At 61.4% G+C, this 113,478-nt stretch carries 103 protein-coding genes, 1 other RNA gene and 11 pseudogenes (2 of these 115 running past the window's edge); 49 read left to right on the top strand and 66 right to left on the bottom strand.

Annotated elements, in window-relative coordinates; all coding sequences use genetic code 11:
• The 6 genes from MF410_RS04710 to MF410_RS04685 form a co-directional block, all read right to left on the bottom strand.
• Positions 1-392, bottom strand: the 5' portion of a protein-coding gene (locus MF410_RS04710; protein ID WP_097629387.1) for an FGGY-family carbohydrate kinase. The gene continues 1,240 nt to the left of window position 1, outside the view; only the first 392 of its 1,632 coding nucleotides appear in the window; the start codon lies at positions 390-392; the stop codon falls past the left edge of the window.
• Between the two features lie 150 nt (positions 393-542).
• Complete coding sequence (locus MF410_RS04705; protein ID WP_097629347.1) at positions 543-1,259, bottom strand: HAD-IA family hydrolase; 717 nt, start codon at positions 1,257-1,259, stop codon at positions 543-545.
• Complete coding sequence (locus MF410_RS04700; RefSeq protein WP_239620213.1) at positions 1,196-1,990, bottom strand: glycerophosphodiester phosphodiesterase family protein; 795 nt, start codon at positions 1,988-1,990, stop codon at positions 1,196-1,198. Before MF410_RS04700 ends, MF410_RS04705 begins: the two co-directional genes overlap by 64 nt.
• A 28-nt stretch (positions 1,991-2,018) precedes the next feature.
• Positions 2,019-2,939 (bottom strand): ABC transporter permease subunit, encoded by a 921-nt coding sequence (locus tag MF410_RS04695; protein ID WP_097629345.1) that lies wholly within the window; start codon positions 2,937-2,939, stop codon positions 2,019-2,021.
• 2 nt (positions 2,940-2,941) lie between these two features.
• The gene (locus MF410_RS04690) at positions 2,942-3,907 is read right to left on the bottom strand and encodes an ABC transporter permease subunit (RefSeq protein WP_179867184.1); all 966 of its coding nucleotides are present in this window, start codon (positions 3,905-3,907) and stop codon (positions 2,942-2,944) included.
• Positions 3,908-3,920: 13 nt separating this feature from the next.
• Entirely contained in the window at positions 3,921-5,279 is a 1,359-nt protein-coding gene (locus MF410_RS04685; RefSeq protein ID WP_097629344.1) for an extracellular solute-binding protein, read from the bottom strand.
• Positions 5,280-5,429: 150 nt separating this feature from the next.
• Here MF410_RS04685 and MF410_RS04680 point away from each other — a divergent pair, with 150 nt between their 5' ends.
• Complete coding sequence (locus tag MF410_RS04680; RefSeq protein ID WP_097629343.1) at positions 5,430-6,464, top strand: sn-glycerol-3-phosphate import ATP-binding protein UgpC; 1,035 nt, start codon at positions 5,430-5,432, stop codon at positions 6,462-6,464.
• A gap of 93 nt (positions 6,465-6,557) precedes the next feature.
• Positions 6,558-7,562: a sugar-binding transcriptional regulator gene (locus MF410_RS04675; RefSeq protein ID WP_097629342.1), complete on the top strand. Its 1,005-nt coding sequence runs from the start codon at positions 6,558-6,560 to the stop codon at positions 7,560-7,562.
• Here the strand turns inward: MF410_RS04675 and MF410_RS04670 are convergent.
• The 3 genes from MF410_RS04670 to MF410_RS04660 all read right to left on the bottom strand — a co-directional run bounded on the left by MF410_RS04670 (position 7,557) and on the right by MF410_RS04660 (position 11,302).
• Positions 7,557-9,239: a hypothetical protein gene (locus MF410_RS04670; protein WP_097629341.1), complete on the bottom strand. Its 1,683-nt coding sequence runs from the start codon at positions 9,237-9,239 to the stop codon at positions 7,557-7,559. The two genes, MF410_RS04675 and MF410_RS04670, sit on opposite strands and share 6 nt — an antisense overlap.
• Positions 9,239-10,294, bottom strand: a complete 1,056-nt coding sequence (locus tag MF410_RS04665; protein ID WP_097629340.1) for a glycosyltransferase family 2 protein — start codon at positions 10,292-10,294, stop codon at positions 9,239-9,241. The genes MF410_RS04670 and MF410_RS04665 overlap by 1 nt, the downstream gene beginning before the upstream one ends.
• 99 nt (positions 10,295-10,393) lie before the next feature.
• Positions 10,394-11,302 (bottom strand): AraC family transcriptional regulator, encoded by a 909-nt coding sequence (locus tag MF410_RS04660; RefSeq protein ID WP_097629339.1) that lies wholly within the window; start codon positions 11,300-11,302, stop codon positions 10,394-10,396.
• A 218-nt stretch (positions 11,303-11,520) separates the two neighbouring features.
• Between MF410_RS04660 and MF410_RS04655 the strand changes: the two genes are divergently transcribed.
• Positions 11,521-12,567, top strand: a complete 1,047-nt coding sequence (locus tag MF410_RS04655; RefSeq protein ID WP_097629338.1) for an NAD(P)-dependent alcohol dehydrogenase — start codon at positions 11,521-11,523, stop codon at positions 12,565-12,567.
• Between the two features lie 118 nt (positions 12,568-12,685).
• Here the strand turns inward: MF410_RS04655 and MF410_RS04650 are convergent.
• The 5 genes and pseudogenes from MF410_RS04650 to MF410_RS04630 form a co-directional block, all read right to left on the bottom strand.
• Positions 12,686-14,639, bottom strand: a pseudogene (locus tag MF410_RS04650) (translation factor GTPase family protein).
• 308 nt (positions 14,640-14,947) lie between these two features.
• On the bottom strand, positions 14,948-16,213 hold the full coding sequence (locus tag MF410_RS04645; protein ID WP_097629385.1) for an NAD(P)/FAD-dependent oxidoreductase: 1,266 nt from the start codon (positions 16,211-16,213) through the stop codon (positions 14,948-14,950).
• Positions 16,214-16,495: 282 nt separating this feature from the next.
• Positions 16,496-17,011, bottom strand: coding sequence for a BA14K family protein (locus MF410_RS04640; protein WP_097629336.1), 516 nt, complete (start codon positions 17,009-17,011; stop codon positions 16,496-16,498).
• A gap of 126 nt (positions 17,012-17,137) precedes the next feature.
• Positions 17,138-17,536: a PH domain-containing protein gene (locus MF410_RS04635; RefSeq protein WP_239620210.1), complete on the bottom strand. Its 399-nt coding sequence runs from the start codon at positions 17,534-17,536 to the stop codon at positions 17,138-17,140.
• 185 nt (positions 17,537-17,721) lie between these two features.
• On the bottom strand, positions 17,722-18,186 hold the full coding sequence (locus MF410_RS04630) for an Lrp/AsnC family transcriptional regulator (RefSeq protein ID WP_097629334.1): 465 nt from the start codon (positions 18,184-18,186) through the stop codon (positions 17,722-17,724).
• 155 nt (positions 18,187-18,341) lie between these two features.
• On the opposite strand from MF410_RS04630, the gene MF410_RS04625 reads away from it, so the two are divergent.
• From MF410_RS04625 to MF410_RS04605, 5 genes and pseudogenes are all read left to right on the top strand, one after another.
• A complete protein-coding gene (locus MF410_RS04625) occupies positions 18,342-19,061 on the top strand; it encodes an aspartate/glutamate racemase family protein (RefSeq protein ID WP_097629333.1) in 720 nt (239 codons plus the stop codon).
• Positions 19,062-19,295: 234 nt separating this feature from the next.
• Positions 19,296-20,212, top strand: a pseudogene (locus tag MF410_RS04620) (helix-turn-helix domain-containing GNAT family N-acetyltransferase).
• 59 nt (positions 20,213-20,271) lie between these two features.
• On the top strand, positions 20,272-20,889 hold the full coding sequence (locus MF410_RS04615) for a TetR/AcrR family transcriptional regulator (protein ID WP_097629331.1): 618 nt from the start codon (positions 20,272-20,274) through the stop codon (positions 20,887-20,889).
• A 103-nt stretch (positions 20,890-20,992) separates the two neighbouring features.
• A pseudogene (locus tag MF410_RS04610) lies at positions 20,993-22,201 on the top strand (MFS transporter).
• Positions 22,202-22,308: 107 nt separating this feature from the next.
• Positions 22,309-22,539, top strand: coding sequence for a DUF6429 family protein (locus MF410_RS04605; RefSeq protein WP_097629329.1), 231 nt, complete (start codon positions 22,309-22,311; stop codon positions 22,537-22,539).
• A gap of 15 nt (positions 22,540-22,554) precedes the next feature.
• On the opposite strand, the gene MF410_RS04600 is transcribed toward MF410_RS04605, so the two are convergent.
• Complete coding sequence (locus tag MF410_RS04600) at positions 22,555-22,971, bottom strand: helix-turn-helix domain-containing protein (RefSeq protein ID WP_097629328.1); 417 nt, start codon at positions 22,969-22,971, stop codon at positions 22,555-22,557.
• 122 nt (positions 22,972-23,093) lie between these two features.
• On the opposite strand from MF410_RS04600, the gene MF410_RS04595 reads away from it, so the two are divergent.
• A complete protein-coding gene (locus tag MF410_RS04595) occupies positions 23,094-23,981 on the top strand; it encodes an SDR family oxidoreductase (protein ID WP_097629327.1) in 888 nt (295 codons plus the stop codon).
• A 211-nt stretch (positions 23,982-24,192) separates the two neighbouring features.
• Here the strand turns inward: MF410_RS04595 and MF410_RS04590 are convergent, their stop codons facing one another.
• Entirely contained in the window at positions 24,193-24,945 is a 753-nt protein-coding gene (locus MF410_RS04590; protein WP_097629326.1) for a pyridoxine 5'-phosphate synthase, read from the bottom strand.
• Between the two features lie 78 nt (positions 24,946-25,023).
• Between MF410_RS04590 and MF410_RS04585 the strand changes: the two genes are divergently transcribed.
• The gene (locus MF410_RS04585) at positions 25,024-25,227 is read left to right on the top strand and encodes a hypothetical protein (RefSeq protein ID WP_131711353.1); all 204 of its coding nucleotides are present in this window, start codon (positions 25,024-25,026) and stop codon (positions 25,225-25,227) included.
• Between the two features lie 173 nt (positions 25,228-25,400).
• On the top strand, positions 25,401-26,093 hold the full coding sequence (locus MF410_RS04580; RefSeq protein WP_097629325.1) for a MerR family transcriptional regulator: 693 nt from the start codon (positions 25,401-25,403) through the stop codon (positions 26,091-26,093).
• Between the two features lie 79 nt (positions 26,094-26,172).
• Here the strand turns inward: MF410_RS04580 and MF410_RS04575 are convergent, their stop codons facing one another.
• On the bottom strand, positions 26,173-27,300 hold the full coding sequence (locus MF410_RS04575) for an ATP-dependent RecD-like DNA helicase (RefSeq protein WP_003593484.1): 1,128 nt from the start codon (positions 27,298-27,300) through the stop codon (positions 26,173-26,175).
• A 70-nt stretch (positions 27,301-27,370) separates the two neighbouring features.
• Positions 27,371-28,297 carry a LysR family transcriptional regulator gene (locus tag MF410_RS04570; RefSeq protein WP_097629324.1) on the bottom strand — a complete coding sequence of 309 codons (927 nt, stop codon included), beginning with the start codon at positions 28,295-28,297 and terminating at the stop codon, positions 27,371-27,373.
• Positions 28,298-28,429: 132 nt separating this feature from the next.
• Between MF410_RS04570 and MF410_RS04565 the strand changes: the two genes are divergently transcribed.
• From MF410_RS04565 to MF410_RS04550, 4 genes and pseudogenes are all read left to right on the top strand, one after another.
• Positions 28,430-28,909 carry a carboxymuconolactone decarboxylase family protein gene (locus MF410_RS04565; RefSeq protein WP_003593481.1) on the top strand — a complete coding sequence of 160 codons (480 nt, stop codon included), beginning with the start codon at positions 28,430-28,432 and terminating at the stop codon, positions 28,907-28,909.
• Between the two features lie 69 nt (positions 28,910-28,978).
• The gene (locus tag MF410_RS04560; RefSeq protein WP_097629323.1) at positions 28,979-29,734 is read left to right on the top strand and encodes an SDR family oxidoreductase; all 756 of its coding nucleotides are present in this window, start codon (positions 28,979-28,981) and stop codon (positions 29,732-29,734) included.
• 62 nt (positions 29,735-29,796) lie between these two features.
• On the top strand, positions 29,797-30,213 hold the full coding sequence (locus tag MF410_RS04555; protein ID WP_097629322.1) for a cupin domain-containing protein: 417 nt from the start codon (positions 29,797-29,799) through the stop codon (positions 30,211-30,213).
• A 95-nt stretch (positions 30,214-30,308) separates the two neighbouring features.
• A pseudogene (locus MF410_RS04550) lies at positions 30,309-31,785 on the top strand (mechanosensitive ion channel family protein).
• A gap of 28 nt (positions 31,786-31,813) precedes the next feature.
• Here the strand turns inward: MF410_RS04550 and MF410_RS04545 are convergent.
• Entirely contained in the window at positions 31,814-32,302 is a 489-nt protein-coding gene (locus tag MF410_RS04545; protein ID WP_097629320.1) for an Rrf2 family transcriptional regulator, read from the bottom strand.
• Between the two features lie 264 nt (positions 32,303-32,566).
• Between MF410_RS04545 and MF410_RS04540 the strand changes: the two genes are divergently transcribed.
• Genes MF410_RS04540 through MF410_RS04530 form a run of 3 tightly spaced genes read left to right on the top strand, consistent with a single transcriptional unit; the run spans position 32,567 to position 34,270 of the window.
• Entirely contained in the window at positions 32,567-32,947 is a 381-nt protein-coding gene (locus MF410_RS04540; protein ID WP_097629319.1) for a hypothetical protein, read from the top strand.
• 28 nt (positions 32,948-32,975) lie between these two features.
• Positions 32,976-33,491 carry an RNA polymerase sigma factor gene (locus tag MF410_RS04535; RefSeq protein WP_097629384.1) on the top strand — a complete coding sequence of 172 codons (516 nt, stop codon included), beginning with the start codon at positions 32,976-32,978 and terminating at the stop codon, positions 33,489-33,491.
• Positions 33,488-34,270 (top strand): anti-sigma factor, encoded by a 783-nt coding sequence (locus MF410_RS04530; protein ID WP_097629318.1) that lies wholly within the window; start codon positions 33,488-33,490, stop codon positions 34,268-34,270. Before MF410_RS04535 ends, MF410_RS04530 begins: the two co-directional genes overlap by 4 nt.
• 97 nt (positions 34,271-34,367) lie before the next feature.
• Here MF410_RS04530 and MF410_RS04525 read toward each other — a convergent pair whose 3' ends face one another.
• The 3 genes from MF410_RS04525 to nthA are packed head-to-tail and all read right to left on the bottom strand — an operon-like array spanning position 34,368 to position 35,981.
• Complete coding sequence (locus tag MF410_RS04525; protein WP_097629317.1) at positions 34,368-34,739, bottom strand: nitrile hydratase accessory protein; 372 nt, start codon at positions 34,737-34,739, stop codon at positions 34,368-34,370.
• Positions 34,726-35,385 carry a nitrile hydratase subunit beta gene (gene nthB, locus MF410_RS04520; RefSeq protein ID WP_097629316.1) on the bottom strand — a complete coding sequence of 220 codons (660 nt, stop codon included), beginning with the start codon at positions 35,383-35,385 and terminating at the stop codon, positions 34,726-34,728. The genes MF410_RS04525 and nthB overlap by 14 nt, the downstream gene beginning before the upstream one ends.
• On the bottom strand, positions 35,382-35,981 hold the full coding sequence (nthA, locus tag MF410_RS04515) for a nitrile hydratase subunit alpha (protein ID WP_097629383.1): 600 nt from the start codon (positions 35,979-35,981) through the stop codon (positions 35,382-35,384). The genes nthB and nthA overlap by 4 nt, the downstream gene beginning before the upstream one ends.
• 395 nt (positions 35,982-36,376) lie before the next feature.
• On the opposite strand from nthA, the gene MF410_RS04510 reads away from it, so the two are divergent.
• Together MF410_RS04510 and MF410_RS04505 are read left to right on the top strand one after the other, a co-directional pair.
• Positions 36,377-37,651, top strand: coding sequence for an SDR family oxidoreductase (locus MF410_RS04510; protein ID WP_239620207.1), 1,275 nt, complete (start codon positions 36,377-36,379; stop codon positions 37,649-37,651).
• A complete protein-coding gene (locus MF410_RS04505; RefSeq protein WP_097629314.1) occupies positions 37,651-38,127 on the top strand; it encodes a DUF2269 domain-containing protein in 477 nt (158 codons plus the stop codon). Before MF410_RS04510 ends, MF410_RS04505 begins: the two co-directional genes overlap by 1 nt.
• Here MF410_RS04505 and MF410_RS04500 read toward each other — a convergent pair.
• The gene (locus tag MF410_RS04500) at positions 38,119-38,712 is read right to left on the bottom strand and encodes a LysE family translocator (protein ID WP_097629313.1); all 594 of its coding nucleotides are present in this window, start codon (positions 38,710-38,712) and stop codon (positions 38,119-38,121) included. The two genes, MF410_RS04505 and MF410_RS04500, sit on opposite strands and share 9 nt — an antisense overlap.
• Positions 38,713-38,861: 149 nt before the next feature.
• Here MF410_RS04500 and MF410_RS04495 point away from each other — a divergent pair, with 149 nt between their 5' ends.
• Positions 38,862-39,710, top strand: a complete 849-nt coding sequence (locus MF410_RS04495) for an aldo/keto reductase (protein WP_097629312.1) — start codon at positions 38,862-38,864, stop codon at positions 39,708-39,710.
• A 40-nt stretch (positions 39,711-39,750) separates the two neighbouring features.
• On the opposite strand, the gene ilvN is transcribed toward MF410_RS04495, so the two are convergent.
• Positions 39,751-40,323 (bottom strand): acetolactate synthase small subunit, encoded by a 573-nt coding sequence (gene ilvN, locus MF410_RS04490; protein WP_097629311.1) that lies wholly within the window; start codon positions 40,321-40,323, stop codon positions 39,751-39,753.
• 68 nt (positions 40,324-40,391) lie between these two features.
• Positions 40,392-42,182: an acetolactate synthase 3 large subunit gene (locus tag MF410_RS04485; protein WP_239620205.1), complete on the bottom strand. Its 1,791-nt coding sequence runs from the start codon at positions 42,180-42,182 to the stop codon at positions 40,392-40,394.
• A gap of 324 nt (positions 42,183-42,506) precedes the next feature.
• Between MF410_RS04485 and MF410_RS04480 the strand changes: the two genes are divergently transcribed.
• Positions 42,507-44,531 carry an ATP-binding protein gene (locus tag MF410_RS04480; protein WP_097629309.1) on the top strand — a complete coding sequence of 675 codons (2,025 nt, stop codon included), beginning with the start codon at positions 42,507-42,509 and terminating at the stop codon, positions 44,529-44,531.
• Here MF410_RS04480 and MF410_RS04475 read toward each other — a convergent pair.
• A pseudogene (locus MF410_RS04475) lies at positions 44,516-45,429 on the bottom strand (dihydrodipicolinate synthase family protein). The gene MF410_RS04480 and the pseudogene MF410_RS04475 overlap by 16 nt on opposite strands.
• Before the next feature lie 20 nt (positions 45,430-45,449).
• On the bottom strand, positions 45,450-46,064 hold the full coding sequence (locus MF410_RS04470; protein ID WP_097629307.1) for a LysE family translocator: 615 nt from the start codon (positions 46,062-46,064) through the stop codon (positions 45,450-45,452).
• Between the two features lie 96 nt (positions 46,065-46,160).
• Between MF410_RS04470 and MF410_RS04465 the strand changes: the two genes are divergently transcribed.
• On the top strand, positions 46,161-47,657 hold the full coding sequence (locus tag MF410_RS04465; protein WP_239620202.1) for a PLP-dependent aminotransferase family protein: 1,497 nt from the start codon (positions 46,161-46,163) through the stop codon (positions 47,655-47,657).
• Between the two features lie 2 nt (positions 47,658-47,659).
• Here MF410_RS04465 and miaA read toward each other — a convergent pair whose 3' ends face one another.
• Positions 47,660-48,556, bottom strand: a complete 897-nt coding sequence (gene miaA, locus MF410_RS04460; RefSeq protein WP_179867183.1) for a tRNA (adenosine(37)-N6)-dimethylallyltransferase MiaA — start codon at positions 48,554-48,556, stop codon at positions 47,660-47,662.
• On the opposite strand from miaA, the gene serB reads away from it, so the two are divergent.
• The gene (gene serB, locus MF410_RS04455; RefSeq protein WP_097629304.1) at positions 48,555-49,445 is read left to right on the top strand and encodes a phosphoserine phosphatase SerB; all 891 of its coding nucleotides are present in this window, start codon (positions 48,555-48,557) and stop codon (positions 49,443-49,445) included. The genes miaA and serB overlap by 2 nt on opposite strands.
• A 281-nt stretch (positions 49,446-49,726) precedes the next feature.
• Here serB and MF410_RS04450 read toward each other — a convergent pair whose 3' ends face one another.
• The 5 genes from MF410_RS04450 to MF410_RS04430 form a co-directional block, all read right to left on the bottom strand.
• Positions 49,727-51,463 (bottom strand): Do family serine endopeptidase, encoded by a 1,737-nt coding sequence (locus MF410_RS04450; RefSeq protein ID WP_097629302.1) that lies wholly within the window; start codon positions 51,461-51,463, stop codon positions 49,727-49,729.
• A 207-nt stretch (positions 51,464-51,670) separates the two neighbouring features.
• Complete coding sequence (locus MF410_RS04445) at positions 51,671-52,630, bottom strand: protease modulator HflC (RefSeq protein WP_097629301.1); 960 nt, start codon at positions 52,628-52,630, stop codon at positions 51,671-51,673.
• 3 nt (positions 52,631-52,633) lie between these two features.
• Positions 52,634-53,719: an FtsH protease activity modulator HflK gene (gene hflK / locus MF410_RS04440; RefSeq protein WP_097629300.1), complete on the bottom strand. Its 1,086-nt coding sequence runs from the start codon at positions 53,717-53,719 to the stop codon at positions 52,634-52,636.
• Positions 53,720-53,867: 148 nt separating this feature from the next.
• Positions 53,868-54,386 carry a dihydrofolate reductase gene (locus MF410_RS04435; RefSeq protein ID WP_097629299.1) on the bottom strand — a complete coding sequence of 173 codons (519 nt, stop codon included), beginning with the start codon at positions 54,384-54,386 and terminating at the stop codon, positions 53,868-53,870.
• A gap of 13 nt (positions 54,387-54,399) precedes the next feature.
• Positions 54,400-55,194 (bottom strand): thymidylate synthase, encoded by a 795-nt coding sequence (locus MF410_RS04430; protein ID WP_097629298.1) that lies wholly within the window; start codon positions 55,192-55,194, stop codon positions 54,400-54,402.
• 882 nt (positions 55,195-56,076) lie between these two features.
• On the opposite strand from MF410_RS04430, the gene MF410_RS04425 reads away from it, so the two are divergent.
• Complete coding sequence (locus MF410_RS04425; RefSeq protein WP_239620199.1) at positions 56,077-56,898, top strand: universal stress protein; 822 nt, start codon at positions 56,077-56,079, stop codon at positions 56,896-56,898.
• Positions 56,899-57,441: 543 nt separating this feature from the next.
• On the opposite strand, the gene hemA is transcribed toward MF410_RS04425, so the two are convergent.
• Positions 57,442-58,656 carry a 5-aminolevulinate synthase gene (gene hemA / locus MF410_RS04420; RefSeq protein WP_239620405.1) on the bottom strand — a complete coding sequence of 405 codons (1,215 nt, stop codon included), beginning with the start codon at positions 58,654-58,656 and terminating at the stop codon, positions 57,442-57,444.
• Between the two features lie 199 nt (positions 58,657-58,855).
• On the opposite strand from hemA, the gene MF410_RS04415 reads away from it, so the two are divergent.
• From MF410_RS04415 to MF410_RS04405, 3 genes are read left to right on the top strand one after another with little or no spacing between them, the layout of a single operon-like run.
• Positions 58,856-59,632 carry a heme ABC transporter permease gene (locus MF410_RS04415; RefSeq protein WP_097630108.1) on the top strand — a complete coding sequence of 259 codons (777 nt, stop codon included), beginning with the start codon at positions 58,856-58,858 and terminating at the stop codon, positions 59,630-59,632.
• Complete coding sequence (locus tag MF410_RS04410) at positions 59,622-59,777, top strand: heme exporter protein CcmD (protein WP_097630109.1); 156 nt, start codon at positions 59,622-59,624, stop codon at positions 59,775-59,777. The genes MF410_RS04415 and MF410_RS04410 overlap by 11 nt, the downstream gene beginning before the upstream one ends.
• A gap of 1 nt (position 59,778) precedes the next feature.
• The gene (locus MF410_RS04405) at positions 59,779-60,339 is read left to right on the top strand and encodes a DsbE family thiol:disulfide interchange protein (RefSeq protein ID WP_097630110.1); all 561 of its coding nucleotides are present in this window, start codon (positions 59,779-59,781) and stop codon (positions 60,337-60,339) included.
• 547 nt (positions 60,340-60,886) lie between these two features.
• On the opposite strand, the gene MF410_RS04400 is transcribed toward MF410_RS04405, so the two are convergent.
• From MF410_RS04400 to ccoN, 16 genes and pseudogenes are all read right to left on the bottom strand, one after another.
• Positions 60,887-61,567: a CBS domain-containing protein gene (locus MF410_RS04400; RefSeq protein ID WP_097630111.1), complete on the bottom strand. Its 681-nt coding sequence runs from the start codon at positions 61,565-61,567 to the stop codon at positions 60,887-60,889.
• 85 nt (positions 61,568-61,652) lie between these two features.
• Positions 61,653-62,105: a cytochrome c-type biogenesis protein gene (locus tag MF410_RS04395; RefSeq protein ID WP_222148936.1), complete on the bottom strand. Its 453-nt coding sequence runs from the start codon at positions 62,103-62,105 to the stop codon at positions 61,653-61,655.
• Positions 62,102-64,099: a heme lyase CcmF/NrfE family subunit gene (locus MF410_RS04390; protein WP_097630106.1), complete on the bottom strand. Its 1,998-nt coding sequence runs from the start codon at positions 64,097-64,099 to the stop codon at positions 62,102-62,104. Before MF410_RS04390 ends, MF410_RS04395 begins: the two co-directional genes overlap by 4 nt.
• Complete coding sequence (gene ccmE / locus MF410_RS04385; protein WP_097630107.1) at positions 64,096-64,563, bottom strand: cytochrome c maturation protein CcmE; 468 nt, start codon at positions 64,561-64,563, stop codon at positions 64,096-64,098. The genes MF410_RS04390 and ccmE overlap by 4 nt, the downstream gene beginning before the upstream one ends.
• Entirely contained in the window at positions 64,560-65,744 is a 1,185-nt protein-coding gene (ccmI, locus tag MF410_RS04380; protein ID WP_239620197.1) for a c-type cytochrome biogenesis protein CcmI, read from the bottom strand. Before ccmI ends, ccmE begins: the two co-directional genes overlap by 4 nt.
• A gap of 13 nt (positions 65,745-65,757) precedes the next feature.
• A complete protein-coding gene (locus MF410_RS04375; protein ID WP_097628307.1) occupies positions 65,758-66,495 on the bottom strand; it encodes a response regulator in 738 nt (245 codons plus the stop codon).
• A 183-nt stretch (positions 66,496-66,678) separates the two neighbouring features.
• Positions 66,679-67,344, bottom strand: a complete 666-nt coding sequence (locus MF410_RS04370) for a Crp/Fnr family transcriptional regulator (protein ID WP_239620195.1) — start codon at positions 67,342-67,344, stop codon at positions 66,679-66,681.
• A gap of 22 nt (positions 67,345-67,366) precedes the next feature.
• Positions 67,367-67,525 (bottom strand): cbb3-type cytochrome oxidase assembly protein CcoS, encoded by a 159-nt coding sequence (ccoS, locus tag MF410_RS04365; RefSeq protein WP_003592781.1) that lies wholly within the window; start codon positions 67,523-67,525, stop codon positions 67,367-67,369.
• A complete protein-coding gene (locus tag MF410_RS04360) occupies positions 67,522-69,810 on the bottom strand; it encodes a cation-translocating P-type ATPase (RefSeq protein ID WP_097628305.1) in 2,289 nt (762 codons plus the stop codon). Before MF410_RS04360 ends, ccoS begins: the two co-directional genes overlap by 4 nt.
• On the bottom strand, positions 69,807-70,292 hold the full coding sequence (locus MF410_RS04355) for a FixH family protein (RefSeq protein WP_003592778.1): 486 nt from the start codon (positions 70,290-70,292) through the stop codon (positions 69,807-69,809). Before MF410_RS04355 ends, MF410_RS04360 begins: the two co-directional genes overlap by 4 nt.
• A pseudogene (gene ccoG, locus MF410_RS04350) lies at positions 70,289-71,859 on the bottom strand (cytochrome c oxidase accessory protein CcoG). The gene MF410_RS04355 and the pseudogene ccoG overlap by 4 nt, the downstream one beginning before the upstream one ends.
• A gap of 249 nt (positions 71,860-72,108) precedes the next feature.
• Complete coding sequence (locus tag MF410_RS04345; RefSeq protein ID WP_097628303.1) at positions 72,109-72,294, bottom strand: hypothetical protein; 186 nt, start codon at positions 72,292-72,294, stop codon at positions 72,109-72,111.
• 11 nt (positions 72,295-72,305) lie between these two features.
• Positions 72,306-73,169, bottom strand: coding sequence for a cytochrome-c oxidase, cbb3-type subunit III (ccoP, locus tag MF410_RS04340; protein WP_097628302.1), 864 nt, complete (start codon positions 73,167-73,169; stop codon positions 72,306-72,308).
• 1 nt (position 73,170) lies between these two features.
• On the bottom strand, positions 73,171-73,323 hold the full coding sequence (locus MF410_RS04335) for a CcoQ/FixQ family Cbb3-type cytochrome c oxidase assembly chaperone (RefSeq protein ID WP_003592769.1): 153 nt from the start codon (positions 73,321-73,323) through the stop codon (positions 73,171-73,173).
• An 8-nt stretch (positions 73,324-73,331) separates the two neighbouring features.
• Complete coding sequence (ccoO, locus tag MF410_RS04330; RefSeq protein ID WP_097628301.1) at positions 73,332-74,066, bottom strand: cytochrome-c oxidase, cbb3-type subunit II; 735 nt, start codon at positions 74,064-74,066, stop codon at positions 73,332-73,334.
• 8 nt (positions 74,067-74,074) lie between these two features.
• Entirely contained in the window at positions 74,075-75,697 is a 1,623-nt protein-coding gene (gene ccoN, locus MF410_RS04325; protein ID WP_097628300.1) for a cytochrome-c oxidase, cbb3-type subunit I, read from the bottom strand.
• A gap of 237 nt (positions 75,698-75,934) precedes the next feature.
• Between ccoN and MF410_RS04320 the strand changes: the two genes are divergently transcribed.
• The 7 genes and pseudogenes from MF410_RS04320 to MF410_RS04295 all read left to right on the top strand — a co-directional run bounded on the left by MF410_RS04320 (position 75,935) and on the right by MF410_RS04295 (position 80,911).
• Positions 75,935-76,666: a helix-turn-helix domain-containing protein gene (locus MF410_RS04320; protein WP_097628299.1), complete on the top strand. Its 732-nt coding sequence runs from the start codon at positions 75,935-75,937 to the stop codon at positions 76,664-76,666.
• 18 nt (positions 76,667-76,684) lie between these two features.
• A complete protein-coding gene (locus MF410_RS04315; RefSeq protein ID WP_345774729.1) occupies positions 76,685-78,133 on the top strand; it encodes a PAS domain S-box protein in 1,449 nt (482 codons plus the stop codon).
• A 129-nt stretch (positions 78,134-78,262) separates the two neighbouring features.
• Entirely contained in the window at positions 78,263-78,610 is a 348-nt protein-coding gene (locus tag MF410_RS36750; protein ID WP_345774728.1) for a response regulator, read from the top strand.
• 497 nt (positions 78,611-79,107) lie between these two features.
• Entirely contained in the window at positions 79,108-79,551 is a 444-nt protein-coding gene (locus MF410_RS04310; protein ID WP_097628297.1) for a pseudoazurin, read from the top strand.
• Positions 79,552-79,679: 128 nt separating this feature from the next.
• A pseudogene (locus MF410_RS04305) lies at positions 79,680-80,129 on the top strand (DUF1775 domain-containing protein).
• Positions 80,023-80,466: pseudogene (locus MF410_RS04300) on the top strand (hypothetical protein); the annotation flags it as partial. The pseudogenes MF410_RS04305 and MF410_RS04300, both read left to right, overlap by 107 nt.
• Before the next feature lie 88 nt (positions 80,467-80,554).
• On the top strand, positions 80,555-80,911 hold the full coding sequence (locus tag MF410_RS04295; RefSeq protein ID WP_239620452.1) for a hypothetical protein: 357 nt from the start codon (positions 80,555-80,557) through the stop codon (positions 80,909-80,911).
• 33 nt (positions 80,912-80,944) lie between these two features.
• Here the strand turns inward: MF410_RS04295 and MF410_RS04290 are convergent, their stop codons facing one another.
• The 3 genes from MF410_RS04290 to MF410_RS04280 all read right to left on the bottom strand — a co-directional run bounded on the left by MF410_RS04290 (position 80,945) and on the right by MF410_RS04280 (position 82,480).
• Complete coding sequence (locus tag MF410_RS04290) at positions 80,945-81,316, bottom strand: hypothetical protein (protein ID WP_097628295.1); 372 nt, start codon at positions 81,314-81,316, stop codon at positions 80,945-80,947.
• Positions 81,317-81,360: 44 nt separating this feature from the next.
• Positions 81,361-81,816: a pyridoxamine 5'-phosphate oxidase family protein gene (locus MF410_RS04285; protein WP_097628294.1), complete on the bottom strand. Its 456-nt coding sequence runs from the start codon at positions 81,814-81,816 to the stop codon at positions 81,361-81,363.
• A 175-nt stretch (positions 81,817-81,991) separates the two neighbouring features.
• Positions 81,992-82,480, bottom strand: a complete 489-nt coding sequence (locus MF410_RS04280; protein WP_097628293.1) for a hypothetical protein — start codon at positions 82,478-82,480, stop codon at positions 81,992-81,994.
• 476 nt (positions 82,481-82,956) lie between these two features.
• On the opposite strand from MF410_RS04280, the gene MF410_RS04275 reads away from it, so the two are divergent.
• The 3 genes and pseudogenes from MF410_RS04275 to MF410_RS04265 form a co-directional block, all read left to right on the top strand.
• Positions 82,957-83,508, top strand: coding sequence for a NorE accessory protein for nitric oxide reductase (locus MF410_RS04275; RefSeq protein ID WP_097628319.1), 552 nt, complete (start codon positions 82,957-82,959; stop codon positions 83,506-83,508).
• 94 nt (positions 83,509-83,602) lie between these two features.
• Complete coding sequence (locus tag MF410_RS04270) at positions 83,603-83,776, top strand: hypothetical protein (protein ID WP_179867158.1); 174 nt, start codon at positions 83,603-83,605, stop codon at positions 83,774-83,776.
• A 54-nt stretch (positions 83,777-83,830) separates the two neighbouring features.
• Positions 83,831-84,935: pseudogene (locus tag MF410_RS04265) on the top strand (VWA domain-containing protein); the annotation flags it as partial.
• 193 nt (positions 84,936-85,128) lie between these two features.
• Here MF410_RS04265 and hemN read toward each other — a convergent pair.
• Positions 85,129-86,481: an oxygen-independent coproporphyrinogen III oxidase gene (hemN, locus tag MF410_RS04260; protein ID WP_097628291.1), complete on the bottom strand. Its 1,353-nt coding sequence runs from the start codon at positions 86,479-86,481 to the stop codon at positions 85,129-85,131.
• Between the two features lie 330 nt (positions 86,482-86,811).
• Between hemN and MF410_RS04255 the strand changes: the two genes are divergently transcribed.
• A complete protein-coding gene (locus tag MF410_RS04255; RefSeq protein ID WP_131711344.1) occupies positions 86,812-87,147 on the top strand; it encodes a metal-sulfur cluster assembly factor in 336 nt (111 codons plus the stop codon).
• Complete coding sequence (locus MF410_RS04250; protein ID WP_097628289.1) at positions 87,144-87,431, top strand: DUF6522 family protein; 288 nt, start codon at positions 87,144-87,146, stop codon at positions 87,429-87,431. Before MF410_RS04255 ends, MF410_RS04250 begins: the two co-directional genes overlap by 4 nt.
• A 171-nt stretch (positions 87,432-87,602) precedes the next feature.
• Here MF410_RS04250 and MF410_RS04245 read toward each other — a convergent pair whose 3' ends face one another.
• Together MF410_RS04245 and MF410_RS04240 are read right to left on the bottom strand one after the other, a co-directional pair.
• The gene (locus MF410_RS04245; protein ID WP_239620192.1) at positions 87,603-87,821 is read right to left on the bottom strand and encodes a hypothetical protein; all 219 of its coding nucleotides are present in this window, start codon (positions 87,819-87,821) and stop codon (positions 87,603-87,605) included.
• 82 nt (positions 87,822-87,903) lie between these two features.
• Positions 87,904-88,334, bottom strand: a pseudogene (locus MF410_RS04240) (two-component sensor histidine kinase); the annotation flags it as partial.
• Positions 88,335-88,402: 68 nt separating this feature from the next.
• On the opposite strand from MF410_RS04240, the gene ssrA reads away from it, so the two are divergent.
• The 4 genes from ssrA (at position 88,403) to MF410_RS04220 (ending at position 90,329) form a co-directional block, all read left to right on the top strand.
• Positions 88,403-88,755: a transfer-messenger RNA gene (gene ssrA, locus MF410_RS04235) on the top strand.
• Positions 88,756-89,180: 425 nt separating this feature from the next.
• The gene (locus tag MF410_RS04230; protein ID WP_239620190.1) at positions 89,181-89,696 is read left to right on the top strand and encodes an SspB family protein; all 516 of its coding nucleotides are present in this window, start codon (positions 89,181-89,183) and stop codon (positions 89,694-89,696) included.
• 49 nt (positions 89,697-89,745) lie between these two features.
• Positions 89,746-89,940, top strand: a complete 195-nt coding sequence (locus tag MF410_RS04225) for a DUF4169 family protein (protein ID WP_097628286.1) — start codon at positions 89,746-89,748, stop codon at positions 89,938-89,940.
• A 164-nt stretch (positions 89,941-90,104) separates the two neighbouring features.
• Entirely contained in the window at positions 90,105-90,329 is a 225-nt protein-coding gene (locus MF410_RS04220; RefSeq protein ID WP_097628285.1) for a ribbon-helix-helix domain-containing protein, read from the top strand.
• A 17-nt stretch (positions 90,330-90,346) separates the two neighbouring features.
• Here the strand turns inward: MF410_RS04220 and MF410_RS04215 are convergent, their stop codons facing one another.
• The 3 genes from MF410_RS04215 to MF410_RS04205 all read right to left on the bottom strand — a co-directional run bounded on the left by MF410_RS04215 (position 90,347) and on the right by MF410_RS04205 (position 96,825).
• On the bottom strand, positions 90,347-94,048 hold the full coding sequence (locus MF410_RS04215; RefSeq protein ID WP_097628284.1) for an AsmA-like C-terminal region-containing protein: 3,702 nt from the start codon (positions 94,046-94,048) through the stop codon (positions 90,347-90,349).
• 89 nt (positions 94,049-94,137) lie between these two features.
• The gene (locus MF410_RS04210) at positions 94,138-95,550 is read right to left on the bottom strand and encodes an FAD-linked oxidase C-terminal domain-containing protein (RefSeq protein WP_097628283.1); all 1,413 of its coding nucleotides are present in this window, start codon (positions 95,548-95,550) and stop codon (positions 94,138-94,140) included.
• Positions 95,551-95,790: 240 nt separating this feature from the next.
• Complete coding sequence (locus MF410_RS04205) at positions 95,791-96,825, bottom strand: aldo/keto reductase (protein WP_097628282.1); 1,035 nt, start codon at positions 96,823-96,825, stop codon at positions 95,791-95,793.
• 92 nt (positions 96,826-96,917) lie between these two features.
• Here MF410_RS04205 and MF410_RS04200 point away from each other — a divergent pair.
• The 4 genes and pseudogenes from MF410_RS04200 to MF410_RS04185 all read left to right on the top strand — a co-directional run bounded on the left by MF410_RS04200 (position 96,918) and on the right by MF410_RS04185 (position 103,391).
• A pseudogene (locus MF410_RS04200) lies at positions 96,918-97,821 on the top strand (LysR family transcriptional regulator).
• A gap of 253 nt (positions 97,822-98,074) precedes the next feature.
• A complete protein-coding gene (locus tag MF410_RS04195) occupies positions 98,075-99,169 on the top strand; it encodes an AbrB family transcriptional regulator (RefSeq protein WP_097628318.1) in 1,095 nt (364 codons plus the stop codon).
• Positions 99,170-101,099: 1,930 nt separating this feature from the next.
• Positions 101,100-102,101, top strand: a complete 1,002-nt coding sequence (locus tag MF410_RS04190) for a glycine betaine ABC transporter substrate-binding protein (RefSeq protein WP_239620188.1) — start codon at positions 101,100-101,102, stop codon at positions 102,099-102,101.
• Positions 102,102-102,425: 324 nt separating this feature from the next.
• Positions 102,426-103,391 carry a nucleoside hydrolase gene (locus MF410_RS04185; protein ID WP_183777642.1) on the top strand — a complete coding sequence of 322 codons (966 nt, stop codon included), beginning with the start codon at positions 102,426-102,428 and terminating at the stop codon, positions 103,389-103,391.
• 267 nt (positions 103,392-103,658) lie between these two features.
• Here MF410_RS04185 and MF410_RS04180 read toward each other — a convergent pair whose 3' ends face one another.
• Positions 103,659-104,546, bottom strand: coding sequence for an AraC family transcriptional regulator (locus MF410_RS04180; protein ID WP_097628277.1), 888 nt, complete (start codon positions 104,544-104,546; stop codon positions 103,659-103,661).
• A gap of 40 nt (positions 104,547-104,586) precedes the next feature.
• Between MF410_RS04180 and MF410_RS04175 the strand changes: the two genes are divergently transcribed.
• The gene (locus tag MF410_RS04175; RefSeq protein ID WP_097628276.1) at positions 104,587-104,994 is read left to right on the top strand and encodes a DUF2000 family protein; all 408 of its coding nucleotides are present in this window, start codon (positions 104,587-104,589) and stop codon (positions 104,992-104,994) included.
• A 50-nt stretch (positions 104,995-105,044) separates the two neighbouring features.
• Here the strand turns inward: MF410_RS04175 and MF410_RS04170 are convergent, their stop codons facing one another.
• The 6 genes from MF410_RS04170 to MF410_RS04145 all read right to left on the bottom strand — a co-directional run.
• Positions 105,045-105,710, bottom strand: a complete 666-nt coding sequence (locus MF410_RS04170) for an OmpA family protein (RefSeq protein WP_003593423.1) — start codon at positions 105,708-105,710, stop codon at positions 105,045-105,047.
• Between the two features lie 247 nt (positions 105,711-105,957).
• Complete coding sequence (locus MF410_RS04165; protein WP_097628275.1) at positions 105,958-106,956, bottom strand: flagellin; 999 nt, start codon at positions 106,954-106,956, stop codon at positions 105,958-105,960.
• Between the two features lie 275 nt (positions 106,957-107,231).
• Positions 107,232-110,387: an efflux RND transporter permease subunit gene (locus MF410_RS04160; RefSeq protein WP_097628274.1), complete on the bottom strand. Its 3,156-nt coding sequence runs from the start codon at positions 110,385-110,387 to the stop codon at positions 107,232-107,234.
• Positions 110,384-111,616, bottom strand: a complete 1,233-nt coding sequence (locus tag MF410_RS04155) for an efflux RND transporter periplasmic adaptor subunit (protein ID WP_097628273.1) — start codon at positions 111,614-111,616, stop codon at positions 110,384-110,386. Before MF410_RS04155 ends, MF410_RS04160 begins: the two co-directional genes overlap by 4 nt.
• A 266-nt stretch (positions 111,617-111,882) precedes the next feature.
• Positions 111,883-112,791, bottom strand: a complete 909-nt coding sequence (locus tag MF410_RS04150; protein WP_239620185.1) for an adenylate/guanylate cyclase domain-containing protein — start codon at positions 112,789-112,791, stop codon at positions 111,883-111,885.
• A 169-nt stretch (positions 112,792-112,960) separates the two neighbouring features.
• Positions 112,961-113,478: the end of a SpoVR family protein gene (locus MF410_RS04145; protein WP_097628271.1), read on the bottom strand. The gene runs 1,033 nt beyond the window's last position; only the last 518 of its 1,551 coding nucleotides appear in the window; its start codon lies beyond the right edge, outside the window; it ends in the stop codon at positions 112,961-112,963.

The following is a 113,478-nucleotide window of genomic DNA, read 5'->3' as shown; positions in this document are numbered from 1 at the left end:
ATGCGCTCCGCCTGCGGGACGGCGCGGTGGTCCATCCACACGATGATATCCCGGTCCGGATCTTCTGAGGGTCCGACGGCGAGCGGCTTGCCGCCTTCGCCGAGGACGACGAGCGAGCAGGTTGCGTCGAATCCCAGACCGACCACGGAAGCCGGATCGACGCCGGCGGTGGAAACCGCCTCTCGCACGGCCGCGCACACGGCGCGCCAGATTTCGCTGCTCGATTGCTCGACGATGGAACCGGCTTCATGAAACAGGCTGATATTCCGCTTGGCGGAGGCAAGCATGGTGCCGGCCATATCGAACAGGCCGGCCCGGGCGCTGCCGGTGCCGACATCGACGCCGATGACATATTTGGCGCCGGCTTCCGGGGTATGAGATGTGTCGCTCATGGTCTCTCGTTTCAGATCGCCAGGGATCGGGTTGATGGGCAGTTTCAGCCGGATTTCAAACTCTGTGCCTGGAAAGATCGCCTCCAGAGAGGCTGACATTACCCGGTCGCGACGCCATGACAAGGATGCCAACACGCTGGGCAGATGCAGTCACAGCCTTCCTCCGACATTTTCCAGAATGGCAGTGAGCTCCCCTGCCCCTGTCGCGACGGCGGCCGCTCCGGCGGCGTCGAGCACCGCGCGGCGGCCGGGCCTCGGATCGGCCGGATCGACAAATCCGATGGCCGTCATGCCTGCGGCTACGGCTGCCGCCACGCCATGGGCGCTGTCGTCGATCATGACGCATTTGGTCGGACGGGCCCGGAAACGCTCGGCGCAGTGCAGCAGAAGATCCGGCGCCGGCTTCGGCCGGGGGACCAGTTCGGCGCTGAAGACGTCCTCACCGAAGGCGCTCCACAGATCGAGTTTGCCCAGGCTGTTGCGCAGCCGCTGCATCGTGCTGTTCGATGCGACGCATTTCGGCCGGTTGAGGCTGTTGACAACCTCGGCAATGCCGGCAATCGGCGTCAGCGAACGGGCAAATTCGTCGAACAGATGACGATGCCACCTCTCGAACAGCCCGGTGACATCGCTGATCCCGTATTCGCGCCGGCACATCTCGGCAATGATGCTTTCCGAATTGCCGGTGAATTTGACATGAGCCTCCGCCGCGCTGATCGCTATGCCGGCGCCCTGCAGCGTTTCCGCCAAAGTGCGGCTGGCAATCGGCTCGCTGTCGATCAGCACCCCGTCGCAATCGAAGATCACGAGGTCGACGTTATCCATGCGCCCCGGCATACCGGGATAATCGATGCGGCTATCGAGCATGCCTCACCCCGCGTCTGCAAGGCGAGATCCGGCCGGTCGGTAGTGATCTGCCGGATCGGTTTGGCAAGCCAGTATTCGAGATCGCTCGTTTCGTTCGGAACCCAGACCCCGAGTTGGTCGAGCGGCACAAGTTGGGTAATCTCGTCCCACTTTGCCCGCAGGAGCGATTTCTCGACGGCAATGACATCCGAGTATTGCCTCATCAGGCTGAGGCCGCTTGTCAGACCGAGACGCTCCGCCGATTTGGCGTCGAAGGACGACAGGGTGCGAATCCCGGGAGCGGCCTTGCGAATATCGGCAAGCACATCGGGTTGAAAGCTCGTCAGGATCGAGCGCTCCGCAAGACCAAGCCGCTCGACGGCGGAAAATGCCTTGGCCGCCAGATCCTCGTAAGGCGTCCCATCGGCATGGTTCTTCAGTTCGATATGAAGCTCGAGCGGCGTGTCCTTGAAGACCGCAAGGACCTCTTCCAGCGTCGGGATCGTCTCCCCGTCGCTGTCCTTGAGGCAGATTTCACGATGTTTTCCGGGGCCGAGGTCGGCAACCGGCCCGCGCCCATCCGTGGTGCGCTCCAGCGTCGGGTCATGAATGACGAGCATTTCGCCAGACTGCGTCAGGTGGATGTCGAACTCCACGCCATCGACCGCCATTTGCGCAAGTTTTCGGAAGCCCGAAAGACTGTTTTCAGGCCAGAGATTGCGGCCACCGCGGTGGCCGATGATATGCACCATCGTCTGAATATCCTTGAGATTCGGCGTGTTACTTTCCAGAGTCCACCAGCCCCTTGGTGAACCAGCGTTGCATGAAGAGAATGACGGCGGCAGGCGGAAGCATGACGAGCAGCGCAGCGCTCATCGCGATGTTCCAGGCAGGTGCCGAGTCCGAGACCGGAACGAGTTGCTTCAGCCCGAGGACCGCCGTTCCCATCTCCTTGTCGGTGGTGAACAGCAGCGGCCACAAATACTGGTTCCAGCCATAGAGAAACAGGATGATCGATAACGCCGCTATATTGGCGCTCGACAGCGGCAGCAGGATATCCTTGAAGAATTTCAGCGGACCGGCGCCATCGAGCTTGGCCGCCTCGCAAAGCTCGTCGGGAACGGAGAGGAAGAACTGCCGGAACAGGAAGGTTGCCGAGGCCGAGGCGATCAGCGGCAGGATCAGGCCGCTATAGCTGTTGACCATGTTCCACTTCAGCGACGCTTCGATGCTGTATCCCGTCAGCCGCTCGACGATACCGGAAAGGCCGATCGTCCCGGCCAGCCAGCGAAGCGGCCCGGCGGCATCGGCGACCGCTTCGTAGGTCGGGATGATGCGGACCTCGACAGGAAGCATCAGCGACACGAAGATCAGCCAGAACGCCGTCATGCGAAATGGGAAGCGGAAATAGGTGACGCCGAATGCGGCGATTAGCGAGATCGCCAGCTTGCCGACGACGATGCCGGCGGTGACGATGATCGAATTCAGGAATAGTCGGGAGAACTCGCCCTGCTGCCAGGCGGCGGCGAGGTTTTCGAGAAATTGCGAGCCCGGCAAGACCGGGAATGGCGCCTGCTGTACCTCCTGCAAGGTGAGCGAGCCGGCGACGAAGGCGAAGTAGAGCGGCAGGCAGACGAAAATCGCGCCGATGAGCAGCACCGCGTGGCAGAAGATCGATAGACCGAGATGGCGTTCGGGCATGGCTACACCTGGTAATTGACCTTGCGCTCGAGGGCGCGGAATTGAACGATGGTGAACAGGATGGCGATCAGCATCAAAAGCACCGACTGGGCGGCCGACGAGCCGAGATCGAGCTGCACGAAACCATCTTGATAGACCTTGTAAACCAGGCTGTTCGTCGCCCCCGCCGGACCGCCGCGGGTGACCGCGTCGATGATGCCGAAGGTTTCAAACAGTCCGTAGACGAAATTCATCACCACGAGGAAGAAGATCGTCGGTGAGATTAGGGGAAGCGAAATGGTGAAGAAGCGCCGCACGGGTCTTGCGCCGTCGAGCTTTGCCGCCTCCAGAAGCGAGACGGGCACAGCCAGCAATGCGGCGACGAGGAAGATGTAGTCGTAGCAGACATTCTTCCAGACCGAGGCGATGGTGACCAGCAACTGCGCATCGAACGGACGCCGGTTCGGATCCCATTCGAGACCGAGCCCATGCAGGAATTGCGCAATAGGCCCAACCGCAGGATTGAACAGGAAGGCCCAGATCACCCCTGAGATCACGGGGGCGATCGCATAAGGCAGCAGGATGATGCTTTTATAGATCCCCCTTCCCTTGATCACGAAATCGGTCGCGAAGGCAAACAGGCCGGCAAGCAGAAGCGTTGCGGCATTCTGCGCGACGGTGAACCACAGCGTGAACAGCGCGCTTCCGCGATATTCCGGACTGGCGAACAGATTGTAGAAATTCTCCAACCCGACGAAAATCTGCGTGCCGCCGAAGGGATCGACCTGAACGAAGGCCAGCGACAGCGCCTTGTAGGATGGGATGAAAAAGAAGAACAGGAGGATCAGCAGTTGCGGCGCGACCAAGCCGAAGGCGAGCCAGGGCTTGTTGAAATGAGCCGACTTCAACCCGGGCTCCGAGGGCTGCGCGCTCCTCCGGCCTGTCGACAGAATATCCGGGATGCGAAGGCGCCCGGCGGCGCCCCCCATCTTTCCGAAGGTTCTACTTTGCTGCATGAAGCTGCTCATACTGGCGAAGGATCAGGTTTCCGCGGGCCGCCGCTGCATCCAGCGCCTGCTGCGGTGTCTTCTGGCCGGTCCACACACCCTGGATCTCTTCCACCAGAAGCGCCATCGACTGGTTATGATTGCCGAAGCGGAAGCCGCGCGAATTGTCGGTCGGCGTGCCCCGGGTGAGCTGGAGAATGGCGATTTCGCGAGTCGGGTGATCCTTGAAATAGCCTTCGGACTTGGCCTGCTCATAGGCGGCGTTGGTGACCGGCACATAGCCGGTCTGCTTGCTCCACCAGACCTGCGTCTTCGGCGAAGCGAGGAAGTTCAAGAAGGCGGCAGCACCCGCATATTCTTCCTCGGACTTGCCTTTCAGGACCCAGAGCGCGCCGCCGCCGATGGTGCTGTTCTTCGGCTCGATGCCTTCTTCATGTGGCAGGAACGTTGCGCTCCAATTGAATTTTGCACCGCTCTCGACGGCGGCATGCGCCGCTGTGGAGGCCACATAGGTCGAGCAGGTTCCAGACGTGAACAACTGGTCGGGCGAGAGGCCCTGGCCGGCGATCTGCAGGATGCCGGCGTCGAGCCACGTCTTCAGGCGCGTCACCTGACCGACGACCAGCGGGCTCTTGTTGAAGATGAACTCGGTATCGAGACCGCCGAAACCATTCGCCTTGGTGCCGTAAGGCTGGTCCTGGATCGCCGCGTAGTTTTCGATCAGGCTCCAGTAGAAATCGTTTGCGAGCGCCATCTGGCATTTTGAGACGCCCTTCTCCTTGATGGCGCCAAGCTGCTTGTCGAGTTCCTGCCAGGTCTCGCCCGGCTTGTCGAAGCCGGCCGCCTTGAAGTGATCGGCATTGTACCAGAAAATCGGCGTCGAGCTGTTGAAGGGCATCGCCGCCGGTTTGCCGTCGACGAGATAGAAGCCGGCCACGGGAGCGAGGAAGTCGTTCCAGTCGATCTTGTAACCTTCCTTCTCCATGAGTTCCGGCACCGGAATGACGGCGCCGGAATTGTACATGGTGAGGAAACCTCGCTCGGCAGCCTGGATCAGAACCGGCTGCTGGTGGACGCGGTAGGCGGCCACCATCGCCGCCATGGTCTCCTCGTAATTGCCTTTGCCGATGCCGACGACCTCGTATTTGTCCTGCGAGGCGTTGAAGTCGGCAATCAGCTTGTTGGTGATCTCGGCGAGCCGACCGCCGGCCGCATTCCACCATTCGATCTTGATGCGATCGGCCGCGCCGGCGTCGCCAGCATTGGCCAATCCGAGCGTCACCAGTGCAGCACCCGCCGCGAACGACCGGATCGTCCGCCCCATGCGGGCGCCTATCGAAGACTTTGCCGTCATTTCGTTTTCCTCTCCATTGCCGTTATTCGCCGACCGGCGCGCTCAGCGCCGATCAACCCCTCCCAGAGTGGCGATAAACAAGGTTGGGGTTACTTGTTACAAATGTCAATAGCGTGTTACAAATGTATGACGACACCTGAGGAGGATGCCATGGCAGCTATCGAACTGATCGATTTGAAGAAGAATTACGGCGCGGTTCCCGCGGTAAAAGGGATCAATCTCAGCGTCGCCGACGGCGAAATGATCGTGCTGGTCGGGCCTTCGGGATGCGGGAAATCGACCCTGCTGCGGATGATTGCCGGCCTTGAGGCCATCAGCTCCGGCCATCTCAGGATCGCAGGCAGCGATGTCGGCCATGTCGATCCGGCCGACCGCAACATCGCCATGGTATTCCAGAACTACGCGCTCTATCCGCACATGACTGTCCGTCAGAATCTCGAATACGGGCTCAAGAACCGCCGCGTGCCGCGTGACGAGATCGACCGGCGGATCGCCAGCGCCGCCGGCATCCTGGAAATCGGCGACTTCCTCGAGCGGCGCCCCCGCCAGCTGTCGGGCGGGCAGCGCCAGCGCGTTGCCATGGGCCGCGCCATCGTCCGCGATCCCGCCGCCTTTCTGTTCGACGAACCTTTGTCCAATCTCGATGCGAAGCTGCGCGTACAAATGCGCGTCGAAATCCGCAGGCTGCAGCGGCAGCTCAAGACCACGAGCCTCTATGTGACGCACGACCAGCTCGAGGCCATGACGCTCGCCGACAGGCTGGTCGTCATGAATGGCGGCCGGATCGAGCAGATCGGGACACCGATCGAGGTCTATCGCCGTCCCGAGACCGTCTTCGTTGCCGGCTTCATCGGTTCTCCGCCGATGAACCTTGTCGATCTCGACGAGCTGGGACCCTGTAACCTGGCACTTCCCAGAGACACGGATCTTTTAGGTATCAGGCCGAGTGCGATCAACCTCGGTGATGGGGCAGCACATGACCTCCGGTTCGACGCCAATGTCGAATTGATCGAAACCGTCGGTGACGAGAACAATGTCCACCTGCGCATCGATGGCAGCGACAAGCGCATCGTGGCGAGCGTTTCCACCGATCGACGCCTGCAGGAAGGCGATCGTACTTCGTGCCATGTAAGAAGGGACGGTTTGCATCCGTTCAACAGGACGACTGGGCGGCGAACCGATTGAGGGGAGTGAAGCAGATGACGATTGCCCCTTGCGATTGACAAGCGTCAGGGATTTGAGATCCATGGCCATCGAATTGGAGGCGCAGATTATTGCATGTCACAGAACAGAGGTGCTTCTTTCCAACCGATGGCGCTCCCCGACGAGCAGATGCAGGTGCGCGTGGTCTGGCTCTATTACATGGAGGGACGCACCCAGGGTGAGATTGCAGAAGCGCTTTCGACCAACCGGCTTCGCGTCAACAAGATCATCGCCGAGGCGCGCCGGTCGGGCCTGGTGACGATCACCCTCAATTCCCGGCTGACCTCCTGTGTCGCCCTGGAACAGCAGCTGGCCATGGAATTCTCTCTCAATCGCGCGATCATTGTACCGACACCTGAAGATGCGGATCTTATCCCTGTTCTGCTCGGCCAGGCGGCAGCCGATTATCTCGTGCAATTGCTGAACGGCGGCAACATCCGCGGCGTCGGCGTCGGTTGGGGAGCGACGCTCCGCGAAATGGTGCGTCATATGCCATCGCTGAGACGCCCTGATATTTGTGTCAATTCGGTCATGGGCGGGCTGACCCACGGCATCGAAATCAATACTTTCGACATTGCGAGCGATCTTGCTCGGCAGCTTAACGCGGAATGTTCCTATCTTGCTGCGCCGATCTATGCCGGCACGCCGGAGTCGCGCACGGCGATTATCAGGCAGGATGTCTTCGAGACGGCCTTTCGGCAGATCGAGGCCAATGACGTCATCGTGCTCAGCATCGGCGACATGACCGAACGCTCGCTGCTAATGCGCTACGGCCTGCCGAGCAGCATCAATATCGAGGAGCTCGTCGCAGCCGGCGCCTGTGGAGATGTGCTCGGCCAGTTCGTCGACAAAACCGGGCGCCCGATCGAACATGCGATAAACAGATGCGCGATCGCTCCCGAGCTCGAAGCCCTGCGCGCCATTCCGAACGTCATCTTCGCGTCTGGCGGCCTGAACAAGGCGCAGGCTATTGCTGCTGTGCTGCTGTCGGGTCTGGGCAACGTGCTGATCTGCGATGAAGAGACGGCCCGGCAAGCACGACAGCTTGCGCTCGATCTCCGGGCGCGCAGCGGTTCATAGAGCCGTGGGGCAACCGGCGGGAACAGAGAGAGGCTCTGCCGGTGCCGCCTTGTCGATTGCGTAGAGCTTGGCGAAGCCGGCATCCTCGATCAGCGTCAGGCCGGCCGGCATCGCGGTGCCGACATACCGGTCGGGCATATCCGCATTGGCGACGAGGATGAAATCGAAACGCCTGCGCCAGTCCGAGAGATAAGGCGCATAGTCTCTATATTCCTGCATCATGTCAGGGCATGAAAGCACGCCGATCGACACGAGATCGCCCTCGGGAACCGCGATCTCCGACCAAGGCGGCAGAACAGTGAGCGGCTGCTTGCCTTTGGCGGTGAACAACGTCGGCACGAAGGCATGCGAGAAGGGTACGGCAAGCGTCGGCAAATGCCGGAAGGTGTCCAGTCCCCAGGCAAAATGCCGGTTGGAATGGGCGATGTCGCCGACCATCTCGGGTTCGTGCCCTAGAGGCAGAACAGCCGCGCCGGCCGGCACCTTTTTCAACACGGTCTCGACGGCATTGACGTCCCTCTGCGCCAGCCACCAGTTCCAACCGATCCAGCCGGTCCGGCCGAAAACCGCGAGATTGACGACAAGCGCCAGCAACAGCGCCTGCCGGCGCGTGAGATTGGCGAAGGGGCACACCATCGCCATGGCGACAAGCGCCGTCATGATCGGAAAGCGCCAGCTGATCCATCCGGTGTTGAGCATGTGGAGCGGTGCGACACAGGAAAGAAGCAGCAACCCGCAGGCCGCGACGGCAAGGCCCGCATGCATACGGATGTCGCCTGCGCGAACGGCGCGCGTGCAGATGAGGATCAGCGGCAGAATCAGCAGGACATCCACCGCCGGGACATAGGTGGTGATGGCGGAAAACAGGTTCATGACGATCAGGATGACGCCATCGTTCCAGACAAGGCCAAGGCCATCGCCGCCGGCGTTCGGCAAAGCGGTCGTGCGAAGATAGAGCGCGAGCGGCGGGAGGACGCAGGCGCCGATCGCCAGCGCCAAACGGCCGGCGAGCCTCATCAGCCCCGCCTTCGATCGCACGATGTCGAAACGCCAGGAAAATTCGAGACCGCAGACGATCGCCATATAGAAGCCGAGTGAGAAGATGTGCATCACAGTCAGCAGCAGCGCGGCGGCAAGTCGCCAGGCAAAAAGCAGAACCGGATTTCGGCGCTGCAGCCGCAGGTCGGCGCAGGCGAAGAACAAGGCCATGCCGAGGCCGATCTGGAAGTTGATGAAGCCGCCGATCATCGTGGCGCACCAGCCAAGCGACAGCATGGCGATCTGCCAGTAGTGCCGGCCGCCGAAAAGCGCCCGGTGCAGGCTGATCGCGCCAAGCGGCGGCAGCACGATCGCCAGGAAAAGCAAAGTCCGCGCCAACCTATCGGCGCCGACCAGCGGTCCTACCGAGATCGCCAGAAGATCGATCCCGACATTGGTGAAGGTGCGGTTCCAATCGATCGCATAGATCTCAGGAAACGGCCGTTCGCCGATCCCACCCGAAAGAAGCCAGATACGGGCGTAGTGATTTGCGTAGTCGAGAACCGGCGGAAAGCGGAACAGTGTCACCAGGACCGCGGTGAGGACCACGAAAGCAATGATCGCGACCGTGGAATCCTGCCGGGCGGTCAAATCCTCAGGCCCGGCAGCCGCATGAACAGGTGCAGCAATCCGGTCCATCATCCGGTCCGGCTGTTCTTTTTCGAGCGCGCTTCGCCTGGTGCAAAGGCCGCATCCAATGCTGCGCGTTTGTCGCCGGCGCCCATCTCGGAAAAAGCGGTCGGCAGCTCGGCATGTTCGTTGCCGCGAAGGATCGTCTCGATCATGAACATCGGCCGCCGCTTGCTCTCCTGCACGAGACGGCCGAGATATTCACCGATGATGCCGATGCAGATCAGCTGGATGGCGCTGAAGGCGCTGACGGCGGCCATGATGGACGACCAGCCGGTGACCGTCTCGCCCTGCAGCCAGCGAATAAAGGTATAGACGAGCAGCGCCATCGCGACGCTGGCGCTGATCATGCCGAGCCATGTGGCGATGCGCAGCGGCGTCGTCGAAAAGCTGGTGATCGCATCGAGCGCGAAATTGATCATCTTGCGCAGCGGATACTTCGTCGTGCCGGCAAAACGGGCGTCGCGCTCATAGGGCAGCGCCACCTGCCTGCCGCCGATCCAGCTGACCATGCCGCGGATGAAACGGTCGCGCTCCGGCATCGCCAGCAGTATATCGACGACGCGCCGGCGCATCAGCCGGAAATCTCCGGTATCGCGCGGGATGGTCACGGAAGCGAGCCTGGAGAGCGTGCGATAGAACAGCGAAGCGGTGGCGAGTTTGAACCAGCTTTCGCCCTCGCGGCGCGTGCGCTGGCCGTAAACGACATCGGCGCCGCGCTCCATGATCGGCATCATCATCAAAAGCAGCTCGGGCGGGTCCTGCAGGTCGGCGTCGATCAAAAGTACGCGCTCGCCCCGCGACGCGGAAAGGCCGGCCGTCGAGGCCAGTTGGTGGCCGTGATTGCGCAGGAGACGAACGCCGAGCACCTGCGGCAGCTTCGCCGCCAGATCCGAGATGATCTCCCAGGTGCCGTCGGACGAGCCGTCATCGACGAGGATGAGCTCAAAGCTGTCGCCGGCAACGCTCTGCGCCGCGGCGGCAGCGCGGCGGCAGAACTCGCGCAGCCCCTCCTCCTCGTTGTGACAAGGCGCGACGATGGAAAGAGACGGTGCTTGCGTCATGCGGACGGCGGTGCCTGCTTGATTGATCGCGCCAGCCTAGCCCGGAAACGTCAAACATCCTTTAATGACCGGATGGCGGCCGCCGAAGGTCCTTGAATACTATTCCGCCGCCATGATCTCGCGCCCGCCATCGACATCGCGGGCGGGCGAGGCTCCATAAAGGCGGCTGTATTCGCGGCTGAACTGCGACGGGCTCTGATAGCCGACGCGGTGGCCGGCGGTGCCGGCGTCGAGCCGCTCGACGAACATCAGCCGGCGTGCTTCATGCAGGCGAAGCTGCTTTTGATACTGCACCGGCGTCATCGCCGTGACCGATTTGAAGTGATGATGGAAGGACGAGACGCTCATGTTGACGCGGTCGGCAAGGTCTTCGATGCGCAGCGGCCGCGCGAAATTCTCCTTCAGCCAGGCGACGGCGCGCGCGATCCTGTTGCTGTGGCTGTCTGACGTGGCGATGTTGATCAGCCGGGCGCCATGCGGCCCGGTCAGCACCCGGTAGAGGATTTCCTGCTCGATCAGTGGCGCCATGGCGGGAATGTCGCCTGGACGATCGAGCAAGCGCAGCAGGCGGACGGCGGCATCCATCAGTTCCGGCGGCGCCACGTTCACCACCATGCCGCGCTGCCCGTCGGTATGGGCGGCCGGACGCGGAATATCGATGCGGCTGAGCAGCTCCAAAAGCTTTTCGGAATCGATTGCCAGCCCCAGGCAGAGATGCGGAACCTCGGGGCTTGCCTCCGTGACCCGCCAGGCGACGGGCAGGTCGAGCGAGGTCAGCAGATAATCCCCCGTCCCGTAGCTGATCTGTTCCGTGCCGAGCTGAAGGCTCTTGGCTCCCTGTAGCACGAAGGCAAAACAGGGCCGGTAGCTGCTGTGCAAGGGATCGCTGGGCTTGGACCGGCGGCTGACATGAAGATTGCCGATTGAAGTGGAGAACTCACCGTCGTGAGGCGCAAAGCGCATCGCGATATCGACGATCTCCTGATAGGGGCTGAAGGGCAAAGTCATGCTGCAACTCTCTCTGTCAGCTGTCTGACTGTCAGCTGTCTGGCGCGGGCGATACCGCCCTTATCTAGAGTGTCTTTGCCATTTCGCAAACAGGCGGGTGCCCGACTTTTGCAGGATCGTGCAAGAAGCTGAGAGGATCGCTCTAACGCCCTCGCTAACATCCGGGCAATAGTCTGCCATCCCGCTCAACCCCTCCCAACCCCAAAAGGAAGCTTCAGATGGCTATCGCAAAAGGCTATGCCGCAACCGACGCGTCGCAACCGCTGACCCCCTTCACCTTCGAGCGCCGCGAACCCAATGATGGCGACGTCGTTATCGCAGTTCAATATTGCGGCGTCTGCCACTCCGACATTCACCAGGCCCGCAACGAGTGGGGCAATTCCATCTTCCCGATGGTACCGGGCCACGAGGTCGCCGGCGTCGTTTCCGCCGTCGGCTCCAAGGTCACGAAATTCAAGGTCGGCGACCGCGTCGGCGTCGGCTGCTTCGTCGATTCCTGCGTGGGCTGCGCCACGCGTGACCTGGATTACGAGCACTACATGCCGGGCCTCGTCCCGACCTATAACGGCTATGAAGCCGACGGCGCGACCCCGACCTTCGGCGGCTACTCCGACACGATCGTCGTCAAGGAAGGTTATGTGCTGCGCTTCCCCGACAATATTCCGCTCGATACCGGCGCCCCGCTGCTTTGCGCCGGTATCACGCTTTATTCGCCGCTCGCGCATTGGAAAGCCGGTCCCGGCAAGAAGATCGCGATCGTCGGCATGGGCGGTCTCGGCCATATGGGTGTGAAGATCGGTGCTGCCATGGGCGCCGACATCACCGTGCTCTCCCAATCTCTGTCGAAGAAGGAAGACGGCCTCAAGCTCGGCGCCAAGGACTATTATGCAACGAGCGACGCAGAGACTTTCACCAAGCTCGCCGGCACCTTCGACCTGATCATCAACACGGTCGGCACCACAATCGACTGGAACGCCTATCTCAACCTGCTGAAGTCTGACGGCACGATGGTTCTGGTCGGCGTTCCCGAACACCCGGTACCGGTGCACGCCTTCTCGGTCATCGGCGGGCGCAAGAGCCTGGCGGGCTCGATGATCGGCTCGATCAAAGAAACCCAGGAAATGCTCGACTTCTGCGGCAAGCACAACATCGTCTCCGAGATCGAGAAGATCGACATCCAGAATATCAACGAAGCCTATGAGCGGGTCGTCAAGAGCGACGTCCGCTACCGCTTCGTCATCGATATTGCCTCGCTGTCGGCTTGAGGAATGAAAGGCGGCTCCTTCGGGGGCCGCCTTTTTATTGATGGGCCGGCATCCTCCTAGCCGCCATATCGGAGTGACCGCCCCGTGCTTCCAGGCTCCGGCCTTCGGCCTGCGCATCTCAGCAGGAGGCTCTCGCGGACTGCAGCTGCAGCAGATATTCGACCGGGTTGAACGGATCGGGCCCCGAACGCCGGCGCAGGCGCGGTGGCCCGGCCATCGGGGCGTAGTGATCGAAAGCGGTTTCCATCGTCCCTGCCCCGCTCGTCAGGCCCGGCAATTGCTGCTGGACGCTTTGAACCATCTGAGACGCGAGAATGCCTTCGAGCCGCGCCACGCCATCGGCGATCACGGAATGCGACGTCGCCGCAGCGGACTTCGCCAGCAGAGTCAGCACGCTGCTCAAGCTCTCGACAGGCGCTTCCAGGTGAAAGCGGTCGAAAGGCTCGCAGACGGCCGTTTGCGCAGCCGAGAGCGCCGTTGCCAGCACCCAGGGCGTCAATTGCCGGAAATCGGCGGCAGTGCTTGCGGGCGAACTGTGCCGGGCCGCCGTCATCGCCACATGGCAATCGATGACCTGCCAGCCGAAAATGCCCTGCTTCAGCGTCTCGAACACGGTTTCCTCGACCGCCCGGTAAAAGGCGACGGGCATCTGGCCGACCTCCACCTCGAGCGCGAAGCTGTTGCCTGCGCCGGCAGGACGCGGCTCGACGCGCAGGCCGATGGTGGCGAGAAACGGATTTGGCTCCTTGAAGAGTATCTGCAGGCCGGCCCCGCTGCCGACGGGTCTTTCGACCAGGATGACCGTGCTTTCCTCGAAACCCGCCTCGAGGCCGAAATCCGTCAGCAGCGTCGATTGGATCACTTCCTTCTGCACCTCGCCATAAAGCGACACGAAGACTTCATTCGTCTCCTCGGCCCTGCGCAAATTGATCAGCGGATCCTGCTCGGCCATCTGGTTCAGCGCCAGCCAAATCGCCGCGCTGTCCGAGGGCCGCCGGGCAAGCACGCGCGTTTCGAGCGTCGGCGGGGCAAAGTAAGCCCGCCCGCCCGAGGCCGGATTGCGGCCCACCGCATCACCGATCTGGGCACCGGCAAGGCCGCTGACGCGGGCGATCTGGCCGGCGCAGAAGCTCGCGGCGCCATGGCTGCGGCCGGCCTCGAACACATGGATTGCAGTCACCCGTTCCTCTCCCCCGGCAGATCCAGATATTGCCGCAGCCGCAGGGTCCCCGAAGTCAGGTAGAGATAGGCGAGCTTTTCGCCGCCCCAGCCGCGCTCGATCTTGAAGATCTTGCCAGCGACCGGCCCGTCCGGATCAAGCCGCCGCTCGGGCAACAGCGTCGCGATGGCCGAGCTTAGCGCCGGCACGCCGGCGCCGGTCATGGCCGCTCCTGCGAAAACGGGATGCACCAAGCCCATTGCCACCTGATCGGCCAGACTGCGCCCGAGCCTTTCCGTGGTCAGTCGTTCTGGGACGAGCACATAGTCGTCGAGCAGCGCCTGGTCGTTCTCACCGAGCGCCTCGCAGAGCGCTGAAAAAGCGGCTCGTCTCCCGGCGCCAGAGCCTCCACCCGGGCAAGCTTGCTGCCGGCATCGATGACGGAGGACATGGCGATGGGACGCACCGCCAGTTGCGCGGCAAGGGCCTCCGTCACATCCCCGTACCGCGCGCCGAGACGATCGACCTTGTTGATGAAGAAGACGAAGGGAACGCCGAGCCGCCGCAGCGCCCGCACCAGCACACGCGTCTGCGCCTGTACGCCTTCGACCGCCGAAACGACGACGACCGCCGCATCCAGCAATCCAAGCACCCGCTCGACCTCGGCGATGAAATCGGGGTGGCCGGGCGTGTCGATCAGATTGACGACCCTGTCGCCGATCGCAAACGACACCACCGCGGCCCTGATCGTGATGCCGCGCTGTCGCTCGAGTTCGAGGGTATCAGTCTGTGTATTACCGGTATCGACGCTGCCAAGCTTGTCGATGACGCCGGCGTCAAAAAGCAGTCTTTCGGTAAGACTAGTCTTGCCTGCATCCACATGGGCGAGGATGCCCAGATTCAAAGTGCGCATGAACCACCAACTTCTCAGAAATTCGGACGTGATTTTCGTGAGAAGTGACTCGGCGCATTGGAACCTCTATCCGTTGATACGGCTGGATGCGACACCCCAGGTGGTGGTTGGGGGACGCGGGCGGGATGCTAAGGCGGTGTGGGGAGATGAGTCAAGCGTGGGAGTATTGCCTCAGCCACCGTTCGGTAGAAATCCGGTGCGGGCCTTCGCCACCCACCCTTTCCTGTGACGAGCACAGGAATGACGGAGGAGAGGGTTTACCGTGTGGCACCCCCTTGCTGTCCACCGGCTCGACTCGAAGCTAGAGGCTACCCCTCCTCCCGCATCGTCTCCCGCTGGGTGATCAGCCGGGCGCTGTGCTGGCCGCTGAGATAGATCCACAGCCAACTCCAGGCGACGGAGAAGCGCGAGCGGGTGCCGATCAGGAAGTAGATGTGGGCAAGGCCCCAGATCCACCAGGCGATCCATCCCTTCAGCTTGATACGGCCGAAATCGATAATCGCCGCACTCTGGCCGATCGTCGCAAGGCTGCCCTGATGCCGGTAGCGAAAAGGCGCTGGCGCCGATTTTCCCGACAGGCGGGCGCGGATGACCTTGGCGACATAGCCGCCCTGCTGCTTGGCCGCCGGCGCGATGCCCGGCACCGGTTTGCCGTCCCCGCGCATGACGGAAGCGGTGTCGCCGATGACGAAGACATCGGGCAGGCCAGGCGCGCTCAGATCCTTCTCGACGACGACGCGCCCCGCCCGGTCGGCCGGCACACCGAGCCAGCGGGCCGCCGGCGAGGCGGTGACGCCAGCCGCCCAGACGATCGTCCGGCTGGCGACGAAGGTCTCGCCGATCTTCACGCCGTCGGCGTTGCAGTCGGTCACCGGCCTACCGAGATGAATCTCGACGCCGAGTTTTTCCAGCGCCGTCTGAGCATAAGCCGAAAGCTCCTCGGCGAAGGTCGGCAGCACCCGCGGGCCCGCCTCGACCAGCACGACGCGGGTCTTGCGCGTATCGATGTTGCGGAATTCCTTCGGCAGCGTGAAATGCGCGAGCTCGGCGATAATGCCGGCAAGCTCGACGCCGGTCGGCCCGGCACCGACGATGGTGAAGGTAAGAAGCGCGTCGCGCGCGGCGGGATCGCGCTCCATCTCCGCCTTCTCAAAGGCAAGCAGCACGCGCCGGCGGATCGTCGTCGCATCCTCCAGCGTCTTCAGGCCGGGCGCCACCGGTTCCCATTCGTCACGACCGAAATAGGCATGCGTCGCCCCGGTCGCCAGCACCAGCGTATCGTAACCCAGAGTTATGCCGTTGCGCAGCGACACCGTCCTGGCGCCGCTGTCGACGCCGGTGACCTCGCCGAGGAGCACAGTCACATCGGGCCGGTCGGCATAGAGGCGGCGGATCGGCCAGGCGATCTCCGAGGTGGAAAGGATGGTGGTCGCCACCTGATAGAGCAGCGGCTGGAAAAGATGATGATTGCGCCGGTCAACGAGCGTGACCTTCACACCCGCCCCCTTCAACCCGTTGACGAGTTGCAGCCCGCCGAAACCGCCGCCGACAACGACGACATGATGATCGCTCATGACCTGCCCCTTTTGCGCCATTTCGCTCGAAACCAATGTGGCTTTTGCCGCGAATGTTGCAACTGCCGTTTCGGCATGCCTGCCCTGCGCCGCCGGCAGTGGAGAGGGTTCGATGATTATCGGCTTTTCCTGTGGGAAAGCTCATGGGAGCCGAACTCGGGCCGAGTCGTAACCACCCAGCCCGAGCGTCAGCCGCGGTTCAACACAGGCATGCCGTGTCGCCGGGTCGCAATACGGGGGTCGCCTCGAAGCAGTTCACGGCGCAGATGCGTAACGCGCCGATCAATAGGGACCGACGCACTGGCGACGGGGTCCGTGATAGGGCTGGAACGTATTGTCGAACGCCCTGTACGAACGATAGCGCGAATAGCACCAAGCCTCGTGGCTTCCGCCTCCTCCATAATAGGCAGAAGATGCATAGGCGCGGTACGGCCGGCCATAATAGCGGTAAGGCGAGCCATAGTAGCGATAGGGCGAACCATAATAGCGGTAAGGCGGACCGTAATAGCCGCCGTAGGGTGAGCCATAATACGAGCCGTAATAGGGCTGGGACAATGCGCCGCCTATGATCGTACCGACGGCCAGACCGCCCAAGGCCCAGCCCCAACCCGATCCATGACTGTGATGGTAACCACCGTGATGGCCGCCACCCCCGTGGCCATGGCCGCCATGCCATTGCACATACTCTGTCGGCTGCTGAGGTTCGATCCTGGGTGCGGTGATAGCCGGAAACGCCTGCGCCGGTACGCCGGGCATACCTATGATCAAGCATAACGCTGAAATGGTTAGCTTTCTCATGACTGTTCTCCTCTACTCCTCCAAGAGGAGGCATAGCTTCCCCTCCTCCTGAACCAAAGGTGAACGCAATATGTCGAAAAACGTTCCGTATCGAGGCAGATTAATCGCCATCGATGGCGCGGAGAACTATCGGCTTTTCATGCAATCGAGCCGTGCTTTTTCCAGAAGATTAAAAACTTGCCGCACGCTGTCGATTCCCAGAAGCTGAGGGTCTCTTGACAGGCTGGGCGTCCAGACGCCTGCCGTTTTGTATCGCTGAAAAGAAGACGTGCCGAATGTGATCGTCCCCCTACCGAAACTGCCCTCTTCGAGATTGATCGACGGCAGCAGGTCGAGTTGGGTGGCAGAGAAATTCGGAAGGAGACCGCTTCTGCGAATGATGACGCGCCGGTCGGTCAGGGCGTATTCGGTACGCGCCCGCACGGCCGCATCGACGACAAAGCGTGCCGCGATCAGGTAAAGGCCTATCAGAACGAACGGGATACCCCATAGGCGCATGAAAACCGGCGTTCCCGGCGTGGTCAATACGCTGGTCTCCCAAAAGAGAGCGAAGCCGCCCCAAAAAGAGAGAAGGGAACGAGGGCGAAATCCCACATTGTCAGACGAAATCCCTGTGCTGGACGCCCCGACCAAAGAAGTTTTTCGCCTGGCAGAAAATAGCTATGAATATCGCTGTTGCTCATATTATCGCAGCCTCTCAAAATGCCGTTTTATCGGGCATAGCCCACGGGTATCGCCATTCCCTGTTTCAACTCCTCCATCGAGATCGACGCCGAGACGTCGAAGAGTTCCAGCTTGCGCACGATCTGCTTATAAATGACATCGTAATGCTCGACGCGCGGCAGCACGATCTTCAGGATGTAATCGTGGTTGCCGGTCAGCCGGTGCGCTTCGACGATCTCGGGGATGTCGCTGATGATCCTGCGGAAGGTTTCCGTCCATTCGTCGGAATGGTGTGCCGTCTTGACGAGCGCGAAGACCGTCGTCGGCACGCCCATCCTTTCCCGGTCGAGCACGATGATGCGCCGAAGGATATGGCCGCTTTCCTCCAGCCGCTGAATGCGGCGCGAGCAGGCCGAGACCGATAGCGCCACGTATTCGGCCAGATCGGTCACGGATATGCCTGCATCTTTCTGCAGCGTGTCGAGAATGCGTCTGTCACGATCATCAAGCATGTGCCTTAAGGAAATCCTCCGCCCGATTTTTGCACGGTTTTTAAAAACTGCGCAAAACCATAGCAGATATTTGATATGGAAGACAAACAACGCAAACACACCGCGCGAGCATTGCGGCATCATTTTCAAAACTCGCAGCATGGGAGCATGAAGAGATGAAAACGATCGGCCTGATCGGCGGCATGAGTTTCGAAAGTTCGGCGGTCTATTATCGGCTCGTCAACGAGATGGTGCGCGCCCGCAAAGGCGGCCTTGCCTCGGCCGAGCTCATTCTGCATTCGGTCAATTTCGAGGAGATCGTCGCACTCCAGAAGGCAGGCGACTGGGCTGGCGCAGCTCGCCGCCTCGGCGAGGTGGCAGCGCGTCTTGAGGCCGCGGGCGCCGGCTGTATCCTCATCTGCACCAACACCATGCACCTGATTGCCGATGAGGTCGCCGGCAAGATCTCCGCGCCGCTGATCCACATCATCGACGAGACGGCGAAATCGCTGCATGCGGCCGGCCGTAAGCGTCCGCTGCTGCTTGCCACCCGCTACACGATGGAGCACGGATTCTATACCGACCGGATGAAGAGCCTCGGTCTCGATATCATGGTGCCCGACGCCGCCGACCGCACCACTGTGCACGACATCATTTTCAACGAGCTTTGCGCCGGCAGGGTGCACGACAGTTCGCGCGAAAAACTGATCGATATCATCGACCGCGCCGCAGAGCACGGCGCCGACAGCATCATCCTCGGCTGCACCGAGATCTGCCTGATCCTTGATCCCACCCGCCTGCCGCTCCCGGGCTTCGACACCACGTCGATCCATGCCCATGCGGCGGTGGATTTCGCTCTCGGCGACGACGAAGCGGAAACGGAAGAAGCTGCGTGAGTACGCTACAGTTTAGTTGACTCAGTCCACTAAATATATAACGAATGTCTTCGTTTGAAGGCCTCGGTCTCATCGACGAGCCTAGCTTACTTACGCGCCGTCATCCTCGACCTTGTGCAGAGGATCTGCTACCCATCGACCGGAAGCAGATGCTTGGAACAAGCCCGAGCATGACGAATGGTGAGTGGCCGGCCTTGTCGGCAAGTCCGAGGTCTCCATTGGGAGGCCTTTGCCATGTCCGATACCGCTCTCATCGAAACCGCCCGCGATTTCAACCGCTTCTACACGAACTTCCTCGGCCTCTTGAACAAGGCCTATCTCGACTCCCCCTTCACGCTGACGGATGCCCGCATTCTCTTCGAGATCGGATCGCATGACGGCATCAGCGCCGCAGCCCTTGTCCGCGACCTGCATCTCGACCCTGCCTATCTCAGCCGCATTCTCAAGCGCTTTCGCGCCGAAGGGCTAATCGAGACCAGTCCAGATCCGGCCGACCTGCGCAGCCAGATCATCGATGTCACCGATCGGGGACGCGCGCAGTTCGAGGAACTCGGCCGGCGCGCCAATGCCCAGATCGCCGCCCGATTCGACAATCTGGCGATCGGCGAACCGCAAGCCATCGTCTCGGCCATGGACACGATCCGCGCCCTGCTCGACCCGGCAGCCAAGCCCGCCCCCGCTGTCATCCGCGCCCACCGCGCCGGCGATATCGGTTGGATCGTTCAGAGCCAGAGCCGCTTCTACGCCGAGGAATATGGCTGGGACCTACGCTTCGAGGCGCTGGTCGCCGAGGTCGCCGGCAAATTCCTCGCCAATTTCGATCCCGCCAACGAATATTGCTGGATTGCCGAACGCGGCGGCGTCAATGTCGGCTCGGTCCTCGTCACCAATGGCGGCGATGGCATCGCCAAGCTGCGGCTGCTCTATGTCGACAAGTCGGCCCGCGGCCTCGGGCTCGGCAAGCTGCTGGTCGACGAATGCATCCGCTTTTGCAGGCAGAAAGGCTACCGCGAACTTCAGCTCTGGACCAATGACATGCTGGAGACCGCCCGCGCCATCTACGTCAAATCAGGCTTCCGCCTTGTCTCCGAAGAAGACATCGCATGTTCGGCCCCGAAGCGAATGGCCAAAACTGGGTTCTCACCCTCTGAATCACTGCGTCGCAAAATTTCGCTTGATTTGGAAACGTTCATTTCCTAATTAGGCGTACATGAATGCAACGACACTCCAACTGAAAACCCGCAGTCGCGGCCGTCCGCGGGAATTCGACGCCGAGGCGGCACTCGACGCGGCGCTGCGTGTCTTTTCCGAGCGCGGCTACCATGCCGCCTCGATCAGCGAACTGACCGAAGCCATGGGGCTTGCCGCCGGCAGTGTCTACAAGGCCTTCGGCGATAAGCGCGGCATCTTCCTCGCCGCCTTCGACCGCTACCGTGCCGTGCGTCGCGGCCTGCTCGATGCCAAGCTGGCACGTGCAGAGACCGGCCGCGACAAGCTCCATGCGCTCATCACCTTCTTTGCCGGCTCTTCCCACGGTGAAATCGGCAGGCAGGGCTGCCTCGTCGTCGGCAGCGCCGGCGATCTCGCCCTCTTCGACGAAGAGGCGGCTGAGCGCGTCGCCACCGCCTTCATCACCGACGAAACGCTTCTCGCCGACCTCATTCGCCTCGGCCAGTCCGACGGCTCGATTTCGGCGGATATCGATGTATCGGCTGTGGCACTTGCGCTTCTCTGCCTCACCAAGGGCATGCGCGTCATCGGCAAGACGGAACGCAGTGGCGAAGAAATGGCCGCGGCTGCCGAAGCCGCGATGAAGCTGGTGACCTGACTTCCGCCCAGGGGAATGCCTGCATTCCCCTGCGCGCCCGGAAACGGGTGGCCGCCGGCAGACCGATTTGCGATTAATCCATTCAATCATACCGGAGTTTCTGATGAGCATTTCAGCCACCGCGCCGGATAAGGCCATTCCACGGGCGCTATCCCCTGGCTCACCTTTCTTTTTGCCGCCGCCTGCGGTCTGGTGGCCGCCAATCTCTACTACGGCCAGCCGCTTGCCGGTCCGATCAGCGCCGAGTCTCGGTTTCACGCCTGCCGCAACCGGCCTGATCGTCACGCTGACGCAGATCGGCTACGGCCTCGGCCTGCTGCTGATCGTGCCACTCGGTGACCTCACGGAGAACCGCCGGCTTGTGCTGCTGCTGGTTGCCGTCTCCGCTGTTGCGCTGATCGGTGCGGCCCTGGCTTCGACACCCACAGCCTTCCTCGTCGCCTCGCTCTGCATCGGCCTTTCATCGGTCGCCGTTCAGGTCCTGGTTCCCTTTGCCGCCAACATGGCGCCCGACGCGACACGCGGACAGGTCGTCGGCAACGTCATGAGTGGCCTGCTCTGCGGCATCATGCTGGCCCGCCCCTTCGCAAGCTTCGTCGCCGAGGCCTCGTCCTGGCATGTGGTCTATTATGTCACCGCAGCGCTGATGATCGTGCTCGCAGTCATCCTGCGCGCCAACCTGCCGGTGCGCGTGCCGAAGACGAAGCTGCGCTACGGCGAGTTGCTGGCTTCCATGGGCCACTTGGCGCTGACCTCACGCGTGCTGCAGCGCCGGGCGCTTTATCAGGCCGGCATGTTCGGCGCCTTCAGCCTGTTCTGGACGACGACACCGCTGCTGCTCGCAAGCCCGGCCTTCGGCCTGACGCAAAACGGCATCGCCCTCTTTGCGCTTGCCGGCGCTGCCGGCGCCGTTGCCTCGCCGATTGCCGGCCGGCTTGCCGATCGCGGCATGACGAAAATTGCCTCGACGCTTGCCATGCTGCTCGGCATGGCTTCCTTCCTGATCAGCCATTTCGCCGCGGACGGCTCGCTGACCGCCCTGATCCTACTGACTGTGGCGGCGATCATGCTCGATTTCGGGGTGACGACCAATCTCGTCTGCGGCCAGCGTGCCATCTATGGCTTGAACCCGGAACATCGCAGCCGGCTGAACGGCCTGTTCATGGCCACCTTCTTCGCCGGCGGCGCGCTCGGCTCGGCGCTCGGCGGCTGGGCCTATGCGACCGGCGGCTGGACGATGACCGCCTGGATCGGCTTCGCCTTCCCGGCGCTTGCTTTCCTGCTGTTCCTCACGGAACGGCGCGACAGGTAAGCTGACCTGACGCATAATCCCGAAAATCGGAGTCGATCTCAGGATGATACGTGAGTTAAAGTACGAGGACGACAGGGTTTTCTCGTTCTTACAGGGATGCTTCCGGCATGCAAATGGATGAAGAAAAGATCGACGATGCCGTTCTCGCTTTGCTCTGGCTGACGCTGCATGACGGCGATCGGGCCTGGAAAGGGTTCGACTGGGACGCGATGGATCGTTTGTACAAGAAGGGTCTGATTGCCAATCCCGCGGGCAAGGCCAAATCAGTTGTTCTGAGCGACGAAGGGTTGCAGCGGTCGGAGGAATTGTTCCGCGCTCTGTTTACGCGATCGACGTAAAAGAGGCCCTCACCCTTAACCATCGGCGGAATCGAAATGTGAGCGGGCGGCTCGCACCGCATCATGGTTGGCTTCCGCCCAGTTCAACAGCTGCGACAGCGGCTGGTAGAGCGAGCGGCCCAGTTCGGTCATCGAATATTCGACGCTCGGCGGTTTGGTCGGGAAGACCTCACGAGCGATATAACCGTCCCTTTGCAGATCACGCAGCGTCTGTGTCAGCATGCGCTGCGAAATATCGGGCAGCATCCGCCGCAACTCACCGAACCGACGGGGCTCCGCCGCCAGCACTTCGAGCAGCAGCGTCGACCATTTTCCGCCGATCTGCTGCATCATGTCCCTGACCGGGCAGTTGGAAAAATCAAGGCTGGCAAGATCGATCTTGCGCCGCGCCCCCGGCATCCTGTTTTTCAGACTGACGACCGCGCCGCTCATGAGCTGGTTCCCTTTTGGTAACGTAGAGCCGAAAAACTGCCTCCTTTACACCGCCAGTCAATTCCTATTCTAGTGCTGCTCTCTTTTTGAGACTACCTATCGAGCATAGAAGGAACCGACTTATGAGCGAAACCATCCTGGTCACCGGCGCCGCCGGACAGCTCGGCCAGCGCATCATCCATCACCTCATCGAGACCTATAAGGTCGCCCCCGGCCAGATCATCGCGGCGACGCGCAACCCGGAAAAGCTCGCCGAACTCGCAAACAGGGGCGTTATCACCCGCAAGGCCGATTTCGATGACGCGGCAGGCCTCGAGAAGGCGTTCGCCGGCGTCGACCGCCTGCTGATCATCAGCACCGATGCGCTGGATACCCCCGGCAAACGCCTCGCCCAGCACAAGGCGGCCGTTGCCGCTGCCGCCAAGGCTGGCGTCAAGCACATCGCCTATACCTCGATGCCGGCGCCGGACGATTCGCTCGTCACCTTCGCGCCTGATCATCTCGGCAGCGAAAACGCCATCAAGGCGAGCGGCCTCGCCTACACGATCATCCGCGACGCCTGGTATCACGACAATTACCTGCACAGCATGCCGCACAACCTGCAGGGCGGCAAATGGTACAGCGCCACGGGCGACGGCAAGGTCTCGACGATCTCGCGTGACGACTGCGCCCTGGCGATCGCCGCCGTCCTTGCCTCCGGCACATCGGACAGCGCCACCTACACGCTGACCGGTGCGGTGTCTCTCGACAACCGCCAGATCGCCGGCATCGCCGCCGAAGCCGCCGGCAAGCCACTCGAAGTGGTCGACGTCAATGACGAACAGCTCGGTCAGGGCATGCGCGGTGCCGGCCTCCCCGGCTTCGTCGCCGACATGCTGGTGTCGGCCGACGCCAACATCCGCGCCGGTAAGTTCGACATCGTCACCGAGGATTTCACCAAGCTGACGGGCAAACGGCCGCAATCGCTGAAGGATTTCTTCGTGGCGCATAAGGCTGCTTTGACGGCTTGAGACCGAGGCTTGCCCCCTTCCTCGGATTTCACCTGAGGACGGGGGCACGGCATGCTTGATCCTTGAGTGGAAGAAGCTCCTCATTGCAGAGGAGTCATTCACGGCGGGACGTGCCGTGGCTGGATTCCTGTGACAAGCACAGGAATCCAGCGCGCCCAAGTCCTTGGGCGCAGGGCACTCTTCCCTCGCGGCAAATTGAGTGAGTTCGCGATCAAACCTTCTGCCCACACGCCCTGCAGAACCGCCTGACCGTCTCGGCCATGCCATATTCCAGCGCATCGGCGGTCAGCCCATGGCCGATCGACACCTCGGCAAGCGCCGGAATGCGCTTCACCAGATCGGGCAGGTTTGCGACCGTCAGGTCGTGGCCGGCATTAACGGCAAGGCCGATCGCCAGCGCCGCATCCGCCGTCCGTCCGAGCGCTTCGAGAATCGGGGCCGCCCGTTCCGGCGCATCGTAACAGCCGCCATAGGGACCGGTATAAAGTTCGATCCGGTCGGCGGCGACGGCCTTGGCGATCTCGACGGCTTCAGCATCCCCGTCTCCGTCGGCAAACAGCGACACCCGGCATCCCATCGTCTTCAGCCGTGCGACGGCATCGGTCAGAAATGCCCGGTGCTTGCGGAAATCCCAGCCGTGATCCGAGGTCGCCTGCGCGGGATCGTCAGGCACCAGCGTCACCTGCTCGGGCGCGGCTCCGGCGCAGAGGTCAAAAAATTCCTCCGTGGGATAACCTTCGATGTTGAACTCGGCGTTCGGGAATTCGTCATCGATCAGATTGCGGATCACGGGCAGGTCGGAAAAGCGAATGTGGCGCTGGTCGGGGCGCGGATGCACCGTCAGGCCGCTCGCTCCTGACGCAAGGGCGATTCGCCCCAGCGCTTCGACGCTCGGCCAGGGCAGGTCGCGCCGGTTGCGCAGCATGGCGACGGCGTTGAGGTTCACGGAGAGCTTGGCGGGCATGGCTGGCATCCATCGGTCACGGAAACGGGATGCCCTGCTTTAAGCCAAGTGCTCTGCAATGGCCAACGAGATTCGCAGATGGATGCGATGCCGGACGTTGATGAAACCCAAGCATTTCAATCGAACATCGACGGCAAGCGTAGCGCAAACAGTAATTCCCGCTACCTTCCGAAGATGGCCGGATCATGCGGCAGCGCAGCACATGTTTTGCTGCAGCACAGAAGGCGTGCCGGCAAAATATGCCCTTACGTTGCTATCCCATTTAAAAGAGATTATTTTTAGCACTTATAAAAGAGATCGTTCACGCATAACGTGGACATTGTATCGCGTAAACGTAGGCCGCGTACTGCTTCTTTCCCAATGACAAGAACGCCCAGAGGAAAACCCCACTCGCCGCGCCTGGGAAGCAACTGGCAAATCCGCATGAGGTGCAACACGATGCCCTAGGAGGGTTCATGCCAGACGGTTCCAAACGCCTGTTTGCTGCCGCCGGTATCGCTTCGGAGGTCCGGTCGAAATACCGGTTTCTGCCTTCGGCCGCGCTGCCGCCGGATCTACCGGACGGTCCGGTGCCAATCGCCGATATGGCCAACGCATTCGGCGTTACGCACAGGACACTGCATTTCTACGAAGAAAAGGGGTTGATTTCTGCCAATCGAATCGGGCTGATGCGGGTCTACGGCCAGGACGACGTGATGCGCATGGCTGTGATCACCGTCTGCCGCGAGACCGGCATGCCGATCGCCGTCATCCAGGAATTGATGGACGAGCTTCGCAAGGCCGATTCGCAGGAAAGGGCCGAAGCGATGTTCCGCGAGGCGCTGCAGGTGCGCAAGCGCGAGCTGACTGCAGAGATGTCGACGCTGCACCGCCAGCTCCAGCAGGTGGGCGACCTTCTGGATTACGACAACAGTGTCGAAGAGCCGCCGCTCAACGACAACCAGGACAGCGCAAGCCTGACCCCGCAGGAGCGGCGTTGCCTGGAACTGATGGCGGAGGGCTATTCCACCCAGCGAATCGCCCGGGCGCTCGATCTGAAGCATGATGAGACGAGGGATCTCGAAGCCGCAATCATCCTGAAATTCCGCGCCAACAACCGCTTCCAGGCGATCGCCAAGGCCGTTCTGCTCGGCATCGTGCAGGCATAACCTTGAACGCCTGACTGCACCGCGGGCAAGCCTGGCCCACGCTCTCGACGGCCGCCACCGTCGCCTCCCGCCAATCCTATCAGCGCACGATCGTCAGCGTCTCCGCCGCGCGTGTGATGGCCGTATAAAGCCAGCGTTCCCGCGTATCGCGAAACGCCCAGCTCTCGTCGAAGAGCACGACGTCGTTCCATTGCGAACCCTGCGCCTTGTGAACGGTCAGTGCATAGCCGTAGTCGAACTCGTCGTAGCGCTTGCGGGTGTTCCAGGGGATTTCGCCTTCGACATCCTCGAAGGCCTGTTTCAGGAGCTTGATCTTGGCGGCGCCCCGATCCATGTCGTCGTCTTCGGGCCGGACCAGCAGATTGATGCCGGGCTTCGTCGTTTCCTTGGACGAGGTCATCACCTGCCAGAGCGAGCCGTTGAGCAGGCCTTTGGCCGGATCGTTGCGGAGGCAGACGAGTTTGTCGCCGGTCTGCGGATACTCGGCATTAAAGCCTTTCAACTCGCGCAGGCGCTGATTATAGCGCCGCCGCGTCCTGTTGGTGCCGACGAGCACCTGGTCGGCTTTCATCACGAGATCCTGCGTAACCTCGTTCTTCGAGATCACCTTGGCCGTGCCGTAATCGCCATACATCACCTCATTGCCCTCACGCACCTGCATGGCGAGCTTGATGATCGGATTGTCGCGCGCCTGCCGGTGGATATCGGTCAGCAGGTAATCCGGATCTTGATTGGTGAAGTATCCGCCGCCGCTGACCGGCGGCAACTGGCCGGGATCGCCGAGCACCAGGATCGGCGTGCCGAAGCTCATCAGATCCTTGCCGAGCGCCTCGTCCACCATCGAGCATTCGTCGACGATGATCAGCGCCGCCTTGGCGACCGGGCTTTGCCGGTTGATCGAAAACATCGGCGCGATCGAGGTCTTGCCGGTCTCTTCGTCCTCCACTGCCTCCTCGCCGCGTGGCCGGTAGATCAGCGAATGGATCGTCTTGGCGTTGGAGGCGCCGCGCGAGCGCAGCACTTGTGCCGCCTTGCCGGTGAAGGCGGCAAACAGCACGTCGCCGTCGACATTCTCGGCGAAATGCTTGGCAAGCGTCGTCTTTCCCGTCCCGGCATAGCCGAACAGGCGGAAGAGTGGCGAGCGCCCTTCATTCAGCCATTTCGAAACAGCCTTGAGGGCTTCATCTTGTTGCGGCGCAAATTGCATGATCGGAGGACTTGGCAGGATTCGCGGACGTTAGGCAAGGCGGAAAACCGCAAATCGCCCAGCGGGATGATCATCCCTCCCAGCGCCGGTCCATGCCGCTCGCGCACATCGACGGGTCCCGCCCGATGGCATCGGTCAGAAAATCCAGAACCGTCTTGACGCGCAGCGGCATGTTCCGTCTCGAGGGATAGACGACGGTGATCGGCAGCCGGCTTGGCTGAAAATCCTCCATCACGGGGATCAGCCGGCCGGCGGCGATATCGGGCCCGGCGATGATATGGGAGAGCACCGCCAGTCCCGCACCGGCAAGGGCTGCTCTGTGAATGGCGACGGCACTGCAGGCGGTCAGCCGCGGCGAGATCCGAATCGAAAGGTCTTCGGAGCCGTTGGAGAACGACCATGTCGCGGCATCGCCCGCCCTGTTGTAGCACAGGCATTCATGGTCCTTGATGTCCTTCGGCGTCCGCGGCGGCGCCTTGCGCGCGAGATAGGCGGGCGAGGCGACGAGGAAGGCCGTCGTCCAGCCGATCCGGCGGCAGACGAGGCTGCTGTCGGCGACCGAACCGAGGCGCACTTCGAGGTCGAGGCGCTCCTCGATCATATCGGAGCTCTGCTCCCTGAAGAGCAGTTCGACTGAAAGTTTCGGATGGGCGGCGAGAAGATAGCCCAGCCGCTCGCTCAGATAGAGGCCGAGCGGTGCCGGAACACTGAGCCTGACCTTCCCGGAAGCCATGACGCCGTCCGATCCGGTGGCATCGCCGAGTTCCTCCACCGCTTCGAGAATTCTGAGCGCCATCGGCAGCATCCGCTCCCCCTCCGCCGTCAGCGACAGGCCGCTCGTCGTGCGGTGCAGGAGGCGCGTGTTGAAATGCCCCTCAAGGGCCGCGACCTGCCGCGAGACCGCCGGCTGAGTCACGTCGAGATCGTGTGCCGCCGCCGAAAACGAGCCCGTCTCCACGACGCGCTGGAAGGTCCGCAATGCCGAAACGATATCCATCTCTGCCCCCTCATACTTTTGTGCATAGGCTTTATGCAGACAGACTAGGCTGGAATGGCTTTACAGTCCAGCAATTAAGGATATCCTTCATCCATAAGGATATCAGATATCCTTAATTAACGGAGAGACGACATGACCCAGCGATTGAACTACGCCCAGCAGTCCCCCGAGCTTTTCAAGAAGTTCATGGAATTCAGCATGGCATTGCGCAGCAGCGTGATCGACGAGAAGCTTCAGGCCCTCATCGAGATCCGCGCTTCCCAGATCAATGGATGCGGCTTTTGCCTCGACATGCATGTGAAGCAGGCAAAGATCCACGGCGAGACGGAACTGCGGCTCCATCACGTCGCCATCTGGCGGGAATCGAACCTCTTCGTCCCGCGCGAGCGGGCAGCCCTTGCCTGGACCGAAGCGCTGACGAAACTTCCAGAAGGCGGCATTCCCGACGAGATTTACGAACGGGTTCGCGGCCAGCTTTCCGAAAAGGAAATCTCCGATCTGACCTTCGTCGTCATGGCGATCAATGCCTGGAACCGCGTCAATGTCGGCTTCAAGACCGTCCCCGGTTCCGCCGACAAGGCGTACGGCCTCGACAAGGCCGGCTTGAACTAACCCTCACAATTCATTGAGAAGATTCACCTTTGACGCTGCCGCACCTCCGGCAGCGAACGGAGATCTGTTATGAAAATCGTCGTCATCGGCGGAACCGGCCTCATCGGTTCGAAGACTGTCGAACGCCTGCGCCTAAAGGGGCATGAGGTGATTGCCGCCTCGCCGAATTCCGGCGTCAATACGATCACGGGAGAAGGATTGGCAGCGGCGCTTGAGGGCGCGGAAGTCGTCCTCGATCTTGCCAATTCGCCGTCCTTCGAAGACAAAGCCGTCCTCGAATTCTTCGAGACCTCGGGGCGCAATCTTCTCGCCGCCGAGAAGACTGCCGGCGTGAAGCACCATATCGCGCTCTCCGTCGTCGGCACCGAGCGGCTACAGGACAGCGGCTATTTCCGCGGCAAGCTCGCCCAGGAAAAGCTGATCAAGGCGTCGGGCATTCCCTATACCATCGTGCATTCGACGCAGTTCATGGAATTCCTGGGCGGCATCGCCCAGTCGGGCACGGTCGGCCAGACGGTTCGCCTGTCGCAGGCCTATGTGCAGCCGATCGCCTCCGACGATGTCGCCGATGCCATGGCTGACGTGGCGCTGTCGGCCCCCGCCAACGCCACGATCGAAATATCAGGTCCGGAACGGGCCCGCTTGAGCGAACTCGTCGCCCGATATCTGAAGGCGATGAAAGACCCGCGCACCGTCGAGGCCGATCCGGAAGCAAAATATTTCGGCGTCCGGCTCAACGACCAGTCGCTTGTTTCCGACAACAACCCGCGGCTCGGTTCGATCAGCTTCGAAGAATGGTTCGCAAAATCCGCCCAGTCGAAGTGATCTTGCCCCGGGGCGCGACCACTGGGGCGCGTCCTCCCACACCAGCAAAGATGGAGATTCCAATGATCAGAGCATCGATCCTTGCCGCCGCCCTCACCTGCCTGGCGGCCACCGGCGCCGGCGCTAACGACAACAGCAAATCTGCCAAGGTCACCCTCGTCTACGAGCACGAACTTCCGAACGTGCCGGGCAAGAGCATCAAGGGCGTGCTGGTCGAATACGGCCCGGGCGGCTTCTCCGACGGCCATACTCATCCGGACTCCGCCTTCATCTACGCCACCGTGCTCGAAGGCGCGATCCGCAGCCAGGTCAATGACGGCCCGGTCAAGGTCTATCATGCCGGCGAGAGTTTCTCCGAAATGCCGGGCGACCGCCACGGCGTCAGCGCCAACGGCAGCGAGACGAAGCCCGCCCGCCTGCTCGCCGTCTTCGTCGTCGACACCGACCAGAAAGAGCTGACTTATCCCCTCAAGAAGTAAGGGCCGCCAAACCCGTCCGCGCGGGGCCGATGCTTGCGCGGACGGCCGACATGCTCGATCATGGGCCGCCCGCTCACCCCGGAGAACCGAGACAGATGATCTATGACGCGCTCTTCGGCAAGCCTCTGATATCACTGATAACAGTCGGCTTCGCCGGAATCGTCGTCTGGCACCTGCTGTCCCGCCAGCGGCCGACGACGCGTCTGGTGGTGCAGATCGTCTTTTTTGGCGTGATGACGCTGATCCTCGTCGGCAGCGGCATCGAACCCCACCGGTTTCAAGGTTATGGGTCCGAGGATCCGCAGGCTTTGCTCGTCATTGTCGCGAAGACGCTCTGGTGGATTCACCTGGCATGGGCTTTCATCGGTTTCATCAGGCTGTATCTGGTGCTGGAAGGCAGCCCCCGAGAGGCTCGCCTGCTGCAGGATCTCGTCATCGGCGTCGTCTATATCGGCATGGCCCTGTCGGTTCTGGCCTTCGTCTTCGGCGTGCCATCGGGACCCTCGTTGCGACCTCGGGCGTAGTCGCTATCATTCTTGGCCTTGCTCTCCAGAACACGCTCGCCGACGTTTTCTCCGGCATCGCGCTGACACTCGGCCGGCCTTATGTCATCGGCGACTGGATTCTTTTGAGCGATGGCACGGAAGGGCGCGTCGTCGAGAGCAACTGGCGCGCGACGCATATCCTAACCAGCGCCAACAATATCGTCGTTCTGCCGAACAGTTTTCTCGCCAAGCTCGGCCTGACGAATGTCAGCCGGCCGGACGAGAGCCATCTCCTTGTCCTCACCATCCGCATCGCCCCGACACGGATGCCGGCATCGGTCCGCCAAGTCATGTTATCGGCGCTGACGAGCTGCAATTCGATCGTGCGCGACCCGCCGCCGGTCGTCGCACTAAAGGGGCTGGACGCCACCGCGCTCGAAGTCGAGCTGCAGTTCCGGGTGACGAGCCCGAGCCGGCGTGTCCAGGCGCGAAACGAGGTGCTCGATCTCGTCTATCGCCACTGCAAATCGGCCGGCCTGCTTCTCGCCGTTCCGGCGGCGGCCTCGGTGCTGACGGGCGATCTGCCGACCGAAGAGAGCGCTCGACCGCCGCGGGTGACGCCGCTCGAACTCATCGAGGCCATTCCGATCTTTGCGACGCTGACGGCAGATGAAAAGCAGAAGCTTGCCGAGACCACTGCCGTGCGTGAATTCCGCAAGGGCGACGTGATTGTGCGGGAGGGGGAAATGCTGCCGTCGCTGATGATGGTGCGGGCCGGCATTATTGCAGCGCGGCACGGCGATGGGGAACGCGGGCGGCTCGCACCAGGTGATTTTTTCGGTGAGACCGGGCTGCTCGCGGGCATGCAGGAAGTCTGCACGCTCGAGGCTCTGACCCCGGTGACGGTCTATGAAATCGATCAACAGGCATTCGCTCCGTTGCTGAACCAGCGTCCGGCGCTGGCGGAAGAAATCGCCGAAGAGCTCGCCAGCCGCGCGGAGCGCTTTCGCGACGCAGCACTCCCCCGGAACCCGCCCACAGCGCGCACGCCATTCTGAAAACCATCAGGACAATCTTCAGGGGCTAGCACGATAATAAGACGCGCGGCCCTGTAATCAGCCGGCGCGCTTGAGCACCCATTCGAAGGTACTCTGCCAAAGCTCGGCCGGCACTTCCTCGGACAAGGTGCCGACCAGATCGGAAAGCCGGACGCGCCGCAGCGTATTGCGCCATGCCTCGTCGGCTTCCCACATGACGCGGGCGACTGCGCAGGGCTTGCTGTCGCAATAGCCTGCCGGACGGCAAGGATTGTTGTCGCGGATGTTCGTGCAGGTGAAGCTGCGCGCCTTGCCCTCGACCGCTTCGACGATGTCGAGAAAATTGATCTCGGAGGACGGTTTGGCAAGCCGGTAACCGCCGCTCGGGCCGAGCGTGGTATCGACCAGCGATGCCTGCGAAAGGCTCTGCAGCGCCTTGGAGAGATATTCCTTCGGCAGGCCATGAAGCTCGGCGAGCGCCTTGGTGGAGAGATACCTGCCCTCGGGCAGGCCCGCGAGAATGGCGCAACAGTGGAGCGCCCACTCGACCTGGCTTTTCAGGATCATTCAGCAACTCGCGTGATGGCTGATTCTGCGAATAGGAATTAAGGATACATCATATCCGCAAATTGAAATGATGTAAACGACCCGTAAAAGCAGCGTGTTGCGTGAGTTGAAATTTCTTTACATTCGTGCCGGCGGCACAATCCCTCACAGCGAATGATCACCCGCCCAAGATAAAACTTTGCCTGCATGCGGAATAATACCGCCTCGTCTCGTGTCTCATGTCAGGTACCGCAAAATTGCGTGCCCAACCTGAGGAGAGACATCATGAAATCCGTGAAATTCCTGTCCGTCGTGGCCGCAGCAGCCCTCGCAGCGACCGCTGCTTTCGCAGCCGCTCCCGTCAAGGAAGTCGAATCCGCCAAGGGCAAGGTTCTTGCCGGCGACAACGGCATGACCCTCTACACCTTCAAGAAGGACGCCAAGGGCGTTTCCAACTGCAATGACGATTGCGCCAAAAACTGGCCGCCGCTGATGGCCGCTTCCGATGCCAAGGCCGATGGTGCATATTCGATCATCGACCGCAAGGATGGCAAGAAGCAATGGGCCAAGGACGGCATGCCGCTGTATTACTGGGTCAAGGACAAGAAGGCGGGCGACATTACTGGCGATGGAGTCGGCGGCAACTGGGAGCTTGCCAAGCCTTGATCGCCTTGCTCATCAGAAAGCGGCTGGCGTGAAAACACCCGCACCTGAAAGTTTCGAGGGCCAGATCCTGGCCCTCCTTCCCTCGCTCAGGCGCTATTCGCGCAGCCTGACGCGCTCGGATGCCGATGGCGAGGATCTGCTCCAGGACTGTGTCGAAAAGGTGCTGGCGCGCCGTGGCCAATGGCGCGGCCTCAACCTGCGCGGCTGGGTCCTGACCATTATGACCAATCTCTACCGCAACGGCCGGCGCGGCAAGGCGCGCGACGGCCTGGTCGAGCTTGACGCCGCCGGGGACATGGCCGCTCCCGAACCGCCGGCCGATCCGCTGGAGCGTGCGCGGCTCGATAACGCGCTGAACAGCCTTTCGGAGGAGCACCGAGCCGTGCTGATGCTCGTCGTCATCGAAGGATACACGTACAGCGAGGTCGCCGCTTCCCTCGACATTCCCATCGGCACCGTCATGTCCCGGCTGTCGCGCGCCCGCCTGCGCGTCGCCGAGAGGCTGAAGGCCGATAACGTCATTACGCTTCGGAGACCGAAATGAACGAAACCAATCCGATCGTCACCGAAGCCGATCTCCACGCCTTTGCCGACGGTCAGCTGCCCGAAATGGCACGCGCTCGCATCGAGGCTTATCTTGCCGACAATCCCGACGAAGCGGCGCTGGTGGCCGAATGGCAGGCGCAGAACACGGGCATCCGATCGCTGTTTGCCGGTTACGAGAAGGCAAAGGACACCGACCCACTGCTCGTCGCCCCCACACGTGCCGTCTCCTCTACGCCGAAACGCTGGGCGATTGCCGCCGCGGCCCTCGTCGTCTTTGCGCTCGGCACCGTCAGTGGCCATTATGGCCCGGCACTGCTGGAAAGGCCGGCGTTGCAGCTTACCGGTTCAGAAACCTTGCCGAAACAGGCCGAGACCGCATTCATGGTCTACGCCGCCGAGGTTCGCCACCCGGTCGAGGTCTTCGCCGACGAGGAGGCCCATCTCGCCACCTGGCTCGGCAAGCGCCTCGCCATCCAGAACCTGAAGATCCCGAACCTGCAATCGCTCGGCTTTAAGCTGGTTGGCGGCCGCCTGCTGCCGGTCGATGACAGGCCGGGCGCCATGTTCATGTATGAGAACCAGGCGGGCGAACGCCTGACCGTCATTGTCGGCCGCAACACGGAAAACCGCACGACGAGCTTTCGCTTCGCCTCCTCGGGCAATCTCGAAACCTTCTACTGGATCGACGGCGAACTCGGCTATGCCGTCACCGGCGAAATCTCGCGTGAAACCCTGCGGGGTGTGGCCGAGGAATGCTACAGACAGTTTCCGTCCTAGAGCAACGCCAGGAAAAGTGCGAAGCGGTTTTCCGTCCGGAATTGCGTAAAACAAAAGACTAGAGCGGTTCTGCGCTTCCGTTGAACCGCTCCACAGATCAGCGCAGCGGATCGTTGGCAAGTTCGATCGGCTGCCCGTGTGGCGTGGCTTCGGCGGCCCGCTGCCAGCTCTGCTGCAGGTCGAGGATGACGGATGCATCCGCTACGCCGCGGCTGACAAGCAGTTCGGAAAGAGCCGCCACCCAGCAGTCGAAATAATCGCTGCCATCCCTAGCGCGGCCGGGCTTATGCAACTCCTTGGACAGGGCCTCGGCCCATTCGCTCCACGCGAACAGCCCCTTCTCATGCAGATGCACCGTCATGGCGAACGCGTCCGCCGTCCAAGGCTCGGGAAAAACCGGATCACCTTCGGGCGACTTCGGCAACCCAAGCGATTGCGCCAGCTGAGACGGCGTCTCACAAACGCTCAAGATAGCTCTCCCACGCATCGATGGAGACCGTTAGCGACGGATCCGCTCCCTCGCCCCAGATCTCACCGCCGCCGAAGACGACGGTATAGAGCCATTGCGGATTTTCGCCTCGGCCATGCGCATTGTCGTCGGGAAAGACGAAAGCCCCTTGCACCGCCTCGACGACACCCGTCTTGGCGCGCGCATATCGCGGCAGCCGCGTATGGGTGGCCAGATTGAAATTCTTCGTCCTCACCGCCTCGCCCACAGCAAAGAGCGGTGCGGTTTCGACAGGACGATCGCAAGGCCCGCCTTTCGCCAGCGCGCCCGGCACCATCTCCGCCTTCAGCACCCGTTTCGGCGCGGCGCCCTCCTGCAGCTTGCGGCCGGACAACAGCTCCTCGCGCGTCGCAAAACCGTGCCGCGCGAGCAACGTCTCGACGCCGCGGATCCAGATCTCGTAATAGCTGGCGGCGAGATAATCGGCCGGCGGAATGTTTTCGCGTGCATGCCGGCTTTCATCGATCGTCCATGCGCCGAAAGCGCCGCAGGAAAGCGTGATGCCGAGTGCCCGCTTTTCCCATTCGGCATGGAAATAAGGTTCGTTTTTCTCAGGCGCGACAGGCCCGAAGCCCATCTGCCCGCCGAGATCGTGCGGTCCGTTCATGGAAGAGCCTCCGGGCTGCCGGCAGCTGAAATCTTCGCGCTGCCTGCGATTGCCGTGCCGATCATCGCATCGCGGCTGACGAGGCCGGCAAGTGCTGCCTCGTTCATTCCGTCCGTGCCGTCCGGCCGCTCGGGAATAACGAGATAACGCAGTTCCGCCGTCGAATCCCAGACGCGGATCTTCTTTTCCTCGGGCAGCGTCAGCCCAAATTCGGCAAGCACGCCGCGCGGATCGATGACGGCGCGCGAGCGATAGGCCGGCGCCTTGTACCACACCGGCGGCAGCCCGAGCACCGACCAGGGATAACAGGAGCAGAGCGTGCAGACGATGAGATTATGGGTCTCTGCCGTGTTGAAGACGGCGCGCATGTGCTCGCCCTGCCGGCCGGTGTAACCGAGGCTCACAATCGCCGCCGTCGCATCGCGCTTCAGCCACTCGGCGAAATCGGCATCGCTCCAGGCCTTGGCGACGACATGCGCCCCATTCCTCGGCCCCACCTTCGTCTCATAAGTTTCGACGATCGCATCGATCGCCGCCGGATCGATCAGCCCCTTCTCCGTCAGCAGCGTTTCCAGGGCTTTGACGCGGGCCTGCATGTCGGAGTAGTGGTTGTCGTGGGCATGATCGTGGTGGTCGTGGTCGTGATCGTCGTTCAAGGCAATGTCCTCCAAACGGCAATCGGCCGTCCTGTTTCCTCAATGCGCGCGGACTCGCTCCTCCTCTTCTCCCCAGCGGGGAGAAGGTGTCCCGAAGGGTCGGATGGGGGCCGCACGGCATGCCCGTCATTGTTGCCCTTTGCTTGCGCTCCGTGCATTCGCGGCAGTGCCGCTCACCCCCTCATCTGCCTGCCGGCATCTTCTCCCCGCTGGGGAGAAGGGGAATCGTGGGCAACGTCTCGCCATCCAGTATCCTCCGCTTCCTCCTTCTACCACACACCACAAGCCCGCCAAGCCCTCCTATCCCACTCAAACTTTTCCGCTAATCTCCCGCCATGAACATTCTGATTCTCGGTGCAACCGGCTTCATAGGCTCCGTCGTCGCGGCCCGGCTCGTCGCTGATGGGCATGCCGTGACCGGGCTCGGCCGCAACCCCATGCGTGCCCGCCCAAAGCAGCCGGCGATCGACTGGCGCCGGGCCGATCTCTCACATATGACGAAAGCGGACGACTGGGACGAGATCCTCAACGGCCAGCATGCCGTCGTCAATTGCGCCGGCGCCCTGCAGGACGGCCTCTCGGACAATCTGGCGGCCACGCAAGCCGAAGCTGTGCTGGCGCTCTATGCCGCAGCCAAACGCGGGTCGCAGCCGCTAATCGTGCAGATATCGGCGAGGACGGCCGGCGCGGCGGGCGACCTGCCCTTCCTCGCCACCAAGCGCCGGGCCGACGAGGCGCTGGCGGCAAGCGGCCTGCCTTGCCTCATCCTGCGCCCTGCCCTCGTTCTCGGCCGCAATGCCCATGGCGGTTCGTCGCTGCTCAGGGCGCTTGCCGCCCTCCCCCTGGCGCTGCCGCTCGTCCATGCCGAAAGCCCGGTCGAAACGTTGTCGGTGGACGATGTGGCGGAAGCCGTGTCGCGGGCGGTTGCAGTCGGCCTCTGCGGTGATATCAATCTCGCAGCCGACGAGATCCTTACGCTTGCCGATCTCGTCAGCCTTCACCGGCAATGGCTGGGCCTCCCGCCCGCCCGCGTCTTTTCCCTTGCGCCGTGGCTTGCAAAGCCCGTCATGTGGCTTGCCGATGTCGCAGGGCTGCTCGGCTGGCGCTCGCCGCTGCGCTCGACGGCGATGACAGTCATGTCGGAGGGCATACGAAGCGTAAAGGGAGAAAGCGGCCTCGTCGCGACATCCGCTGCGGCAACCCTATCAGCCAATCCATCCGGCGTGCAGGATCTCTGGTTTGCCCGGCTCTACCTGCTGAAACCACTCGTCATATCGGGGCTCTCCGCCTTCTGGCTGCTCTCCGGCCTGATCCCGCTGCTGGCGTTGCAGAAGACATCCGCCCATTTCCTGCCGTTCATGCCGGAGTCCACGGCCACGGCGCTGACGCTTGCGACCTGCCTCATCGACGTGGCGCTGGGCGCTGCCGTGCTTGTCCGTCCGCTCGCCAAACGCGCTCTTCTCGGCATGCTCGCCGTCTCTTTCGCCTATCTCGCCGGCGCCAGCCTGCTCGAACCGACGCTCTGGCTCGACCCGCTCGGTCCCCTCGTAAAGGTGCTGCCGTCGATCTTACTGACGCTGACGGCCCTTGCCACCCTGGATGAACGCTGATGCTCGAGGAGTGGCTGCTGCTTGCCCACGTCATCGGCGCGACCGTGCTCTTCGGCACCGGCGCCGGCATCGCCTTCTTCATGGTGATGGCGCATCGCACGCGTAATCCCGTCCTAGTCGCCCATGTCGCCGGAACCGTCGTCATTGCCGATACGATTTTCACCGCAACTGCCGCCATTTTCCAGCCCGTAACCGGATATCTGCTGGCGCGGGCAATCGGCTGGGAGTTGTCGGAAGGCTGGATCGCGCTGTCGCTGCTGCTTTATATCGTCACCGGCCTGTTCTGGCTGCCGGTCGTCTGGATCCAGATCCGGCTGCGCGATCTCGCCCGTGTCGCAGCAAAGTCCGGAAGCGCATTGCCGCCGGCCTATTTCAGCCTCTACCGCATCTGGTTCGCCTGCGGCTTTCCGGCCTTCTTTGCCGTCATCGGCATTTTGTGGCTGATGCTGACGAAACCGTCGATCACCCTATTTTAACATCGGCCAGAGGCTCGCCACCAGAAGTACAGCCATGCTGATATTGAACCATTTCAGCCGCACCGGATCGGAAAGCCATTCCCTGAGCGCCGAGCCGAAGCCTGCCCAGGTCGAAACGCTCGGCACATTGACCGCCGCAAAGGCGAGGCCGACGAGAAGCACGCTGCCGAGATAGAGCTCGGGATTGGTATAGGTCGCCATCGCGGTGACCGCCATCACCCAGGCTTTCGGATTGACCCACTGAAAGGCCGCCGCCGAAAAGAAAGACATCGGCCTGACAGCGCTCTTGCCTTCACTGATCGATCGCGATGAGGCGATCTTCCAGGCGATCCAGACGAGATAGGCGCCGCCGGCAAATTTCAACGCCGAATAGACGACAGGAACGGTATGCAGCAAGGCGCCGAGCCCGAGGCCGACGCCGATCAGCAGCGAGAAGAAGCCGACACCGATGCCGAACATATGCGGTATCGTTCTGCGGAAGCCGAAATTCACGCCCGATGCGAAGAGCATCATATTGTTCGGCCCCGGCGTGATCGACGTCGTGAAGGCAAAGAGTACAAGGGCGAGAAACGTATCCAGCGGCATGCGACCTCCCGGGGCCGGCTTTCCCGCAGGCCGTTTATTTAGGTCAGCATAACTGCCCTAAATCGGCGATGCCATTACATCATTGTCATGGTGACAGGATTACTTGAAAGATGGCGGCGCGGCCCAATCTCTTTCCCAGGAAAAGACCCATGCAGGACGACCCAATTCCCTTCGTCAGATTTCCGAACGGCGCGGAAGTGCCGGCGCTCGGCCAGGGAACCTGGGCGATGGGCGAGGATGCCGGCCATGCCAGGGCCGAGATCGAAAGCCTCAAGGCCGGCATCGATCTGGGGATGACACTGATCGACACCGCCGAAATGTATGGCGACGGCGGCGCCGAGGAGATCGTCGCTCAGGCGATCAAGGGACGGCGCGACGAGGTTTTCATCGTCAGCAAGGTCTATCCCTGGAATGCCAGCCTGAAAGGCACAATCGAAGCCTGCGAGCACAGCCTGGAGCGGCTCGGCACCGACCGCATCGATCTTTATCTCCTGCACTGGCGCGGGAGCCATCCGCTGGCCGAGACCGTCGCGGCCTTCGAAATGCTGAAGGCCGCCGGAAAGATCGGCGCCTGGGGCGTCTCCAACTTCGACACCGGCGACATGGAGGAACTGCTAGCCGTGCCCGACGGTGCCAATGTCGCCGCCAATCAGGTGCTCTACAACCTCTCCCGCCGCGGCATCGAATTCGACCTCCTGCCCTGGTGCCAGAACCGCGGCATTCCGGTCATGGCCTATTCGCCGATCGAGCAGGGGCACATCCTGCATCATCCCGAGCTGATCCGCATCGCCAAGGCCTATCAGGCAACACCCGCCCAGTTGGCGCTCGCCTTCCTGCTGGAACGCGACGGCGTCATCGTCATCCCGAAAACGTCGAATGCCGCCCGCGCGGCTGAGAATCGCGACTGCGTCTCGCTTGAGATCACCGACGTGGATTGGCAGGCGCTCGACGCCGCCTTCCCGCCGCCGGCAAAGAAAAAGCCGCTGGAGATGCTCTGACCTCCAGCGGCTTTCAGCACTGTTGTGGTGCGTGCCCGGCTCACATGCCCTGCGCGCCGCGGTTCATCGCGGCGATGCCGGTGCGGCAGACCTCGATCAGGCCGAGCGGCTTCATGATCGCCACGAACTGGTCGATCTTGGACGACTTGCCGGTGATCTCAAGGATGAAGTGACCGACGGTCGCATCCACGACCTTGGCGTGGAAGGCATCGGCAAGGCGCAGCGTCTCGGCGCGCATCTCGCCCTCGCCGATCACTTTGACCAGCGCCACCTCGCGCTCGATCGGCCGGTCCTGGCCGAGTTCGCGGGCGCGCACCGTCAGATCGACGACGCGGTGCACCGGTACGATACGCTCGAGTTGCGCCTTGATCTGTTCCAGCACGTGCGGTGTGCCGCGTGTGACGATGGTGATGCGGGAAAGATGCGCCTGATGCTCGGTCTCGGAGACCGTCAGGCTCTCGATATTGTAGCCGCGACCGGAAAACAGGCCGATGACCCGGGCAAGAACGCCCGGTTCGTTGTCGACGAGAATGGAAAGCGTATGGCTTTCGATCGCCGCCGTTTCCGGCGAGATGAAGTAAGCGGAGCCCGTGGGCTGTAGGTGTGCGTTCATGGTCTTGAGTTTCCTCTTCCCTGCCGCATAACCCCGAAATCGGAAAGGATTATGCGCAATTAAAAATGTCAGACGAGCGCGCGGCCCTTGGCGTCGATCGCATTGGCGACCGCTTCGTCGGTGGCTTCATCAGGCAGCAGCATTTCATTATGCGCCTTGCCCGAGGGGATCATCGGGAAGCAGTTGGCGAGATTGGCAACTCGGCAATCGAAGATGACCGGTTTCCTGACCTCGATCATCTCGACAATGGCGTCGTCCAGCTCATCCGGCTTTTCGCAGCGCAGGCCGACGGCGCCGTAGGCTTCCGCCAGCTTGACGAAATCGGGCATCGCCTCCGTATAGGAGTTCGACAGCCGGTTGCCGTGCAACAACTGCTGCCACTGGCGCACCATGCCCATATACTGGTTGTTCATGATGAAGATCTTGATCGGCGCATCGTGCTGGATCGCCGCCGACATTTCCTGGATGCACATCTGGATCGAGGCATCGCCGGCAATGTCGATGACGAGGCTGTCGGGATGGGCGATCTGCACGCCGAGCGCGGCCGGCAGGCCGTAGCCCATCGTACCGAGGCCGCCCGAAGTCATCCAGCGGTTAGGCTGCTCGAAGCCGAAGAACTGCGCCGCCCACATCTGATGCTGACCGACTTCCGTGGTGATGTAGGTATCGCGGTCCTTGGTATGCGCATAGAGCCGCTCCAGCGCATATTGCGGCATGATGACATCGTTGCTCCTTGTGTAGGCGAAGGAGTTGCGCGCCCGCCAGCGGGCGATATCGGTCCACCAGTCTTCGAGACGGTTCTTCTCCGGCTTCTTCGGCAGCGCCCGCCACAAGCGGACCATATCTTCGAGGACATGACCGACATCACCGCGGATGCCGATATCGACCCGGACATTCTTGTTGATCGAAGAGGGATCGACATCGATATGGATCTTCTTCGAGTTCGGCGAAAAGGCGTTGAGGCGGCCAGTGATGCGGTCGTCGAAGCGAGCGCCGATGCAGACCATGACGTCGCAGTCGTGCATCGCCATGTTGGCCTCGTAGGAGCCGTGCATGCCGAGCATCTTCAGCCAGTTTTTGCCCGAAGCCGGATAGGCGCCGAGGCCCATCAGCGTCGAGGTGATCGGGAAATCGGTGAGCTCGACCAGTTCGCGCAGCAGCTTGGAAGCCTCGGGGCCGGAATTGATGACGCCGCCGCCGGAATAGATGATCGGACGACGCGCTGTCGCCATCAGCTCGATCGCCGCATGGATCTGGTTGAGGTCGCCCTGGATCTTCGGCTGATAGCTCTTCTGGATCGCGTAATCGGCGGGCGGCGTGTAGGTGCCGGTGGCAAACTGCACGTCTTTCGGAATATCGACGACGACCGGACCCGGACGGCCGGACTGGGCGATGCGGAAGGCCTCGTGAATAACAGCAGCGAGCTGGTCGACGTCCTTGACCAGCCAGTTGTGCTTGGTGCAGGGCCTGGTGATGCCGACCGTGTCGCATTCTTGGAAGGCGTCGGAGCCGATCAGCGGCGTCGGAACCTGACCGGTCAGGCAGACGAGCGGGATCGAATCCATCAGCGCGTCCTGCAGCGGCGTGACTGCATTGGTGGCGCCTGGACCCGAGGTGACCAGCATGACGCCGACCTTGCCGGTGGAGCGGGCATAACCCTCGGCCGCATGACCTGCCCCCTGCTCGTGGCGGACGAGGATGTGCTTGACCTCTTCCTGCTGGAAGATCTCGTCATAGATCGGCAGGACCGCGCCGCCGGGATAGCCGAAGATATGTTCGACGCCGTTGTCCTTCAGCGCCTTGAGAACGATCTCCGCTCCCGTCATCCGATTGCCTGCCGCCTGATTGTCCGTGCTCATCTGTCTGTTCCGTTTATGCTGGGATTTGCGTTTGTGGCCGGAAGCCCGAATTTCGGGCATAAAAAAAGGCCCCGGAGGAGCCTGTCATCTAGCGCATGGGTGGCTACCGCCGGATGGTTACACCATCCTGCCCATGCGCTTTCCCACCACGATAAGAGCCGTTGCGATTTTCATGGTCGGAAGTGATAGACAGAAAATTTCGCAGCGTCAACGCATGCCGCAATAAAAATCCATGCGCGCTCCTTTACCCTCTAAAAACCATGGTTTGAAGGATTTGTTAAAGGATGGACTTTATTATCAAGCCCCATTGCAGGGAGTAGCCCTTTGCTCAACAACGACTTGCGCGTGTCTGGCAAGGCAGGCGAGCACGATCGACGCGACGGCCATGCGCCGGGAAATCGCTTTCTCGGCCGCGTCGTTGCCTGCAGCGGCTCGCGGGCGACGATTGCCGCCGTCGCCGAAGAAGGCGGCACCGATCTGACCGAACTCTGGTCCGTCGGGCGGCTGATTTCGATCAGCGTCGGCCGCAACCGCGTCGTTGCCCTCGTCTATCAGATGAACACCGGCAGCCATGCCTGGGGCGAAGGCGAGGACAACAATTTCAAGATCGAAACCGAACTGCTCGGCGAAGTCCGTGTCGATGAGGACGGCCGCGAGGAATTCTCGACCGGCATTTCGCGTTATCCCTATCTCGGCGCTATCGCCCACCGCATCCGCGCCGCCGATTTGATGCGCATCTATGATGCCGGAGAAGGCACGACCGCCGTCATCGGCAAGCTGACCCAGGACGAAAGCATTGATGCGGCGATCCACATCCCATCGATGCTCTCCAAGCATTTCGCCGTTGTCGGCTCCACCGGCGTCGGCAAGTCGACCGCCGTGTCGCTGCTGCTGCATAAGGCGATCGCGGCGGATCCGAAACTGCGTGTTCTGATCCTCGATCCGCATAACGAATTCGCCGCCGCCTTTCCCAAGCACGCCGTCACAATCGATACCGATACGCTCGACCTGCCCTTCTGGCTGATGCGGCTGGAAGAATTTGCCGAAGTCGTCTTTCGCGGCCGCCCGCCGGTGCCGGAAGAGCTCGACATGCTGCGCGATATCCTGCCCGAGGCCAAGCGCGCCTTCCGCGGCAGCGACAACTCGTTGGTACGCCGCACGACGGAAAAGAGCTCGATCACCGCCGATACGCCGGTTCCCTACCGCATGGCCGACCTGCTGGCGCTGATCGACGAGCGCATCGGCCGCCTGGAAGGTCGCACCGAAAAGCCCTCCCTGCGTTCGCTGAAGATGCGCCTGATCGCTGCGATCAACGATCCGCGTTATCACTTCATGTTCTCCAACAACACGATCAGCGACACGATCACCGAGACCATTGCGCAGATCTTCCGCATTCCTGGCGAAAACCGGCCGATCTGTACCTTCCAGCTGGCCGGCATTCCCTCCGAGGTGGTCAATTCCGTCGCCTCAGTGCTCTGCCGCATGGCCTTCGAGGTGGCGCTCTGGAGCGACGGCGCCATCCACATGCTCGTCGTCTGCGAGGAAGCCCACCGTTACATCCCTTCCGATCCGACGCTCGGCTTCGTGCCAACGCGCCAGGCGATCGCCCGCATCGCCAAGGAAGGCCGCAAATATGGCGTCTCGCTGGGGATCATCACGCAGCGGCCGGGCGAACTCGATCAGACGATCCTGTCGCAGTGCTCGACGCTCTTTGCCATGCGCCTCGCCAACGACCGCGACCAGGAAATCATCCGCTCGGCGATCCCGAATTCGTCGATCTCGACGACGAGCTTCATCTCTTCGATCGGCAACGGCGAGGCGATTGCTTTCGGCGAGGCGATCAGCGTGCCGATGCGCATGCGCTTTTCCCGCGTCGACGAAAAACTGTTACCGAAGGCTGCCAGCGCCAACAGCAAGCACAGCGAGGAAGATCCGGATACGGTCGATCTGCGCAAGATCGTCACCCGCATGCGCGCAGTCACCGTTGGACCCGACATTTCGAATTTCCAACAGAGCTATGCGGCCTCAGCGGCAGCCCTCGACGAGGTTGATGCGGCCGACGAGGAAATCGACGCAAAGCCGAATACTCCGCCTGCCCCCTCGTCCGCGCCGCTCGAATCCTACCGGCGCGAACTGCTGCCGCAGACCCCACGGCTCGACCCCGCCGCGCCGCCGGCGACCGATCCCCGGCTGGACGCGCTCCGCCGCGAGATGCGCCGCGAGGAACCGGTCTTTCCGCGGCCGGCGCCTCCGGCCGATCAGCCCGCGGTCACCCGCCGGGAGCCTGGCCCGTCGCTGCGCGAAAGCATTCTGAAAAAGCCGCTGAGCAGCCTTTACAACAAGGATTGATGCTCCAAAGCCGTGAGCGGCTCGGTAACGTCGAGCACACGCTGCCGCTCCGTCGGAGCGAGCGGCAAGAGCGGCCGCGGCAGCTCTGATTGGGCCGACAAAACATGCTCGACCAGCGTATAGACCACACGGATGCTTCCGAATTCCTTGAACATCTTCCAAAGCGGCTCAAGCAGCCCATCGAGCCTGCGCGCCTCATTGCGGTCGCCTGCCATCGCAGCCTTGGTCAGGGCAAGGGCCGTGCGAGGCAGCAAGCCGCCGACGACGCTGTACCAGGCATCGGCGCCTGAGAGCAGCGCTTCGGCCCCGCCCCAATCGCCGCTATAGCCGATCGCAAGATCGGTCTTCCCGCGCAATGCCGCAAGTTCCCCCGCACATCGCCGTCGGCCGGCAGAGGCATCTTCACCGCCCGGATCGCCTCGATGTCGGAAAGGCGCTGCAGAAGCTCACGGCTGAAGGTGAAGTGGGTGGTGCCAGGATTATTGTAGATGCAGAGCGGCAGCGGCGCCGCTTTGGTGACCGCGAGGAAGTGCTGGTAGGCTTCTTCCTGGGTCAGCGGCGTATAGGATACGGGCGCCAGCAGAAGCGCATCCGCGCCGGCCGCCTCGGCATTCCTGGCCAGATCCTGGGCGTGGTCCGTCCGGAGAGCCCCGACCCCGACGACGATGGGAACACGTCCTTTAACGCATTCGACCGCCGCCTTGACGGCACGCAGCCGCTCCTCGCGCGTGAGGTAGGCATAGATGCCGGTGCTGCCGAGAAGGCCGATGGAGGTGACGCCGGCGTCACACAGAGGCTCGAGAAGGCGGCAGAGGGCTTCCGTGACCACCCGGCCATTGATGTCGGCGGGCGTTAGCGGAAAGGCCGAAAGGCCATGAAACGGAGACACTGAAGACATGATACGATCCTGAAAAGCGGTCAGTGGGAGAACAGCAGGCGCGATCCGGCACCCGCAAAGAACACGGCGAGGCTTCCCTCGATCCAGCGGCGCGCCCGCGCATAGCCGCGCACCATCGGCGCCGTCGAGAACAGCAGCGCATAACCGGAAAATATCGCGATCCCGAGAAGCACGCAGCCGCCGAACGCGGTGACGGCCATCTCGGGCGAAGCGCCAGGCTTGAGGCCGAGCGACATGATCGCCACCCAGGCCAGAACCGCCTTCGGGTTTCCGAGATGCATCAGAATACCGCGGCGATACAGTGCTCCGAGTTGCGCGGCGGGCCGGACGACCACGCTTGCCGATCTATCCGGGGCAGCCGCCGAGCGAGCCGCCCTCCAGGCGAGCCAAAGGAGGTAAAGCCCACCTATGACCTTGAGGATGAGCAGAGCATGAGCATAGCGGACAAGGAGCGTCGAAATGCCCGTGACCGCGATCAGTCCCCAGCACGTGGACATCGTAATGACCCCGGCGGCAAGCGCCAAAGCCGGTCGCCGCCCTTGGCTCATCGCCACGTTCATGATCGCCATATTGCTGGGGCCGGGACTGCCGGCCGCGATGACATAGGCGATATAGACGACGAGGAGATCCTGCATTTCCATTTTCCGGAAGCATCCAATTCGCTTCCTTCTCCGCGCAAATTGGTCCATCTTGAAGCGCCATTTTCAAAAATATTCATGGACCACTTTACAATGCCCAAACGGCGCAGCACCATCGAAATCCCGTCGCTCAACGCGATCGACCGAACGGTCAATGTCGGCCGCCACCTGGCCCAAGCTCTGCGGAGCGCAATCTCGCGCGGCGAACTGAGGCCCGGTGAGCGCCTCCCTTCGACGCGTTCCCTCGCGGTTTCCTTGAAGATCGCCCGCGGCACCGTCGTCGACGTATTCGATCAGCTGACCGCTGAGGGCTATCTCGAAGCGAAGATCGGCGCCGGAACCCGGGTCGCCGCCGCTCTGACAGATACGACAACAACACCCCTGCCCGCACCGGCGATGCCGTCGGGAGCGGATGCCATCGACCTGCCTTCCCCGGCGGTGCGGCTCATCGCCATAGCCCGCGCGCTCACCCCTCACCCGCCCATTCCCTTTGCCATCGCCGTCCCTGCTGCCGGCATCGCGCCCGACGACAACTGGCGCCGCCTCGGCAATCGCGTACGCACGTCGAAACAGGCAGCTCCCGCGAGCTATCAAGATCCGATGGGCCTGTTCGAGCTGCGGGTCGCCATTGCCGAACACGTCCGACGCGCGCGGGCCGTTCGCTGCGAGCCGGAACAGGTCATCATCACGTCGGGCACCCAGCAAGGCCTCTATATGGCGGGCCGGGTCCTGCTGTCGCGCGACGATCCGGTCTGGGCCGAGGACCCGGCCTATCCGGGGCTGACGGCGGTGCTCGACGATCTCGGCGTCAAGACGCACCGCATCCCGGTCGACGCACAGGGAATGAACGTCGAACGCGGCTTCGAACTCTGCCCGCAAGCGCGCGCCGCCTTCGTCACCCCCTCACATCAATATCCGGTCGGCATGCCGCTCAGCATGGCGCGGCGCAATGCCTTGATTGCCTGGGCCGATCGGAACCGCGCCTGGATCGTCGAGGACGATTATGACAGCGAGCTGCGTTATGCCGGACATCCGTTCCCCTCGATGCAGGGCTTGCGTCCCTCCCGCGTCGTCTATCTCGGCACCTTCAGCAAGGTGCTCTTTCCATCACTGCGCCTCGGCTACGTCATCGCACCTCCTCCGCTCGCAGAAGCCTTTGCGGGCGCCCGCGCCATTCTCGACCGGCACGCGCCGACCGCAGAACAGCACGTTCTGGCCACCTACATGAGGGAGGGTTATTTCGAAGCGCATATCCGCCGCATTCGCGGCCTCTATGCCGAACGCCGCGCAGTCCTGCTCGCAACGCTCGAGCGGGCCTTGCCGGACGGCTGCCGCATTCAGCCGAGTGATCAGGGCATGCACATTCTTCTATGGCTGCCCGAGGGGACCGACGACGTAAAGCTCGCAGCCCGTGCCCTGTCGGCCGGCCTCGCGGTTCGCGCGATCTCCCCGATGTATGCCGCGCAGGCGGCGCCCCCCGGCCTGATGCTGGGCTTCGGCGGATTTCTGCCGGAGCACTTACAGGCGGCGGTTGGCAAACTCGTCAAATTGCTGGAGCTGCAGATCTTCGGAGTGGAAGTCCAACGCTGAGCCTAAGCCGTCAGCCGTTCCCAGCTGTCGTCCATCTGGTTGCGGAACCATGTCATTTGCCGCTTGGCATATTGCCGCGTCGCCGCAGCACCCTTCTCCAGCACCTCGTCACGGGTCATCCCGCCCTTCAGCATCGCCGCGATCTGCGAGACTCCGATCGCCTTCATCACAGGCGCCTCGGCCGGCAGGTCGAGCGCAAGCAGCGCCCTCACCTCGCCTTCCGCGCCTTGGTCCAGCATCTTTTCGAAACGCCCGTTGATGCGCTGATGCAGCACCGCTCGGTCCGGCAGCACGACGATCTTGCGAGCCTGGGCAGCGTCGATCACCACCGGTCCCGACCGGCCCTGGAAATCGGCGATCGACCGTCCCGTCGCCTTGAACACTTCAAGCGCCCGGACGATGCGCTGCCCGTCCTGGCGGTTGAAACTGGCCGCCATGGCGGGATCAGCCTCAGCGAGCTCGGCATGAAGCCCTTCCGGCCCCTCCTCCAGCAGCCGCGCCCGCAACTCCTCCCGTAACGCCTCCGGTATCTCGGGCATATCGGAGAGCCCACCGGTCAGCGCCTTGAAATAAAGCCCGGTACCGCCGACGAAGACCGGCAGCCGGCCGGCGGCCCTGAGCGCCGGCAGCAGCGCCGAGACATCGCGCAGCCAGGTGCCGGTGGAATAGCCGGCGCCTGCCGGAACATGGCCGTAGAGATGATGCGGCACACCCTGCATTTCCTCTTTCGACGGGCGCGCGGTCAGCACCCGCAGCGTGTCGTACACCTGCATGCTGTCGGCGTTGACGACCGCGCCGTCATGGCGCTTTGCCAGTTCGACGGCGAGCGCGGACTTGCCGCTGGCGGTCGGCCCGGTTATCAGGATCGCGTTCACTGTGCTCAGAAGGTTTTCCATCATGGCTCTCGTTGCCACGCTTGTTGCCAATCCGTCAAATCCCGTGCTGACACCCAAGATCGCCGAACGGGCGGCCGAAGCGGTGAACGCTTCCGGCCTCTACTGGCTGGCAGACGGCATCGCTTGCGACATCGCACTGCGTGACGGCACGGATGCGCCCGCGGCGGAGGCCGATATTCTTGCCGTCATATCAGGCGCGCCGATCGACCTCGTCATCCAGGAGCAGGAGAGCCGCCGCAAGAAACTGCTGATCGCCGACATGGATTCGACGATGATCGGCCAGGAATGCATCGACGAACTTGCCGCCGAAGTCGGCCTGAAGGAGAAGGTCGCCGCGATCACCGCCCGCGCCATGAACGGCGAGATCGCCTTCGAGCCCGCTTTGCGTGAGCGCGTCGCCCTCTTGAAGGGCCTGCCGATATCGGTGGTCGACGAAGTGATCGCCAAGCGCATTACGCTGACGCCGGGCGGGCCGGAACTGATCGCCACCATGAAATCGAAAGGCCATTACACCGCCCTCGTCTCCGGCGGCTTCACCGTCTTCACCAGCCGCATCGCCGCCACCCTCGGCTTCGACGAGAACCGCGCCAACATGCTGCTCGAAGACGGCGGCATCCTCTCCGGCTTCGTCGCCGAACCGATCCTCGGCAAGCAGGCGAAGGTCGATGCGCTGAACGAAATTTCGGCTCAGCTCGGCATTTCGCCTGACGATGCGATCGCCGTCGGCGACGGCGCCAACGACCTCGGCATGCTGCACGTCGCCGGTGCCGGCGTCGCCCTCCACGCCAAGCCCGCCGTCGCCGCCGAGGCCCAGATGCGCATCAACCACGGCGACCTGACGGCGCTGCTCTACATCCAGGGGTATCGGAAGACGGATTTTGTAACGGGTTGAATGTTTAACTCACCATCTCCGAACGGTTGCTAAACCAAACACGGTCACAATCCGACGCGTCGGCATAAAAATTGGCGCGACGCTTACCCCAATCTCCTCATCCCTGTGCTCGTCACAGGGATGCAGCGCGCCCAAGTCCTTGGGCGCGGGACACCCCTTGCCTTCAAGAGCCTCATTCACCGCGCAGACGCGCGATGGCTGGATTCCTGTGACAAGCACAGGAATGACGGAGGAGAGGTTGAGCGAGAACAGAAAATGCGGCGGCTGACCGCGCCTTTCGCCTACTCCATCGGCACCGCCACAAACCGCAGATCGCCATTCGCCGATGCGATCATCAGCTGGGCGTTGCGGCGGCCTTCCTGCTTCAGCGACTTCACCTTGGCGGCGACCGCGTCCGGCGACTTCATGAACTCCTGCGCCACTTCGACGATCACATCGCCGGGCTTCAGCCCTTTTTCGGCCGAGGCGGAGCCGGGCGTCACCTCGGTCACGACGACACCGTCGACGCTCTCGGCAATGCCGAAAGCCTTGCGCGTCTCGGCGCTCAAAAGCGACAGCGACAGGCCGAGCACGTTCTTCGGCGTTGATGCATCCGGTGACACCTGGCCCTGGTGTTGGTCCGGCGTGGGCGCGCCTGGTGTCGGCTGGGCCTGATCGCCGGAATCCGGCTCGTCCATATCGTTGTTCTCGCCGGGATCCGGGGTGATAACGCCGTCATCCTGCGAACCGTCCGGCGCCGCGTCGCCGGATGCTGCCGCCTGATCGCTGTCTTCGAGCCGGCCGAGCTTCACCTTCACGGTCTGCTCCTTGCCGTCGCGCAGCACCACCACGTCGACTTCCTTGCCGACCGAGCTTTCCGCCACGACGCGCGGCAGATCGCGCATTTCGCCGACGGTCTTGCCGTCGAATTTCAAAATAACGTCGCCCGCCTTGATCGAACCGTCGTCGACAGGCCCACCCTTGATGACGCCGGCGACCAGCGCGCCCTTGGCGGTGTCAAGCCCGAGGCTGTCGGCGATATCGTCGGTCACCGGCTGGATGCGCACGCCGAGCCAGCCGCGCCGCGTCTCACCATATTCGCGCAATTGGTCGACGACGCCGGAGGCAAGCTCGGAGGGTACCGAGAAGCCGATACCGATCGAGCCGCCGCTCGGCGAAATGATCGCCGTGTTGATACCGATCACCTCACCCTTCATGTTGAAGAGCGGCCCGCCGGAATTGCCCTTGTTGATCGCGGCATCCGTCTGGATGAAATTGTCGTAAGGGCCGGCATTGATGTTGCGGCCGCGCCCGGAAATGATGCCGACCGTCACCGAACCGCCGAAGCCGAACGGATTGCCGATCGCCATCACCCAGTCGCCGATGCGCATCGTGCTGGAATCGCCGAATTTCACCGATTTCAGCGGCGCCTTCGGCTCGACTTTCAGCACCGAAAGATCGGTCTTCGTATCCGTGCCGATCAGCTTTGCCTTGAGCTTCGAACCATTGGCGAAATTGATCTCGATATCGTCGGCGCCCTCGATTACATGGTTGTTGGTGACGATATAGCCGGCCGGATCGATGACGAAGCCGGAGCCGAGCGAGCTGACATTGTGGTTCGGGCCATTGTTGCCCTGCTTCTTGTCGAAGAAGTCGTTGAAGAACTCCTGGAACGGCGAGCCGTCGGGCGCACGCGGCGCCGGGCCGACGCCCTCATCGTCCTTGACGTTCTGCGAGGTCGAGATGTTGACCACGGCGTCAAGCAGTCCCTCGGCCAGATCGGCGACCGAAGCCGGACCGTTGTTCGGGGCTGCGGCCTGAATTTGCGGTGCCTGCTGCGGTGCAACCGTTGCGGGCGGCGTGGGTGCAGGAGCAGCCGTTTCCGGGGTAGCCGGAGCGGGTGTAACAACTCCGGGCGCCGTCGTCTGCGGCGCGGTTTGCGCATAGGCGACCCCGTTGATGCCAGCATGCGCAAGAATTGCAGCGCTGGCCATAAGCGCGAGCGTTCGTCTGAAGGGCGAGCGATTCGTGGGGGCCATCAAGCTTCCTCATAAGGGGTAAATGCGCACATTGAGCACCAGCATAAGGCGGAATGATGGAGGGCGAAATCACCTTTTCGCGAAATCCCCGTGCAATATGACGGGCCCTCGCAAAAGCCTGATTATCTCGACCTTTCCACGAAAAAAGGGCCGGCACCCGGGCCGGCCCTTTCAGGATTGTCAGGATGCGAATGGCATCCCTCGGTATCAGTTCGCCGGCTGGGCGGGTGCTGCCGGAGCAGCCGCGCCGGGAATTGCCGGAGCCGGGCTTGTCGGCGCTTTCAGGGTGCCGGCGGCGTTGTCGAAATAGCGGAAGAATTCCGTATTCGGCGACAACACCAGCGTCGTGTCCTGCGATGAAAGCGCTGAAGAGTAGGCGGCCATCGAGCGATAGAACTCGAAGAAAGCCGGATCCTTGCTGAAAGCGTCGGCGAAGACACGGTTGCGTTCCGCATCGCCCTGACCGCGCAGGATTTCCGCATCGCGCTGGGCGCCCGCGGTGAACTCGACGACCTGGCGATCGGCGACGGCCCGGCGGCGCTGACCTTCTTCATTGCCCTCCGCGCGGATGCGCTCGGCTTCGGCCAGGCGTTCCGAACGCATGGCGTTGTAGGTGTTGGGCGCAACCTCGGGAGAAAGGTCGGTGCGGCGAATGCGAACGTCGTCGATATGCAGACCGAGATTTTCGGCATCCGTGCGCAGGTCGTCTCGGATTTCCAGCATCATCGCGACACGCTCTTCCGAGAGCGCGGCATTGTAGTCGCGCAGGCCGTAGACGCGGCGAAGCGATGAATCGAGCTGCGCCCTCAGCCGCGCTTCCGCGGCCTCGCGGTCACCCGAGACCGTTTCGCGGAAGCGGCGAACATCCGAGATGTTATAGATCACGAAGGCATCGACGTCGAAAGTCTGGCCGTCCTGAACCTGAACGCGGATATTGTCGAGATCGAGCCTCAGCGCCTGCTTTTCCACAAGCTGGACGCGGTCGGCATCCATGAAGCCGAAGGGCAGCTTGAAATAGATGCCGGGTTCGGTCTTGACCGACTGGATCTGGCCGAAGCGGACGACGATCGCCTGCTCGCGGGCATTCACCACGAAAATCGACGAATAGAGGCCGACCAGCACGATGGCGAGGATGAGGAGAATGATGGGAAGTCTGTTCGATGTCATGGTTCAACCTCCCTGCTGCGCCGGCTTGCCGAGCTCATTGAGCGGCAGATAGGGCAGCACGCCCTGCTTCTCGTCGATGATGACCTTCTTCGAGTTCTTCAGCACCTGCTCCATCGTTTCGATGAACAGCCGTTTGCGGGTTACTTCGGGCGCCTTCGAATATTCGTCGTTGATCGCGGTGAAGCGCTGCGCCTCGCCTTCGGCCTCCTTAACGACACGGTTCTTGTAGGCGGCTGCATCTTCACGGATTCGTGCCGCATCGCCTCGCGCCTGACCGAGCTTCTGGTTCGTGTAGCGGTTGGCATCTTCGATCGTGCTGTCGCGGTCTCGGCCGGCACGCTGCACTTCTTCGAAGGCATCGGCGACTTCGCGCGGCGGCGCCACGTTCTGGATCGTCACACCGGTCACGGTCACGCCGGCGCCATACCGGTTCATCGTATCCTGCACGATATTGAGCACATCCACTTCGATCGGCTGGCGATTGCTGCGGAAGGCGTCCTGCGCCGGACGACGCCCGACGATTTCGCGCATGGCGCTGTCGGAAACCTGCTGCAGGGTCTCTGCCGGATTTTCGACGTTGAACAGATAGGCCTTCGGATCGCTGACCGTGTAGAAGACCGCGAACTGCACGTTGATGACGCTCTTGTCGCTCGACAGCATCAGCCCGTTCGAAGACGATGCAGAGGTCGCTCCGATATTCAGCTGTTGCACGGTCACCTTGACGGTCTCGACGGATTCCAGCGGCCAGAGATGGAAATGCAGGCCGGGCATCGAAATCTCGTCCTTCGGCTTGCCGAACCGCAGCTCGACGCCGCGTTCGTCCGGCTGCACCACGTAGACGCACTGGATCAGCCAGAAAATGGCGACGACCGCCGCGACGATCACCGCCACGCCGCCGTTGAAACCGCCGGGAACGATGTTGCGCAGCTGGTCCTGGCCGCGCCGGATGATATCTTCCAGATCGGGCGGTCCGCCCTTGCCGCTGCCACCGCCCCGCGGGCGGTTCGGCCCTTGGCCCCATGGTCCCTGATTATTACCGCCGCCGCCGCCCCAAGGGCCGCCGCCGCCATTCTGATTGCTCCAGGGCATCAAAACCTCGTTGTTCGTTAAGTCTTCCACGCATCCGGAACCGTGGGGGCTGACCGGCGGATGCGTTGGGACCGTTATAAGTATCGCCGCATCGGCTTTCAACGCAACGTGAGAAACTTGGTCAATTTAATTGGAAAATAGTTCATTTTCAGGCGTGTCGGCGCTCGTAGACGACGAAGCGCGTGGGGTGACTGTCCTTGTCGCCTGCCGGCACCGCTATAGACTCCCCTGCCCGCCAGATGTCGGGATCGATCGCGGGGAACGAGGCGTCTCCGTCGAGATCGGCTTCGACATGGGTGATGCACATCCGGTCGGCAAGGCCGATCGCCTGGGCATAGATCTGCCCGCCGCCGATGATGCAGATCTCGTCGATGCTCTTTTCGCGTGCCAGCCTTTCGGCCGCCGTCATCGCCTCCGTCAGCGAATGCGCCATGGAAACATCGGGATGGTCTATCGCCGCCTGCCTGGAGATGACGACGTTCGGCCGCCCCGGCAGCGGCTTGCCGATTGAATCATATGTCTTGCGGCCCATCACGACAGGCTTGCCCAATGTCAGCGCCTTGAAGCGCTTGAGATCGCTCGACAGCCGCCAGGGCATGTCGCCGTCGCGCCCGATGATGCCGTTGCGGGCAACGGCGGCAATAATGGTCCTGCGGATATCGGCCATGGAATGTCTCGGATCAGACGGCGATCGGCGCCTTGATGCTGGCATCGGCCTCGTAGCCGATCAGCTCGAAATCGTCGAAGGTAAAGCTGAAGATGTCTTTCACATCGGGATTGATGCGCATGAAGGGAAGCGGCTTCGGCTGGCGCGCCAGCTGCAGCTTCGCCTGGTCGAAATGGTTGTGGTAGAGATGGGCGTCGCCCAGAGTGTGCACGAAATCGCCAGGCTTCAGCCCGGTGACCTCCGCCACCATCATCGTCAAAAGCGCATAGGAGGCGATGTTGAACGGCACGCCGAGGAAGATGTCGGCCGAGCGCTGATAGAGCTGGCAGGAGAGCTTGCCATCGGCCACGTAGAACTGGAACAGGCAATGGCAGGGCGGCAGCGCCATCTGGTCGACCTCGGCCGGATTCCAGGCAGAGACGATATGGCGGCGCGAATTCGGATTGTCGACGATGCCTTTGACGAGATTGGCGATCTGATCGATATGGCCGCCGTCCGGTGCCGGCCAGGAGCGCCACTGGGAGCCGTAGACCGGCCCGAGATCGCCGTTTTCGTCGGCCCACTCATCCCAGATCGAAACGCCGTTCTCCTTGAGATAGCCGATATTTGTCTCGCCCTTCAGGAACCATAAAAGCTCGTGGATGATCGAGCGCAGATGCAGCTTCTTTGTCGTCGTGACGGGAAAGCCTTCCTGCAGGTCGAAGCGCATCTGGTAGCCGAAGACCGAGCGCGTGCCGGTGCCGGTGCGGTCGCCCCGGTCGGAGCCCTTTTCCATCACATGGTTGAGGAGATCGAGATATTGCTTCATGGCGCGCTGATTCCGTTTGGCTTAATTTAGGCTCCCGGCAGAAGGAAACCAATCGCCGGCGGGCATTTTCCCAATGTTTCTGATGGGTCGCATAACGCTTTTATGACGTTGGCCCCTTCCTTGGGCAGCGGAAACCCCTATACCACCCATGCTGGCTTTCGGCCGGCTATGGCGATAACCGAGCGGTGTAATAAACCTATTGGACCCGGGGGCGTTATAGCAACAACCCTTGCCATTTAGTCGATGACTCTTCGCTTCAAGCTCTGCTCTGCTCCTCGCCATCAACCTTGGGAGGGAGTTTCCCTCCCTGAAACGCCCCATTCCGATACCGCAGGGCGACCGTCAGCATCGTGAACGACCTCTAACGGGCATCGGCCTGTTACGGCGCGCGCGGGACTTGCCTGCCAGGTCGCCGGACCCTCGCGAACGCGCCGACGACAACGATGCGATCGTGCATTTATCAACGAAGAAGCAGTAACCGACATCAAAATCAACGCCTCCTCCTGCTAGGCCTATGGCATTCACGCATCTCAATTCGGCACCGAATGAAGCTCATGTATCGGAGTCTTATTCAACGAATAACGGTCGATTTTGAAGTATTGAGCCATTTTTCTGAGTCAGAATAAGGTAGCCGACGAACCTTCTTGTTCGAGCGCAAGCTATTGAAAATATTGCACCTTATCCGTCGATTGCTGAAGCGCTCGCGTTCGAGAATGCGGCAGCACTCGACCGGGTTCATTTCGGTCAGTTTGATGGTGATGGCCTCCTCTGCCTATCCAAGGTCCGATTGTACCTGTTCATCAGCAAGCCGCTTTGACCAAACGCAATGCGAAGGTCGACTCCAGATGCATCATGGCGAAGAAATAATCACAGGAGGCCAGTATGAGACCGCAATTCCATCTTCCTTTGTCGACCTATCCCGACGTGAGTTCCTTCACCATCGTTGACAACGCAATCGACCTCGCCCGCCAGATTGGCGCCGACCTCTTCGCGAGCATCCCGCAGGTACGGGTCCCGCCAATCCACCAGCCATTCCCCACCATGATCGATGTCGACCTCTGGCGCGGGCAAGCGGAGGGATACAGCCGGGACAGCGGTGCTTCGCTTCGAGGACATATTGCAGACGCAGCCTCGGAGAGCGGTGTCGACATACGCATTCATGGCTTCGACGCCAAGGAGCCGTTCATCTTCGAATGCTTCACGAAAATCGCCAGGAGCAATGACCTGTCGATAGTGGAGGCTTCGGAACTCTCTCGCCAGTTCTCGGAGACGCTGCTGTTCGAGAGCGGGCGTCCGTTGCTCCTTTTTCCCGCCACCAGCGTCTTTGGTCGCATCGATACCATTGCGATCGCCTGGGACGGCAGCGCGACCGCGGCGCGGGCAATCTGCTGCGCACGGATATTCGCCGAACAAGCAACGAAAATACAGGTCATCTCGGTGACCGACGACAAGCAGATCGACAAAGCGAACCGCTCCATCCTAATGTCCTCGTTAAAGCGCTCCGGGCTCGAGGTGGAGGACGTACCTGTTCAAGCCAAGGGGAAGTCTCCGGCTGCCGCGCTTCAGGCGGCAGCGCTCGAACGGAAGGCGGATCTTCTCGTGGCGGGCGGATTTGGCCACTCCAGGATTCGCGAATTCATCCTCGGCGGCGTTACTCGAGAACTTCTTTGCAAGGCCGAGATGCCGGTCCTTCTCGCTCATTAAAGGGCACGGAGGACGTTGAGGATCACCGCTACGTCGATGCCCTCCTGAAGAGGGGCGCGACCGACTGGCGGGAAATATCCGGCCCCCGCGAACCCACCGCGACGAGCGAGAGGCCGATGCCCGTATAGACGCTCTGCGACGTGATCCTCGGGACCAGGGCAGCAGCCGTCAGAGAAATGGCAGCGAGTACAGACAATCGCCTATGAGACCGTAACGAAGGCAACAGTCGGAACAACGGCCCCATCGCCCTTCCAGGATGCGAAGCCACCTCCTCCGGGTTAGCCCTGCCGAATGGATGGGTTAATGAGGTCTCGGTTTGGCGATCGTGTTGAGCGATCATCAATGCCGTCGTCTCCTGGTTCCTGATGACATCCTTCTCCGTTCCGAAGTCGCATCCGTCTTTGATCGCGATCAATAACGAGCCGCGATATAGGCATTGGACGCGAATTCCCGTCAATCTTGAGTTCACCAGTGGTATGCAGTCACATTCGTTGGGAGAAGAACGCGTACCACCCGCCGCATCCGTTCCGAATCCACCGTCAATCAGGCGACGTGCCTAGCCAGCGCGCAGCGCGACCAGAGCGAATGGAGCGCCTCGACCAGATGGGCGATATCGGCATCGGAATGCAGCGGCGTCGGCGTGATGCGCAGACGCTCGGTCTTCTTCGGCACGGTGGGATAGTTGATCGGCTGGACGTAGACGCCGCAATTGTCGAGCAGCAGGTCGGAGATCCACTTGCATTTGGCGGCATCGCCGACCAGCACCGGCACGATATGGCTTGGATTGGGCACATGCGGAATGCCGCTCTGATCGAGCAGCATCCGGAGCTTGCGCACCCGGTCCTGATGGCGGGCGCGCTCGAACTGGCTGACCTTCAGGTGCTGGATCGAAGCGACGGCGCCGGCGGCAAGCGCCGGCGGCAGCGCCGTGGTGAAGATGAAGCCGGACGCGAAGGAACGGATGAAGTCGCAAAGCGCTGCCGAAGCGGCGATATAACCGCCCATCACCCCGAAGGCCTTGCCGAGCGTGCCTTCGATGACGGTCAGCCGGTCCATCAGCCCTTCGCGCTCGGCAATGCCGCCGCCGCGCGGGCCGTACATGCCGACCGCATGCACTTCGTCGAGATAGGTCATCGCGCCGTATTTGTCGGCGAGGTCGCAGATTTCCTTGATCGGGGCGATATCGCCGTCCATCGAATAGACGCTCTCGAAGGCGATCAGCTTCGGCGCCTTCGGATCGGCGGCTTCGAGCTTGGCTTCGAGATCGGCGACGTCATTGTGCTTCCAGATCACCTTGTCGCACTTGGCATGACGGATGCCTTCGATCATCGAGGCATGGTTCAGCGCGTCGGAGAAGATGACCAGGCCTGGGATCCTGGCGCCGAGCGTGCCGAGGGCTGCCCAGTTGGACACATAGCCCGAGGTGAAGATCAGCGCTGATTCCTTGGCGTGCAGATCGGCAAGCTCACGCTCGAGCATGACGTGGTAGTGGTTGGTGCCAGAAATATTCCGGGTGCCTCCCGCACCCGCGCCACAGTGGTCGATGGCGTTTTTCATCGCCTCGATCACCTTCGGGTTCTGGCCCATGCCGAGATAGTCGTTGGAGCACCAGACCGTGACTTCCTTTTCGCCATCGGCCGTATGGCGCGTCGCGCGCGGGAAATTGCCGCGGTGACGCTCGAGATCGGCAAAAACGCGGTAACGGCCCTCGGCATGAAGCCCGTCCAACTCGTTTTTGAAAAACGCTTCGAAAGCCATCATCTGCTCCTGATTTGCGCCATCGATACATCGACCCGTCGAAGCCGTATTTGACGTTGGTCAAAATACCTGCAATCGCTCCGCCAGCCGAATGCACGGGCACACCGTACGGGCCGAAACCTCTGTCCTCGCCCGAAATATCGCGCCGTTGTTGATCCGCATCAATTGTCGAATGGACACGTAACGTTAAGAACGGCGCATGAGCCCCCTTTCACCTTTGGCCGATGCTGCCGCCACCCTCGCGCAACCCGCGAGATTTTTGGAACTCGCCGAGCGAGCGCTTCCCTACCTTCTGTGCCTTACAACGATCGGCTTCGCAGCAGGCCTGTATCTCAGCTTTTCTTCCGACGTCGATTATCAACAAGGCGAGACCGTCCGGATAATGTACGTGCATGTGCCTGCAGCCTGGATGGCAATGCTCTGCTACACGATGATGACGGCAAATGCGATCGGCTCCCTCGTCTGGAAGCACCCTTTGGCAGACGTTTCCGCACGGGTCGCGGCGCCACTTGGAGCAGCCTTCACATTCGTGGCCCTGGTGACTGGGGCCATCTGGGGCAAGCCCATGTGGGGGACCTGGTGGGTATGGGATGCCCGGCTGACATCCATGTTCATCCTGTTCATCATGTATCTCGGCATCCTGACAATCAACCAGTCGATCGATGAACCCATCCGCGCCGCCCGCGTCACGGCCGTGTTGATCATCGTCGGGTTCGTCAACATTCCCATCATCAAGTTTTCCGTGGATTGGTGGAACACGCTTCACCAGCCCGCCAGCGTGTTGAGACTGGGTGGAACCAGGTTGGATGTCGAATTCCTGTGTCCGCTCCTGGTCATGAGTTTTGCCTTCGGCACACTGTTTGCGACCCTCTATGTCGCGTCGATCAGAAACGAGATCTGGCGAAGGAAGCTGATCTCCTACCAGAGGCTCGCGGCAAGGGCCGCAGTTCACAGGGAACACCAGGATGGACCATGAATATTATGTGACCGCAGCCTATGCGTTGACGTTTTCAGTCATGACGATAGTGGCGCTGAAGGTGCTGTTTGCGGGGCGAGGCTATCGCCGACAGTTCGCCGCCATCTCAGCCGTCCGTCGACGGCAGCGTCGCGAAGGCGAATGAGATGCGGCGCTACGCGCTCGCCGGCGTCCCTCTCTTCGTCTTCCTTGGACTGGCCTTGGCCGTTGGAAACACGCTGTACCGGGAAGCGTCGGACGGATATTCGCCGGCGGCGCTTCCTTCGGCGCTGATCGGACTTCGGCATCCGTCCGTCAATCTTCCTCCGCTCGCCGGCCTCGGGCAGCCGGGCCTCACCGACACCGGTCTGGCAGGAAGTGTGGTCGTCGTGAATATATTCGCCTCCTGGTGCATTCCCTGCCGACAGGAACATCCGACCTTGATGAAGCTTGCCCAAGACAGGCAGGTCAGGCTTGTAGGCATCAACTACAAGGACGACCCGCAGCAATCATTGGCCTTCCTTCGTGACAATGGAAATCCGTTCGCGGCGGTTGGGACCGATCCTGATGGACGGAACTCCATAGACTGGGGCGTCTACGGCGTTCCCGAAACCTTCGTGATCGACCCGTCCGGCCGGATCGTCGCCAAGCACGTGGGTCCACTCGACGAGAGCAGTCTCGCAAACGAGATTGCGCTGGCCATCGCCGGCGCCGTGGCCTCAAAATGAGATTGGTTCCGCGACAGTCGTTCGAAGTGTTTGACGCCGGTCAAAGAGACGAGCTGCGGCTTCCCCTAAGATCCTCTGGCGAGTCGGGGGTGTCCCGTGTCAAGCGAGGAACTTGGCAGAGGCTTGCCCGGCACGAGGGCGCGACGCCGGGCAAGCCTCCTCGCTGATAGGAGGCCAGTCGGCTGCTTCTGCAAGCCAGAAAGATGTTCTTCGCCGATTACTCACGCTCCGGCATTGCGTAGCGCTTGCCTTTGAACCGGCCCCGCACTGCCTCATCAACTATCAACCTCTCGGCGACACCGAACAGCTAACCACCGTGAGCTGTCGCTGTGGGCGCACGCCTCTGTTGTCGCGAGCGGCAGGAGCAATTCATGTGGTCGTGGCACGTCAGTTTGAGGACGAGATGCACGAACCGCGGAAAATTAAGCCACGGTGACCGGCGGCCGGAAACCTTAGGTGCCGGTACGGCAATCGATAAGATTTGCGGACAATGCGCTGGCGTTGCAAAGTGGTTCTTCGATACTCGCAGGTCCGCCGGACTCGATCCCTAACTTAGATCAGTGTTGGGGAGCGGGGTCACTCGCAACCGATCTCGGTAGCCACCGGCCCCGAGGCTTTCCACCAGGATCCGGATTGCTTTGCGCTTAAGTTCCGATTCCACCTGCCCATCCAGCGTCACCTGTCCGTCCTTGACGGACACCTGGACCTTCTGCGGCGTCAGCCCCAGATCGGATCGCAGACGCGTGCGAACGGCCATCCGGACGGATTCGTCTTCTCGCGGGAGCGCGGTCGTCGGCGCATCCAGGATGATGCCCAGAATGTCCCTGCGACTAACAATTCCCACCAGACGCCCGTCCTCGACGATCGGCAACCGCTTGATCCGGTGTGCCTGGAGACTTTCTGCAATGTCGGAAACCTCGCTGTCAGGAGTCGCCACAATAACGTCCGGGGACATGACATCGGCGACCGACCAGCCATTGGTGCAAATGTAGCGCTCGAGGTCGATCTCAGAAATGATCTCGCCGGCCCGAGACGACCGAGTGGTGGCGCGGATTTCCCTCCGCAATAACAGGTCGCCTTCCGTGAGCATGCCGCAGACGCGGCCATCGTCATCGACGACTGGAAGTCCGCTGACATTGGCCTGCATCATGACGGAAACCGCGTGGCGCACGCTGACCGTGGGGCGGATCGAAACCACGCTGGTGGTCATTATGTCTTTTGCCTGCATGGCGCTGCCTCGCATCGGAGTGTATTCCGATGAAGATAACGTCAGGTCGAGGCTTCCGCGTTGATCTCCGTCAAACAGCACGGTCTCATTCGAGAAGCCGGGCGAGTCTATCATCCTCATCCGCGGTCAATTTACTTCCTGTCGGCTTGCCTGACCGCCTGCGGGCAAAGACCAGCAGTGACAGTCCGCCGGCGAGCACCAGCAGCGCCGGGGCGCCCCACAGCAGGCCGGTCTTCATGCTGAACCGCGGCTTCAGCAGCACGAATTCGCCGTAGCGCGAGACGATATAGTTCAGCACCGCCTCGTCGCTGTCGCCGTCGGTGATGCGCTCGCGCACCAGCAGGCGCAGATCCTTGGCGAGATCGGCATTGGAATCGTCGATCGACTGGTTCTGGCAGACCATGCAGCGCAGTTCCGCCGAAAGGGCGCGAGCGCGCGCTTCCAGTGCCGGGTCGGCCAGCACCTCGTCAGGATTGACGGCGAAGGCCGGCGCGGCCAACAGCATCAAGACGAAAGCCAGGAGGAGACGCCGCATCATTCCGCCGGCTCCATTGCAGGCTCTACAGGCTTTGCCGCCTTCGCCTTCCTGCGCGGGGCGCCGACGCGCAGGCGCCGGTCGCTGAGGGAGACGAGGCCGCCGACAGCCATGACAAGCGCTCCGCCCCAGATGCAGAGGATGAACGGCTTCCACCAGATGCGCACGACGATGCCGCCGTCCTTGGTGGCGTCGCCCAATGAGACGTAGAGCTGGCTGAGGCCGAAGGTCAGGATGCCCGCCTCCGTCGTCGGCATCTGGCGGGCGGTGTAGAGGCGCTTGGCCGACCAGGTATCGGCGACCGCGACACCGGCGCGGCGGATGGTGAAGTGGCCGCGCTCCTCGGTATAGTTCGGCCCGGTCGCCGGCTGCATGCCGTCGAAATGCAGGCTGTAGCCGCCAGCGTCAGTGGTTTCGCCGGGCTTCATCTCGATGACGTATTCGGTCTGGAAGGTCGTCACCGCGACGATGCCGAGCACGCTGATGCCGAGCCCGGCATGGGCAAGAGCGGTGCCGAAGGCCGAACGCGGCAGGCCGCTCAGACGCCGCCAGGCGACGTTGCCCGCAACCTTGCCGATGCCGGCGCGATACCAGAGATCGGCAACCGCGCCGAAGACCAGGAACAGCCCGGCCGCCAGCCCGAGCACGGACAGCACTGGCCCGCCATGCTGGAGATAGAAGAAGATCAGCGCAGCGGCGAAGGCGATGCCGGCGACGACATAGAGCCGCTGCAGGGCGCCGAGCAGATCGCCGCGCTTCCAGGCGAGCAGCGGCCCGAAGGGGACGATGACGATCAGCGGCGCCATCAACAGGCCGAAGGTCAGGTTGAAGAAGGGCGGCCCGACGGAAATCTTGTCGCCGGTCAGCGTTTCCAGCAGCAGCGGATAGAGCGTGCCGGTCAAGACCGTGCCGCAGGCGACCGTCAGGATCAGATTGTTGACGACGAGCGCGCCCTCGCGCGAAATCGGCGCAAACAGCCCGCCGGCCGCAAGCTTCGGCGCCCGGAAGGCAAACAGCGACAGCGCGCCGCCGATGAAGATCAGCAGGATGCAGAGAATGAAGACGCCGCGGGAGGGATCGCTGGCAAAGGCATGCACCGAGGTCAGCACGCCGGAGCGCACCAGGAAGGTGCCCATCAGCGACAGCGAGAAGGTGAGGATGGCCAGCAGCACCGTCCAGATCTTCAGCGCCTCGCGCTTTTCCATGACGAGGGCCGAATGCAACAGCGCGGTGCCGGCAAGCCAGGGCATGAAGGAGGCGTTTTCCACCGGATCCCAGAACCACCAGCCGCCCCAGCCGAGCTCGTAATAGGCCCAGTAGGAACCCATGGCGATGCCGAGCGTCAGAAAGGTCCAGGCGGCGAGCGTCCAGGGCCGCACCCAGCGGGCCCAGGCGGCGTCGATGCGGCCTTCGAGGAGGGCTGCGACCGCAAAGGAGAAGCAGACGGAAAAGCCGACATAGCCGAGATAGAGCAGCGGCGGGTGGATCGCCAGGCCGACATCCTGCAGGACCGGATTGAGATCGCGGCCCTCGGCCGGCGCCGGATCGAGCCGCAGGAAGGGATTGGAGGTCAACAGGATGAACAGCGTGAAGGCGACCGAAATCCAGGCCTGTACGGCCAGCACATTGGCCTTCAGCGTCTCCGGCAGATTGCGTCCGAAGACGGCGACCAGCGCGCTGAACAGCGTCAGGATCAACAGCCAGAGCATCATCGATCCCTCGTGATTGCCCCAGACGCCGGAATATTTGTAGATCAGCGGCACCAGCGAATGCGAATTCTCCCAGACGTTCTCGACCGAGAAGTCGGAGACGACATGGGCATAGGTCAAGACGCCGAAGGAGAAGACGACGAGCGCAAACATCGCCAGCGAACCGATGGTCGCGACATCCATCATCGCCCGGTCATGGCGGCGGGCGCCGATGACCGGCACGACGGAGAGGATGAGCGCCGTTGCCAGCGCCAGCACCAGCGCGTAATGGCCGATCTCGATGATCATTGCGTCGCTTTCGCCTCCTGGCCCTGACCCTCTTTCCACAGCCCCTGCTGCTTCAGCCTGTCGGCCACGTCCTTCGGCATATAGGTCTCGTCATGCTTGGCAAGCACGGTATCGGCGGTAAAGACGTTGGTCCCGGGTGCAAACATGCCTTCGGTGACCACCCCCTGCCCCTCGCGGAAAAGATCCGGCAGGATGCCGGTATATTTGACCTTCACGGCATTGGCGCTGCCGTCGGTGACGGAAAATTCCACGGTCGAGCCGGCGCCGCGCACGACGCTGCCCTCGCCAACCAGGCCGCCGAGCCGGATGCGGGTTTCCGGCGCCACCGGGGTCTTGGCCAGATCGGCCGGCATGTAGAAATAGGCGACCGACTGGCTGAAGGCGAACATGACCAGCAGCACGGCGGCGGCAATGAAGCCCATGCCGCCTGCGATCACCGCCAGGCGCTTCTGCTTGCGGGTCATTCAGCCAATCCTTCCGTTGATATGCCGAGTTCCCTGGCCAGCGCCAGCAATTGGCTGCCTTGTTCGCCGGGCAGCGGAAAGGCGGCAAGCCCGCGCTTCAGCGCATCGGCGGCACGATCCTTATCGTTCAACACGGCATAGGAGCGGACGAGCCGCACCCATCCCTCGAAATTGTTCGGATCGGCGCTGAGCTTGGCGTCGAGGCTCGCGACCATGCCGCGGATCATCTGCTGACGGTCGCCGGCATTCATGCTCTGCGCGGCAGCGATATCTTCATGCGTGGGATTGGCAAGGAATTTGTCGGTGGCGATCACAGGAGTTCCGCCGTTCCTTGCAATGTGTTCATTGACGAGCGGCAGCCAGGGCGCATTGGCGGGAGATTTCATGGCGATCGACTCGAATGCTACCACCGCATCCGCCGTCCTGCCTTCCTGTTCGAGTCCCAGCGCCATATAAAAACGCGCACGCGGGTTTGCAGGATCGATCTTCAGCAGGCTCCGGAGCACGACGCGGACCTCCTCCCCCACAATTCCGTTTGAACGAGCCATCAGGGCCTGCGAAAGTCCTTCCAGACGCAGGACGCTCGGCCCAAGGATACGAATCGCGGAACGATATGCCTCTGCCGCGTCGTCCGCTCGACCCATTTTGAGCAGGACGGGAGCAATGACGTCCCATCCCCGGCCATCCTCCGGGTTGCCGACCAGATGGGCCTGTGTCTTCTTGACAAGGATCTGGAGATCCTGGCCGGGCTCGGAGAGCCTAGCTGGCAAAGGACGAGACTGTAGCTCCGGAGAGCCTAGCGAAACGTAGAGTCCGATGCTGAAAAGCGGTAGGAACACCGCGACCGCGAGTCGAACCCAGCCGTGGGAGCGTCGTGAACCTCCGGATACGTACGGCCGCTCGACTGCCTTGAACAGCCGTCGCGCCGCTTCCGCCTTGGCGAGTTCATACTCGTCTGCAGCGATCTGACGGGCTGTAAACTCACTTTCCAGTTCGATAAGCTGGTCCCGATAGACATGGGCATCCAGGCCGTCCTTCAAGGGACGGAGGCGACCCGACGAAAGCGGATGCATGAAAGCTGCAGTTGTGGCGGTCGTCGCCACCGCGAAAAGTATCCAGATGATCATCGGTCCAGAAGCCATTGCACGCCCGACCGTATGCACGTTCGACACACCGAACATTGACCCCGATCAATTATCTCTCATTTGATGGACGCGGTGTGAAGACGTACCCCACGCCGCGAACCGTCTGGATCATCATCGGTTCCTTTGGATCGACTTCGACCTTTTTCCGAAGGCGGACGATCTGCGCATCTATGGCTCGATCGAAGGCCTCCAGACTGCGGCTTCTCGTCAGGTCCATCAGCTTGTCACGAGACAGGACCCGCCCCGGATTACGTGCGAAAACGAGGAGCATATCGAACTCTCCGGTCGTCAAGGAAACATCCTCCCCCTGCGGAGACGAAAGTCTCCTTCGACCAACCTCGAGCCTCCAGCCGTCGAACCGGAGAACTTCCTCCTCTGGGTTCGGCGTGGGGGCCGGCTGAGGGGCAGGAGTGCGTCTCCTGAGGACAGTCCTCAGCCTTGCGAGTAGTTCCCTCAGATGAAACGGCTTTGCCACATAGTCGTCGGCACCAAACTCCAGGCCCACAACCTTGTCGGTGACGTCGTCCTGCCCAGTGAGCATCAGCACCGGAACGTCCGACGTGCTGCGCAACTCCTTCAGCAGTTCCAGCCCGTTCTCTCCGCCGGGAAGCACGAGGTCGAGAAAAACGGCGGCGTACGACGCCTTCGACAGTTCAGCGCGCATGGCAGCGCCGTTGCCAACCGCGTTCACCCTGTAACCATTGTCCTCAAAATAGCGGACGAGCATCTGTCTGATGCGAGCGTCGTCGTCGACCACCAGAATACGATCCGGTTCCATGTAACTCATTCGTCCCGCTGCGACCGTGTTTGAAATGAGATAACGCAGGATTGCGGGCAATGCCACTGTTCGGGGTAGAGATTATGTGCACATCGCACGATACGAGGCCGGCAGGAGCGGCTTCCCGCTTGCTGTCATGTTAGGTCACGCAAGAGCCTGGTCGCAGCATGTAGGCCCACGACCTTCAGTTATTCAGCACGCGTCTCTCAGCAAAGCAACGTTGCCGATGGAAACCATTCTGCCCTTTACGGCTACTCCCGCATCGGAGAGCGTGGCAAAAGCGCGCGACAGAGCCTCGGGAGCGAGTTCCAGCTTTCCGGCGAGAATCCGCTTCTGATAAGGCAGCCGGAACGTCGCCTGGGCCGTTGCCTCCGGACAACAGCTCACAAAGTAGTTGGCCACCCGCTGGGCGGCAGTGTGCAAGCGATCGCCCGCTATGCATTCCAGCGAGCCGAGCAGATGCCGGGCCATGATCCGCATGACATTGCGCTGCACCCCGCTATTTTTGGCAGCGAGTTGACGCAGGCCGGGCAGATCGAATAGTGCAAGCTCCGTGATATCCGCCGCCCATGCGCCCTGCGCGTAAACGTCGCCACCGGGAACGAGATATTCCGCAAAGGTGTCCCCCTGCTCGCAGACGCAGACGTCGGCCTCACGCCCGCCTGACTCGGCTTTCGTGAGTCGGACAAGGCCTCTTACGACATAGAAGACCTGCGAGGCGTGCTGCCCCTCGGCCGCTATTCGTTCGTTGACCGCAAATGTCCGTAGTTCCACCAACGCCAGCATACTTCGAACGGCATCGGCGTCGAGCCCTTCGAACAGCTCGGATCGTAGCAACATCTCGTTCTCTGTAAACATCACCTTCCCCCTCTATGACGGCTTACGACTTCGGCGGACCCGACTCGTCGTCGGCGAGCACGCGCCAAGCGGCCCCCTGAAGATCGTCGTACTGACCGTTCCCAAGAGACCAGAGAAATGCCGCAAGCCCTATGCCGCCCATGAAGAGCGCGATCGGGATGAGATAGATCAGCATGTTCATGCGATTCTGGCCTCCCCGCCACTCTCGGCCGGTTTCGGCGAACGTCCGGCACGGGATCGCGTGGCGGCAGCGTTGAGCCGAAGGGCGTTGGTCACCACGATGATCGATGACGTGGACATTGCCACCGCTGCGATCAGCGGCGTGGCAAGACCCGCGATCGCCACCGGCACCGCCAGCACGTTGTATCCGATCGCTAGCGCAAAATTCTGGCGTATCAGTGCAGCCGATCGCCTCGCGACTGCGATCGCTTGAGGGACCGCATCCAGACGGTCATTGAAGAACACAAGATCGGCGGCCTGTCGGCCGATGTCAGACGCCGTGGCGGGCGCCATGGACACATGGGCGGCAGCAAGCGCCGGTGCATCATTGATGCCGTCGCCTACCATCAGGACGCGGTGGCCGGATTCGCCCAGTTTTTGACACTCGCCGACCTTTTGCCGTGGCGTCAGCGCCCCCATCGCCCGGCTGATGCCGAGCACCTGTGCGACGTTGTCGACCACGCTTTGGCGATCGCCTGAGATGATCAACGTTTCAAACCTGGTTGACCCGAGTTCCTTGATCGCGTCTTGCGCACCCTGGCGAAGCGCATCCTCGAAGAAGAACCGCGCGAGCATTGCGCCGTTGTGGGAAAGCACGACTTCGGAGAGCGGGCTGTCGACCGTCGACCCCGGTAGAATTGCGCCACATGCAAACGCCTCGTTGCCCAGCCGGTAGATCTCGCTGCCGCGCGCGGCTTCGAGCCCGCCGCCGGGGATTTCGTTGACGCGCTCGAATGGCGTTCCAGCGTGCCCGACGCTTCTGGCCAGGGCTTGCGACAGCGGATGCCTCGAGTGGACGGCCAGTCCAGCCGCTTTCGCGAGATCCGCCTCGTCGGCGGCTTCGACCCGGACCAGCCTTGGGCTGCCCATGGTCAGAGTGCCCGTCTTGTCGAAGGCGACCGTGTCGACCTCCGCAAGTCTTTCGAGCGCGGAGCCGTCTTTCACCATGATCCCCCTGCGGAAAAGCTCGCCAGCCGCCACGACCTGGACGACGGGAACCGCAAGTCCGAGGGCGCATGGGCATGTAATGATAAGCACGGCGACTGCGACCAGCATCGCATGCTTCCAGTCTCCGCCAATGAGCCCCCAAGCAAGAAACGAGACAAGAGCGAGAAGGTGGACCGCCGGGGAGTACAGTGCGGCAGCGCGATCGGCGATGCGCCGGTAGCGTGCCCTCCCGCCCTCGGCAGCCTCCATGAGGCTGATGATTTCGGCCAAGAGAGAGTCCTTGGAGAGCTTGGTGGCGCGGACGACAAGCGAGCCAGTGAGGTTCATGGCACCTGAGCTGACCGCGACGCCGCTGGCGACGGCGACCGGAGTGCTTTCGCCGGTAACGATCGCAAGATCGAGATCGCTTTCGCCGACGACGACCATTCCGTCCACCGGAATCCGTTCGCCGACCGCGACGGCGATCTCATCTCCCACGACGATTTCATCAAGCGGAACGTAACGGCGCGATCCATTGGGCGCCAGGAGCAGTGCCCCACGCGGCGCAAGTCGGGCGAGCCCATTGATGGCAGCGCGGGCCTTTTCGCGCATCACATGATCCAGCGTCCTGCCGATAAGAAGGAAGAACAACAGGGACACGGTCGCGTCGAACCATGCGTGTTCCCCATGATGGGCGGTCTCCCAAAGCGAAACCGCGTAAGAAAGGCTCACGGCCAAAGAAATCGGCACGTCCATGTTCGTGCGACCATGCTTCAACGCGTTCCATGCCGACCGGAAAAAGAACCGCCCCGCGTAGACCAGCGCGGGTGCTGCGATCATCGCCGAGATCCAATGGAACAGATCCCTTGTAGCAGCGTCGGCGCCGGACCAGACCGAGACGGACAGAAGCATGATGTTGGCGGCCGCAAAGCCGGATACTCCGACGGCGAGGAGAAGCTGGTTCCTTGTCTTGTCGTTCTCCGCGGCAAATGGTGTGAAGAGATGGGCGCGGTATCCAGCGCCGTTGATCGCGGCGATGATTCCAGTCGGGTCGGCAGCACCATCTTCAGTTTTTTCGGCGTACACGCAGGTTACGCGCCGCGATGTGAGGTTCACCCTGGCCTTCCGAACGTAGGGGAGCGCCGAAAGGGCCTTCTCCAATGCCGATATGCAGCTCCCGCAGTGGGCATCGGGGACGCTCAGATCGAGCTGCCGTAGTCCCTCGCCCAAAGAATGGGCTGCGAGCGCGATTTCCTCGGCGCTGACTGATGTGGTGCTCATCGCGAGAACTCCATCCGCGTTCATCATGCAGCACGTCATTCGCCAAACCCCGCGGTATCGAGGCGGGAGGCCTCGTGCATCACGACCCTGCCTTCTTTTCGCGAAACGACCTCGACGATCCAGTCACCCGAGGCGACACGGTGCTGGGACTCAAACTGTCCTTCGCCGATTTTCGTGAATGCGACGTGGAAATCCTCGTGATCGCCCACAGGGCGTTTGAAATTTGCGGCCACCTCATCGACGAGCGTGGGAGAGCCGTCGCGATTGCGGATGTCGTAGTGGATGCGGCCGCCGGCCAGCGACAGTTTTCCGATGATACCAGACGCCGCCATCGCCTTCATCGCCGCTGCTTTGGCGTTGAACTCCTGGCTAGCGACATAAGTGTTCTCGACGACGAGACCGCTCCAGCTCGACGAGGCGAACCAGGCCATGGTCACGTTGACGCCGATCACCACCGCGAAGAACGAGCATGTGGCAAGCAGCATGTGCCGCCCTGTGAATCCTTGGGTGGAGGTAGTCATTTGGCGTCTCCCGGTGTGTTGAATGCGGCGCGATAGGTCGCTCTATCGGAATGTCCGGCGTCCTCGATGGCAAAAAGGAACTCGCTGATCGCGGCGGTCGACTGTTTGCTCGTCACGAAGACCTTGACTGTTGTCGCGACGTCCGGCGCAGCTTCGATGATAAAGGTCCGCGCGCCCTGCTTGGCTAGTTCAGGAATGCGCATGCTGGCGCCGTCGTCGAGGCCTAAAAGGCTGAGCTCGATCCTGCGTGGAGCGGGAACCATATTCAGTATTCGCAGTGTGTAGCCGTTGCGGATGGAGCCGTCGCTTTCCAAAACGTATTGCGGGTTTCGATCGTGAACCACGTTGAGCTCCAGTCGCTCGCGCATTGCGAGATGGACCACCATGGCGACGCCGATCAAAAGCCAGGTGACTGCATAAAACAGCACGCGTGGACGGAATATGATGCGCCAGTCGAAATGCCGGATGGCCTCGACGAACGAGCCGTCGGCATTCCGCACCTTCGAGGGCTGGACCGGCGTTCTTCCGTCGTCCGTCGCAATGGCCATGTTGGCCGCGTATTCGCTGAGCGTCGCATACGCTATGAGGCCACGCGGCTTTCCCAGCTTGTCCATGACGCCATCGCAGGCGTCGATGCACAAGGCGCAGGTAATACATTCCATCTGCTGTCCGTCGCGGATGTCGATACCCATGGGGCAGACGGCCACGCAGGCGTTGCAATCGACACAATCGCCGACCGATTGACCGGCAGCCAAGATCTTCTTGGAGTGGCGTGAGCGGGCCTCACCGCGCCAATCGTTGTATGTAACGACAAGAGAATTTTCATCGAGCATCGCGCCTTGGATTCGCGGCCACGGGCACATGTACGTACAGACCTGTTCGCGCATCAGCCCGCCGAGGACGTAGGTGGTCGCAGTGAGAGTAGCGACGGTCGCGTAGGCCACGACAGGTGCCTTCGCTGTGAAAAGCGAGACGACAAGCGTCGGCGCGTCGGCGAAATAGAAGATCCAAGCCCCCCTGTCGCGACGCCGATCATCAGCCAGATTGCGTGCTTGATGACCCTTTTTCTTGCCTTGTCGAAAGTCCACGGCCCGGCATCAAGCTTCATGCGGGCGTTGCGGTCCCCCTCGATCGCCCGCTCGACGACAAGGAACAGATCGACCCAGACGGTTTGCGGGCAAGCATATCCGCACCACGCCCGCCCGACGGCAGATGTGACGAGAAAGAGACCGAACCCTGCCATGACAAGCAGGCCCGCTACGTAATAGAATTCCTGCGGCCAGATCTCGATGAAGAAGAAGAAAAAGCGCCGTGACGCCAGGTCCACCAGAATAGCCTGATCCGGCGCGTAGGGTCCTCGATCCCAGCGAATCCAAGGAGCCAGGTAGTAGATCCCAAGTGTGATCATCATCACGATCCACTTGAAACGCCGAAAGCGCCCTTCGGCGCGCTTGGGAAATACCTTCTTTCGGGCAGCATAAAGTGGTTCACGTTTGCCGCGGGCGTTCACGGGTTCCGCGTCTATCCGTTCGACCGGGCTGGGATCTGGTGCTGTGTAGATATTCATCGCGCTCTGTCCGATTTTCACCGCCTTCTTCTCAGCTCTGCGAGAGCCCGTCCTTGATCCAGGTCAAGAATGACAACTGAAAAAAATGGGCCACGCTCCGGACAGGAAGCGCGGCCCCAAGGGGTTGGTGCCCTTCGTTGTGGCGGCAAGCTGGCGTCGGCTCACCTTGACGGGCCTAAATGATGGCCACGCCTCGGAACGAAAAGGCGTGGCCTGGAGGAACTGCGGGGAACGTCCTGGGAAGGTTGTCTACCTGCTTGTCGGCTTCTGATCTTTGAGCCCGATCAAACTTACCATCGAATTCCCGATCTTTTCAGCGTCCGTCTGTTCGGACTCTGCCGCGATTGGCTTGGCGCGTACGGAAACGCGCGAGTGGACGACTGCGCGCGGTACGCCGTAAAGAGCGAGCAAGGGATTATGGTCGTGTGTCGTCATGTTGGTATCCTTCAGGTCCCGCCGCCAAGAGAGTGGACGAACACAGTCAGTTCCTTCACGGTGCTGTCGCCCAAACGGGCAGCCCACGACGGCATCACTCCATGCTTGGGCGCCGTGACCTGGCGGGCGATCGCGTCCTCCCCTCGTCCCTTGAGCCAGATCGCGTCGGCAAGGTCAGGAGCACCCATGTCAACCTTGCCTTTGGCGTTCTCGGCGTGGCACGCCGCGCAATTGTCGAGGAATATCTGCTTGCCAGCTTCCGCAGCCGCTGGGTTAGAGGGCGTGTTAGTCAGGCCCCAGACATAGGCCGCGACCTGTTTCGTCTGATCTGGACTCAACATGTCGGCGAAGGCCGGCATCTCAGAGACGTGCGTGTCTGCATCCCCGTCGAAGCGAATACCGTGCGCGATCGTCGTGTTGATGGAATCGAGGTCGCCTCCCCATAGCCAGTCGTCGTCGTTCAAATTGGGAAACCCCGGCCCGCCGCTGGCTCCCGAGCCATGACACGGCGCGCAATTCACCTTGAAGGCCGAAGCCCCGCCGGCGATCGCGAACTCGCGCAGGGCTGGATCGGCGTCGATCTCCTGCACCGTCCTGGTGGCGATCATATCGTGAAACTTCATCTGCCCCGCCTTGGCGACGTCGACATCCTGTTGGAGCTCGGCGCGGCTGGAGAACCCTAGATAGCCCTTGGTGGCAGAAGTGATCATGGGGATCGCGGGATAAGCGAAGGCGTAGCCGATGGCCCACAGGATGCAGACGTAGAACGTCCAGACCCACCATCTGGGCATCGGATTGTTAAGCTCGCGGATCCCGTCCCATTCATGGCCCGTAGTTTCGACGCCGCTGATTTCATCGACATGCTTTTCCGACATCTCAGTCATCCTTCAGGGGAATATCGGCGGCTTCGGCGGCCGTCTGCTTGCTGCCGGGGCGAAGGGTGTAGAGGACGGCGCCCACGAAGAAGGCGGCCATTGCCAGCAGACCCCAACTGTCGGCGAAGTGTCTCATTGCAGTATAGGTTTCCATGGATCACCTCATCGGTAGCCGGTCGCGTCGTCGTAGGTCGAGAAATCGACCAACGTTCCGAGCATCTGCAGGTAGGACACCAGGGCGTCCATTTCGGTCAGCCTGGCGGGATCGCCGTCGAAGTCGCCGACTTTCGCCTTTGGATAGCGCTCGAGCAGCGCCGTGGTGTCGGCGTTCGGATCAGCCTGCGTCTTCATGTCGGCCTGAGCATTGGCCAGCATGTCGTCCGTGTAAGGAACGCCGACGTCTTCATTGGCCTTGAGGTCCATGCCGATGTCCTTGACCGAAATCTCGTTCGTCTTCAGGAACGCGTATTTTGGCATGATCGATTCAGGCACAACCGCCCGCGGATCGGAAAGATGTTGGACGTGCCATTCGTTCGAATAGCGGCCTCCGACACGAGCCAGGTCCGGGCCGGTGCGCTTGGAACCCCACTGGAACGGGTGGTCATACATGGACTCGGCCGCCAGCGAGTAATGGCCGTAGCGTTCCACCTCATCTCGGAACGGCCGTATCATCTGGCTGTGGCAGAGATAGCAGCCTTCGCGAATGTAGATGTTTCGTCCGGCCAGCTCGAGAGGAGTGTAGGGACGCATCCCCTCCACCTTCTCGATGGTGTTCTGGAGATAGAACAGAGGAGCGATTTCGACGATGCCGCCGATGCTCACGACGAGGAGCGAACCGACAAGAAGGAGGGTGGCGTTCTTCTCGAGGATCTTATGCTTGTCTAATATCGATGCCATTTTTCACCTCACTCGGCAGGCTGTGCCTGGGGCACGTAAGCGGTCGGAATAGCTAGCTCATCGCGCAGGTGGCCGCGGATCGTCATGACGACGTTCCAAGCCATCACGATCCCACCGGCCAGATAGAGGCCGCCTCCGACGACGCGCAGCACGTAGTATGGGAACATGGCGGCCACGGTCTCCGCGAACGAGTAGACAAGGAAGCCCTGCGAATTATACTCGCGCCACATCAGACCCTGCTGGATCCCGGCCACCCAGAGCACGGCGGCGTAAATGACGATGCCGAGGGTGGCGAGCCAGAAGTGCCAGTTGACCATTCGCAGGCTGTAGAGACGCTCGCGTCCCCAAAGCTTGGGCGTCAGATAGTAGATCGCCCCGAAGGTGATCATGCCGACCCAGCCAAGGGCTCCCGAATGCACATGGCCGATCGTCCACTCGGTGTAGTGGCTGAGCGAGTTGACCGTCTTTATCGACATCATCGGACCCTCGAAGGTCGACATGCCGTAGAAGGCGATGGCAATGATCATCATCCGGATGATCGGATCGGTGCGCACTTTGTCCCAAGCCCCCGAAAGGGTCATGAGGCCATTGATCATGCCGCCCCAGGACGGCATCCAGAGCATGACCGAGAAGACCATGCCGAGAGTCTGGGCCCAATCGGGCAGCGCTGTGTAGTGCAGGTGATGCGGGCCGGCCCAGATATACATGAAGATCAATGCCCAGAAGTGGATGATCGACAGCCGATAGGAATAGACGGGTCGGTTGGCCTGCTTCGGCACGAAGTAGTACATCATGCCAAGGAAGCCAGCGGTGAGGAAAAAGCCGACGGCGTTGTGGCCGTACCACCATTGTGTCAGAGCGTCCTGGACCCCGGAGAAGACGGAGTAGCTCTTCGAGCCCAGAAAGGACGCGGGAACGGCAAGGTTGTTGACCACGTGCAGCATCGCAATCGTCACGATGAAGCCAAGATAGAACCAATTCGCGACGTAGATATGAGGTTCCCGACGCTTTAGGATCGTCCCAAGATAGACGGCTAGGTAGGCCACCCAAACGAGCGTAAGCCAGACGTCGACGTACCATTCCGGTTCCGCATATTCTCGGGCTTGATTGATGCCAAGGACGTAGCCAGTCGCCGCCATCACGATGAAGAGCTGGTATCCCCAGAAGACAAACCAGGCGAGGCTGCCGCCGAACAGGCGCGCATGACAGGTCCGCTGGACGACGTAGAAGGAGGTCATGATGAGCGCGTTGCCGCCGAAGGCGAAGATGACGGCCGAGGTGTGCACGGGACGGAGACGGCCGAAGTTGAGATACGGCGCTAGATTGAGGTCCGGGAACGCCAACTGTGCAGCGACGACCACGCCGACGAGAAAGCCGACGACGCCCCAGAAGACCGTAGCGATCAGTCCGTAGCGGATGACCTCGTCGAAATAACCCGACGTATCGGCCTTCGGCTGATTTCCAGCCGGCGAAAAGTCGACCTTCCTCAGCAGTAATATGGTGCCTGCGCATAGACAGACGCATAGTATGCCCATATGGACCGCAAATAGGTGATCGTGCGCGAAGGCGGCTCCTAGCAGGGCCAGGAAAGCAGCGACCGCGACCACTACTGTTTCCGTTGTGTAGTTCATGATGTCGTCCCCAGTGCGCAGACGACCGCGTCGCGGCCGGCTCTCTCGTACTTTGAGGCAGGACTGTCATGGGTGCGGCCCGGCCTCCTTGATCTAGGTCAAAGAGCGAGGACTTTGGCGCCCAGGCATGGCGCAGTTACATGCTGTTACACAGTCTCACCATTTGCAACGGGCCAATCATTCCGGTGTGACGCGGGTGCTGTCTATTTCAGGCATCGAAAACGCGGGGACACCAAGATGCTGATGCAGAATCGCCAAGCTTTCCAACCAGTCGAAGCCGCCTCGGACATTGCGCGCGGCGGGCGTTCGCTTGGTTCGTTATTCCAGATGTCGACGGTTGAACTCGTTCCGGCTGGAAAGGCTATCTGCTGGGAAGGCGACGCTGCGAAGCATCTCTTCCAAGTCGTGGAGGGCGTCGTCCGCCTCCAGCGCATCATCGGCGAAGGACGCCGCGTGATTACCGCTTTCCACTTCGCAGGCGACGTTATCGGCGCCTTTTTGCAGAGCGACTTCCTGTTCACGGCCGAAGCCGTCACCGACTGCAAGATCCGCCGCGTTTCGCGCAAAAGCTTCAATGAGGAGGTTGGCCGGTGCGACTTGCTGCGTCCGGAATATATTTCCCTGCTCTGCAAGGAAACCGTCGCGGCTCATGACCAGATGGTGCTTCTCTCCAAGAAGAATGCCGAAGAGCGGTTGTGCACATTCATCGCCAGACTGGTGTCCCGTCGCAACGCCGAGGTCCACAAGGGCCTACTGCGGATTCCCATGAACCGACAGGATATCGCGGACTACCTCGGCCTGACCATCGAAACGGTCTCCCGAACGATCACCAAGCTTGCGTCCCGCAACGTCCTCCTTCCGGAAGGGCGCCACGACCTGAGGATCGTGAACCTGCGCCGGCTGCAGGAGCTGTCGGGCAACCCGGATGATTTTTCAGAGAAAACCTGCCATAGCGTCAGTCTCCACTAATCGAACGCTGGATAAGCCATGCCGCATCGTCTCGTATCGCCACGCACCGCCTCCTATCAGGAGCTTGATGTAATGGTTCATGTGCTGGACGGCGCGGACATTCTGATCCATCGGTTCGAGGGCACCATCACCCATTGGTCGATCGGCTGCGAAAACATGTACGGGTGGACCAGGGAAGAGGCTGTCGGCGAAAAAGTATACGAGCTTCTCGCAACCCGGTTTCCGGAGCCGGTAGACGAGATACGAAACCAGCTCAAGCAAAGAGGGTCCTGGCAGGGCGAAATCGTACACCGCCACAAAAGCGGGCATGAGATCCACACGGCGTCGCGCTGCGTGCTTGTGAACCTTCCCGATGGCGACCTCGCCATCATTCAGACCAACAGCGACGTCAGCGCCCTGAAGCAGGCTCAGGACGCGGTCAAATCGCGCGAGGCCCACCTGAGTTCAATTCTGGACACCGTGCCGGACGCCATGGTGGTCATAGACCACAAGGGAACGGTGCTTTCGTTCAGCAAGGCGGCCGAAAAGCTGTTTGGCATGCCGTCCGAACAGATTTGCGGGCGCAATGTCAGCACCCTGATGCCGAACCCCTACCGCGACGCCCACGACGGCTACATCGATCACTATCTCGAGACCGGCGAGAAACGCATTATCGGCTATGGGCGTGTCGTCACCGGGCAGCGGGCCGACGGCACCCAGTTCCCAATGGAACTCCACGTCGGGGAAGCTACTGCGGACGGCCAGCGCATCTTTACGGGTTTCGTCCGCGATCTGACAGGTCGCTTCAAGATCGAGGAAGACCTCCGCCAGGCGCAAAAAATGGAAGCCGTCGGACAATTGACGGGAGGCCTGGCGCACGACTTCAACAACCTTCTGACCGTGATCAGCGGTAATCTGGAGATGATCGAGGACAAGCTGCCTCCCGGCAAACTTAGAGACATCCTCCGGGAGGCCCAGGACGCGGCAGCCGACGGCGCTAAGCTTACAGGCCAGTTGCTTGCTTTCGGCCGGCGTCAGCCTCTTAACCCGAAGCATGCCGACCTCGGCCAGCTTGTGACAGGATTCTCGGACTTGCTTGGCAGAACTCTCGGAGAGGACATCAAGCTCACTACGACGATCGCGGGATCCGATCTGAACGTCGTGGTTGACAGCTCGCAGCTTCAGAACGCAATTCTCAATATCGCTCTCAACGCGCGCGACGCCATGCCGAAAGGCGGCAGCCTGACCACCGAAATCTCGCGCGTGCACCTCGATGCCGACTACGCAAAGATGTATCCCGAGGTTCGCAGCGGCAATTTCGTGCTCATTTCCATGACCGACACGGGAATTGGGATGACGGAAGAAGTGAGGAAGCATGCCATTGAGCCCTTCTTCACCACAAAGGAAGTAGGATCGGGAACGGGAACTCGGGCTGAGCATGGTCTATGGCTTCGTCAAGCAGTCCGGCGGCCACCTTCAAATCTATAGCGAAGCTGGTCGAGGCACGACGATACGGATCTACCTCCCCGCCGTGACCGGATCCAAGCTACAGGAATCTGGTCTGCAGGCAGAGAAAAGGAGAGCCCGCTTCCTCGAGGAAACGAGCTGATCCTGGTTGTGGAGGACGACGCTCGTGTCCGCCGGGTAGCTGTCGCGCGGCTCGGCGATATGGGATACGCGGTGCTTGAAGCGGACAACGGCCGTGGAGCACTCGAAATCCTGCGCAAAAACGAGGAAATCGCGCTTCTGTTCACCGACATCGTCATGCCCGGCGGCATGACCGGCGACGAGGTGGCGAGGGAGGCTCGGACCCTTCGGCCGGACATCGCCGTTCTCTTCACGTCGGGCTACTCAGAGCCGGCCCTTGCAACGACGGACGTCATTTCCGGTGCTCAATGGCTTCGCAAGCCCTATACCGCGCGAGAACTGGCTTCCATGATTCGCGAGCTTCTCGATCGGCGCTGATAGGCGCGGTTGCCCATTGTTGATCGACACACCTATGCTTCGTAACATTTTGGCAACCCGGATGCGGCAGCCGGTGCCGGGAGCGCGGCTTCACGTTGACTGGTGAAATTACCGGACTGCTTGATCCAATTTCGCCGGTGCCGATCTCCAACCGACAAGTCACGGAACCCGTCACCTCTTCAAAGAACACTGGCCCGTTCTCGACGCCAGGCCGCGACCCTCGCCCTGCCGAAATGGTCGAAGTGCCTCCGATTGATCGTCAGACGCACTATTCCGCTGCTGCGCCCAATGACGCCATAATCAAAAGGCCGAGCAAGCGTCGGCGGAGCACTGTTCTTTCAGGCAAATCCGATCGATGACGTTGTCCGTTCGAAGTCGGGCTCAGTCTTGAAAAATTGATTTTATCCAGGTTTGACGAGCATCAAAGAGCGCTGCGCTGCCATGTCCTAGAAGTGTCCCCGAGGCCAAATCCGGCCCCGCAAACAGGAGACATGAAAATGCGTTTGAAATTCGGTCTGATCGCTGTGGCTGCAGTTCTTGTTACCTCGGCGGCGCCGATGATGGCTGCCGATCACCAAGTTCAGTTGCTCAACAAGGGCGCCGACGGAGTAATGGTATTCGAGCCGGGCTTCGTCAAAGTCGCTCCAGGAGACACTGTCACTTTCGTCCCGACCGACAAGAGCCATAACGTTGAAACGTATAAGGGTCTCATTCCCGAGGGCGCAACCGAGTTCAAGTCCAAGCCCAACGAGCAGTTCCAGGCCACGTTCGACGAGCCGGGTGCATATGTCGTCAAGTGCACGCCGCATGCCGGCATGGGCATGGTCGCGCTCATCCAGGTGGGTGAGAAGCCGGCGAACCTCGACGCCATCAAGACTGCCAAGGTACCGAACCCGGTGCGTAAGCGCCTCGATGCCGATCTCGCGCAGGTTACCCAGTAACGCAGCTTGAAACAGCGGGTGGCGGCAGAACCGCCGTCGACCCGCCGACTGGACCTATGACAATGATCAAGCATCTCATGCTGGCTGCCATCGTTGCTGTCTGAGGCGCAAGCTTCGCCAACGCGCACATAACGCTGGAGCAATCCCAGGCAACCTCCGGAAAGGCCTACCGGGTAGGTCACGGTTGCGAGGGCAAGGCAACCATCAAGATCCGGGTAAAGGTACCCGAGGGACAGCTCTCCGCGAAGCCCATGCCGAAGTCCGGCTAAACCATCGAAAAAGTCCACGCCGCTTACAAGAAGAGCTACGACCTCTACGGAAAGCCGGTGAAGGAAGGCGTCAGCGAAATCGTCTGGAGTGGCGGGAGTCTCGCGGACGACGAATATGACGAGTTCGTTTTCCGGGCAACCGTGGCCAAGGAGCTGCCGCTCGGAACCCGCATCTACTTGCCGGTTGTCCAGGAATGCACCGATGGCGCCGTGGAGCGCTGGATCGAAATTCCAGCGGCAGGGAAGAATACCGACGACTACGAGACCCCCGCGCCGTACTTCGACGTCGTCGAGCAGCCGCGTTCGTGATCGGATTGTCGCTCATGTGGTCAAGGATTCCGAATTGGGCGACGTTCATCCTTTCTGTCCGAGCAGCAGCCCTGCTGCTCGTCCTGGCGGCACTCGGCGGCCTCCTGCTGGCGAGCGCGCAAGCTCACGCCGTTTTGAGGAGTTCCTCCCCTGCCAACAACGAAATTCTGGATCGGTCGCCCAGCCGGGTCGATTTCATTTCAACGAGGTGGTCAGACTCGTCAGCGCGAGTGCCACCGACGCTTCGGGCGACCGGATAGATCTGCAAGGAGATATCGCCGGCTCGGTGGTCCTATTGAATCTGCCGGGCTCGATCTCTCGCGGCACTACGATCGTAAGCTACCGGGTGGCGTCGGAGGACGGTCATCCGATCGGAGGATCCGTCGTGTTCCACGTCGGTACCCCGACGGCCACGTCCACCGAAGGTGTCCGTTTCGCCTCTGGCGATCGCGATCTGGGTCGTGCACGCCTCATCCATCATCTTTCTTGCTGTGGTCGTCGGGAGAGCATTGTTCGACCGATGGTTCGGCATTGGGAACCCCTCCCCGTCGCGACAAGATCTCGCTGCCTTCCTCGGCGTCCTGCTGTTCTCCACAAACATCTACCTTCAGGGGCTCGACGAAATTGGCGGCGATCTGAGACTAGCCGGCGTTACGGCCGCTCTCTACGGGCGAAGCGATGCCTCATGGCTGAAGACATCCAGCAGGCGAAAGCAAAGCCGCCGTTGCGAGATTACGGATACCTCGGGCAAAATCCTTGCCGTGGTTCCAGCCTATCGGTGAGCCTGCCGAGACTTCGTTTCGGACAAACATTCTCTAGCTGAGTGCTCTGACCGCCAACTTCTCCGAATGATCTTTGGCGAATCCTTGCATCGCCTCAGCCATGCGCGAGCCGAAACGCGACCCGATCACCGCAAGCGTCGCCGCCTCCTCAGCGACTTCACCAATCGTATTTTGAACGTAGTCCGACGTCACCTCGAGAGCATCGTTATGATCGACGCTTTTAGCCAGATCTCCAAGAAAGCTCATCCACGACTTGCCCCAGCAGGTCGCGAACATCATCGCTTCGGATTGACAACGCAGCGCTGCGGCAATCGACTCGAGTTGGAGTTGAGTGCATAGCTTTGCGAAGCTCTCATTTCCCGAGGGGGGATCGAACGACGAATTTCCGAAATGCTCTAAGATCACGGGGAACCTCCTGGTTTGAGGGAATTTCGGTAAGCCTTGGAACGTTAATCTTTTATTCCGCTACGGCCCGACAGCGATCTCACTGAAATCCCGTAGAAGACGTGCGGTGGCGCCGAGAGCACTGGCAGTTCGGCGAGCTTTAGAGACCCCATTTCCCACCAGTCGGAATGCTGCCTCAGCAGCGACCAGGCATGAACTCTTTCGTCATGCCTGAAACTATCGTCTGGAAACTCTTCGAATTGGCCCTCGATGACGACGCTTGTCCATCCGCCCCCGCTCGCCAGACGCTCGACGTGCAGACACACTTTGTCGTTCGCCCGCATCCAGTCAAGCGTCCTGCCTGGCATCGAAAAACTGTAGGCCACGTTTCCCGCAAAGGCGAAGTAGATTGCCGCAATATAAGGCTGGCCATCCCTGCAGCACGCCAGGTGTCCGAAGCGCGCGTGTTCAAGGATTTCGTAGCATTCCGCGTGGCTCAACTCCCGTAGCGCAAATGCCATGAAAGGATCCTCCTCATTATGGTCACGGGAGGGATGCTAACGCTCCGGTGGCGTCGCGTCTTTGATCGAGCGCAACGGACATCCGGAAATCGGCTCGACCATTCCGCATCGACGAAAGCTGGATTGTCGTGAAAAACCGCGATCGGGCTGCGACTGCCACCAAACGACAGGCATTCTAGGCTGCCTCGATGACGGCCACAGACACTGGCTGCGCGTCCTGTCTTTCCAATGCTTTCAGGATCTGGCGAACGATTTCCCGTTCCGCTTTAATATGCCGACGCATGGAACAGAAGAACGAGCGTAAAAGATAACCAATCGCATCCCAGGAGAGATGGCATCGTCCCGCCTTCAGCGCGCAAATCGCGTCGACGACTTCCTGCGCGGCGTCGGCATCGAACAGTCTGCTCGTCCTGCGGCGCTCGACAGCCTCCGTCAGCTCGTCATCGATCATGATCAAACCCAGGTGCGATGAAACGACTCGCGCCTCCAGCAGATGCGTTGTGCTGAGAAGGGGAACGAGACCGTGGATGATGGTCTCGCATAGTCTGTCTTCGATATGGCAAGGCAGGAAGTCGGCGATGGCTTCGAGTAGATCGCACCAGCCCATGAGCTGCCCGTAGCAGGCCTCGAGCTCGGGAAAATTTTCCGTAAGAATGTTCGTCATGTCCTATCTCTGCAGAAAAGGCTGGTGGCGATCGCAATGGCCAGGACGGCGGTCACAACGCCGCAGGACGCCCATACGAAAGAGCGCTATCGCAAACGTCACGATGACAGGGGTCGCTATCGACAGTCCGATTTGAGCATCAGTCATCCGGCTCTCCTTTTCGGCGACAATAGGAGGTCCCCGGAAGACCTTCTTTGAGATCGATCAAAGATGGATTGAGTTAAGCCCCGACCTCTCATCTGGGGCTGCGAACCTGGTCATCATCGGAAAGGGCTGGCAGACGACAGACCGCTCGGCAGCCGAATTTTAAGAGCTGCGTCATCGGGAAGACGCTCCCAGGTCCAATCGACCTCCGTGATAATACGCAGCCGTATGACACGACGCCGACCTGTCGCATCGCTCTCCGCCGGGATTGGATGAGGTCCTGTTTGCGTTCCCGCAAACACACGATGCCATCGCGGCCCCAAGCTCACATCATGACTTCGACCGACGTTAACCAGGATGTGCACGGCCGAACCGCGTCGGACGGCGGCGACCTTCTTGTGTGGATACTTGCGTGGAGCGAACTAGCGGCATTCGGTGCGCTGCTGACGGCCTATGTCATCGCCTCGTGGATACACCCCGATGAATTCGCCAAGGGAGCGGCGAGGCTTCATCAGACGCTCGCCCTCGCCAACACCATTATCCTCCTGACCAGCGGGTGGTTTGCGGTAAAGGCCGCAAGCTGCTGGCATCAGCGGAGCCAGTGCCTGATGTTGCTCGGAGCGGCGGGTGGCGGCTTTTTATTTGTAGCGCTGAAGCTTTATGAATATCGGCTGGAAGGAGTCTCGCTGCTTGCCGCAGACACTTTCTCGCAACTATATCTTCTGATCACCGGCTTCCATATAGCGCATGTCCTGTTCGGGGCGTTGCTGCTCGTGCTCGTCGCCCGCTTCCCGTCACCTCAGAATGTACATTTGTTGACGACGCTCTGGCACGTGATCGATATCGACTGGCTGGTGATGCTTCCTGTGGTCTGTCTTCTATGAATACAGGGCGTGCCAGTACCCGTCCTTCGAGGGCGTTTGCCAGCTTCTGGCGCTTACATCGTATGTTTCAGCCGCCGGGCACGTTCAGGCGGCGATGCCGAAATTTGCGTTCGCGGTCATCGTCACAGTTATCGGAGTGTGGAAAGTGCGCTTCGTCGTCCTCGACTTCCTGGGAGAGCGACAACACCACTCTCCAATTGGGCGGGCGCTTGTCGCCTGGGCAAGTGCCGTGCTCGCCATCGCGCTGACGAAGGCTCTAATGGCTTAACCTGACATCGCGTTCTCGCGGTTTCACATCGAACACATGCCACAGGACGTGGCACTCGCCGACATTGCCCGAATAGAACTGAGCCGAGCCACCGCGGCTTGCGTCATTGAAGCTTTTCCAGGCATGAAAGAGCGGTACGTCCGTCTGAGCCTGGCTATCCTGGCATGTAGACGAAGAGGGAAGCTTCCATTCGTCGAAAGCGAAATTGAGCGGCTGGTCCAGGCAGTCCTCTCGTCGCCCTTGGATCAGCCACTCGCCGACAGCGTGCGGCCCGCGTTCAGGGCCGCCCCCGTGGGCTAGCGATCTGGCCAGACTTCAAACAGTTGGACGACCCCGGCGCGTCGGACCGCGAAAACCTGCCGTCCGAAGGCGGCGATCAGCAGACTGCCAGCCGACCATCTCAAGAGGCCCGACGGGCAAAGGACGCCGACGACCGCAAGCGCAACCCCTTAGTTATCAACCGCTTCTAAAAGATCCTCGCCATGGCGATATGGTCAACGTCGACCGGCCAACGGACGATCGTGAGGACGAGGACGCGAGCGCATCCGACGAACTTGATGAGATCACTCGCCCCGCTGCGCACGAGCTTGCGACCTCCATCCTGGTCGACGTCTCCCTATCCACCGATTCCTGGATCGACAATAGGCGGGTTCTCGACGTTGAAATGCAGGCCCTCGACATCTTTGCCCGCGGCCTTGACGCCTGCGGCCATAGCTTCGCGATCCACACGTTCACCTCAAGGCGACGCAACTGGGTTCGGGTCGAAACGATCAAAGGATTCAGCGAAAAATTCTCCGCCGCCACCGCACACCGCATCGCAAGCCTCAAGCCCGGCTACTACACGCGCATGGGCGCCGCCATCCGGCACGTTTCCACGCAGCTCGACCGGCACGGAACGCGGAAGAGACTGCTGCTCATCCTGACGGACGGAAAGCCCAACGACGTCGACAACTACGAGAGCCGGTTCGCGCTTGAAGATTGCCGGAAGGCAGTCATGGAAGCGCGTGGCAGAGGCCGGGCAGTGTTCGCGGTGACGGTCGATCAGAACGCCGGCGACTATCTGCCGGTCATCTTTGGGCGCGAAGGGTTCTCCCTGGTCTCCAACATCGCTAAGCTTCCGAGCGCGCTGCCATCGATTTACCGCAACCTGACGACCTAGGTCAGGACTTCCCACCGGCTACGCCAGGGCACAGATCGACGTACCCGGCGGTGCCAGGGCGCCGGGAGAAACAGCGTGTCGATGGACGGTGAGGAAATTGCCATTCAGGCTCTGCGCGGAAAGCCCCCGAAGCCGGGAGCCGTCGATGGGAGGGTCGGGCGCTTTCGCCCGCGCTCCAGGACGACCCGTCGCATCAAGCGGCCTTGCTGTGACTACGCCCCAAAGAACCGAAGTAGGCGTCAAACGCAGCAGCCACGGCCCGAACCATGAACCGGGCATTCTTGCTAACGAGCACGCGGCTTCCGTCGACGGTCACCACGCCATCGGAAACCAGAGCGTCCAGCCGATCGTTCCGTTCGAGCAGAAGGCGCGGGTCATACCCGGCCGTATTGCTCAACGCTCCGAAGTCAACTTCGAAATCGCACATGAGCCGTTCGATAACAGCCGCCCGGAGCTTGTCCTCCGCGGTAAGGACGTATCCTTTCGCGGTGGGAAGAACTCCGGAGGAAACCATCTCGGCGTAGCGGCCGATCGCGACATGATTCTGGAAATATCCAGCAGGCAGGCGACCAATCGCCGAAGCGCCGAAACCGATGAGGGTATCGCAGTCGTCGGTCGTATAGCCCTGGAAGTTGCGGTGCAGCGTACCTGAAGCGGAAGCGACGGCGAGTTGGTCGTCCGGCAATGCAAAGTGGTCGAGGCCGACGCGGACATATCCGGCGGAGACAAGTTCAGACGCGATCGCTTCTGCCTGCTCGTTACGTTGCCGGGCGTCGGGAAGTGCTGATTCGTCGATCAGACGCTGATGCTTTTTGAAAGTAGGAACGTGTGCGTAGCCGAACACGGCGAACCGTTCGGGGCGAAGCTTCACCGCAAGCCTCACCGTATCCACGCACGACTGGACAGTCTGATGAGGCAGGCCGTAAATCAGGTCGAAGTTCGTGCTCGTCACGCCATGGGCGCGCAGTCCGACGATTGCCGCCTGTGTCTGGCCGAACGTCTGGATGCGATTGATGGCTTTCTGAACAACCGGATCAAAGCTCTGGACGCCAAGGCTTGCCCGGTTCACCCCATTTTCTCCGAGCGCTAGGATCATCTCGCTGGTCAACGTTCGTGGATCGATCTCGACCGCGACAGTGCAGTCGTTTTCGAAGGCGAAACTATTCGTAAGCGTCATCATAAGCGCTTTGAACTCGTGCGGCTTCATGATCGTTGGGGTCCCTCCGCCAAAATGCACGTTCTTGACGGGCAAATTGTTTCCGGCAGCCGAAGAAACCATTCCAATCTCTTTGGTCATCACCTCAAGGTAGTCGAGGATCGGGGCGTCCTGCTTGGTGATGGTCGTGTGGCAACCGCAGTACCAGCACATGGATCGGCAGAAGGGGATGTGCAGGTACAGCGAGGCCGGCCCCGTGCCCCTCAAGCCAGCCAGGCCGTTCGAATATTCCTGCGATCCGACGGCATCAGAAAAGGCGGGCGCTGTTGGATAGCTGGTGTAGCGGGGTAGTCGGGCGTCGCCGTATTTGTCGACAAGGGCGTCGGACATTTTCGCATCCTCAAAAAAGCGTGTGATGCGTTATGCGCCTTGGCGAGCGCCTACTCGTTGTCATGGATCAATCACGCCGCGAACAATTTGCCGAAACGCCCAGCCCGCGCTGTGCCAACCGTATGCGATAGAGCGCTAAAATCTTGGGAACTCGCACTCGCCAACTCTCCTGCGAACGTGGATCCCAATACAAAGAGGCACGCATTTCAACAGCCGGCGTTCTTCTTCGCCGCCAACAAGAAAGGTCATGCCAATGGTCCAGCTTCGTGAGCTTGACGTAGGACAGATCCTGCGAAATGGCGGGATGCCCTTCCAAACGGGACGCCGCAGATGCCGGCAACTGATGTGACGAAGGAGCAAGTTTTCGCCGCGTTGCGGGAGATTGAGGGTCCGGAAGTCGGAACGAACCTTGTCGACCTTGGGCTGATCTACGAGGTCGATACGACAGAAGCCGGCGTCGTCAAGATCGAGATGACCACGACTACCCGCTTCTGTCCGGCGTCAGCCTTCATCATCGAGGCAGTCAAGACCCGCGTTGGGACGATCGCCGGCGTCGGCGAAGTAGTCATCGATCTAGTCTACGAGCCTCCATGGTCGGCCGAAATGGCGACGCTATTTTCCTTCAAGCAACCAAGCGTAAAAATTACGGTCGGACGCAAGCCATGAACATCGATCTCAAAGGCCTGGTGCTTGACGCAACCGACCTGGCCGGACGTTTCGGATTGTCGCCCGACGCGCTTCGTAGCCAAATGCGGCGAGGTCTGGTTCGCGGAGTGGTCGAGGCCGGCGTTGGCGAAGACGCCGGGAGGACTCGCTTTTCCGTGCGCTTCGGAAATCGGGTCTGGATTGCGGTCGTTGGCATTGGCGGTGAGAGTCTGAGCGAGGAAATGAAATTCGTCGCCTCCGCTGTGCCTCGGGTTTCAAGCGTTTCGTGCAAAACGGGCGGATAATCACAGCTAAATAACGATCAAGTCCAGCGCCTGCTGCCAGATCCATATTCCACACGTACTTCGTCGCGGGAGGCATGGCAGCAATAGAGGATGCCTGGTTCATCCTCGGTTTCGTTCCAAGGTCGACAGGGTGTTCGGCAAGGTGCCGGAGGCCGGCGGACCCTCACTCGTCTATCGGGTATCTTCGAGCATGAGTGCCGTAATCAGATACCCAACGCCCAGCATGCTGGCGAACAGGTACACGAACAAACCCTGCGCGACGTAATAATCCGTCGGACCCGCTGAGTACATTCCGGCAAACCTGTTGTTCCAAACAACGAACCCGACCGCACACCCCAGCCCAGCACCGGCTGCGAGGCGGGTGAGCATGAATGAAATCAACCGAGGCATCTCGCGTCTCCATGGTCTCCGCGCTCAACGTATGAGCGCTGATCAAGTTCCGGTGGCAAAAGGCGCCTTCGATCAATTGGGGTGGCGTGTGCCGGACGGCGTTCTTGATCAAATTGCGGAGCGCGTCTCTCAACAAGGCTGGGGCACCCCGCAGCAGAGCGGACTCGACCTGCGAAGAGAACTCCAGTGAATGGTTGTTCTCATAGACCATGGAGCGAGTTGAGCCACGATAGACGAGCCTAGCTCGATGAGGTCGATGTCTTCGAAAGTGCTATGGTCAAAACCGTCCAACCGCGCGAGAGCGGTGAGCGGACCGACGAAGCGAACGAGATCGTCGAGATTGGCCTCCGCCTGCCTGGCGCGGGGATGGTCTATACGGCCGAGTTCCAGCTTCAAAACCGCAAGCGGCGTGCAGATCTCATGTGCAATCCCGGATGTTAGGATCTTCTGTGATTTCATTAGCTCTCCGACCCGCTCGAAGGCGCGGTTGACCGCGATCACAACATGGGCGACACATTTTGAAGCGAAGCGCCCGGAACTCGTGACCGTCAAGTACCACGAGGAACACTCTTTAGCCGTTTCCCCTTGATATTCGATCGGTACAATTCTATGTAGTTAGTGCTTCGCAAGAAGACATGGTGCTAAACCTTTTGTGCAATAGATGTGCAGGACGCGGCTTCGACGCCGCCGCCTCCACCAACAACCGCCGGCGCGACGGCTGTTGATGGGGGCGACATGGGATCGACTGGCATTGAAAGACAAAAGCTGTGCTCGGCATGATACCACCGTTATCGGGTCAAAATAGTAGTTGCAAACGACAACTATGCGGAAGCTCGTCTCGCTGCTTAATCGCAGTGTGACACTTCAAATCAAGCCCTTGGGGTTCGCACCTTAAGGCGGGGTTCGGAGGTACCTGGCAACAGAAACCTCCACCTTTCCCCTCTCTGTCCTGCTGCCTTTGATTGAATGACGCTATGGTGATGTGGACTAAAATTAGTCAACGAGTAGCTATCTTTTTTCCTATTTTCAGACACTTATCTTGAACTAACAATCGTCATGTTCTCATAAGCGTTGGTACCCGGCGCCTCCACCAAAAACCGGCGGCCGCGAAGGCCGGCTTTTGATGGGGGCGAAACAGGATCGACAAGGGTGCGTGACACTTCAATCAAAGTCCTAGTGGTTCGCACCTCTAGGCGGGGTCCGAAGGCACGTGGCAACAGAAGCCTTCACCTTCTCCCTGCCGCCGAAATCATGTATGCTGCTGAAAAACGTGACTCGGCTCCGGTCTTTCCCAAGGCGCCCGGACGTGGCATATAACCTTGTGAAAAGACTTCCGAACCGACGAAAGACAGGAAAAGCATGGGGCAGGATCATATCCGCTACGACATTCTGGCACAGGATGCACTTCGCGGCGTCATCCGCAAGGTTTTGGCGGAAGTCGGAGCGACGGGCCGCCTGCCCGGCGACCATCACTTCTTCATCACCTTCCTCACAGGTGCTGCCGGCGTACGCATCTCCCAGCACCTGAAATCGAAATATCCCGAGCAGATGACCATCGTCATCCAGCATCAGTTTTGGGATCTGAAAATTACCGAGTCGCATTTCGAGATCGGCCTTTCCTTCTCCGACGTCCCGGAAAAGTTGGTCATCCCGTTCAATGCGATCCGCGGCTTTTACGATCCCTCCGTCAACTTCGAGCTCGAATTCGACGTGCCGCTCGCCGATGGCGAGGAATTACCGTCCGGTGAAATCACCGCGTATCCCGTCGACGCCGCAGCAAAGCCCGATGAGGCCGCGGGCGCAAAACCCGGCGATGGCGAAGAGAAGAAGCCGGGTTCGGTCGTCTCGCTCAACTCCTTCCGCAAGAAGCAGTGATTTGAAGGGAGGCCAAGCCTCCCTTTTTCATAAGGATTAAGGGGCCCGCATGAGCGCCGAAATCGTCAATCTCCGCCAATTCCGCAAGAAGCAGGCCCGCTCAGAAAAGGAGGCGCAGGCCGAGCAGAACCGCATTTCCTTCGGCCGCACCAAGGCTGAGAAGCAACTCACCCGCAGCATGAACGAGAAGGCCGACAAGACCCATCGCGACGGCCGGCTCGAGACTGATGACGACGGCGCGTGAAGCTTTCACGCAAAGCTTGAGCCGCCGGAATACAGTGTGAAGATTTTTTATGCATGTCGTCGTCCCGGAACCGCCGCACACTTCCGGGCGACATGCATTGAGATCAGCCACTTATGCAGCTTCCTTGAATCGATCTACCAGCCAATTAGACGTGAAGCCGCTTCATGATACGCAAGCATTCTGCGACGTTGCACGGCCACCGTACCAGTTTCTCGCTGGAAGACGAGTTTTGGGACGAGTTGAAGGCGATCGCCGCAAGCCGTTCGATACCGCTTGCCGCTCTCATTTCCGAAATCGATGACCATCGGCCGTCGGACAGCAACCTGTCCTCGGCGCTGCGGCTCCACGTGCTGGCCTGGGCGAAGGCCGGCGCTGGCCGCGGATTATAATCAAATTCCATGCATTATCATTGCGCCTGAACGCCCGGCACCTGGTCAAAATTGAGCGAACCGGGCTGCGGCCCGCCGCGCCGGGCCGCTTCCGCGGCGGCCCTCGCCTGTGCATCCGCCTCGTCTTTGGCCTCCGCCGCGCGTGCAGCCTCCGCTTCCGCGAGAGCCTTCTGCGCGGCCGCAGCCTGCGCCAATGCGCGCAGCCGCTCTTCCTCCGCCTGCCGTTGCTGCTCGATTTCGGCCGCCCTGACGCGCTGAGCGTCATTGAAGCGGTAGAGCGCCGCCTCGCGGCGCAGCCGCTGCTTTTCGAGCACGATCGCCTGCAACCGCTCGACGCGCCGGCGCTCGCGCTCGAAGGCGCGCAGCGACAGGTAGCTGGTGATATCGGTCACATCCATCGTCTTGCCGGGCGACGGCAGCATGCCGGAAAAATTCAGCCTGAGCGACGGCTCGGCGCCGGACAGCGCTTCCGTGCCAGGATTGAGACCGACGCCTAGCGTCGCGCTGATCCGTTCCTCCGGCAGCGCGATCTGCGCATCGGCGGTGATGCGGGCGAGATCGTTGGCGACGGTGACATTCTGCACGCGCAGTGTCCCGTCGGTGATATTGAAGGGGATGCCGAGCGGCGGCAGCTTCGCCTCTCCGTTGCTGAGCAGCGTCTCGATAATCGGATGCACCTTGCCGGCATTAATCTGCTCCTGCATCGTATCGGTCGCGGCAAGCAGCGGCGGAAGGATGGCGAGGTTCAGTCCGCGTATGCTGGTCTCGCCGAGCCTAAGTTCGCCCGAACCGTTCAGCGAACTGGCAATCTCGCCAATCGTCTTGCCCGAAGCCTCCATCGACAGCGACAATCCGAATTTGCCGTTGGCGATCGGCGCGCCGTCGCGCAGCCAGACGACGCCGGCAACATCGGAATCGGCAAGCGCAAGCTTCGTCTGCAGGAAACCGGTGCCGTCGGCATTGGTGAACAGCAGATTGCCGGAGAGCTTTCCGCCATCCCAGTTGCCGGCCATGTCGTTAAGCTGCAACTCATCGCCCTTGTAGGCAACGTTGCTGGTAAAGTCGGTGACCGCCGTCTCCGGCAGACCGGGCCAGAACTGCTTGGCGGTCAGCTTCACGTTGACGTCGAGATCCTTGAAGACGGGCAGCCCGAGCGGCGCCGTCGTCAGCGCGCCGTTGGCGGGATCAACGATCTGGCCGAACACTGCCTCGCCAAGCCAGCCGGCATCCGCCTTGGAGAGCGTCAAGTCGCCGGTCGCGGTCGTCTTCGCAGCCCTCCGGTCGAAGCTCAGCGCGCCTGAAAACTCGTTGTCGGCCGCATGCCCCTTGAGATCGGAAAAGACGATCTTGTCGCTGTCGACGCGGGCATTGACCTGCAGGCCGAACGGCAGCCCGGCTCCCGTCTGCGGCAGGGCGATCCCGTTCATGATGAGATAGGGGTCGATATCGGCGCTGTCGAGCGAAAGCGCGATCTTGCCGTTCATGAAAGTTTCCGGCCGGACATCGACTTTGCCATTGGCTGTAAACGAGGTCCGGTCGGTCGCAAAGGTTAGCGCCGCATCGGCGGGATCGTTACCTGATGCCTTCACCTTCAGCGTTAGGCGGCCGTTGGCGCCGACATCGACCGGCAGCGGATCGAGCCCGGCCTGGCCGAACAGGATCGACGGCACGGCATTTTCGAGCGTCGCCTCAAGGCTCGTCGTACCGTTGCCGGTCAGCGCCAGCAGGTCGGACATGCGGTAATCGAGATTGACGCGGCTGCCGTTCGCCACACCGGCAAGCGTCACCGTCAGCGCGTTGCCTTCGTCGCCGCCGAGCGTCAGCGCGCCGCGCAGCGCCGTGTTGCCGTACCAGCCGGCATTGCGCACCAGCCGGTCGAGCACCGGGTGATGCGGCAGGTGCTCGCGCAGCATGGTGAAAAAGCCACCGGGATCGGCCGATTTGAAGGTGATCTCGCCGGCGCCCTTGTAATCGAGCAGCGAGCCTTCCGCCCTGCCCGTCGCCGTCAGTTCAGCGCCTGCAATATTCTTGATCGACAGCCGGTCGACGGCAAGCTCTCCGTCGGCGATCGTGAAGGTGGTCTCGACATTCTCGGCATCGACGCCGAAGGCAGTGAACTTATCGGCCTTCAGCTGGGCGGCGATCTTGTGGTCGAGCACGTTGTCGCCGGCATCCTGGCCGGTCATCAGCCCGCTCAGCGCCTGCAGCGCATCGAGATCGAGCGTGTCGCCATTCAGGGCCACCGATAGGGTCGGCGTCTGGCCGGAGATCGCCTGTCGCTCCAGCCTGCCCTTCAGCGTCGCCGGCCCCATAGCGATCTCAAGATTTTCGAAACGCTGCAATTCGGGTGTCAGGCTGACATTGGCGGAAAAGCCCGCCTGCCGCAATTGGCGGATGGCCGGATCGACCGAGCCGGCAAGCCAGGAGGCAAGCCCGGTCGGCTGGCTGGACGCCACTACGATCTGGCCATTGAACGAGGCTTCGCCCTGCAGCAGGAGTTTGCCTTTGCCTTCCACCTGTGTCCGCCCCGGCAGCGTACCGGTGGCGCTGTCGATCATCCAGCCGGTACCGGCCGGTTCGAGCTCCAACTGCACGTCGCGCAGCGTCGTATCGCCGGCGACGATCGCCGGCAGCTTGACACTTGCCTTGCCCGGCACCTGCGGGATCGGCACCTGTGCGATGACATCAATTAGCGAATTCAGCCGCTGGCGCGCCGAAACCGCCGGATCGCGGGTCGTTTTGCCGGCCTCGCCCTGATTGCCGATGCGGTTGACGTCGATCTGCTGCCCGTCGGCGGTCAACAGGAATTCCGGCGCATTGCCCGTATCCAGCGTCGCCTCCCCGGTTATGACGTAGGGATCGTCCGTCGGTCCGATCTCCATCCGATATTCGGGAATGCGGATGCGTTCATTGGTGAGCTCGAAGCGGCCCTTGACGCGCGGCGGCTGCTCCTTCTTGTTGGCGGGCTTGGCGCTGTTGCCGCTTTCGATCGCCGCTGAAAGCTGCCCCTGATAGTTCGGCTTGCTGTCGACGAGCTTCAATTCGCCATCGAGATCGATGCTGACGGGGTGCTTGTCCGGCGAAAGCTTCGTGCGCATGCGCAGCACGCCCTTTTCGTCGGGCTGGCTGCTCGAGATCAAAAAGCTGCCGTGCTCGCCGTCAAGCGCCGCATTGCCCTCGATGCGCCAGGGGCCGGCCAGCGACTTGGCCGACATTTCCGCATTGAGGCCGGTGATGCGGCGTGAGCGGCCGGACTGGTCGTCGATGAACTCGACTTCGCCGCCGTTGACATGCACGTTTTCGAGAACGACGTTTTTCGCGGGTATTTCGGCGCGGCTGCCGCGCATCCAGTCGAGCGTGCCGTCCTTGAGCAATCTCAGGCGCACCTTCGGATTGACGACGCGCATGTCGAAAATCAGCGCCTCACCCGACAGGAACGGCGCGAGCTCCGCATCCATGGAGAACTGCTCGACCTTGACGATCGGCGTGCCGTCCGCCTCCTGGCCGACGCGCACGTCATGAAGTGTGACCGACGGAAACGGCAGGAGACGCGCATCCACCGTGCCGTAGACGGTGACCTTCTTGCCGATGATGCGGCTTGCCTGATCCTCGAAATTCTTGCGGAAATCCGTCCAGTCGATGAACAGCGGCGCAAGCAGCGCCACAAACAGCACTACGACGATCACTCCCCCTAGAAAGACGAGGAACCGGCCTACCAACGCAAGGATTCTCCATTCAGCATTCTGTTGCCGACACTAGCGCTATTCATGCCGGGGGCAAGGCCCAAGTTCATGAGAATATTCCGTTTTCAGCTCTGGTGGAAAATCTTGCCGGGATTGAAGATATTGTCCGGATCGAGCGCCTTTTTCACCTGTCGCATCAGATCCACCGTGCCCCCCAGCTCTTGTTCGAGGAATGCCATCTTGCCTTGCCCGATCCCGTGTTCGCCGGTGCATGTCCCGTCCATGTCGAGCGCTCGCCGATTGAGCCGCTGCACGAAGCTCTCGGCCTTGGCGATGTCTTCGGCGCTTTTGTCATCGAACAACAGCAGCACATGAAAGTTCCCGTCGCCGGCATGGCCGACGATCGGGCCGAGCAGCCCCTGGGCCTCGATATCGGCCTGCGTTTCGGAAACACAATCGGCAAGCCGCGATATCGGAACACAAACATCCGTCGAAAGTGCGGCAAGCCCGGGCGCCAGCGCCCTTGCCGACCAGTAGGCATCGTGGCGCGCCTTCCAGAGCTTGGTCCGCTCCTCGGCATTGGCGGTCCACAGGAACTCGCCCCCGCCGCATTCCGCCGCGATCTCGCCAAAGGCTGACGATTGCAGCGGCACCGTCTCGTCGGTGCCGTGAAATTCGAGGAAGAGCGTTGGGCTTTCGGCATAGGAAAGCTTGGAATAGGCATTGCAGGCCCGCATCTGCACCGTATCGAGCAGCTCGATGCGCGCCACCGGGATGCCCATCTGGATCGTCATGATGACGGCGTCGCAAGCGGCCTTGACGCTCGGAAAGGCGCAGGCGCCGCCGGCGATCTTCTGCGGGATCGCCTGCAGGCGCAGCGTCACCGAGGTCAGGATGCCAAGCGTGCCCTCGGCGCCGACGAAGAGCCGCGTCAGGTCGTAGCCGGCGGAAGATTTGCGGGCGCGCCGGGCCGTGCGGATTTCCTCGCCATTGGCGGTGACGGCGGTGACGGCAATCACATTGTCCTTCATCGTCCCATAGCGCACGGCATTGGTGCCGGACGCCCGGGTCGAGGCCATGCCGCCGATCGAGGCATTGGCGCCGGGATCGATCGGGAAGAACAGGCCGGTATCGCGCAGATGGATGTTCAGCGCCTCGCGCGTCACACCCGGCTCCACAGTGCAGTCGAGATCCTCGGGATTGACCTCGAGCACCTGGTTCATACGGCTGAAATCGATCGAAATACCGCCATTGGCGGCATTGACCTGGCCCTCCAGCGAGGTCCCGACGCCGAAACCGATCACCGGCACCTTGTGGGCCGCACACGCCCTGACCGCCGCCTTCACGTCTTCGGCGCTCTCGGCAAAGAGCACACCATCCGGCAGCTGCGGCGGGATATAGGTGGTCGTGTGGGCATGCTGTTCGCGGAAGGACTGGCCGGTCTGGAAGCGCTCGCCGAAGCTCTGCTTGAGAATGCCGAGCACAGCTGATATCCCCGCCTCGTTGCGTGTACCGGCCTTCGCGTCCTTCAACGCCATCCCTTTGATCTCCCTGCCATTCCACGGGGCATGTCGTGTCCCATGGGGTCAGGCTGGGTATGCGGCAAGTCAAAGCGGCTGTCCAGTTAAGATTGGGAGAAGATCTCATTCCCTTTTTGTTATACGCCGGTCCGCCGCCTTAAGCGCGTCACGATCTTTCAGATTCGCTCTTGGCGCCTTAGCCCTTTGTTTTCCGCACGTCATAGTCGCAAACGCGTTGCACACTTTTGCGCGACATGCTCAGACGATCGGCGGATTGAGCCGCGCGAAACCCTCTTGCCGCCGGTAGGGAAAATAGGGATAGGGCGCTGTTACAGCGCTGACGGCGTCGAGCTTTGCGATTTGCTCCTTCGACAGGCTCCAGCCGACCGCGCCGAGGTTTTGCCTGAGCTGTTCCTCGTTGCGGGCGCCGATGATGACGCTCGATACCGTCGGTCGCCCAAGCAGCCAATTGATGGCGATCTGCGGCACCGTCTTGCCGGTTTCCGTTGCGATGGCATCCAGGACCTCGACGATGTCGAATAGCTTCTCGTCGTCGACGGGCGGGCCATATTGCGCCGTCTCGTGCAGCCGACTCTCCCTGGGCAGCGGCTGGCCGCGGCGGATCTTGCCGGTCAGCCGTCCCCAGGCGAGCGGGCTCCAGACGAGGGCGCCGACGCCCTGGTTGGCGCCAAGTGGCATCAGCTCCCATTCGTAATCGCGCCCGGCCAGCGAATAATAGACCTGATGGGCGACGTAACGCGGATGGCCGTGGCGCTCGGCAGCGGCGAGCGACTTGATCAGCTCCCAGCCGGCAAAATTCGAAACGCCGATATAGCGGATCTTGCCTGAGGAAACGAGCCCGTCGAGCGTCGACAGCACCTCCTCGACCGGCGTCGAGGCATCGAAGGCGTGCAGTTGCAGGAGGTCGATATAGTCGGTCCCGAGCCGGCTGAGCGCAGCCTCGGTGGCACGGATCAGCCGCGCCCGCGACGTTCCCCAGTCCTGCGGCCCCTCGCCCACCGGCAGCGCTGTCTTCGTCGAGATCAGCACGGCGTCGCGTCGGCCGCGGATCGCCTGGCCAAGCACCTCCTCGGAAGCGCCGGCCGAATAGACGTCGGCGGTGTCGAAGAGATTGACGCCGGCTTCGAGGCAGATGTCGACGAGCCGCCGCGCCTCGTCCGCCTCGGTATTGCCCCAGGCGCCGAACAGCGGGCCGCTGCCCCCGAATGTGCCGGCGCCAAAGCTCAACACAGGCACTCTGAGCCCGGATGCACCGAGATTTCTGTAGTCCATGGATCTGTCTCCTTTGTTTCCACTGAGATAGACCTCGGCCGCCTGGTGATATAGATTGCCTATTAGCAAATCATCTGTGACTTAAATTCATCATGAGCCGTCAGGACATCAACCGCTCCGGCGAAATGGAGGTCTTCGTCAGCGTCGTCGAGCGCGGCGGCTTTACCGCGGCCGCCCTCGCCCGGCGCATGACGCCGTCGGCCGTCAGCAAACTCGTCGCCCGGCTGGAGTCACGCCTCGGCGCCCGTCTTGTCAATCGCTCGACGCGAAAGCTGCAGCTGACGCCGGAGGGTTGTGCCTTCTACGAGCGCAGCGTCGCCATCCTTGCCGATATCGCCGAGGCCGAGCGCCAGGCATCATCAGGCGAACTGGCTTCGGGCCGCATTCGCATCAACACCAGCGGCTCCTTCGGCAATCATGTGCTGGCGCCGCTGGTGCCGGCCTTCATGGCGCTTCATCCCGCCGTGGCGCTGGATATCTCCCATACCGACAGGATCGTCGACCTGATGGAGGAGCGCGCCGATGTCGCGATCCGCGCCGGCCCCTTGAAGAGTTCAAGCCTGATCGCCCGCAAGCTCGGCGCCACAGGCAAGATCATCGTCGCCTCGCCGGATTATCTCAGGCGCCACGGCGAGCTCGCGCAGGGTCGCCGATCTCCGCCGCCATTGCCGCATCGGCTTTTCCTATGCCCGCGCCGTCGAGGGCTGGCGGCTACGCGAGGACGGCGAAACGATAACAATCCCGATCACCCCCGGCGTCCAGGTGGGAGACGGCGAAGCCATGCGCCACCTCGCTTTATCGGGCGCCGGCCTCGCCCGTCTTGCCGCCTTCACCGTGCGCGCCGACATCGATGCCGGACGCTTGATGCCGGTGCTCGATGAGGCCAATCCCGGCGATCTCGAAGAATTCTACGCCCTCTACATGGGCCAGGGCGGCCCGCTGCCGGCGCGCGTGCGCGCCCTGCTCGATTTTCTCGTCGGCCATGTGCATCTTTGATAAATCCCGTCCAAACCGTTCGGCAACATCTAGCGATGATATGAAAAAACAATAACTTGAAGCGGCCGGATGAATCGGTTTGGCATCCCGGGGCGGCGAGACGCCAGATTTCGCAATTGACCGTGCGCCTCGCGCCCACCTATACCGGACCCGCGCCAGCCGGTCCTTGCAGCCGGCCTCTCTTCGTCATGCCGGAGCCTCCTCCCATCTTCAGCCTCAGGGCTTGGCACCGGCCGGGAAAGATATGGGGATCATGCCATTAAGCGACGCACGCCGCCTGCTGCGCGATGCCGGCCTGCCGAAATGGGCGCTGCTGCTGGCGCTCTCCACCGCTCTCGTCGTCTTCCTCGAACTCTTCGTCCTACCGGCCTCGCTGCTGATCGGGCCGATGGTCGCGGCCATCCTGCTGGCGCTGACGGTCGGCAAGGGAAAGCTTCGCGTGCCGCTCTGGCCGCTGCAGTTCGGCCAGGTTCTTGTCGGCCTCATGATGGCGCGCACCATCACCCCTGATATTCTCGGCGCCATGGCGAAGGACGCGCCGCTCTTCCTGCTGTTCGTCTTCTCCGTCATCGCCATCGCCACCGGCCTCGGCTGGCTTCTGACGCGCTGGCAGGTGCTGCCGGGAACAACCGCCGTCTGGGGCTCCTCGCCGGGTGCCGCCTCCGCCATGGTGATCATGTCGGAGGCCTATGGCGCCGATGCCCGCCTCGTCGCCTTCATGCAGTATCTGCGTGTCGTCTTCGTCGCCGTCGGGGCCTCGGTGATCTCGCGCCTCTGGGTGGCGGCTGACGGCGGTGAGCCGCCGCCGCTCATCCTCTTCCCCGCAGTCGATTGGCCGGCCTTTATGGCGACCATCGCCTTTGCCGGCTTTTGCGCCTATGGCGTGCGCCGCCTGCAAATCCAGGGCGGCATGATCATCGTGCCGCTCTTTCTCGGCGCCTTCCTGCAGGGTGTCGGCCTCTTGAAGATCGAGCTGCCGATGTGGCTGCTCGCCATCGCCTATGCGCTCGTCGGCTGGAGCATCGGCCTGCGTTTCACCCGCCCGATCCTTGAGCACGTAGCCCGCGCTCTGCCGCGGGTGTCGGCCTGCATTGTGCTGCTGATGGCGCTCTGCGGCTGCATGGCGGCAGCCCTTCATATCTTCGCCGGCATCGATCCGCTGACGGCTTATCTCGCCACCAGCCCCGGCGGCGCCGATTCCGTCGCCATCATCGCCGCCTCCAGCGATGTCGACGTGCCCTTCGTGATGGCGATGCAGACCGGCCGTTTCCTGGTCATTCTGCTGATCGGCCCCACGCTCGCCCGCTTCATCGCCCGCCGCTCCGGCCTTGCGGAAAATCCTACCTAGCAGGCTGCTGAAAATCGTTTTGCGTTACCGTATAGCATGGCGGTGGGTTTGATTTTTAACCGGATTGCCGGTGGATATGCGCTGATCGAGGGCAAGGCGGATGATGTTGTAGGCGGCAAGGGCGAAGGCGAAGGCACACTCTGATCCGCGTGGTCTTCTTGGGGTCGCTTCTGCATACGGACAAGCAGCTCAAGGGCATTTCCGGCTATTCACAAGCTGACAATGCCTAACATGGAGTGGTGTCCGACTTTCATGTCGGACACCACGACTCTCCAACCAGGCGGCAGCCCCTTCAGCCATCGCCGCGAGGTGGCAACGCCTGGAACCTCAGCTCCATCAGCCATCTGTTGAATATCGTTGTCGCGGTGAGTCGGCGCGCCGGCTATTTCGTAGACCCCCCACGATCGGGTTCAGATGAGGGCAGATTACGACGAGCTGTCCGACGCGCAACTCAGGGCTTGCTTGGCCGATACCGAGTTCCCGAAATGCACGCGTCGAGCGGCGCCTCGTGGGTATCAAAGGTAATGCTGCACACCTTGGGTTCGAAATCGATCATCGCCGTCTCACACCATCCATGACGAGGCGTCCGCAGTGTCAGGTAAAATCGGAAGTTCGAAGGAAGCATCCGGTCGCAAGCAGATAGCCATCCTTTCTGTAGTAGCGTTTGCTACACAATTCCGGAAAAAAGCAGTATCATCCCAATGTCCGGAAATCAGAACGCAATCAGAAGGATAGCGACGATCGTCAGGAAATATTACGGCCTGCCACCACTTACGAGCTTGGCAGTCTTCGAAGCCACTGCCCGACACGCGAGCTTCAGTCGAGCTGCCGACGAGATGAATGTAACGAAGAGTGCAATCAGCCGCCAGATAAAGGCGCTTGAAGACGAATTGGGGATAAAGCTTTTCATTCGCGCCAAGGACGGTGTGCAGCTAACGGCCGCAGCTCACGATCTTTTCGCGGAAATCTCCTCGAGTTTTTCAAGATGGTCTGAGACAATCCGGACAATAACGACAGACGAACCGGAGGAAAGCGTAACATTGGCATGCACAGAAGCGTTCGCCATACTTTGGTTAATGCCAAGAATACATCAGTTTACAAGCATATTCCCTAGAATTACCATAAACTACTCTATACCGGATAGGGTTGGTGATTATCGAAATGCGGAAGTAGATTTGTTCATTCGGCCCGCTAACGGAGCTTGGCCCAACGAAAAGAGCGAGCCACTTTACGATGACATCATATATCCGGTTTGCGGAGCAGGTTTCGCCGGCCAGCACAACGACTTCGAAGTCTCCTCCATGTGGCAACTTCCCCTGCTTCACCTTGAGTGGACAAGTCCGAACTGGCCACGCTGGCAAGACTTTTTTCAAGCCAAGTCAATAACCTGCCATGGTCTCAGAGGGCCAAGGTTTGCCAAGTACACTGTCTTGTTGGCCGCCGCCGAGGCCAACCAGGGCCTCGCACTCGGGTGGGACGCCATGGTCCGACCCTTGATCGATCAGGGAAAGCTCGTTCGATTTTCGGACCTGTCGTTGACTGATCCGATCGGCTTTTGTGTAGCGTGGAGTGATCGGAAGCCGCTCTCCGATCCAGCCCGAAGGTTTAAGTCTTGGCTTTGTGATCAAGCCAAACGGTCCGTACACAGCTAGGAAATGACCCATGAGGCCCTGACGGAGTTCGTGCGGCTACGTTAACTCCCGTTGATTTTTTTGCGCGATACGAGCGGACATTCCGGTGATAGATAATTGGTCGCTAGTTATTTGAGCCCCGCAAATCAATACTTCAAGAGGGGTCAGAACGCGGTGCGGGAGAGTATTTTGACTTCCATGGCGGTGAATGTCCGCTCAACCTGTCCAAGTATTAATAGCGATAGGCTTCCGCTCAGGCTCCTTTATCAGCGTCACTTTGTCTATCCCGTGGAGGAAAAATGAATAGGTTCTTAGGTATCGCGGTGGTGAGTCTGATGGGCGTCTTCGCCTCTCAGCAAGCTCAAAGCGCGGAATGTGGCGACGTGACTATTGCCGACATGAGTTCGATGTCGGCGGAATTCCTTGCCGCGATGGACAGGTTTATTCTCAACAATGGTTTCGGCTGCAATGCCAATTTGGTGGCAGGCGACACTGTCCCAGGTATTACCTCCATGATCGAGAAAGGGCAGCCGGACATCATTCCCGAAGGCGCGGTGGATGTTGTTCCCGCGCTGTATAAGGACGGCGTGGACAACGGTAAAATCGTAGCCGTATCCGATCCCTTGTCCGACGCCGGGAATCAGGGGCTGTGGGTGCCCAAGTACATGGTAGAGAAGGACGCCGCCCTCGCCAGCCTCGCGGGCGTTCTCCAGCACCCTGAGCTTTTCGCAAGTCCGGAGAACCCCGATCACGGCGCGATTTACAATGGCGCACCGGGCTGGGGCGCGACGATCATCACCGCGCAACTGTATAAGGCCAATAAAATGGCCGAACATAAATTCGACCTGATCGATCCGGGTTCGCTCGCAGGCCTCGATAGCGCGATATCGCGTGCGTACGAGCGGAAGGAAGGCATCATCGCCTATTACTGGTCCCCGACAGGACTTCTCGGCCGTTACGACATGGTCAAAGTGGACCTGGAAGTCCAACACGATCCCTCAGAATGGAAACGTTGCACCACAAATGCGGAATGCACTGATCCAAAGCCGAACTCGTGGACTGCGTCCGACAACATCAAGACGCTCGTGGCAAAGCCGTTCTTGGATCAAAACGCCGAGGTTGTCGAATACCTGAAGAAGCGCCAACTGAGCGCTACCGCGATCAACAAGGTCTTGGCGTGGATGAACGAGAACCAGGCCAAGGGTGAGGATGCCGCGCTCCATTTCCTCAAGGAAAACCAGGGCGTTTGGACGACCTGGCTTGCGCCGGAGGTCGCCGAGAAAGTCAAGGCTGCGCTCTAGCAGCGGTTATGTAAGGAACCTGCGGGTCACCAACCACGCTCGGTGGCCCGTCTTACGCAAGCCATTGGATTTGAGGCTCCTCGAGATCGGACGCGCCAAGGCTTCGCCTCGGTTTGCCGGACGGAATCCGGCGCCACACCAACCAAAGGCCCTACTCTTTTACGCATTTCGACCTCCAATGTTGAGTTTGCCGATGTCGTTGACCACTCTGGCACGGTGGTCGGCAGCGTCTCATTTCGCCAGTTGATCGCTACCATGATCCCTACGGCGTCTGCGTAGCGATTTGCGCAGAACGATTTCCAATAAGAATTGCAGCAATCCCCGATGTCCAAGCAGTCCATCATTATCGACACTGACCCAGGGCAAGATGACGCCTTGGCAATCCTCATGGCTCTTGCCAACAATGAGTTACTGGAGGTCTTGGGCATCACCGCGGTTTGCGGAAACATTGGTGTCAGGGCAACTGCCGCAAATGCGCTGAAGGTGCTGAGGCTGGCTGGACGCGAAGACGTCCCGGTGTTTGTGGGGGCCGCTGCTCCAATTCTCGGGGGGCTGGTCACCGCAGAGGCGTTGCATGGTGCGGCGATAACCGAAGGATGGGATTTGCCCACTTCGACAACGCATCCCCGGCCGGAGTTTGCCGCTGACTGGATAATCGACACCGTGAATTCCCACCCACCGGGCACCATCACGATTTGTGCGCTCGGGCCACTGACTAACGTTGCCTTGGCGATCGCAAAATGCCCCGAAATAGCTGGCAGGTTGCATGGCCTCGTTCTTATGGCCGGAGCGTCACAGGGCGGGAATATGAACGCCGTAGCCGAGTTCAACGTTTTCGTGGACGCATATGCAGCGGCGCGGGTCTTCGCCGCGCCCGTACCGAAGACTGTGGTTTCGCTCGACATCACATCGAAGCTGCTATTGACTGAGCGGGAACTCAACCGGTTGACGTCTGCGAACAACGCGATCACCCCTCGCTTGAAGGGCTTATTGACCCTTTATGAGAATTACATAAAGCTTGGGAAGCCTCGGCCCGTCCACGATCCCGCTGTCATTGCCTGGCTTCTCGCCCCCGAGATGTTTGTCGGCAAAGACGTAAATGTCGAGATCGATACTACCCGGGGTCTGACTCATGGCCAAACGATCGTCGACATGAACGGCGTGACCGGGCGCGCGGCCAATGCGTTTTGGTTGACAGCGGCCGATAACGACACCTTCTACGGACTGTTAGCCCAAGCTCTTGAAGAAACCGGGAGGCGCTCATTGTCCCGGATTGGTGATGGTCGATGAATGTTACCCGGTGGCGCACGTTGAAGCGCCACGAACCGACTGTTCAAGAGCTGGCCCGTGCGCCTTGTAGCTTTCTAAGAGCTCTACCTCGCCCTGATAGGCTCGCCATAGACGCCCGCGATGACCTCGGGCGTCGCGGCATGATCGCCGAAGGCCTCGCGCAGCATGGCGTCCGATATTTCACCGACGGTGGCGCCGGCCCGCGCCGCTTCGATCGTGGTTTCGAGCGGGTTGCCGCGGCCGCTGCGTGCCGCCGAGCACGGCAGACTAGCGCATAAATCGCCCTCGACTTCCGGGGTTATATGCCAACGCGGCCCACTGGCCGGGCGTCATTCCGTAGGCCTTCTTGAAATGCCGGTTGAGATGGCTCTGGTCGGCAAAGCCGGTCGCTGCCGCCGTGTCGGAAATTCCCTCTCCTGCGCCGATCATCGCCCGGGCCTGCTGCAGCCGCCGCATCAGCAGATAGCGGTGCGGGCTGGTGGCAAAGGCCGCCCGGAAATGCCGCGACAGCGCGAAACGGTCGAGCCCCGTGACCGCTTCCAACTCGCCTGAGCGTACCGCTCGGGACGCATGCGCCTCGAGATAATCCCGCGCCGCTCGGGCCTGCCGCCAGGCGACGCTGCCGAGCGGCCGGCGTGGCATCAGCGCATGCTTGGACAGCCCGCCCGTCACCCTCGAGACAAAGTCGTCGACGAATAGCTCGTCCAACTCGCGGTCGAGTTCGCCGAGCGCGCCAAGCAGCACGCCAGCCAGCGCTGGATCGCCGATAACAGGTTCTCTGACGAAAGGCAGGCCGACGCCATCGGCCTCCAGGCATTCGAGCAGCAGCGACGGTTCGAGGTAAAGCATGCGATACTGCAGCCCGTCCTCGGTCCCCGCCCCGCCATCATGCTCCTCATCGGGATGCAGCACGATCACCTGGCCCGGCAGGCTGAAGCGCCGCGCGCCGCGATAGCCGAAAGTCTGCACGCCCTTCAGTGTCACGCCGAGCGCATAGGTGTCGTGTCGATGCGGCTCGAAGGCATTGCCTAAAAACTGCGCCTCGATACGCTCGATACCGGGAAAGGCAGGGGCCGCCAGGATGGCGTTGCCGGATGGTCCCGCGCACAAACGTTCAAGACCTTCGAAGGCCTGCGGATGTAGATCCTGGCTCAACGCGCCCGATACTCCATAACCCGAGGTGAAAGACTGTCCGATGTTTGATACCAAAATTGCCGTCGTCCTGCGAAACAATCTTGCTGGCTGGCAGAAGCTGAACGTTACCGCCTTCCTGATGACCGGCATCGCCGGCGGGCATCCCGAAATCATCGGCGAGCCCTACAAGGACCGCGCCGGCAATCTCTATAATCCGCTGTCGATCCAACCGATCATCGTGCTCTCCGCCGACGAGACGACGATGTCAGCCATCCATCGTCGCGCGCTGGACCGTGAGGTCACCGCCTCTCTCTTCATCGAGGAGATGTTTGCGACCGGCCATGACGCCGCCAACCGGGCCGTCTTCGCCGAATTTACGCCCGACGACGCCAAGGTGGTCGGCATCGCAGTACGGGCCGAAAAGAAGATCGTCGACAAGATCACTAAGGGCGCGACGATGCAGCAATGACAAAAACGGCCGGGCACCGCCCGGCCGCTTCAGAGATGGGAAAATCCTGCTCAGCCCTGCGTGATCGGCGCGATCTGGATCTCGACGCGGCGGTTCTGGGCGCGGCCGGCCTCGCTGGCGTTGGAGGCGACGGGCTGGGATGGGCCGAAACCAACAGCCGACACGCGGCGCTGATCGATGCCCTGGCCGCCGAGATAATCGGCGACCGAAAGAGCGCGGCGCTGCGACAGGTCCTGATTGTGCTGCAGGCTGCCGGTCGAATCCGTATGGCCGTTGACGTCGATCAGCGTGCGATTGAACTTGCGCAGCACGATCGCCACCGAATTCAGCGTCGGATAGAAGCCCGGCTTCACCGCATCCTGGTCGACGTCGAAGGTGATGTTCGACGGCATGTTGAGGATGATGTTGTCGCCGTTGCGGGTAACCGAAATGCCGGTGCCTTCGAGCTGGGCGCGAAGCTCGGATTCCTGCTGATCCATGTAATTGCCGATCGCGCCGCCGGCGAGCGCGCCGACACCGGCGCCGATCAGCGCTGCGTTGCGCTTGCCGTGGCCGCCGCCGCCGACAGCCACGCCGACAAGAGCACCGCCAAGCGCGCCAAGCGCCGCGCCACCCGCCGTATTGGAAACCTTCTGTTCACCCGTATAGGGATCGGTCGTCGTGCAGGCAGTGAGATAACTTGCTGCGACAGCCAAAAGTACGAATTTCTTGATCATGGACAGGATGGTCTCCGTTCGAAGCTGATGCGAGCAAATGGCAAGGATTGCGGCAAGAAAATGAAGATGCTCTCGTCATAGGGGAATTTCAGGCCCCGAAATAGGAGCCATGTTGCGGGAATGCGCTGATACCAACAGTTTTAATGGATCGACCAAGCCTATAGGCAGCAGGCACGACGATCAGCCCTCATGGTGAAGAGGCCCAAAGGCCGTCTTGAACCACGAGGGCGGGTGGCGGCTCACAACCTTAGAAATTCTGGAACAACTGCCTGACCGTATCATAAGTCGCATTGGCGATGTTCAGCGATTGCAGACCGAGCTGCTGCTGCGTCTGCAACGCTTTGAGCTTGCTTGACTCTTCCTCCATATCGGCATCGACGAGCCGGCCGATTCCGGCGGTGTTATTGTCGTGCAGTTTCGAGGCGAAATCGTTCTGCAGGTTGATGCGTTTCTCCAGCGCGCCGAAGGCCGAACCGACAGTCGTCAACTGCGTCAGCGCGGCATCGACGACACTGATCATTTCGCCGATCTGTCCCTGCGTCGTGGCGTCCGAAAGCGAGATCACCACTTGCCCGGTAGTGGTGCCGTTCTTGCTTTCCATCAGCACATAATTCTGCGAGGCGCCGAGCTCGGTGGCGAAATAGGCCGATGTCAGCACACCGTATTCGCCAGAACCGGTGGCGCGGTCGTCGATCAAATAGCGCGCGTCCTTGGAGCTCGTCGCTCCCACCGGCGTGTTGTCGATATGATAGCTCAGCATACCGACCGAGACCGTCCCGTCCGCATTGCGGATGAAGGAGGCCGGGATCTGGCGCGGCTGCGTCGGTGTCGCGTCATTGTTGAGGATCACCCAATTGTCGCTGTTGAAGGTCGCCGATTCCGAAACGCTGCGCAGTTGCTCCTGCAGCTGTTTGATCTCTTCGTTGACCTTGTTCTTGTCGACGCCGTCTTCGGTCGCGGCAACCAGCTTGGCCTTGATCTCGGAGACGACGTCGATGACGTTCTCGACGCCGGTATAGGCTGTGCCCATCGTCGCCGCCGCCATGCCGAGCGCATCCTGGATCGCCGAAACAGCCTTGTTGTCGGTGCGCGCGGTGGTGGCGACCGACCAATAGGCACCATTATCTGCGGCTTTTGCGACACGCATGCCGGTCGTGATGTGGTTTTGCGTGACCGTCATATTCCGATTGATATCGCGCAGCACATGAAGCGCCGCGTCCACGGAGACGCGCTGATAAATACTCACGGGAACTAAACTCCAAAACGCAAACAAAACGCAAACTGCACAAGAATGAACCGTTGCCGCGCGGACATTCATGTCCGGGGGCGCTGGAAACTCCAGCGCGATGCAGCCTTCAAGAAACGAAGAAGACCAGCCGGTTGCTGGTCACGATCATTGCCGTTTATGCTTAACAAACGGCTAAACTTCAGAAGTAATTTATCTTATTTCGCAAGGTTTCATACACCATAAGAAACGCCGCCGAATGGCGATCCGGCGGCGAGGTCAATTCGGAAATAAGTCTATTCGGCGGCCTGCAACTGCTCATCATCCGGCACGGCGCGTGGCCGCGTGGCGACCGCCATCTCCTCGTGAAGCCGCGCTTCCTCATGAGCGTGTGGCTTGCCGAAGCGGGCAAGCAGCAGATAAGCGACCGGGGTGATGAACAGCGTCACCAGCGTCGCGAAGCCGAGACCGCCGACGATCACCCAGCCGAGTGCCACGCGCGCTTCGGCGCCGGCACCATGAGCAAAAACCAGCGGCACGCCGCCGAGGATGGTGGCGATCATCGTCATCATCACAGGGCGAAGGCGCAACGCGCAGGCCTTTTCGATCGACGAGCGCACATCCTGGCCCCGGTCGCGCAGCTGATTGGCGAATTCGACGATCAGAATGCCGTTCTTCGCCATGACGCCGACCAACAGCACCAGGCCGATCTGGCTGTAGATATTGAGGCTGGAGCCGGTGATGATGAGCGCGAAGACGGCGCAGGCAAGGCCGAGCGGCACCGTCGACATGATGATCAGCGAGGACAGCACGCTTTCGAACTGCGCTGCCAGCACCAGGAAGATGATGACGATGGCGAAACCGAAGGTCAGCGCCATACCGCTTGAATTCTCCTCCAGCGTCGCGGCTTCGGCAAGCGGCAGCAGGCGTGCACCTGCCGGCAGCAGCGGCTGCGCAAGCTCGGTTACCTGCTTGACCGCGTCGCCGAGCGACATGCCATTCTTCAGGCCGGCGGTGATCGCGACGGAGGCGAGCTGCTGCTCGCGGTTGAGCTGCGGCGCAACAGAACCTTCCTTCATCGTGGCGATGACCGACATCGGCACGATCTTACCGTCGCCGGTTTTCAGGAACACGTTTTCAAGGTCAGTCGGATCGTCGATCGGCCGCGTCGTCGAAGTCAAAAGCACGGGATAAGACTCGCCGTCGACAAACACGTCGACCACCGAACGCCCTTCGAGCAGCGACTGGATCGCCGTCGAAAGCCCCGTAATGTCGATGCCGAGATCGGAGGCACGCTCGCGGTCGATCGCCACCGACACCTGCGCCTGGCTCGGTTCGTTGGTCAGGCGCGGCGTATCATATTGGCCGGTGGCGTCGAGCGCCTGCACCAGCTTGGCGGCGGCCGCCGTCAGCGCCTCGTGATCATTGCCGATCAGCGCCATCTGCACGCCGCTGCCTGCGCCGCGGATGCGCAGGCTGTTCGATGAGATAGCATTGCCGCGTAGCGCCGGCACCCTGGAGGCCGCTTGGTTGATATCGCCGACGATCTCCGCCTGCGTCCTCTGGCGCTCTCCCCAGGGGGCAAGCGTCAGCACCATGAAGCCGCTATTCAGCGAACCGCCCTGGCCGGAAATCGAGAAGACGTTGCGAATGTCGCCGCTGTCGACCAGCGGCTGCAGATATTCCTCGACGAGCTGCATCTTGTCGCGGGTATATTCGAGGCTCGATCCCTGCGGCGTCGTCAGCCGCATCATCACCATCGACCGGTCCTCTTCGGGCGTCAGCTCACTCTTGACCGTCGAGAAGGCGACGAGCGCCGCACCGGCAAAGATCACCGAAAACAGGATAACGACGAAGGGCGCGTTGAGGCAGCCGTGCAGCGCCCATTTATAGAGGCGGGCAAGCGCTCCGCCGAGACGGCCGAGCGCACCGTGATCCTCGATCATCGGCTTCGTCAGCATGCGCGAGGCCAGCATCGGGCAGAGCGTCAGCGCCACGATCGACGACAGGCCGACGGAGAAGGCGAGCACGAAGCCGAATTCACGAAAGAGGCCACCGACCTGTCCCGGCAGGAAGGAGAGCGGGATGAACACCGCTGCGAGCGTCGCGGTCGTCGCAACAACAGCGAAGAACACCTCACGCGTTCCAAGCACTGCAGCCGCCCGCGGCCCCATGCCTTCGGCTCGCCGCCGCACGATGTTTTCGAGCACCACGATCGCATCGTCGACGACGAGGCCGGTCGCCAGCACGATCGCCAGCAGCGTCAGGATGTTGATCGAGAAACCGACCATGTAGATCGCCGCCAGCGTGCCGATCAGCGCCACCGGCATGCTGACCGCCGGGATCAGCGTCGCTCGCCAGTCGCGCAGGAAGAGATAGATGACGGCGGTAACGATGACGGCGGCGAGCAGCAGCGCCAGCACCACTTCGTGGATCGCGCCCTGGATGAAGACGGCGTCGTCGCTGGTGATCGCGATCGTCGTGCCCTCGGGCAGCGTCTTCGACAATTGCTCGACGGCGGCCTTGATGCCGGTCGAGATGTTCAGCGTGTTGGATTGCGCCTGGCGGATGATGCCGAGGCCGATGCCCGGCTTGCCGTTCGATCGCAGCGCGGTTTCCCCGTCGCGCGGCCCGAGCGTCACCGTCGCGACGTCGCCGAGCCGGACGCGATCCTGCAGCATGACGCTGGAAAAATCCGCCGGCGTCTGCAGATTGGCGGTGGCGCGCACCACGATATCCTGGGTACTGCTCTTCAGCGATCCCGCCGGCACGTCGAGTGCGGCATTGTCGAGCGCTTTGGTCAAGTCGCCGATGGTCAGCCCGCGGCTCGCCAAAGCGCCCTGGTCGACATCGACGCGGAAGACCTTCTCCTGATCGCCATATTCCTCGACGTCGGCGACGCCATCAACGGAGGCAAGGCGATCGATCACCTCGTTTTCGACGAGCTGCGTCAGATCGTCCATATTGAGCTTGGTGGAGGTGACGGCAAGGCGCATGATCGCCGAGGAATCCGAATCCGCCTTGACGATCTGCGGTGCATCCGCCTCATCAGGCAGGTTCTGGGTGATGCGGCCGATCGCGTCGCGCACGTCGTTGGCAGCGACCGCAAGATCGATCGCATCCGAGAATTCGAGTGTCACCCGGCTCTGGCCGAAGGAAGAGGTGGACGAGATCGATTTCAGGCCGCTGACGCGCGCGACCGCGCCCTCGATCACCTTGGTCAGTTCTTGATCGATCGTCTGCGGCGATGCGCCGTCGAAGGTCGTGCGCACAGTGACGACGGGACGATCGACATCCGGCAGTTCGCGCACCTCGACGCCGACGTAAGCGGCAAGGCCGGCGACGACCATCAGCGTATTGAATACCAGTGCCAGGATCGGCCGGCGGACGAAAAGCGCGGTGAAGCTCTGCTTGCCCGAGGCCCTGTCCTGATGAATCTCGGTCACACTCATTGCGTGGCGACCTCACCATTCGAGGCCACGTCAGCGGAAACGCGCACCGCCCCGCCCTCACGCACGCGCTGCAGGCCTTGCGTCACGATCTTGTCGCCGTCCTTGAGATCGGCTTTGACGAGCACGAAATCCGGGTTGCGCTGCACGACGCTGACCCGCACCTTATGCGACTTGTCGTCGTTGACCAGCCACACGAACGACCCCTGCGAATCCCACTGCACGGACTGCGGATCGACCGCCGGATATTTGTCACCGGGGAATTTCATGCTGACACTGAAGGACATGCCGGCGCGCAGCTCGTCGGAAGAGTTGTCGATCCGGGCGCGCAGGCGTAGCGTGCGGCTCGCCGCATCGATGCGGTTGTCGACAGCTTCGACTTCCCCGGAAAACACCTGCCCAGGTTTTGCGACCGACATCGCCTCGACCGGCTGGCCGACCGACACCGTGTTGGCAAAGCGCTCAGGCACCCAGAAGTCGACGAGGATTTCCGAACGGTCGTCGAGTGTGACGATCGGGATGCTCGTCGTGACATTGTCGCCGATATTGACCGGCACGATGCCGACGATACCGTCGATCGGCGCAACAATGTTGCGCCGTGCGAGATTGAGCTCGGCGGCCTGCAGCTGCAGCCGGGCGCCCTGCTCGGCGATCTCGGAATCGAACACGTCCATGCGCGACACGCTGGACTTGATGTTGTGATAGAGATTGGATTTCTCGACGGCGGCCTTGACCGCAACGTCAGCCTGACCGCGGGCAATCACCTGCTCCTCGCTGTCGAGCTTGGCGAGCACCTGGCCGGCCTTCACCCTGTCGCCCGACTTGATGAGGATTTCACGGATCGTCCCCGATGCCTGCGGCGTGACCGCGACCGAGCGGATCGCGTCACCCGTCCCGATGGCGTTCAGCCGGTCGTTGACGACACCCTGGACGACCGCCTGCGTCGCGACGAGAATAGCGCCGTTGCGCCCGCCGCCATTGCGGCGGTTCTCGCCCTGTCCCTGGCTCCCCTGTCCCTGGCCTTGACCCTCGCCACGTTGCTGGCCTTGCGACCGGGCGGGAGCGTCGGCAACCGCCGTCTGCTCGGCCTTCGGCGCGATCCTGGAAACGATGCCGTCTGGAATACCCGCATCTCGCATCATATCGCCGGCGCCCGGGACAAAGAAAACCCACGCGGCAAAGCCGGCAACAATAACGATGAGCGAAAGTATAAACTGCTTCCAAAAGGCCATTCACGTCTCCGGAGGGACTCGAGGTTGGACCAGGCTCGGTCGAAAGAGGCGCTGCGGGATGACGGTCCCGTCTGATGCGACAATATCGCGCGTTTACAGCGTACCGGCAAGCATAAGCAGCCGGCATTACCGATTTGTAATATCAGCAAAGAATGGAAATAACCCGGCCGCTCACTTTTGCTTGAACGAACACTCGCCGTGTCTTCAACACCGCCGATTGGCGGCCAAGGCGCCATGCAAAATCTCTGCCGATGCGGCCTAAATGTCTACCGCCTCATCGACCATCGCAAGCCCATGACGGGCGCAATTCCCAATATCGGCCACACCGCCCAGAACTGTCCCGTCCAGGTGAAGAGGTTGATGCCGGCAATGCCGAGCGCCACGATCGCCAGCGAGGTGATCTTCCGGTTGAACAGGGTCTGATTGCGATTCCAGGCAAACGCCGCGACGACGGCGAGCGCAAGCACCGGAAAGCGCGCCCAGAAAACGCCCTGCCACGATAAAAGATTGATGCCGATCAGTACAGCCGCGATGACCCCGAGCACAGCGAACAGCCTGCGTCGCCCAGTTACCGGGCTTGCTTCGGTAATTTGAGCCGCGGGCTGCGGCCGCGGGGGGCCTGGTCGTCGAGCCGGCGGCGTCTCATCCTTGGCATCGCCGATCTTCACCGCGTAGCTCGGCACGCCTTCATCGACATTCTTCACCATCAGCGGCCCGAGAAACTCAAAACCGACCGCGACCTTGTTGCGGACTTGGTCGTAGACGGTGCTTGAGATGACGATGCCGCCGGCCGAAGCCGAAGCCTGCAGCCGTGCGGCGATATTGACGCCGTCGCCGTAGATGTCGTCGTCTTCGACGATCACATCGCCGAGATTGATACCGATGCGGAACAGCATACGTCCGTCTTCCGGGCGACGGGCGTTGAAACCAGCAAGTTCGTTCTGGGTATCGACGGCGGCGCGCACCGCCTCGACCACGCTTGGGAAATCGGCGATCAGCCCGTCGCCCCAGGTGTTGACGACACGGCCGCCATGGCTTTCGATCAGGCGTCCCATCGCTTCGCGGCAACGCTTCAGCGCCGCAAGAGTCCCTTCCTCGTCGGCCCCCATCAGCCTGGTATAGTCCTGCACGTCAGCACAGAAGATCGTCGTCAGCTTGCGCCGCGTTTCACTCATGGTCTCTCGTCTCCGCGCTGTCTGCTCCCGCAAGGTCGCTGCAAACGTGGAATGTGGGTGAGTGATGGGCGATTGCAGCGGCGGTAAGTTACTAAGCCTTTGTCTTCGTTACCATCGATAATTGCACACTATCGATGGTAACAAGCACGGCCTGGAGAAAGATCGATGATCATTGAACGATCTTGCGCGGGCTCGCCGTGTGCTCTCTCGCCACGCTGTTCGAACTATCGATTTCCTGAAGCAACACGTCGTAGCCCCAGAGATCGGCGAGGTGCTGCAGGACAGCCCTCGTGTCGGCTTCCTGGAGATAGCTGCCGCTCATCATGATATGTTGCAGCAGCAGGCGGCGGTCACCCGCGAGGTCGACATCGACGATATCGATTGCCGGATCGGTCCAGCCGATATCGTATTCGCGGGAAAGCTGGCGGCGGATGCGCAGATATCCGCGCTCATTGTGGATCGCCGAAACCAGCACACCCTCGGTCTGTTCCGGATCGTCGTAGAGGTGGAACAGCCGCAACTGGCGGATCAGGTTCGGGCTGAGGAATTGACTGATGAAACTCTCGTCCCGGTAATTGGCCCAGATGTCGCGCAGGACAGACATCGCATCGCCGCGGCCGGCGATATCGGGAAACCATGCGCGGTCTTCGTCCGCCGGCTTCGTGACGATCCTCTCGATATCCTGCA

The organism is Rhizobium sp. C104 (assembly GCF_022354505.1).
GTDB classification, from domain to species: Bacteria; Pseudomonadota; Alphaproteobacteria; order Rhizobiales; family Rhizobiaceae; genus Rhizobium; species Rhizobium redzepovicii.
The sequence above is the reverse complement of the archived record's forward strand: the minus strand, read 5'-3'. Positions and strand labels throughout refer to the sequence as shown.

What these genes read in the sequence shown, in the direction of transcription:
- MF410_RS04705 (WP_097629347.1), bottom strand. Translation starts at nt 1,259, where the DNA reads ATGCTCGATAGCCGCATCGATTATCCCGGTATGCCGGGGCGCATGGAT.
- MF410_RS04700 (WP_239620213.1), bottom strand. Translation starts at nt 1,990, where the DNA reads ATGGTGCATATCATCGGCCACCGCGGTGGCCGCAATCTCTGGCCTGAA.
- MF410_RS04695 (WP_097629345.1), bottom strand. Translation starts at nt 2,939, where the DNA reads ATGCCCGAACGCCATCTCGGTCTATCGATCTTCTGCCACGCGGTGCTG.
- MF410_RS04690 (WP_179867184.1), bottom strand. Translation starts at nt 3,907, where the DNA reads ATGGGGGGCGCCGCCGGGCGCCTTCGCATCCCGGATATTCTGTCGACA.
- MF410_RS04685 (WP_097629344.1), bottom strand. Translation starts at nt 5,279, where the DNA reads ATGACGGCAAAGTCTTCGATAGGCGCCCGCATGGGGCGGACGATCCGG.
- MF410_RS04680 (WP_097629343.1), top strand. Translation starts at nt 5,430, where the DNA reads ATGGCAGCTATCGAACTGATCGATTTGAAGAAGAATTACGGCGCGGTT.
- MF410_RS04675 (WP_097629342.1), top strand. Translation starts at nt 6,558, where the DNA reads ATGTCACAGAACAGAGGTGCTTCTTTCCAACCGATGGCGCTCCCCGAC.
- MF410_RS04670 (WP_097629341.1), bottom strand. Translation starts at nt 9,239, where the DNA reads ATGGACCGGATTGCTGCACCTGTTCATGCGGCTGCCGGGCCTGAGGAT.
- MF410_RS04665 (WP_097629340.1), bottom strand. Translation starts at nt 10,294, where the DNA reads ATGACGCAAGCACCGTCTCTTTCCATCGTCGCGCCTTGTCACAACGAG.
- MF410_RS04660 (WP_097629339.1), bottom strand. Translation starts at nt 11,302, where the DNA reads ATGACTTTGCCCTTCAGCCCCTATCAGGAGATCGTCGATATCGCGATG.
- MF410_RS04655 (WP_097629338.1), top strand. Translation starts at nt 11,521, where the DNA reads ATGGCTATCGCAAAAGGCTATGCCGCAACCGACGCGTCGCAACCGCTG.
- MF410_RS04645 (WP_097629385.1), bottom strand. Translation starts at nt 16,213, where the DNA reads ATGAGCGATCATCATGTCGTCGTTGTCGGCGGCGGTTTCGGCGGGCTG.
- MF410_RS04640 (WP_097629336.1), bottom strand. Translation starts at nt 17,011, where the DNA reads ATGAGAAAGCTAACCATTTCAGCGTTATGCTTGATCATAGGTATGCCC.
- MF410_RS04630 (WP_097629334.1), bottom strand. Translation starts at nt 18,186, where the DNA reads ATGCTTGATGATCGTGACAGACGCATTCTCGACACGCTGCAGAAAGAT.
- MF410_RS04625 (WP_097629333.1), top strand. Translation starts at nt 18,342, where the DNA reads ATGAAAACGATCGGCCTGATCGGCGGCATGAGTTTCGAAAGTTCGGCG.
- MF410_RS04615 (WP_097629331.1), top strand. Translation starts at nt 20,272, where the DNA reads ATGAATGCAACGACACTCCAACTGAAAACCCGCAGTCGCGGCCGTCCG.
- MF410_RS04605 (WP_097629329.1), top strand. Translation starts at nt 22,309, where the DNA reads ATGCAAATGGATGAAGAAAAGATCGACGATGCCGTTCTCGCTTTGCTC.
- MF410_RS04600 (WP_097629328.1), bottom strand. Translation starts at nt 22,971, where the DNA reads ATGAGCGGCGCGGTCGTCAGTCTGAAAAACAGGATGCCGGGGGCGCGG.
- MF410_RS04595 (WP_097629327.1), top strand. Translation starts at nt 23,094, where the DNA reads ATGAGCGAAACCATCCTGGTCACCGGCGCCGCCGGACAGCTCGGCCAG.
- MF410_RS04590 (WP_097629326.1), bottom strand. Translation starts at nt 24,945, where the DNA reads ATGCCCGCCAAGCTCTCCGTGAACCTCAACGCCGTCGCCATGCTGCGC.
- MF410_RS04585 (WP_131711353.1), top strand. Translation starts at nt 25,024, where the DNA reads ATGGATGCGATGCCGGACGTTGATGAAACCCAAGCATTTCAATCGAAC.
- MF410_RS04580 (WP_097629325.1), top strand. Translation starts at nt 25,401, where the DNA reads ATGCCAGACGGTTCCAAACGCCTGTTTGCTGCCGCCGGTATCGCTTCG.
- MF410_RS04575 (WP_003593484.1), bottom strand. Translation starts at nt 27,300, where the DNA reads ATGCAATTTGCGCCGCAACAAGATGAAGCCCTCAAGGCTGTTTCGAAA.
- MF410_RS04570 (WP_097629324.1), bottom strand. Translation starts at nt 28,297, where the DNA reads ATGGATATCGTTTCGGCATTGCGGACCTTCCAGCGCGTCGTGGAGACG.
- MF410_RS04565 (WP_003593481.1), top strand. Translation starts at nt 28,430, where the DNA reads ATGACCCAGCGATTGAACTACGCCCAGCAGTCCCCCGAGCTTTTCAAG.
- MF410_RS04560 (WP_097629323.1), top strand. Translation starts at nt 28,979, where the DNA reads ATGAAAATCGTCGTCATCGGCGGAACCGGCCTCATCGGTTCGAAGACT.
- MF410_RS04555 (WP_097629322.1), top strand. Translation starts at nt 29,797, where the DNA reads ATGATCAGAGCATCGATCCTTGCCGCCGCCCTCACCTGCCTGGCGGCC.
- MF410_RS04545 (WP_097629320.1), bottom strand. Translation starts at nt 32,302, where the DNA reads ATGATCCTGAAAAGCCAGGTCGAGTGGGCGCTCCACTGTTGCGCCATT.
- MF410_RS04540 (WP_097629319.1), top strand. Translation starts at nt 32,567, where the DNA reads ATGAAATCCGTGAAATTCCTGTCCGTCGTGGCCGCAGCAGCCCTCGCA.
- MF410_RS04530 (WP_097629318.1), top strand. Translation starts at nt 33,488, where the DNA reads ATGAACGAAACCAATCCGATCGTCACCGAAGCCGATCTCCACGCCTTT.
- nthB (WP_097629316.1), bottom strand. Translation starts at nt 35,385, where the DNA reads ATGAACGGACCGCACGATCTCGGCGGGCAGATGGGCTTCGGGCCTGTC.
- nthA (WP_097629383.1), bottom strand. Translation starts at nt 35,981, where the DNA reads ATGCAGGCCCGCGTCAAAGCCCTGGAAACGCTGCTGACGGAGAAGGGG.
- MF410_RS04510 (WP_239620207.1), top strand. Translation starts at nt 36,377, where the DNA reads ATGAACATTCTGATTCTCGGTGCAACCGGCTTCATAGGCTCCGTCGTC.
- MF410_RS04505 (WP_097629314.1), top strand. Translation starts at nt 37,651, where the DNA reads ATGCTCGAGGAGTGGCTGCTGCTTGCCCACGTCATCGGCGCGACCGTG.
- MF410_RS04500 (WP_097629313.1), bottom strand. Translation starts at nt 38,712, where the DNA reads ATGCCGCTGGATACGTTTCTCGCCCTTGTACTCTTTGCCTTCACGACG.
- MF410_RS04495 (WP_097629312.1), top strand. Translation starts at nt 38,862, where the DNA reads ATGCAGGACGACCCAATTCCCTTCGTCAGATTTCCGAACGGCGCGGAA.
- ilvN (WP_097629311.1), bottom strand. Translation starts at nt 40,323, where the DNA reads ATGAACGCACACCTACAGCCCACGGGCTCCGCTTACTTCATCTCGCCG.
- MF410_RS04485 (WP_239620205.1), bottom strand. Translation starts at nt 42,182, where the DNA reads ATGAGCACGGACAATCAGGCGGCAGGCAATCGGATGACGGGAGCGGAG.
- MF410_RS04470 (WP_097629307.1), bottom strand. Translation starts at nt 46,064, where the DNA reads ATGCAGGATCTCCTCGTCGTCTATATCGCCTATGTCATCGCGGCCGGC.
- MF410_RS04465 (WP_239620202.1), top strand. Translation starts at nt 46,161, where the DNA reads ATGCCCAAACGGCGCAGCACCATCGAAATCCCGTCGCTCAACGCGATC.
- serB (WP_097629304.1), top strand. Translation starts at nt 48,555, where the DNA reads ATGGCTCTCGTTGCCACGCTTGTTGCCAATCCGTCAAATCCCGTGCTG.
- miaA (WP_179867183.1), bottom strand. Translation starts at nt 48,556, where the DNA reads ATGATGGAAAACCTTCTGAGCACAGTGAACGCGATCCTGATAACCGGG.
- MF410_RS04450 (WP_097629302.1), bottom strand. Translation starts at nt 51,463, where the DNA reads ATGGCCCCCACGAATCGCTCGCCCTTCAGACGAACGCTCGCGCTTATG.
- MF410_RS04445 (WP_097629301.1), bottom strand. Translation starts at nt 52,630, where the DNA reads ATGACATCGAACAGACTTCCCATCATTCTCCTCATCCTCGCCATCGTG.
- hflK (WP_097629300.1), bottom strand. Translation starts at nt 53,719, where the DNA reads ATGCCCTGGAGCAATCAGAATGGCGGCGGCGGCCCTTGGGGCGGCGGC.
- MF410_RS04435 (WP_097629299.1), bottom strand. Translation starts at nt 54,386, where the DNA reads ATGGCCGATATCCGCAGGACCATTATTGCCGCCGTTGCCCGCAACGGC.
- MF410_RS04430 (WP_097629298.1), bottom strand. Translation starts at nt 55,194, where the DNA reads ATGAAGCAATATCTCGATCTCCTCAACCATGTGATGGAAAAGGGCTCC.
- MF410_RS04425 (WP_239620199.1), top strand. Translation starts at nt 56,077, where the DNA reads ATGAGACCGCAATTCCATCTTCCTTTGTCGACCTATCCCGACGTGAGT.
- hemA (WP_239620405.1), bottom strand. Translation starts at nt 58,656, where the DNA reads ATGGCTTTCGAAGCGTTTTTCAAAAACGAGTTGGACGGGCTTCATGCC.
- MF410_RS04415 (WP_097630108.1), top strand. Translation starts at nt 58,856, where the DNA reads ATGAGCCCCCTTTCACCTTTGGCCGATGCTGCCGCCACCCTCGCGCAA.
- MF410_RS04410 (WP_097630109.1), top strand. Translation starts at nt 59,622, where the DNA reads ATGGACCATGAATATTATGTGACCGCAGCCTATGCGTTGACGTTTTCA.
- MF410_RS04405 (WP_097630110.1), top strand. Translation starts at nt 59,779, where the DNA reads ATGCGGCGCTACGCGCTCGCCGGCGTCCCTCTCTTCGTCTTCCTTGGA.
- MF410_RS04400 (WP_097630111.1), bottom strand. Translation starts at nt 61,567, where the DNA reads ATGCAGGCAAAAGACATAATGACCACCAGCGTGGTTTCGATCCGCCCC.
- MF410_RS04395 (WP_222148936.1), bottom strand. Translation starts at nt 62,105, where the DNA reads ATGATGCGGCGTCTCCTCCTGGCTTTCGTCTTGATGCTGTTGGCCGCG.
- MF410_RS04390 (WP_097630106.1), bottom strand. Translation starts at nt 64,099, where the DNA reads ATGATCATCGAGATCGGCCATTACGCGCTGGTGCTGGCGCTGGCAACG.
- ccmE (WP_097630107.1), bottom strand. Translation starts at nt 64,563, where the DNA reads ATGACCCGCAAGCAGAAGCGCCTGGCGGTGATCGCAGGCGGCATGGGC.
- ccmI (WP_239620197.1), bottom strand. Translation starts at nt 65,744, where the DNA reads ATGTTCGGTGTGTCGAACGTGCATACGGTCGGGCGTGCAATGGCTTCT.
- MF410_RS04375 (WP_097628307.1), bottom strand. Translation starts at nt 66,495, where the DNA reads ATGAGTTACATGGAACCGGATCGTATTCTGGTGGTCGACGACGACGCT.
- MF410_RS04370 (WP_239620195.1), bottom strand. Translation starts at nt 67,344, where the DNA reads ATGTTTACAGAGAACGAGATGTTGCTACGATCCGAGCTGTTCGAAGGG.
- ccoS (WP_003592781.1), bottom strand. Translation starts at nt 67,525, where the DNA reads ATGAACATGCTGATCTATCTCATCCCGATCGCGCTCTTCATGGGCGGC.
- MF410_RS04360 (WP_097628305.1), bottom strand. Translation starts at nt 69,810, where the DNA reads ATGACGTGCTGCATGATGAACGCGGATGGAGTTCTCGCGATGAGCACC.
- MF410_RS04355 (WP_003592778.1), bottom strand. Translation starts at nt 70,292, where the DNA reads ATGACTACCTCCACCCAAGGATTCACAGGGCGGCACATGCTGCTTGCC.
- MF410_RS04345 (WP_097628303.1), bottom strand. Translation starts at nt 72,294, where the DNA reads ATGACGACACACGACCATAATCCCTTGCTCGCTCTTTACGGCGTACCG.
- ccoP (WP_097628302.1), bottom strand. Translation starts at nt 73,169, where the DNA reads ATGTCGGAAAAGCATGTCGATGAAATCAGCGGCGTCGAAACTACGGGC.
- MF410_RS04335 (WP_003592769.1), bottom strand. Translation starts at nt 73,323, where the DNA reads ATGGAAACCTATACTGCAATGAGACACTTCGCCGACAGTTGGGGTCTG.
- ccoO (WP_097628301.1), bottom strand. Translation starts at nt 74,066, where the DNA reads ATGGCATCGATATTAGACAAGCATAAGATCCTCGAGAAGAACGCCACC.
- ccoN (WP_097628300.1), bottom strand. Translation starts at nt 75,697, where the DNA reads ATGAACTACACAACGGAAACAGTAGTGGTCGCGGTCGCTGCTTTCCTG.
- MF410_RS04320 (WP_097628299.1), top strand. Translation starts at nt 75,935, where the DNA reads ATGCTGATGCAGAATCGCCAAGCTTTCCAACCAGTCGAAGCCGCCTCG.
- MF410_RS04315 (WP_345774729.1), top strand. Translation starts at nt 76,685, where the DNA reads ATGCCGCATCGTCTCGTATCGCCACGCACCGCCTCCTATCAGGAGCTT.
- MF410_RS04310 (WP_097628297.1), top strand. Translation starts at nt 79,108, where the DNA reads ATGCGTTTGAAATTCGGTCTGATCGCTGTGGCTGCAGTTCTTGTTACC.
- MF410_RS04285 (WP_097628294.1), bottom strand. Translation starts at nt 81,816, where the DNA reads ATGGCATTTGCGCTACGGGAGTTGAGCCACGCGGAATGCTACGAAATC.
- MF410_RS04280 (WP_097628293.1), bottom strand. Translation starts at nt 82,480, where the DNA reads ATGACGAACATTCTTACGGAAAATTTTCCCGAGCTCGAGGCCTGCTAC.
- MF410_RS04275 (WP_097628319.1), top strand. Translation starts at nt 82,957, where the DNA reads ATGACTTCGACCGACGTTAACCAGGATGTGCACGGCCGAACCGCGTCG.
- MF410_RS04270 (WP_179867158.1), top strand. Translation starts at nt 83,603, where the DNA reads ATGCCGAAATTTGCGTTCGCGGTCATCGTCACAGTTATCGGAGTGTGG.
- hemN (WP_097628291.1), bottom strand. Translation starts at nt 86,481, where the DNA reads ATGTCCGACGCCCTTGTCGACAAATACGGCGACGCCCGACTACCCCGC.
- MF410_RS04255 (WP_131711344.1), top strand. Translation starts at nt 86,812, where the DNA reads ATGCCGGCAACTGATGTGACGAAGGAGCAAGTTTTCGCCGCGTTGCGG.
- MF410_RS04250 (WP_097628289.1), top strand. Translation starts at nt 87,144, where the DNA reads ATGAACATCGATCTCAAAGGCCTGGTGCTTGACGCAACCGACCTGGCC.
- MF410_RS04245 (WP_239620192.1), bottom strand. Translation starts at nt 87,821, where the DNA reads ATGCCTCGGTTGATTTCATTCATGCTCACCCGCCTCGCAGCCGGTGCT.
- MF410_RS04230 (WP_239620190.1), top strand. Translation starts at nt 89,181, where the DNA reads ATGGGGCAGGATCATATCCGCTACGACATTCTGGCACAGGATGCACTT.
- MF410_RS04225 (WP_097628286.1), top strand. Translation starts at nt 89,746, where the DNA reads ATGAGCGCCGAAATCGTCAATCTCCGCCAATTCCGCAAGAAGCAGGCC.
- MF410_RS04220 (WP_097628285.1), top strand. Translation starts at nt 90,105, where the DNA reads ATGATACGCAAGCATTCTGCGACGTTGCACGGCCACCGTACCAGTTTC.
- MF410_RS04210 (WP_097628283.1), bottom strand. Translation starts at nt 95,550, where the DNA reads ATGGCGTTGAAGGACGCGAAGGCCGGTACACGCAACGAGGCGGGGATA.
- MF410_RS04205 (WP_097628282.1), bottom strand. Translation starts at nt 96,825, where the DNA reads ATGGACTACAGAAATCTCGGTGCATCCGGGCTCAGAGTGCCTGTGTTG.
- MF410_RS04195 (WP_097628318.1), top strand. Translation starts at nt 98,075, where the DNA reads ATGCCATTAAGCGACGCACGCCGCCTGCTGCGCGATGCCGGCCTGCCG.
- MF410_RS04190 (WP_239620188.1), top strand. Translation starts at nt 101,100, where the DNA reads ATGAATAGGTTCTTAGGTATCGCGGTGGTGAGTCTGATGGGCGTCTTC.
- MF410_RS04185 (WP_183777642.1), top strand. Translation starts at nt 102,426, where the DNA reads ATGTCCAAGCAGTCCATCATTATCGACACTGACCCAGGGCAAGATGAC.
- MF410_RS04175 (WP_097628276.1), top strand. Translation starts at nt 104,587, where the DNA reads ATGTTTGATACCAAAATTGCCGTCGTCCTGCGAAACAATCTTGCTGGC.
- MF410_RS04170 (WP_003593423.1), bottom strand. Translation starts at nt 105,710, where the DNA reads ATGATCAAGAAATTCGTACTTTTGGCTGTCGCAGCAAGTTATCTCACT.
- MF410_RS04160 (WP_097628274.1), bottom strand. Translation starts at nt 110,387, where the DNA reads ATGAGTGTGACCGAGATTCATCAGGACAGGGCCTCGGGCAAGCAGAGC.
- MF410_RS04155 (WP_097628273.1), bottom strand. Translation starts at nt 111,616, where the DNA reads ATGGCCTTTTGGAAGCAGTTTATACTTTCGCTCATCGTTATTGTTGCC.
- MF410_RS04150 (WP_239620185.1), bottom strand. Translation starts at nt 112,791, where the DNA reads ATGAGTGAAACGCGGCGCAAGCTGACGACGATCTTCTGTGCTGACGTG.